The organism is Rothia mucilaginosa, from assembly GCF_001061665.1.
Taxonomy (GTDB): domain Bacteria; phylum Actinomycetota; class Actinomycetes; order Actinomycetales; family Micrococcaceae; genus Rothia; species Rothia mucilaginosa_A.
This window is the reverse complement of sequence record NZ_JVSP01000014.1, coordinates 1-115,343: the sequence shown is the minus strand read 5'-3', so window position 1 is coordinate 115,343 and position 115,343 is coordinate 1. Positions and strand designations below refer to the sequence as shown.

Genomic DNA, 115,343 nt, shown 5'->3' with positions numbered 1-115,343 from the left:
ACCGAATCCGGTGACGTCTACGCGGTGGACCGCGTGGGTGCCGGACGCGTGGACACCCTTGCGGCTGTGCAGTCGAAGTCCCTGGCCTACAACGCCCAGAGCCCGAACACGACCTCGGTGAGCTTCGGCGTGCTCGAGTACGCCCCGGATGCCGGCGTTCAGACTCTCACCCGCGAGGTGACGGTGGAGAACACCGATTCCGCCGCGCACACCTACGCGCTGTCCTACGCCCCCAGCACCAATATTCCCGGAGTGGAATACTCGTTCCCCGAGTCCGTGACGCTGGCACCCGGTGAAACCAAGAACTTCACCCTGAGCGTGCGCATCGACCCGTCCAAGCTGGAAAAGACCCGCGACCCCGCGGCAGACGTCACCCAGAACGCGACCGACTACTACACCGGCGTTGAAACCGTGCCGGCGCAGTACCGCCAGTACATCGCCAGCGCCTCCGGCCGACTCGTTCTCGCCGAGGACAACGGCCAGAACCTGCGCGTGCCCATCCACGTGGCCCCCAAGTCCGTCAGCACCATGCACGCCGCCGACCGCACCCTGACCTTCTCTCAGAAGCCCTCTAGCGAAGAGGCTCAGAAGGCAGACACCGGCTGGCAGAAGACCCCCGTCGCCCTCAAGGGCACCGAGGTCAACAAGGGCGGCTACCGCTCCCTGCTCGGCGCCTTCGAGTACGGTGCGAGCGTGGACCGCGTGGCCCCCACCTCCCTGTCGCTGAACAGCAACGTCAAGGCGAACCTGCAGTACGTGGGTGCTTCCTCGGATGCTCCCGCGCTGAAGGCAGCCGGCGGTAACGCCGACGACGGTACCCTGCGCTTCGGCATCTCCACCTGGGCCAACTGGGATGTTGTCTCCTACGAGAACACCTTCACCGTGGAGATTGACACCGACGGCAACAACCGCGCCGACTACAAGCTGGTCACCGACCGCGCCAAGGGCCTGGACTTCCCGCTGGTTCGCCTCTACGGCTACAAGAACGGTAGCCTCGTCGAGCTCGCCTACTACCCGCTCAACGGCGCCTGGGGCGATACGGACACCAACATGATGGACACCAACACCCTCGTGATGGGTGCACCCCTCAAGGACCTGGGCCTGACCAGCGCCAACAACCCGGACATCCAGTACCGCGTCAGCGCCACCACCCAGTACGAGTGGGGCAACGTCAGCGAAACCGGCTGGATCAAGTACCGCCCCTTCAGCCCCAAGCTGTGGTTCAGCGGCGACTCCTCCTCCGTGGCAGGCCTCTTCCCGGACGCCCCCGGTAGCTCCCTTGAGGCGCACCGCTCCGCCGACGCCCTCCCCGCGCTCGGCGAATCCGGCACCCCCGCAAAGGCACTGCTGCTGCACCTGCACAACGGCACCGGCGACCTCTCGGGCGTGAACGGCGCAACCGGCGACCGCGCCGAGGTGCTGAACGTCAAGGAACAGCAGGACGAGTACATCACCCCGTCCCGCTTCACCGACGTGAAGTCCGGTGACCAGTTCTACACCGAGATTTCGTGGCTGGCTCAGCGTCGCATCACCACCGGCTACCCGGACGGCACCTACCGCCCGTTGGAGTCCGTTGAGCGCGGCGCGATGGCGGCGTTCTTCTACCGCATGGCAGGCTCGCCGCAGTTCACCGCCCCGAGCACGCCCAGCTTCTCGGATGTGCCGACCACCCACCCCTTCTACAAGGAGATTGAGTGGATGAAGGCCCGCGGCATCACGACCGGCTGGTCGGACGGCACGTTCCGCCCGAACGCACCGGTCAACCGCGATGCGATGGCGGCGTTCTTCTACCGCTACGCCGGCTCGCCGCACGTTGATCTGCCCGTGACCAGCCCGTTCAAGGATGTGCCCGCCGATAGCCAGTTCTATCGCGAAATCACCTGGCTGGCATCAACCGGCATCAGCACCGGTTGGCCCGACGGCACCTACCGCCCGGTGACCCCCATCGCCCGCGATGCGATGGCGGCGTTCATCTACCGCTACAGCGAGAAGGTGGCGAACCTCGCCGGACGCTAGACGGTAGCTAACCGGTAGCGAATGGTTCGGGTCCCCCTCCCACCTCCTGCATGGGGTGGGAGGGATACCTGGAACCGGCAGGGTCCGGGGCCTGAAAATCCCGGAACCTCTCAAGTTTTGGTGGCGGTTTCACCGGCGGATGCACTCACTCGTCGTCTGCCGGTGGGGCCGCCTCCGCGCATCACCGATACACAACCACAGAGCACACAGCACTATCGAAAAATAGAAAATCCGAAGGAGGATTCCATGACAACGCCTCATGCGCCACGCCGCAGAATGAAGGCTGTCGGTGCGACCGGTTTGAGTGCGGCTCTTGCCCTTACTCTCGGCGTTCCCGCCACTTTCTCTGCAGCTCACGCTCAGAGCCCCCAGCAGGTCGAAGGAAGCACTGCGAGCGCATCCGGTGACGCTGCCTCGCGTATCAGCCCGGGCCTGCAGAAGGCTGAAGGCCAGATCACCGTGTATGTGCAGTTCAAGGGCAAGGGTGCATTTGAGCAGACCCAGTCCGCGGCTGTTCTGGCACGTAAGGAGGCGCCGGCGAACCGTCAGGCGCAGGTGCAGGCTATTGCAGCCCAGGTGCAGTCGCAGGCTCAGTCTGTGGCGGCTGCTTCTGGTTCTAAACTGATGTACACCACGCATAATGCGATGCGTGGTGCGGCGATTACTGGTGATGCTGCGCAGATTCGTGCGTTGGCGGAGCGCCCTGATGTGGAGCGTATTTCGCCGATTATCGCGAAGGAGCGCATGAACTCCGGCAGCGAGATCGACACGAAGACCCTCGCCACCTGGACCCGCGATCACACGGGGTACACGGGTAAGGGCGTGAAGATTGCGATCGTCGACTCGGGCGTGGACTACACTCACGCCGACTTTGGCGGCCCCGGAACCGTGGACGCCTATCTGAAGGCCAAGGCCATGACGGAGCTTCCGTCCGCTGATTCGGGCCTGATTGATCGTAATAAGTTCATTGGCGGCATTGACTTGGTCGGTGATGACTACAATGCGTCGGTGGCTGAGAAGTCGACTCCGCAGCCGGATAATAACCCGCTGGATTGCCGCCCGGATGGTTTCGGTTCTGGCGGTCACGGCACGCACGTGGCGGGTACTGCCGCCGGTTATGGTGTGACGGCGAACGGTACGACTTACCGTGGCGATTACAAGAACCTGACGGAGGAGCAGCTGAAGGGCATGTCCATTGGCCCCGGTACTGCTCCTGAGGCTCAGATTTTGGCGATTCGTGTGTTCGGTTGCTACGGCAATTCGAGTGTTGTGATGAAGGCGCTCGATACCGTGATGGACCCGAATGGTGACGGTGATTTCTCTGACCGCGCCGACATTGTGAACCTGTCGCTCGGTGGCGAGTTCGCCCCGGCTGACGACCCTGAGTCGTACATGATTGATACGATGGCGCGCCAGGGTGTGTTCACTGTGGCTGCTGCCGGTAACGCCAATAACTACAACGGTGTGGGTGACACCTACTCCGATTCGGGTAGCCCGGCGAATGCTGCTGCGGCGCTGTCGGTGGCGAACGCCTACGGCTCCACTCAGCCGATTGACCGTGCCCGCGTGACCACGAAGACTGGTTTGGAGTGGTTGCAGGGTGATTATTCGGTGAACTTCGATTATTCGAAGGCGTCCGCTGATCAGTTGCGCGGCGAGGTTGTTGCCGCGCCGAAGCGTAACCGTTACGCTTGCGAGGCTTTCACCGCTGAAGAGGCGAAGGCCCTGAAGGGTAAGTGGGTTTACTTCGAGTGGGATCAGGACGACTTGTCGTTCCCGTGCGGTTCGAAGGTGCGTTTCGATAACGTTCAGGCTGCCGGCGGTGTTGGCGTGGTGATGGCCGGTAAGGCTGAGCGCTACACGATCGGCATTGGTGGTAATACGACCATTCCGGGTCTGCGTCTGACTGCTTCTTCGACGAAGGACCTGGAGAAGGCTCTGGCTGCCGGTCCGGTGACCGTCGAGATGAACCTGGACTACAAGGCTTCGGGCCGCGGTCCTCACTCGCACGCTTTTGATTTGAATTCCTCGAGCGCTCGCGGTCAGCACGGCTCCGATGGCTTCATTAAGCCTGACCTTGCGGCACCGGGTACTGAGATTGTGTCTGCCGCTGTGGGCACGGGTAATAAGGGTGTTTCCTTCACCGGTACCTCCATGGCGACCCCGCACGTGACCGGTATCGCCGCCCTGGTGATGCAGGCGCATCAGGATTACAACCCGCAGATGATTAAGGCTGCGCTGATGAACGGCGCGTCCACCCCGATCAAGAATGAGCAGGGTGCGCAGTACGCGGTGGATCGTGTGGGTACGGGCATGGTGAATGCTCGCGCCGCCGTGGACGCGAAGGTTATTGCGTACGATGCGAAGACCCCCGAGCGTGTTTCGACCGCGTTTGGTGTGCTGGAGTACACCCCTGATTCGGGTATTCAGACTGTTCAGCGTGAAATCGTTCTGGACAACACCGATTCGCAGGCTCACACCTACACTCTGAGCTACGAGGCAAGCACGACCATCCCGGGTGTGGAGTACTCCTACCCGCAGCAGGTGAGCGTGGGTGCCGGTGAGCGTAAGAACGTGACCGTGACCGTGCGCATCGACCCCTCCAAGCTGGAGAAGACCATGGACCCGGCGATGAGCGCCGACCAGGTCGCTCAGGACTGGACGACCGGTAAGACTCTGATTGCCGGCAAGCGCCAGTACATTGCGAGCGCTTCTGGTCGCCTGATTTTCTCTGAGAATGGCCGCGAGGCAATCCGCCAGTCGATTCACGTGGCTCCGAAGCCCGTCTCGAAGATGCGTGTTGATGCGTCCCGTATTGATTACAAGGGCATTGCCGATAAGGAGTCCACGGTGACTCTGCGCGGTACGACCCTGAACCAGGGCGGTTACCGTTCGCTGCTGGGTGCGTTTGAGCTGGGCGCGGTCAGCGGCCGTATTCCGACCGGCCAGCTGAAGCTGCCCTCGAACCAGGCTGTTGACCTGCAGTATGTGGGTGCCGCCTCGGATGCTCCGGCGTTGAAGGCTGCCGGCAAGAACCCGAACGATGGTTCTCTGTTCTTCGGTATTTCGACCTGGGGCACCTGGGACAGCATGCACTGGGGCCGTCAGGTACAGGTGCAGATCGACACCACCGGCGATTCGAAGGCCGACTACACGCTCGAGGTAACCCGAGAGAAGGGTCTGGACTACCCGCTGGTGAAGGTCTGGTCCATCTCCGGTAACGCATCCACCGTGGTGGCTCGCTACCCGCTGAACAGCGCCTGGGGCGACACCGACACCAACATCATGGACACCAACACCATGATTCTGGGTGTACCGCTGAAGGACCTGGGCCTGACCGCTGAGAAGGCTCAGAGCATCAAGTACACGGTACAGACCGACACCTGGTACAACGAGGGCAACGCCTACGTCGATGCGACGGATGCGATCACCTTCTCCCCGTTCAACCCCGGTGTGTGGTTCACCGGTGAGGAGTCGGGCGTACCCGGCCTGTTCGTGGACCGCGACGGCGGTCAGCTGACCGTTCACCGCAAGAACAACAACAAGGAGCGTCAGGCTCTGTTCCTGCACCTGCACAACGGCACCGGCGACCTGAGCGGCCGCACGACCCAGCAGGGTGTCGCCGACGGTGACCGCGCGCAGGTCGTGGACGTTCCGCGTACCATCCACGAGGCACGCTTCACCGACGTTCCGGCGGAGAACCAGTTCTACCGCGAAATCACCTGGATTGCCTCGCACCAGATTGACCGCGGCTACCCGGACGGCACCTTCCGTCCGCTGAACAACATGGACCGCGCCACCATGGCCGCGTACTTCTACCGCATGAGCGGCTCGCCGCAGTTCACCGCCCCGAGTACGCCCAGCTTCAAGGACGTTCCACTCAACCACCCCTACTACAAGGAGATTGAGTGGATGAAGGCCCAGGGCATCACGACCGGCTGGTCGGACGGCACGTTCCGCCCCGATTCCTCGGTGAACCGTGACTCGATGGCCGCGTTCTTCTACCGTTACGCCGGCTCGCCCGCGTACGAGGCTCCCGCCCAGGCCCGTTTCACGGACGTTTCGACGGATAACCTGTTCTACCGCGAGATCAGCTGGCTGGCCTCGCAGGGCGTGACCACCGGCTGGCCCGATGGTTCGTTCCGCCCGGTGGAGCCGGTGCACCGCGACGCTATGGCGGCGTTCGTGTTCCGTTACGGCACGAGCGTGCTGGGGTACAGCGCCGACCAGTAGTGAGGCCCGGCTGACCGGCTGACTGGCTGACCGGCTCACCGCGTGGGCCGGGATGCCGCCCCGGCTGAGGTGCCGGTGAGTCACGGCTGGTTCCGGTCACGGCTGATTCTGGTCAAGGGCGAGGGGGTCGTACCGCGTGCAGCAATGCTGCCCGGTACGGCCCCCTCGCCGTTGTTACGTTCCGCACCGCGGTGTTTCACGAGTCTGACTAGGTTAAACACCCATCTCCTTGAGACAATGGTGAGGGTTCTTTCAGCGCCCGCTTGAACCCCGTCGTTGAAGCACGGGCCGAAGACCCCTAGAAACACACCATTACAAGAGAATCAAGGAGCATCCAGTGGCTATTCTCCCTGAAGCTACCCCCGCTCCGAAGGGTTCGCGGCCACCGCGAGGACTTCGGCGCGTAGCCCGCGGCTGTGGCGCCCTAGTGCTGGGCCTGACCCTCGGGCTGACTTCCCTACCCTTCGGAACCCAGGCGTACGCCGCACCCGGCGTGGTGCGCGGTGACGTGGATGCGCCGCGTAGCGCATCCGCCGAGACGCCGAACCCGACCGAGGTGCTCTCCCCCAGCCTGGACGGCGCAACCGGCGAACGCGCCGTGTTCGTGCGCTTCAAGGGTCAGGGTGCGTACGCGCAGACCCAGCCGGATGCGGTCCGCTCCCGCGCGCAGGCCCCCGTAAACGCGCAAGCACAGGTGCAGGCAATCCGCGCCAGCGTGCAGCAGCAGGGCGCCTCCGCCGCGAAGGAATCCGGCGCGCAGGTTCTGTACACCACCCACAACACGATGCGCGGCGTGGCGCTCTACGGTAACGTCGAGCAGATTCGCGCGCTGGCGAACCGTTCCGATGTTGAGCGCATCAGCATCATTGAGGACATGGCGCCGCAGAACACCGGTTCCGTGCTCGATACCGACACGCTCTCCGTGTGGGCTCAGCAGCACGCGCAGAACACCGCCTCCACCGGCTACACCGGTAAGGGCGTGAAGATTGTGGTGCTCGATACCGGCATCGACTACACTCACGCCGATTTGGGCGGCCCCGGCACTAAGGAGGCCTACGAGAAGGCAAAAGCCTCCGACACGATTCCCGAGGGCACCTACGACCCGAAGAAGTTCCTGGGCGGCTACGACCTGGTCGGTGACGACTACAACTCCGCTAAGAAGGAGACTTCCACTCCCCACCCGGACGCGAACCCGCTGGACTGCGGCGGCCACGGTAGCCATGTGGCCGGTACCGCGGCGGGCTACGGCGTGAACGCGGATGGCTCGACCTTCCGCGGCGACTACTCCAAGCTCACCGAGGAGCAGCTCAAGGACATGAAGATCGGCCCGGGCTCCGCACCGGAGGCTCAGCTGATTGGCCTGCGCATCTTCGGTTGTAAGGGCACCACCGCGTTTGTCCCCCTGGGCCTTGACCGCGTGCTCGATCCCAACGATGACGGCGACTTCTCCGACCGCGCCGACATCGCGAACCTGTCGCTGGGCAACGAGTTCGGCGTGTTCGACGAGACCGTGAACTACGCGGTCGGTTCCCTCTACCGCGAGGGCATCCTCTCCGTGGTTGCGGCGGGTAACGCCAACAACTACAACGCCGTGGGTGACACCTACTCCAACTCGGGCGGCCCCGGCACCAGCGCCTACAGCCTGACCGTGGCGAACTCGATTGGTTCGACCCAGATGGCGGATCGCGTGAAGATTCTCTCCCCCGCGAACGAGGCGGACACCTACGGCGACTACTCGGTGAGCTTCGACTACTCGAAGGCGACCGAGGAGCAGCTGCGCGGCACCGTGGTGCGTGCCGCAACCCGCAACCGCTACGCGTGCGAGGCCTTCACCGAGGAGGAGGCCGCGGCGCTGAAGGGCAAGTGGGCCCTCATCGACTGGGCTGAGGCCGACGGCACCGCCCCCTGCGGTTCGCGCGTGCGCTTCGATAACCTGCAGGCTGCCGGCGCGACCGGCGTGGTCATCGCCTCCGACACGGAGGTGGGCGACACCGCCATCGGCGGCAACTCCGCTATTCCGGGCGTGCGTCTGGCCAAGAGCCAGGTGGAGCGCCTCTCCTCCCAGATTGATTCGGGCAACCTGACCCTGCAGCTCGGCGAGAACCTGCGCGAGTCGATTCGCGTGCAGAACGGCAAGCTGGATCAGGCGAACACCTCGACCGCGCGCGGTATGCACGGCTCGCACGGCATCACGAAGCCGGACGTTGCGGCACCGGGCACGAACATTTCCTCGATCCTGGTTGGCGGCGGTACCGAGGCAACCGTAAAGACCGGTACGTCCATGTCCACGCCGTTCGTGGCGGGTGTTGCGGCGCTGATTATGCAGGCGCACCCGGAGTACGGCCCGCGCATGATTAAGACCGCCATCATGAACACCGCCGACCACCGCATGCAGGATGCCTGGGGCAACCCCTACGCGGTGGACCGCGTGGGTACCGGCCGCATCAACACGCGTGCGGCGGTGGCCGACCGCGTGATGCTGTTCAACGCCGCCCGCCCCGAGCAGGTTTCGGATACCTTCGGCGTGGTTGAGTACACCCCGAACGCCGGCGTGCAGACCCTGCAGCACCGTGTGAGCGTTGAGAACACCGATTCGGTGGCGCACACCTACGCCGTATCTTACGACGGCAGCACGAGCATCCCGGGTGTGGAGTTCTCCTACCCGCAGTCGGTGTCTGTGGGTGCCGGCCAGACCGCCACGTTCACCGTGACGGTGCGCATCGACCCGTCGAAGCTTGAGAAGACCATCGACCCCTCGATGTACCCGACCCAGGATTCGCTGAACTACTCGACCGGCATGGTGACCATTTCGGGTGCCCGCCAGTACATTGCGAGCGCCTCGGGCCGCCTGATCCTGACCGATGCTGATTCCTCGGCCGCGGTGAAGACCCTGCGTATGCCCCTGCACGTGGCCCCGAAGCCGGTGAGCGCGCTGCGCGTGGCCGGTGCGGATATCCACTTCGATTCGAACGGCGCCGGTGCGTTGGAGCAGCGCCTGTCCGTTGAGGGCACCGCCGTGAATCAGGGCGGTTACCGCTCCCTGCTGGGTGCCTTCGAGCTGGGTGCTTCGAGCCCGCGCATCCCGACCGCGAAGCTGGGTGTGGGTTCGGATTCCCGCATGGACCTGCAGTACGTGGGTGCCACCTCGAACGTGGCGGCGCTGAAGGCTGCCGGTCAGGACACCTCGCAGGCGCAGCTGTCCTTCGGTATTTCGACCTGGGGTAACTGGTCGGAGGTGACCCCGCGCGGCACCTACTACGTCTTCATCGACACCGATAAGGATGGCACGACCGATTACCGCCTGCAGACGGTGCGCGAGAAGGGCCTGGACTACCCGCTCGTGAAGGTTTCGCAGCGCGGCCTGGACGGCAAGTGGCACGCAATCGCCAACGCCCTGTACCCGCTGAACGGCACCTGGGGCGATACCGATACGAACATCATGGATTCGAACACCCTGGTGATGAGTGTTCCGCTGAGCGTTCTGGGCCTGGACCCCGAGGCTGAGTCAACCGAGATTTCGTACTCGGTGACCACCGCGAGCGCGTTCTCCGCCACGACCGTGGTGGATACGACCGAGTCAGTGTCGTTCAACTACGCCACCCCGGCGCTGTGGTTCAGCGGCGATTCGGCGGGCGTTCCGAACCTGTTCGTGGACGCACCGGGCACGAACCTGGTGGCGCACCGCAGCGGTGAGGCGAAGGGCTCTGCCCTGTTCCTGCACATGCACAACGCGACCGGCGACCTGTCGGGCGTGAACGGTGCGGCCGGTGAGCGTGCGCAGGTTCTGCGTGTGTCGTCGTCCTCCGAGGCTCCCGCCGAGAGCGCGCATTTCAAGGATGTTCCGGCGGATTACCCGTTCGTGAACGACATTAACTGGCTGGCTCAGCGTCGTATTACGACCGGCTACCCGGATGGCACGTTCCGCCCGAATGGTTCGGTGGAGCGCGGCGCGATGGCGGCGTTCTTCTACCGCATGGCGGGTTCGCCGCAGTTCACCGCGCCGAGCACCCCGAGCTTCAAGGATGTGCCGCGCGACCACCCGTTCTACAAGGAGATTGAGTGGATGCGCGCCCGCGGCATTACGACCGGCTGGTCTGACGGTACGTTCCGCCCGAATGATGCGGTGAACCGTGACGCGATGGCGGCGTTCTTCTACCGTTACGCGGGTTCGCCGGCATATTCGGCTCCTGCGGTATCGCCGTTTAGCGACGTGTCGACCGGCAGCCAGTTCTACCGCGAGATTGCGTGGTTGGCCGATCAGCGGATTACGACGGGTTGGCCGGATGGTTCGTTCCGCCCGGTTCAGCCGATTGAGCGTGGCGCGATGGCGGCGTTCCTACACCGCTACAACGTGCGTGTGCTGAATAACCGCTAGTCGGAACGTTATATTTGAACGCTAAATACCCCCGGTGGATGCCGTACGCATCTGCCGGGGGTATTTGCTTGCCTCACCTCTGCCCGAGGCGGGCTAGTTAGCGCTGGCGGGCTTCTTTACGGTTGATTTTCTCAATGGCGGCTTCCACCTTTAACTTGCGGTGACTCAGCTTCCAGAGGCTAAAAGACTGAAGCAAGGTACTCTTACCAATCTCCACAAGGGAGGGCAGCCCCTGCCGGGTGAGTGCCTCATTGATTTCTTCCGGGGTGGCGCCCTGCTCCTTCATCTGCTCGATGATGATGTTCGCCTCCGCTATTTTCCCCGAGGTGAGCGGGTGGTTTTCGAGGCTGGTTTCGATGTCTACGAGCTCGTCGTAGAGTTCAGTTTTTGTTTTTGCCATGGTGCTGTCTTCACCGTCCTTGGTTGACGTGTTCTGTGGCGTAGCAGGTGTGGGGGCGTTTTCCCTCATCACCGGCTATTTTGAACGGTATTTGAACCGTATGTTCATGCTAACAGCCGCGCGGGTTGTCGCACAGGGTTTTTACCGGTGAGTATGCTGTGTATTTTCAGGGCTGAAACGATACTGAACCCGCCGCGTACGCCGCGCTGAACGCACCGTGTGGAACACTACCTCGCCTCCCTCGGCGGTTCACCGCGCTGGCTATAAGGTGGAGCGTACACTTAAGTCATGCGTGAATTACAGGCACAAATCATCCGTGAAATGGGCGTCAAGCCCAACATGACCGAAGAGCAGGCACGCGAAGAAGTGGAGCGCCGCATCCAGTTCATCTGCGACTACCTGGAAGCCACCGGAAGCCGCGGCCTGGTACTGGGCATCAGCGGCGGTATCGACTCCACCCTGGCGGGTCGCCTCTGCCAGCTGGCGGTCGACCGCCTCAACGAGCGTGGCCGCACCACCGAGTTCGTGGCGGTGCGCCTGCCCTACCGTGTGCAGCACGACGAAGAGGACGCGCAGGAGGCGCTGCGTTTCATCCAGCCCACCCGCTCCCTGACCTTCAACATTGCGGAGGCTGTCGACGGTTTCGACAGCGCCTACGTTGCCGCGACCGGCGAGCAGATCAGCGACTTCAACAAGGGTAATGTGAAGGCGCGCGCCCGCATGATCGCCCAGTACGCGGTTGCTGGCGGTCCCGGCTACCTGGTGGTTGGTACCGACCATGCGGCGGAGTCCATTACGGGTTTCTTCACGAAGTTCGGTGACGGCGGCGCGGACCTGCTGCCGCTGTACGGCCTGAATAAGCGCCAGAACCAGCTGCTGCTGCGTGTTTTGGGTGCGTCTGAGCGTCTGTGGGCTAAGCCGCCGACGGCTGACCTGCTGGACGGCGTACCCGGCCGCACCGATGAGGATGAGCTGGGTCTGACGTACCCGCAGATTGATGACTACCTGGAGGGTAAGGAAATCGACGAGGCGGCAGCTGCGAAGCTGGAGCAGATTTACCTGCGTAGCCGCCATAAGCGCACCACTCCGGTGACGATTTTTGATTCCTGGTGGAAGAACTAGCGCTTTACCGCCGTAAAACTAACGTAAAAGCTCCGGGCTCCTATGCGGGAGTCCGGAGCTTTCGTGTAAACGCTGACTGCGTAGGTGCTGGCGAGCGCTCGCGTTCAGAGGCGTTTATGCCTTCGATGCGGCGGCAGCCTGAACGTCCGAATCCTCAGAACCTTCAGTCTCAACCTCAGCTTCAGCGGGCGGTACCTTCGCACCACCCGTGGCGAGGAACAGCACCAGGCCCAGCGCGCAGGCGAGCACCTGGGTGAAGGGGAACGCCCAGGTCAGACCCTTAAATCCGAACCACATGTTGCCGAAGTACACGGCGGGGAAGAACAGCAACGCAATACCGATGGTCATCAGCATTGCCGGGCCGCCCTTACCGGACGCCTGGAACCAAGACACAAACACGATGCTGACCGCGTTGAACACGGCGGCGAGCATGAGCGCGACCATGACCTCTTCGCCGGTGTCGATGAGGCTTGCATCGCCAACCACGGCGAGCAGTTCACGGCGGAAAATCAGCACCGGAATGGTGATGATCGCGGAGGTCGCCACGGACAGGATCGTTGCGGTGCGCAGCGCCTCCTTCACGCGGGCGCCGTTGCGGGCACCGTACGCGTAGGCGTACAGCGGGATACCGCCCATGCACAGGCCCATGCACAGCATTTCGGGCACCATGTTCAGGCGCATTGCCAGGCCGAACGCTGCGACGGTGTCGTCACCGTAGGAGGCGGCGAGGTTGTTCAGCAGCAGGGCGGCGAAGATCAGGTTGAGGCTCTGAATGAGCTCGGCGGCACCGACCGCGACCACGGGCTTGATAATGGCGGGGTCGAGGGAGAAGTCGCGGATGTTTGCGGAGAAGTTCTCGCTCTGACGCATCAGGAACAGCAGGTAGTACAGCATGGATGCGCCGTTCGCCAGCAGCATCGCCCAACCGGCACCGGCGACGCCCATGCCCATGATGGCGATGAACAGTACGTCGAAGATGCAGGTGACGACGGTGCCGACGATGATGCCGTACATGGACTGCTTGGCGTAGCCTTCGGATCGGACGAGCTGTTCGAGGGTGAACATGCCGATAGCGAGGGGCGCGCCGAGGAACATGAGGTGCACGTAGATACGGGTCGGTTCGTAGGAGCCGCCGGATGCACCCATGATGCTGGTGATCGGGTCAGCGAGGATGAAGCCGATAGCCGCCGCGACGATACCGGCACCGAGCGCCGAGTAGAGGGCGAAGGAGGTGACGCGGTGAATTTCGTGGGCGGGCTGGCCTTCACCGAGCTTGCGGGAGGCGAGGGTTGAGGAGCCCAGGCCGAACAGGCCGGCGATTGCCATGATGACGCCGAAGACGGGCACGCCGTAGCTGGTGGCGGCGAGGTCTTCGGTGCCGCCGTAGTGGCCGACGAAGTAGGAGTTCACCACGTTGTAGATGCTGGTGATGGCGAGGCCGAGCGCCATGGGCACGCCGAGGGAGAGGAGCGCCTTGAGGATGGGGGCGTCTTTGAGCAGGTAGATGTTCTGCGGGTCTTCGCTTACGCCGTGCGGGCGGTGTCCTGCGGCGGGTGCGCTATTTTTGGGTGCTGCGCTATTTTTGGGCGCGTTGTTTTCAGTCTGGTGGGACGTCATAGGTTCCTGTGGTTCTAGTCTGTGTTGTGTCCGGTGCGCGGTAAGAAGCGTGGTCCGCACAAAAAACGGGCTAGTGTATTGTACCGTTTCCACGTAGTGGTTGGGCTAGGGGTTTAGACAAAAAAGTAACGAGGCGCCCCTCCCCGTTTAGGGGTGGGGCGCCTCGCCTCATACGTATCGCATGTAGGAGTGTGAGCTATTCGAGTTCAACCGGACCAAGCACGCGAACCTCCTCAATATCCAGGATTTCCTGAATCGCGTGGAGCACATTCGTGTCGATTATGCGCTCATTACGCAGGCGCTTGAGCACGCTGCGTTGCTTCTCCAAATGCCGCAGGCGCAGCTCTTTCTCAAGGTCGCCCGCTTCAATAATGCGGCGGGCTTCTTCCGGCGCATTCGCACCGTCTTTACGAACGGCGTGCAGGTTGCGGTGTATACTCGCGTTGTACATCTGTTCGTCGGCAATGCGGTCGATAATCCACTGTGGTGCACCAATTTCCTGGCCGATCTCAGCCACAGAGTCGAAGGACTCGGCAATGATCGTGCGGATTGCTTCATTAATCTCATCTTCTTCGGTGGTATCAACCGGAATTTTCGCCCACCTAATAACGAGCGGCAGGAGCATCCCCTGAACCACCATCGACAGCAGAACCACGCCCGCAACAACAAAGATAATAAAGTCACGCGCGGGAACATCAGTCGGCACGGAGAGAGCCACCGCGAGGGAAACACCGCCGCGCAGTCCCGCAAAGGTACTCACTACACGGCCACGGAAAGTTGTGCGCAGCTGCTTCTGCTTTTCTGAACGGTCAAGGGCACGAATAATACCGATCGAGACGTGCAGGAAAATAAAACGCGCCGCAATGGAAACAAGCCATGCCACCACAATCACGGCGAACGTCAAAGCCCACGCATAGTTGTATTCACGAAGAACATCATCCACAGGCGCTGTGGCGCTGGGCAGCTGAACACCCACGAGCACGAAGAGCGCACCGTTCATGACATAGGAGACAAACGACCAGATGGGCAGACCGTAGAAACGGTTTTGGGGTTTGATGGTATCCGGTCCGCGATAGGTCAGGTAGAAAGCGGCGACCACCACAGCCACCACTCCGGAACCTTTCATGCCCTCAAAAGGCTCGATCTCTTCAGCCAGGAAGAAAGCAATAAACGGCACGGTAAACATGAACACGCTGAAGTTCATGGGGTTGCCGATGTGCGCACGCAGCTTATCTACACCCCATCCGACGGCCAGGCCAACGAGAGTTCCAATCAGGAACGAGAAGAAGAACATTCCGGATGCAGTCCCCAGGGTAAGTTCATGACCACCCGCAAGCTGCAGGGCGAGTGCGAAAAGAACTAGGGTGGTGCCGTCGTTAATGAGTGCTTCCGCTTTAAGGGTGGTGATGGAAGATTTGGGGAGTTTGCCGTTGAGCGTTGCCACGGCCACAGCATCGGTGGGGGCGAGCGCCACACCGATAATCAGCGCCACAGGCCACAGGTAGACGCCCATAAATGTGTGAAGCACCCAGGCGATAACGAACGCCGTGAAAATTACGAGCACCGTGCCCGAGAGCAGAATGCCGCGCAGACGAGCGCGCGCCTCACGCCAGGAGGTGTTTCGGGTCTCCCAGAACAGCATCACGGGCAGGAAGATTTCGAGAATCACGTGCGGTGGCAGCCCGACCTCGCGCACCTCGTGCATGGCGTGAATGGGGATGAGCGCCAGCACAAGCCCCAGGAAAATGAGCAGAATGGCGGGGGTTATCCGTATTTTATGGGCGAGGATATTACCCAGAAGAATTGCCAGCGATAGTGCGATAACGACTTCGAGCATGCTGTTCCTTTTCTTGGGCACAGGGGTACTGGACGCTCGGGTGCTGATATGGGTGTGCCCGGGCGCAGTTCCTGGTGCGCTACATAGTCTGTGAAATGTGTTGATGGTTGCCCTGCGGGCTTTTGTTCTAGGTGGCGTTTACGACGTGGTGAGCGCCTACCCGCGGTGCCCGCGTGCAGGGTTCTACCGGGTTAAAGAGTATACCGGCGGTTTTATTCCCTGCACTCTCTGGCGGGGCTGTCTAATTCGTGGGTGCGGGCACGTTTCATGACGTTTTGTGTCGTTCTGACGTGAACTTGGGGTCGTACTGTGTCAGAGAACAGAAATTCCGCCCCCGTGAGTGCGCGCGAACACTCAGAACGTGAGAAGATAAGGTCATGACTGATAACAACACCGTAACCGGCAGCCCGCTTGTTAAGCGCGGCCTGGCCGACATGCTCAAGGGCGGCGTCATCATGGACGTCGTCACCCCCGAACAGGCTAAGATCGCTGAAGATGCTGGCGCTGTTGCCGTCATGGCTCTCGAGCGCGTTCCCGCGGATATTCGTGCGCAGGGCGGCGTGGCTCGTATGTCTGACCCGGACATGATTGAGGGCATCATTGATGCTGTTTCGATCCCGGTCATGGCGAAGGCACGCATCGGCCACTTCGTTGAAGCTCAGATCCTGGAGACCCTGAAGGTCGACTACATTGACGAGTCTGAGGTTCTTTCCCCCGCTGACTACGTGAACCACATTGATAAGCACCAGTTCAAGGTTCCTTTCGTGTGTGGTGCTACCAACCTGGGTGAGGCTCTGCGCCGCATCACCGAGGGTGCCGCTATGATTCGCTCGAAGGGCGAGGCTGGCACCGGTGACGTCTCTGAGGCGACTAAGCACATCCGCACCATTAAGCGTCAGATTGCTGAGCTGCAGGGCCTGTACAACACCATGCCCGACGAACTGTACGTGAAGGCTAAGGAACTGGCTGCACCGTACGAGCTGGTTCTTGAGGTTGCTCAGACCGGCAAGCTGCCCGTCGTGATGTTCACTGCTGGTGGCGTGGCTACCCCCGCTGACGCCGCGATGATGATGCAGCTGGGCGCTGACGGCGTGTTCGTTGGTTCCGGTATCTTCAAGTCGGGCGACCCGGTTGCTCGTGCGAAGGCTATTGTGAAGGCTACTGCTTTCTACAATGACCCGGAGAAGGTTGCTGAGGCTTCTCGCGGCCTGGGTGAGGCTATGGTCGGCATTAACGTTGCTGACATTCCGGCACCGCACCGCCTGGCGGAGCGCGGCTGGTAATTCGTGCGCGCACCCCGTATTCGGGGTGAGTGTTTGATGAGGGGGTGGGGTTCGCTGAGGCGGGTCCCACCCTCCTTGCGTTTGTTGTGTTTGTTGTTTTGTGAAGGGAGCGGTGATGGTTGAGAAGGTTCAGCCTACCGGTGTTTTGCCGGGTGAGGGTTTGACGGTTGGTGTTTTGGCGTTGCAGGGCGGCGTGAGTGAGCATGCGCTGATGCTGGAGTCCCTGGGTGCGCAGGTGCGCTGGGTGCGTACCGGTGAGCAGCTTGAGGGTCTGGATGCGCTGGTTCTGCCGGGTGGTGAGTCGTCAACGATTGACCGTCTGACCCGTATTTTTGGTGTGCGTGAACCGCTGATTGAGGCGATTTCTTCGGGCATGCCGACCCTGGGCACGTGCGCTGGCCTGATTATGTTGTCGGAGCGTATTGATGATCCGGCACCGGGTCAGCAGTCGCTGGGTGTTTTGGATGTTTCGGTGGGTCGTAACGCTTTTGGTTCGCAGGTTGATTCTGCGGAGGTGCGCCTGCCGTGGCTGACCCCTGCCGGTGATGAGGTGGTTATTGATACGGCGTTTATTCGTGCGCCGATTGTGACCGGCACTGGTGAGGGTGTGCAGGTGACAGCTCGTCATGAGGGGAAGATTGTGGGTGTGCGTTCGGGCAACCTGATCGGTATTTCTTTCCACCCGGAGGTTACGGGCGATACGACCGTGCATGAGGAGCTGCTGGCTCTGGCACGCGAGGTGAAGGGCAAGTAGCCCCTCCCTGGAGAATCATTTAAAGAGTTGTGGCGGTGACCGTTATTCGGTCACCGCCACAACTGTTTTTGAGTGGGCTTATGCGTGAGTGGGTTTATGCGCGGGAGCTGCTGGGGGTTTGGGGCTGGGCCTTCCACTGCTGGTAGGCGCTCGTGGCGAGGAATCGTGCACGGTTCGCGTCGCTGAGCGTCTTGATGTCTGCGGGGGCTGCCTCGTACCACTTTTCGTAGAGACGAATAATCATCTCGGGGTAGGCGGCTTCTTCCAGGTCTGCGCGGTGGGGGATGAATTCGTTGCGGTTCTTGATGTCTCGGTACTCGCTACCGGCGAAGGGGTCGGTGACTCCGACGCTGGGGCGGGCGTTGTAGGCATCAATGTTTTGAACGTATTCGGGGAGGGTGCTCCGCCCTGCTTTGAGTGCGGCGTGGCACTTGCTGTCGATTTCGCTGGGCTCAATGATGTGGCCGCCGTCTGCGAGAATGTGCCGGTACTGGATGTACGCGGGGTATTGTTCATCGGTGCGCGGGACGGGCTTGGCGGCTTCTGCTGAGGCGAGATCTTCGGCAGAGTATGAGGAGCAGCTGACGGGCGGCGTGGTGCTTGCCGTTGCTGAGGCGCTCGCCGTGGAGGGTGAGGAGGTGTTGCTTGCCGCGGTGTTCGCACCACCGCAGGCAGCAAGAAACAGGGGCAGGACAACCGCGATGGTACCGCATCGTACAATGCTGCTGCGGTCGGAGAAGGTCTTCGGGGTGAGAGCCATGGGGCCACCTCATAACGTGGGTGTAGTAAGGTATTGTGCCCCACTATACCTACAAATTTGATATATGGTCAATGAAAATATGTGTCTTTTTCAGTAAAACCAATATTGCCTTTTCCTTCCCCTTTAAATACTTCTGACAAGCCGTAATCTACTAACAGTGATTAAATACTCCAGATAATTCGCTGAAATTTTTGCCATTCCGTGTGGGTATTTGCAAAACACCCCACATGCTACACCGTCCAACATATACTGAGACGCAATATATCGTTCCATCCCTCTTGTGAGGTGGTCTCATGACCCACACCCCTGCTCTTCTTTCGTTCCGTTCCAGCGGTCTACGACGAAGTGCCGCGCTGGCGATTCTTCCCCTGCTTCTTGCCTCCTGCGGTAGCTCCACCAGCACGGCATCCAGCACTCCCGCGCCCTCGAATACGACCGTGACTTCCTCCCCGTCAGCTTCAAGCGCCACCGGGTCCGCTTCCTCTTCCGCGGCGAAGAAGAGCTCCACCCCCTGCCTTGAACCTGACGAAGCCGCGAAAGCTGAAACCCTCAAGCAGCAGGAAGCCATCAGCGCCGACCGTGGCACTGCACTGCCCTCCTACGTCTCCGCACGGCATGTTGTGCGCAACCAGGCGAACTTCCCCACCCGCGCCGAAGCTGAATCAGCAGGAGCCGAGTGCCTGGCACTGTACGAGAAGAACAAGGCCGATCACACCTACGCCGCAGCATGGGTACGCGCTATCGATGACAATAACGTGGCAAGCGGAAAGGTAGCCTCCGGCCCGCGCGCTGACATCCAGAGCGCAGACCCCTACAAGGCAAGCAACTACGTCGATATTCGAGAGGGTAAGGAGTACTTCCCGACCCGCCAGGAACTGCTCGCGGCAAACTACCCCGAGAACTACATTGTTGCTTTTGAGGCGTGGGCACAGCAGGCACCCGCCGATGTGAAGCAGAAGAGCGATGCGAACCGTGCGGCCGCTCAGGATACGCGCTGGTCCGAGGTGGTAACCCTACCCAGCCCCGACAACCCTGTCTAATCGAACCCCGTCTAATCTGAGTCTGTCTCATCTTAAAAATAGTTGTGGCGGTGACCGTTTCATTCGGTCACCGCCACAACTGTTATAGGGTGCAGGTTAGGGTAGGAGCGCCAACCCAAACTCAATAACGATCAGGGCTACAGCACACGCGAAGAGTACCCCACGCGGCACATTGAACTTCTGCCAGAGCCTATACAGCTGGCTGGGAACCCCCCAAATAACGAACGCCTGAAAGGCAAGCGATAACGCGGGGTTACCCCACTGAATAATCATCAGGGCAAGAGCAAAACCCACGCCGAGCACATCCAGGATGCGCAGGTGCTTTCGCACCTGCTCCCTCTCCTTCTGATAGCTGGGGTTGTTTAGCAACCTTGGTGGTGCTTTTTTCAGCTGACCCACAATAATCAAAACCGCCAGCGGGATCAGAGAAATATCGAAGAACATGGGAATCGCCTTTCATGGTGGGGTTCGCTCGCTACGCCGGTGACGAGCTGATGGTGCACCATCATTGGTGAAAACTTCTCAAAAACAAGTAGTGTGCAACACGTGTATAACGTATTGTGGGTTACTTTACAGTACACATAAACCCTATTCAAGAGGTAAACAGCTCCCCCCCCCCGAAAAATTTTTAAAAAATAAGGGCGCCGGGAACCATACGTTCCCGGCGCCCGCTCCCCAGCTGTTCATACCTCAGCGGGGTTCAATTTAGAGGCGGAAGAAGCCTTCCACCGCGCGGGTCATGTACGCCATATCGTCCACATGGCACATCTCGCGCATCGAATGCATCGACAGCAGGCCAATACCCACATCCACGGTGCGCATGCCCAGGCGGGTTGCCGTAATCGGGCCAATCGTCGAGCCGCACGGCATATTGTTATTCGACACGAACTCCTGATACGGCACACCGGCCTTCGCACACGCCGCAGCAAACACGCCAGCACCCACCGAATCCGTCGCGTAACGCTGGTTCGCGTTAATCTTCAGCAGCGGGCCACCACCGGGCAGCGGCTGCACGGTCGGGTCGTGGTGACCCTGATAGTTCGGGTGCACCAGGTGACCGGCATCAGCCGACAGGCAGAACGACGCCGCCACCGAACGGCGGTACTCCTCCGTGCTCTCACCGCGGGCAGCCGACAGGCGCACCAGAATATCCTCCAGGAACGGGCCAGCCGCACCACTACGCGACTCGGAGCCGAGCTCCTCGTGGTCGAACGCCGCGAGCATCACGGTCTCGGTGGCATCCTCATCCGCGTTATCGGCAACGTAACGCTCCAGGGCAGTCAGACCCGCGTGCACCGAAGACAGGTTATCCAGGCGACCGGAAGCGAACAGCTCCTGATCCGCACCGAAGCGGCGCGGCGGCTGCGAGTCGGCGAACAGCAGGTCGTAACCCACGATGTTCTGCGGGTCGACCGGCTCGCCGTCAATCACGTGCTTCGCCATGTAGCCGAGCACGTCGTTCTCCGCGGGGTCCACACCCCACACGGGGTACATGTTGAACTGCTTGTCCAGCACCAGTTCGTTGCGCTTGTGGTCCAGGTGCGGCGCCAGCTGCGGGATGCGCGCAATCGGGCCGGTACGCACCAGGCGGTCCTTCAGCTCGCCATCCTCCATGACGGTGATGCGACCCGCCACGCACAGCTCGCGGTCCAGGAAGGAGTTCAGCAGGGCACCGCCGTAGTTCTCCACGGCGATCTGGTGCCAGCCCTTCGTGGTGATGGAGGAGGAGGGCTTAATCTTCAGGGAGGGCGAGTCGGTGTGCGCACCCAGCACGCGGTAGCCGCTTGCCTTCTGCGCCTTCGCGCCACCGGCCCAGGCGATAATCGCACCGTCGCGGACGACGAAGTGGCGGCCGGTTGCGACCTGCGGCTCCCAGGCCTCGGTTTCGACCAGTTCGGTGAACCCGGCGGCCTGCAGGCGACGCGCCACCGTGCGCGCGGCGAGGTAGGAGACCGGCGACTCCGCCACAAATGCGGCGAGGTCTTCAATATTCTTTACAGCATCAACAGTCATGGTTTAACCCTACCTTTTCTTGGGTGTTGACGGGGTGAGTTGGGGTGAAAGTCCAGATGGGGCCCGGATGGGGCGGCGGCGGGCAGATAGTCGAGCGAGGGCTACCCGCCGCATGCGCTAGGTATCGCGGGCCCCGGCCATCGCAGACCCTAGTTATCAACCTTGAGCGGTTGTGTTTCACGTGAAACCTCGCCGCGGCGAGCGCGTGCGTTGAAGATCAGGCAGGCGAGCACCACGTACAGGCCCTCCAGCGCGATGCCCTGCAGCGCATCCATGGGGGCCACCCCCTCGGAGGCGAAGGGGTCCAGACCCGCCACAAGAGAGAGCAGCAGCAGGGTCACGTTATTGGCCACGTGCAGGCTGACGGAGGCCTCCAGGCCGCCGGTGTACCAGCACAGGAACCCGGCGTACACGCCCATCGCAAACACGAAGCCCAGGCCCCACGCATCGTAAGTGTGGGAGAACATGAAGAGCGCCGCCGGCAGCACAATCGGCAGCCAGGGGGTACGAATCCAGCGGCCCAGCGTCTGCATCATGAACCCGCGGTAGGCGAGCTCCTCCGCGTAGCACTGCACGGGCACCAGAAGCAGGATCAGCACCGCAATAACCCAAAATTCAACCTGTGAAGGTTGCGAATAACGATAATCAGGCAGGGATGCACCGCTCACCGCCACCATCACTGCGTAGTAAATACCGTAGATCACGAAGCCCAAGCCCAGGTACGGCAACAGGAGCGAACGGCGCAGGCGGCCCGCCACCGAATGAATCAGGCCCCAGGGCTTCGGGCCCACGACCAGGCGCGCCAGAAAGAGCGAAGGCACGATGGCGATGAGCGAGAGGAAGGTCAGGGCGAACAGCGCCGGGTGCTCCATAACGAGGGAGCGGTTCTCGGTAATCTCGCGCAGGGAAAGACCCGAACCCATAGCAGCCGCGGCCATGAGGAGCGACAGCATGAGGGACAGGCCAATGAAGACGACGACGCCGAGCAGGCCCTCCAGCAGGGGCGAGTACCAGCGGGTCTCCGGGTCGGCGTGCGAAAGACGATGGTAGGCCAGGCCGTCGGTACGGGAGGAGCGGCCCGAGGCTGCGGGGCCGAACGGTGCTTGCGGGGATGCGGGGGGCCGCGTTGTGTTCATACCTTAATCCTAGCCGGGCAGCTCGGGCGGATACCGGCACGAGGTGTCACGCGAGCGGGGACTCCTGCCGTTCCGGTTGCATCGCGCACCGCGCGCAAAACCCTCAACCTAAGCTCAAACCCCAATCTTGAACCGCGGATTAACGCAGAATGTTACGAAAGTGAAGAGTCTGCCGTGAATCCTCTCAAAAACGACCAGGCAAGGCTTTTGACCCATAAAGCTGTGCCATAATTTGAAGCGATAATACACGTCATATACATAGTCGCTGATGACCGCTCTTCCGGGGTGTTTTCAGCACCAGAAAGGCTGCTTTCTTATGGCACTCGTCTTCAACCCGCCGCCCAATTGGCCCGCCCCGCCCGCAGGCTGGACCCCTACCCCTACCTGGCGCCCCGACCCGGCCTGGGGTCCCGTTCCCGATGGCTGGCAGCTGTGGGTCGAAGAGCCCGACCCCGAGCCCATCGATGTCGATGACGCTCCCCTGGAGCCGCTCATTTCGGAAGAGTCCGCCGAGGCGCTGGGCGCATCCGAGCCCGCCGCTGAGGCACCCGCAGAACCCGTTGCGGAGCCTGCTGTTGAGGCGACCGAGATTTCCGCAGAGGTTCCGGTCCCGGTCGAAGAGGCTCCCGCAGAGCCTGTCGCGGCCGAGCCCATCGCGACCGAGCAGTCCGGCGCAGAGTCGGCTGAAGCCGAGCAGACCGAGGCAGAGCCGAAGCCCATGCGCTACCTGACCCCGGTTCCGCTTCAGGAGACCGCCCTGCCTCAAGAGGTGCTGAACCCCGCCGGCGAAGCCCCCGCCGCAGAGGCTCCCGCGGAGCCCGTTCAGGAGACCCCCGCGGAGCCCGTTGCTGAGCCTATTTCCGAGGCAGCGGCACCGGTCGAAGAGGCCCCCGCAGAACCCGTCGTATCCGAGCAGATTGTGGTCGAGCAGGTTGTTGCCGAGGTGGCCCCCGCCGCCCCGACGATTCCCGTGGCCCCCGTCTCCGCAGACGTTCCCGCGGAGCCCGTTGCCGAGGCAGTAGCACCCGCCGAGCCGGTTGAGGAGCCCGCCCCCTCCGAGGCTTCCCTGCCCCACTCCGTCGAGAACTCCCCGCTGATTGAGTTCCACTCCTCGCCCGAGCAGCCCGCGCAGGCCCCCGAGGCAAGCGCCCCGGCCCCCGCCGACGTCGCGGCTCCCCAGGCCTTCGCCGCCCAGGAGTTTGCTCCGCAGGCTCCCGCGGGCCAGGAATTTACCGGTCAGGACTTTGCGGGTCAGGACTTCGCGGGCCAGCAGAACCCGCACCAGGGTGCCGCCGATTCCTTCGGCGGCCAGCCCGGCCAGTTCCAGGGTGAGCAGTTCGCCCCGCAGCACGGCGGCCAGCCCGGCCAGTTCCAGGGTGAGCAGTTCGCCTCGCAGCACGGCGGCCAGCCCTACAACCCCTACCAGCCCGCCGGCCAGTCCGGTCAGGCAGGTCAGCAGGGTGGCCAACAGGCTCAGCCCGCCGCAGCGTTCAACCCCTACGTCCCCCAGGCTGATTCCGCGTCTCAGCACGAGCCTCAGAACTCCCAGCCCGCCGATACCGAGACCAAGAAGAAGGGCCCATTCGGCGGCAAGCTTCTGGGCATCATCGGTGCCGCGCTGGCCCTGCTGATCGTCCTCATCCTGGTCATCGTGATGCTCCTGCCGCGCGGCGGCTCGGGCTCCTCCGACCGCTCGAACCAGGCGGACGGCACCTCCACCTCGGCGAGCGCGCAGTCTTCGGATGGCTCGTCCTCGACCACCGCGTCCGAGGCGAAGCTACCCGAGGGCGAGTACAAGGAGTACAAGGAGACCGTCACCGAGGATAAGAAGAACATCGACATCGAAAAGGTGAAGGGCGACGCCTCCAAGGGCATCGTCTACTACGAGTTCAAGCCCTCGGACGACCTGAGCAGCCGCGCCTACATCACCAGCCTCACCGAGAAGGGTGAGATTTCCACCGGCCTGAGCGTCATCGATATGACCGTCGACCGCACCCCCATCCGCGGCACCGCGTGGCTGGATACCACCAACCCCTCCAGCCCCACCCGCAAGCTGGAGCTCAACGGTAAGGGCGAGTGGCTGATTCGCGTGTACGACGAATCCTCCGCACCGAACTACGCCAAGGGCGAGAAGTTCCACACGAACATGAACTACTACGCCTTCACCTACGACGGTGGCGAGTCCACCATGGAGTTCGAGGCGAAGGGCCTGGACAGCAAGCGCGGCTTCGCGCTGCTGAGCGCCAGCCGTAGCGACGTTATGTTTGGCACCAGCGTGGCGAACATGAAGAGCAGCATGGAGTGGAAGAGCACCGGCAAGAACCTCCTGCAGGTGCGTAGCACCTCCTCGGCTGACTGGAGCATCGGCACCCACTAGCCGCCCGTAGCCCGTGGCGGCACGCCGGAAGAGCCCCCGCATCCCTCGGATGCGGGGGCTCTTCTGCGTCTGCGGTCTTCGCGCGGCCGCGGGTCGCGACGGTTTCTAGTATGCGGCGCCCAGGGTAGTCACGCGTTCCCCCTCGCGGGCTGCGGCGCGATTAATCTGCTGGCGGTGTACCAGGTACACGAAGAAGGTCACCACCGTGAACACGTACATGAACTGGTACGGGGACGTGCCCGCCATGAGGCCCAGCGAGCCCTCGGGCACCATGAGGATGTTGTCCGAGCTGAAGTGCGGGGCGAAGGCCAGCACAATCCAGTACGGGGAAATGTACATGCCCGCCAGCGCCACGCTCGCCGTGATAACGCCGAGGGTCGCAATGAACGAGCTTGCCCACCGGTAAAACAGCGGGAAGATTTCCACCACGACGGCGGCCAGCATCAGCGGGTACCAGGTGTTGTGGTGCGACCAGCTAATCGGCGAGATCTGCAGCATCATGAAGGCCGTCAGCGCCAGCTGCGACACGACCGCGCGGGCGCGAATCAGCGGGATCAGCAGAACGGCCGTCACCAGAACGATGAGCAGGGTCAGGGCCACCTGCACGGTCGACAGGGCGGTTACGGTCAGATGGTGCTGCAGGCCCGCGTGGGTGAGGGTGCCCATGATAGACACGTTATCGAAGTAGCTGAACCAACCCACGCGGGAGGTGTCGCGCAGCGCCTGGAACCAGTAAATCGTCGATTCTTGGGGCACGACGAGGTACGCGATACCCACGGTTGCCGCGAAGCTCAGGGCCGTGGTGATAAGCCCCTTCCAGTCCTTACGCATAAGCAGCAGAAGGCCGAAGGCGAGCGGGGTGAGCTTAATGCCGGCGGCAATACCCAGCAGCACGCCGCGCGGCACGCGGGTGGCCGGGCGCATGAAGTCGGCCAGGATTAGGGCGAGGATAATCGCGTTAATCTGCCCGAAGTGCGTGGTGAGGCGCCACGGGCCGCAGGCCCAAATGAGGGCCGCCATGAGCGAGACCATACCCCAGGAGCTCAGGTACTTCTGCAGGGGCAGACGCCAGGCGCGGCTACGCGCGTAGGAGTACAGGGCGTAGGCACATACGTAGCTGAGCACGCCGATGATGACGGTAATCAGCATCATGCTCTGCGGTTCGGTGAGGAACGCGAGCGGGTAGAAGAGCAGGGCCGCAAACGGCGGGTAGGTGAAGGGCAGGCCGCGCGTGCGGAAGTTGTAGAGCTGCAGTCCGTCGGGGCCGTCGGCCAGGGAGACCGCGCCCAGTCGGTAGACGTAGATGTCGTCGGCCGCGGCGTGGGTGACGTAGTTGAGGGCGTAGGCGGCCACCAGGATGAACACCAGGTGCGCCCAGATATCGCCGCCGCGGAAGAAGCGTTCGCGCAGGCTGAGAATGCGTTCGGATGCATCGGAGTGACCGGGTTCCTCGGGGCGGTCCTTCAGCTTCGCGGCCGGGGTAGGCTCGGCGGGCTCGGCAGCCTGGGCGGACCCGGTAGCCGCGGCAGCCTCGGCGGAAGCTGCGGAGGCCGAGGCCCACGGGATAGCGGGCGCTACCGCCCCGGTATTCTTTTCGGTATCTTCGGCGTTCTTCTCAGTGTTTTTCGCGTGGCTCACGCGGTTGCCCCCCGGGAGGTAGCGGCACGTACAGACTCGGCGCGCCCGGTCACCAGGGCGCGGGCACCCCACCAGCCCAGGGGTGCATCGTTGGGCACGGAGCCGTACTGCACGGGCTCAACCTTCGCGCCGCGCACCGGGGCGCTCAGCGCGGCAACCGACCAGAGCATCATCGTCACCCACAGGCAGAACGCCGGAATCGCCGACACCGCCAGCGCACCGGCGGCCAGGTGCTCCATGTCGTCCATGGAGCCGTGCATCCACGAGGCGATACGCATCGGGGAAATGTACAGGCCCAGTACGGCGACCCAGGCGAAGCACGCGGCGCCCACGCGCAACCAGGCCGGCTGCGGGGCGAAGTAGGTGGGGAACGCATCCAGCACCAGCACAACCGCCAGCAGGGGCAGCAACACGTTGTGGTGCGACCAGCTAATCGGCGAAAGCGCCACCATGAGAGAGGCGGTCACCGCCACCTGCGCCAGGGCCGCACCGCGGCGTTCCAGCTGGTACAGCAGGCCGGCGGTGAGCACGATGCTCACGAGCGCTAGAGCATAGTAGACGGGCTTCGCGGCACCCTCGGACAGGCCGAAGTGCAACAGCCAACCCTGAATCGAAATGTTATCCACATAGTTCAGGCCGCCCACGCGCGAAGGATTCGTCAGCGCCGAGAACCAAAATTCCGGTGCCTCCTTGGGCATCAGAATGAAGCCCAGCGCAATCGTGGCGAAGAAGGTCGCACCCAGGGTTACGATGCCCTTCCAATCGCGGCGCACCAGCAGGATGAGGCCGAACACGAGCGGAGTGAGCTTCACGCCGCCGGCAATGCCGATCAGCACGCCGCGCGGCACGCGGGTCGCCGGGCGCACAAAATCGGCCAGAATCAGCGCGGTAATGAACGGGTTGATCTGAATCAGGTCGATGGTGCGCTGCCAGGGACCCGCCGCAACCACCAGAAGGGTCAGCACGGCGATAGTGCCCACGCGGCCAAAGTACCGCTGCAGGGGCAGTTCGCGACCGCGCGCATTGACGTAGTTGTAGATGATGGTGGAAAGCCACCAGGCCACCACCACGGACCCCAGCACCATGAGCACCTTACCGACGACCAGGGGCATGAACGCGAAGGGCAGGAACAGCATCGCCGCAAACGGCGGGTAGGTGAACGGCGGCTTAATCACGCCGTGATCGTTCAGGGTCGGGGAGTACAGGTCCTGGGTGAACCCCTCGTTATCGAAAATGGTCATGGCGCCCAGGCGGTAAATGGAGAAATCCATGCCGCTGGCGGGGTCGCTCAGGATTCGGAGCAGGAAATTGGCGCCCACCGCCAGGAGCGCTAGGACGGCAATAACGCCCCAAATCGGGGTTTTGGATTCGGTTCTGGCCACGAGATGTCCTTACTGTGGGGTTTAGCTGCGGATCCCGGCGCGGGGTGTTTCGGATGCCCCGTGAGAGTGCGGGGCATCGGCGTTTTCAAGCCATAACAGTGTATCGCGAAGCGCGTGTATCCGATGCATCAGGGCGCAGATTCACAGGCTTCAGGAGGCGGGCCGCAGAGCGCATTTATACGCACGTACTGTCTTCAAACTTGGTACAAATGGGGCAATATAATGGATTTATATGGCACTCGACGCGCCCTTCGCGGAGTCTAGCGGATGCGGAGCGCCCCCGAACACACCGACGTAAACACACCGACGTACCGACGTGAACAACCAGCAGTGAAAGCAGTGATTGCGTGAGCGAACATCTCGGCACCCCATCTGACGGCGAGAAACCCAACGGCGGCGAGCGCCCCGATGCAACCGGCGGCGGCAAGCCCGACGGCCAGCGTCCCCGAAGCATCGGCGGCCTGAGCATCGGCGCGCCCGGCGGTTCAGCAAACGGTGCGGCAGACGGTGCGGCCGTCTCCGGAGGCGGCTCCTCCAGGCTGAGCATCGGCATGCGCCCGGCCGGCGTTCCCGGCGCTTCCCTCACCACCGAAGAGATTGCGCGCCGCGCATCCGGCCGCGGCACGTGGCATCGTCGCGCCTCCAAGCCGGTCTCCCACTGGATGTTTACCCTTATCGGCGTACTTCTGCTGCACAGGTTTATCCCGAATAGCGGCTGGCTGATGGTGCATATTGTCACCCTCGGCCTGATTACGAACTCGATTCTGATTTGGTCGCAGCACTTCACCGAAGCGCTCATGAAAATCAAGATTCCTGACGAGCACCGCGGAACCCAGGTGCGCCGCATCTTCATTCTGAACGCCGGTATCCTCCTGCTCATGATCGGCATGGTCGGTCAGCTGAGCGTGCCCGGCCTCTACGCCGCCACGGTGGTGGGCGCCCTCATTGTCGGGTCGATGGTCGCCTGGCACGGCATCTACCTGCTGAAGCAGGTGCGTCAGGCTCTGCCGTCGCGGTTCGGTGTGACCATTCGCTTCTACATTGTTGCGGCGCTGCTGCTGCCCCTCGGTGCGGCGTTTGGCGGCATGATTGCCTACCCGAATCTGTCCGGCACCCTGCATTCGCAGTTCTTGCTTGCCCATGAGGTCGTGAACGTGCTTGGCTTTGTCGGCATTACCGCGGTGGGTACGCTGGTGACGTTCTGGCCGACCATGCTGCGCACGAAGATGGTTGATAAGGCGCTCACCCACAGCCTGCGCGCCCTATACCTGATGTGCGGCGGCTTGGCGTTGACCGTTGTCGGCGCGATTTTTGGGATGCGTCCGCTCGCCGCAGCCGGCCTGGTCGTCTACCTGGTTGCCCTGCTGATTGTCGCCTGGGTGATGGTGCGTACCCTGCGCACCAAGCGCCCGAATGAGTACCCGCCGATGAGCGTGGGTATGGGCTTCCTCTGGCTGATTATTGGCGTGGCTACCACCGCCTACATGGTGGCAACCACCCCGTTCGCGCAGCTGGACATGCGCGCCGTGACCCCCATCTTTGTGGTCGGCTTCCTGCTGCAGCTGCTGCTCGGCGCGATGAGCTACCTGCTGCCGCAGCGTATGGGTGGCGGCCCTGCGGTGGTTCGCGCCTCCAACAAGGAGTTCAGCCGTTTCGCGGCGGCACGCGTAACCGCCGTGAACCTGGCGCTGCTCATCTTCATGATGCCCAGCTCCATGGTGGGCCAGTCCATTAAGATTGCCGTCGCTATCGTGGGTGCGTTGGCGCTCATGGCGTTCATTCCGCTCATGGTGCGCGGCGTGAAGGCGTCCGTGAACACCCGCAAGGAAATGATGGCAGCACGCGCCCGCGGCGAGAAGCCCGTCTTCAACCAGGAGGCGCTCACCCCGGAACCCGTCCCGCACGCCAAGCAGAGCTTCCAGGCGGCACTCGCGGTTGCCATGGCGTTCCTGCTGGGCTTCGCCGTGAACCCGTCCGCGTTGAACCTGCCGTCGTTCTCCTCGGCGGGTTCCGTGGCTGCAACCGGTCAGACCACCACCGTGCAGGTGAAGGCGACCAGCAACTACCGTTTCACCCCCGCCGAGGTGGAGGTCCCCGCCGGTAACCGCCTGGTCGTCGAGGTCACCAACGACGACAAGGGCATGACCCACGACCTGACCTTCGACAACGGCGCAACCACCGGCACCATCAACCCCGGCGAAACGAAAACCGTTGATGCCGGTGTCATTACCGCCGATCAGGAAGGCTACTGCTCCGTGGCGGGTCACCGCTCCCTGGGCATGGTGTTCAAGGTGAAGGCGACCGGCGCCTCCGCAAACCAGGTGGCGCAGGGCGACCACAACCACGGTTCTGCGGGCACCCACAACCACGCCGCGACGGGTAACGTCCCGACCCTCATGACGGTCGCGAACGGCAAGATTGACATGTCTGCGGCGCCCGGCAGCGGCTACCAGTACCGCGACCCGAACATCCCGGCGCTGAACACCGCCACGCAGGTGAACGGCAAGACCGTCCGCAAGGTCACCCTGGAGGTGCAGGAGGTCGACCGCGAGGTAGCCCCCGGCGTAACCGTCCACATGTGGACCTTCAACGGGCAAAACATGGCCCCGGTTCTGCATGGCAAGGTCGGCGATATTTTTGAAGTTACACTCGTCAATAACGGCACGATGGGCCACTCGCTGGACTTCCACGCGGGCATGGTTTCCCCCGATAACACGATGAAGACCATCGCCCCCGGTGAGCGTCTCGTCTACCGTTTCGAGGCGAAGGCCGCCGGTATCTGGCTGTACCACTGCGGTACCGCCCCGCTGAGCCTGCACATGACCCAGGGCATGTATGGCTCGGTCATCATTGACCCGGCTGACATGGATCAGGTGGATCACGAGTACGTGATGGTTCAGGGCGAGGCGTACCTGCACGACACCGGCAAGACCGCCTCCGACGGCAACAAGCTGGCGGAGAACTCTCCCGACCTGATTGCGGCGGGCACCCCCACGCTGACCATGTTCAACGGCCACGCGACCCAGTACAAGGCAAAGCCCCTGCAGGTGAAGAAGGGCGAGCGCGTCCGTATTTGGGTGATGGCGGCGGGCCCGAACCACGGCACGAGTTTCCACGTGGTCGGTTCGCAGTTCGACACGGTCTATAAGGAGGGCGGCTACCTGTTGCGCCGCGGCGCGGATGCGTACGGTAGCCGTGACGGCCACAGTCAGGCCCTGGATCTGGCCCCCGCCCAGGGCGGCTTCGTGGAGATGCAGTTCCTGGAGTCCGGCACTTACACGTTCGTGAACCATTCCTTCGCGGAGATGGAGCGCGGCGCCGCCGGCAAGATTGTGGTGACCGACCGCTAGGCGACCCCGTGAGCCGAGCCCTCGCGGCAGCGGGATTTGTGAGGCCCCGCCGGGTGCATCCTCGGATGCGCGCGGCGGGGCCCTCCGCTACCCGGGGGCCTTTCCGGGCGGGTCCTTCCTTTCTCGCAGGCGGGCGGCAGGGCGGTTTGCCCGGAATGGGGCGGGGTGCGCATCCCGCGCTGACTATGCTTTTAGCCTCATCCGTGGGTATTTTGTCGGCATCCGCGGCTCGGGTGCGCTAGTCTGGATGGATGGCACATAGCACTTCGGGCGCCCCTTCCGAGCGTAACGCTACGAGCGCCTCCAACCACACTTCCGCCTCGGCGGACGCACAGACTTCTCCTCGGCCGCGTAAAGCTTTCCCGCTTCGCTTTCTGGCCGGGGCTCTCGCGCACTGGCAGATTATCGCCTCTGCGGTTCTTTTAGGTGGCGGCGTCGCCGGTTTGGCGGCCACCTATGACGACTACTGCGGCATGACGGAGCTTTCGTATGCTCCGGCGGCTCTCCGATCCGATTTTGAGGAGGGCTCTAAGGTGTCGGGTTTCCGCCCCGGCGTGATGGCCGCGCAGATTGAGACCGAGAGCCACTGGCGCGTGGGCGTTGTGTCCCACCAGGGCGCTAAGGGTATCGCGCAGTTTACCGATGAGGCGTGGAACGCCGAGCACTACAGCTTCGGCAACGGCGGTAACGTGCTGAACCCGCACGATGCGATTGCTGCGCAGGCCCGCTACCTGTCTGAGCTTCGCACCCGTTTGGCGAAGTACGCTTCTAATGAGGATGAGCTGCAGGATGTGGTGCTCGCCGGCTATAACGCGGGTCCGGGTTCTGTGGAGAAGTACGGCGGCGTTCCGCCCTTCCCCGAGACTCAGAATTATGTGAAGACGATTCGCGAGCTGGCGGATACCAAGTACAAGCTGACCTGCTCCCCGGATTATCACTTCAAGCAGGCGAAGCTGAGCTTCGTGAACGGCGTGACCCCGGCAATAGCGGGTGTGCATGCGGACGGTACGCCGCTATCGGCCGAGGAGTCGGCAAGCGCGGCGGCGGAGGTTTCCGCCTCGGCATCTGCAAGCGCTTCGGCTCGTCCGTCTGCGAGCGCCTCGTCTCGTTCTTCCGCGAAGCCCTCAGCTACCGGCCGCTAAACTCAGCTTGCTTAGAGAACCGACCAGTGTATATAGCCATTAAAGAATATTCTGCTCCGTCTATAGCGGGCGGTTATAACGGGCGGTATATTCTAGCCCCTATTCACTCTTAACAGCGCGAGGCGCCGACCCCCATTCTCGGGGTTCGGCGCCTCGCACTTTTTATGGCTGGAGCGTGCCTAGTTGAAGATGGCGCGCACAACCGAGTAGCCGGAGACCGGGTACACGGCGTTCACGGTTGCGGGCTTCTCGCTCTCGTCTGCAATCTCAATCGACTTGGTGCCGCGCAGTAGCTCCTCGAGCAGGATGCGCAGCTCCAGGCGTGCCAGGGGCGCGCCGGGGCAGACGTGGATGCCGTCGCCGTACACGAGGTTGCGGGACTGGTCGCGGTGCGGGTTGTAGGTGAGGGCGTCTTCGAAGGCGTCCTCGTCGCGGTTTGCGCTGGCCCAGTTGATGGTCACGCGGGAGCCGGCGGGCAGGGTGCGGCCGCCGAGTTCGGTGTCCCGAGTGGTGACGCGACGGTTAGTGACGAGGGTGTCCTCGAGTCGCATGATTTCCTCGACGGCGAGGGCGATTTCGCTGGAGTCTTCCAGGGCGTTGCCGTCGGCGAGGGATGCGCGCAGGCGGTCCTGCTCGGCGCGGTTGCGTGCCAGGAAGTTCACGAACACACCCACGGTTGCGGAGACGGTGGACAGCTCGCCCACGGTCCAGTTGCGGATGAGGCTGACGATCTCTTCGTCGGTCATGGTGCGGGGCTCTTCGCCGGGCAGGTCCACGATGTCGGTGAGCAGTTCGGCGGTGACGTCCTTGGGCTTGCCGGCTGCGGCATCCTCGCGGCGCTCGTCGAGCAGCTGGCGGATGTAGCCGTCGAATTCGAGGGCGACCTTGGCGATTTCTGCGCGGTCACGGCGCAGGGTGGCGACGCGGTTCTTTTCAATCCACTCGGTGAGGGGCTGCTCGAGGCATGCGGGCCAGCCCATGAAGGCGTTCTGCACACGCATTGCGTATGCCTGACCGAAGCCCTGCATGACGTCTACCTCTTCGCCGCGAGGAAGGTCCGCGATGAGGCCCTGCACGGCTTCGCGGATGACGGGTGCGAACTTTTCGAGGCGCTCGGGGGTGAAGTACTTGTCGTTGACGGCGCGGAACGCGGTGTGCACAGGGGCGTCCATGCCGTTGGGGACGGCGATGTGGCGGGTGGAGACGACGTTGGAGTAGATTTCGGGGTGGTCGAGTACGTGCTGTACATCGGCGTTCTTGAAGACGGAGTAGCCCATGAATTCGTCGTGGGCGACGGGGCAACGGCGGCGCATTGCGTCGTAGGCAGCTACCTGGTCCTTCTGGACCTCTTCGCTTCGGAGGTCCCAGTCGTTGTGTACGTTCTCAGTCATGGTTCACCTATATTTCGTTAGAGTCATGTGTATTGCACCGGGTGACGAATCGTTCCGGTGGCTACGCGGTGTGTGCTCGCACAGGTCAAGCATATATTTCGGCACTTTGAAGTCAATAATACCCTCTTGAAGGTAGCACCTTGCGGGCAAGGTTTCAGGGTAGGGGTTCCTTGCTTCTCGTTCAACGAACAGTGCGGTGGGGCGAGGGGCGGCGGGTCACGGGATGCACGAGGCGGGCGGCGCCTCCACCGGGGAGGTGCCGCCCGCCTCATTCATGCCTAAAACCCGCCGAATCTAGCGCTTGCCTGCGGAGGGGTAGATGCTACCGTCCATCACGCCGCGTTCACTCTACAGGCCGCGATAGACTTCGCGTCGATGACCAACTCGGAAGACCTCAACAACAACCGCACCGTTATCAATGGTGTACAGAATGCGGTAATTCCCTACTCGTGCCCTGTACCCTTCTTCGCCCTGTAGCTTCTTGAATAGAACCTGCACAGGAACTATCCTCGGAGCTAACGGACAAACCCCAGAAAGGAACCAGTCATGACTGTCACCACTCACCGGACTCGTTCCAATGTCACGACTCTTAAAGAACTCCGCGACAACCTCGGAACCAAAGTCAACGAGGCAGTGTTCTCCGGCGAACGTCCCCTCATCAGCCGCAATGGTAAGACTGTTGCCGCGCTCATCTCCTACGAAGATTTGAAGCTGCTGGAAGAGTACGAAGAGCTCCTCGACATTGAGGCTCTTCGCAAGGCACGCGCCGAAGATGACGGCTACCGCATCGGGCTCGACGAGTTCCTCGCAGAGAACCCTGCAGACTAGTCTTTCAACGCATATTGCGAGGCGGGCGGCACCTCCACCGGGAAGGGGCCGCCCGCCTCATTCATGCCTAAAAACCGCCGAATCTAGCGCTTGCCTGCGGAGGGGTAGGCGCTGCCGTCCATCACGCCGCGCTCCACCTGTTCCAGGCTCACGCCGCGAGTCTCCGGCAGGTTGCGGAACATCAGCAGCGCAATGACCACGTTCACCACGGCAAAGCCGATGAAGGAGCCGGTCAGACCGACCGCGCCCAGAATCACGGGGAACGCCAGCGACAGCACACCATTCATCATCCAGCCGCTAAACGCCGAAATACCCATACCCGCCGCACGCACACGCAGCGGGAACAGCTCACTCATAATCACCCACGTCGACACGTTCAGGCAGGTCTGCATCGCGCCCACAAAGCAGACGATGAGCACCAGCAGAATCCAGGGACGCGCCGCATTATCGGCGGGCAGCAGCATGGATGCACCCGCAATCAGCACGTGGAAAAACGCGGTCGAGCTGTAGCCGGTAATGACCATGACGCGGCGCGGCACGCGCTCCATCAGGCGCAGCGACAGGATCGAGCCGAGCACCGCAATCGTACCCGGCGCAATATTCGCGATGAGCGCCGCGGATTCGCTGAAACCGGCTTCCTTGAGCACCTTAATGCCGTAGTACATGATCGAGTTGATGCCGGTCAGCTGCTGGCCCGCGCCGACCAGAATACCGACGAGCAGGATGCGCACGAACCAGCCGCGCACGCCCACGCTTTCCTTACCCGCCGCATTGTTCTGGGTGGTCGCCTCCGCCTGCAGGGTGCGTTCAATGTCGGCAATCTCAGCTTCGGCACGCTCGGCGGAGCGGATGCGCTTCATCACCTCAAGCGCCTGTTCACGCTTGCCGACGCGCAGCAGCCAGCGCGGCGACTCGGGCACTCGCAGCATACCGACGAACAGGCCGATGGCGGGCAGGGTGCAGATGGCGAACATCCAGCGCCACACGCCGTCGTGCTCGCCCCATACGTTGCCGATGAGGGCGTTCACGATGAACGCGGCAAGCTGACCGCCCACAACCATGAGCTCGTTGCGGCCGGAGAGGGAGCCGCGAATTTCGTAGGGTGCGAGCTCTGCGAGGAACACGGGCACCACGGCGGAGGCGCCGCCGACCGCCAGGCCGAGCAGGGTGCGTCCGGTGATGAGTACGGCGACATTGGGTGCAAACACGCAGGTCAGGGCACCAATGAAGAAGATGGTGGAGAGCCCAATGATGGTGGTTCGGCGGCCGTACCGGTCAGAGATGCGGCCGCATCCGAGTGCGCCAATAGCGGCGGCAAAGGCGAGCGATCCGGTGACCCAGCCTTGGGCGGTGGAGTCCATACCGAGTTCGCGGCTCATGGGTTCGAGCGCGCCGTTGATCACTCCGGTGTCGTAGCCGAAGAGCAGACCGCCGAAGGTGGCGATGAGTGCAATGATGCCGAGGTATCGGCTGTGCTTCCCGGTGCCCAGAGGGGGCAGGGTGGAGGCGGTGCTCTGTGCGCTCATGGTGTCCTTTGATGTGCCGGTGGCGGGTGGTCCTGCCGGACTGCTTCCAGGCGGCAGGGGTGGGTATATAGGCGAGGTGAGGTGCGTCAGGTTAGACGCACCTCACCTAATCCTAGCGAAAACGTTCGGCGGGTGATATTTATTTCTCACCACGGACATTTTTCAGCGTATATTACGGCCGACATATGCGACCGCCTGAGTGCCCCTTTGAGAGGGAGCCGGAGTTTAGAACAGCGCGATCTTCTCGGGTGCCGGGAAGATGGCGTCCAGGGCGGCGAGGTCCTCAGCGTCGAAGCGCAGGCATGCCGCCTGTGCGTTGGCGCGCACCTGCTCGGCGCTGGTCGCACCGGCAATGACGGAGGTGACCGGCGACTGCTGTGCGAGCCAGGAGAACGCCGCCTGCACCTCGGTGATGCCACGCTCGGTGCAGAAGCTGTGGAAGGCTTCGAGCTGGTCCCAGTTGGCGGCGTCGAGCACGTTCTTCTTGGAGTGGGACAGGCGCGAACCGGCGGGAATGTTGTCGCGGCGGTACTTGCCGGTCAGCAGTCCGTTAGCGAGCGGGAAGTACGGCAGCACACCCATGCCGAAGTGCTGTGCGGCGGGCAGGATTTCTAGTTCTGCGCGGCGGTCGATCAGGTTGTAGTGGTTTTCTGCGACGATGAACCGTTCGGTGCCGAGTTCGTGGGCGCAGTGTTCGGCGTGGGCGAGCTGCCAGCCGGAGAAGTTGGAGTGGCCCAGGTAGCGGACCTTACCGTCGCGTACGAGCTGGTCGAGGGCGCTGAGGGTTTCTTCGATGGGGGTGTTGGGGTCGGGGCTGTGGTAGAAGTACAGGTCGATGTAGTCGGTGCCGAGGCGGCGGAGGGACCCTTCGACGGCGCGCATGATGTAGCGGCGGGATCCGCGGGCGTTGCGGTCGTTGCCGTTGAGGTCGCCGACGGGCAGACCGAATTTGGTGACAATGGTCAGTTCGTCGCGGTCGAGGCCGAGCTGGGTGAGGGCGGTACCGAACATGGTTTCGGAGAGGCCGGGTTCGGCGCCGTAGAGGTCGGCGATGTCGAAGAAGCTAATGCCGGCGTCGACTGCGGCGGCGATGACTTCGTTGGTGCCTTCTTGGGTGCGGGTGGGGGTGCCGGGGCGGCCGAGGTTGTTGCAGCCGATGCCGACGCTGGGTACGACGAGGCCGGAGTTGCCGAGCCTGCGGTAGACGGGAGATTCAATACGTTCCATGCTTTTAACTCTACGTTGTGCGGGTATGTTGCAAGGTTATTTCCCCTCCAGTTGGGAGGCGAAGAGCTTTCTGAAGCGTGATGTAGGGTCGGTCGTTAGCTCCCGGTAGGTTCCTTGCTCCACCACACAACCACCATCCAACACCACCACAGAATCAACACCACGCAACGTCCACGCACGATGAGACACCAACACCACCAAACGCCCAACAGCAGCCACCTTCAACCGAGCAAAAATCTCCTCCTCAGTCTCAGCATCCACAGCACTGGTCGGCTCATCCAACACCCACACCGGCGCATCCCGAAGAACCACACGCGCCAACGCCAAACGCTGCCACTGACCACCCGAAAGACCAACACCACCAAACGACTCACCCAACTGAGCATCCAAACCACCCTCAAGACCACGCACAAAATCATCAGCACAAGCCACCGACAAAGCCGACCACAAATCAGCATCACCAAGACGCTCAACAGCCTCCTGCGGCAAACCCAGAAGAAGATTTTCACGCACAGTCAGTTCATAACGGCCGTAGTCTTGACTCACCAAACCAACATTTGCCAACATGTTGTATTTACTCTCAGAAGAAGCACCCTTATACGTTATGCTCCCCTGGGCAATTGGTGTAATTCCAAGAATTGCATTTATTAGCGTTGTTTTTCCCGCGCCCGAGGCACCAACTACTGCAATCATTTGATTATTCATCAGCTCAAGATTAATATCTTTAAGCGCAAAAGACGACGCGCCCTCATACTGAACGGATACATCTTTACATATAATTTTTGAAATATTTTCACGGTTAGGGTTAGAAGTTTTTATCTCAGAAGCATGGTCGTAAGTATCAGAGTCGCATACCCTTCGGAATTGCTGAACAGATAATGCTCCATTAATAATCTGACCAAATGAATATCCCACCTCTTGGGTCGCGTCAACACAGGCAATGATTCCAATCAGCGATCCGGCCACATACGATATATCGGCTCCTGAATCCACAAGGAAGTACAGGGACGCAAAAAGTAAGACAGAGCAGAGTAGCCCTGCAACTACGGAGATGATTCCTCTAACACTTTCAAGGCTCAATTCCCTACCGGCCGCCCGGCGTCGCCAGGACGCTACGCGTTGCGAGAAAAATCGGGAGGCTCTCATGAGGTGAAGTTCTTGGGCGCGACTTTGAGCCATCAGATTGTCTAGATAGTAGTTCTCTACCCGATAATCCTCGTACATTAGGGTGTATATAGCGTAATCACGTTTAGCGAGGATTACCATTGCAATAGATAGGGGTAGTGAACACAGTGCCGCAAAAATTGCTGCCACAATGCTGACGTTCGCGATATTAAGACAGAGAAGTAACACCATTGCGAAGGCACTCACCAGTGTCATAACTGACATGGTGTGAACCTGCAATTCCTGTTTCGATATTGCCTCTCTAGCAGCACGTATATCTTCCTGTGATTTTGTGCTATCTATATCAGATAACGGAAATATAGATAACCTGTTATTTAACATGCAGTGAACCCGATAGTTCACCTTTGATTTGAGGATGAGCATGTTACTTATGACCCAGCGTTTAGCAATGATATTAATTCCGACAACAAGGGCAAGAGCAATAATATAAATCCAGGCCGCACCACCATTTGAACCGCTCAAGGCTGATACTGTATTACCAATCAGCAGGGACTGACTCAAGGGAATGCAGGCAATGACGGCTAGCGATAGGGCGACGCTCACCAGGGTTGTGGGACAGGTTTTCCATGCTAGGCGGAAGGACCAGAGTATAGAAGAAAATAGCTTTTTCATTCTCACCACGCTCACAAAGTCATATTGAACTCATCTTTGAGCCCTGAAACTCCTCGATGAGCGGACATTGAAACACTACCCGTGCCTCACTAACCAACTCTACTCTTCAATGAAATATAAAACACACATATTCGTGCGTGTCCAAGAATATTAAGCAGATATATCTGTGATATTTTCGGGCATTCAGGGGTCAGCCGACAGCCCTACCCGCAACGCCCCCAGCCCCCCTCGTCATAGTCGGTCATATTAAGTTCATATTTCGGTGACTCGTCATCTCTCGACATATTGGGCCATCATTCCCCGAAATTCTTGCGCACCCTCCAAAACGCCCGGTACAGTGAAGGCGTTATCTATCAAGAGCGACCGAGAGATCTGGCTCGTCGACGTCGCAGCAACCTCGCCAGTATCCCCCACCGTCACGGTGCAGGGTGCGGACAAGGTGCTCCCGCCAGAACCGATAGAGAAGAATACCCTTCGGCACCCCTTGATGATGCGCACCCGCAAACCGGTGGCGCGCATCCTGCAGAAGAATTCGCGCACCCTTACGGTGCGTATCTATCGGGTGAACACGAAGGATGGTTATGACGACAGTTCACCCGGCTCTTTCTTTTGAGCTGTTCCCTCCGCGCTCACACGCAAGCTGTGAGTCGCTGATTCGCACCATTGCGGAGCTTGAGGGTACCAACCCCGACTACGTTTCGGTCACCTATTCCGGTGACGCGAAGCGCCGTCAGAAGACGCTGGCGCTGCTCGACTACCTGGTGCACGAAACCTCCCTCACCCCCCTGGCACACCTGATTTGTGCAGGCCACTCGGTGCACGAGCTGGAGCGTGCGGTCCGCCTGATTCTGGGTCTGGGCGTGCGCGGTTTCCTGGCGCTGCGCGGTGACGTGCAGGAAGGTCAGGTTTCTGAGCTTCCCTTCGCCCGCTACCTGGTCGAGCTGATTCGCCGCGTGGAACGCGAAGATTTCGCCCACCTGGCGGCGGGTAAGGTGTCCATCGGTGTGGCGGCGTACCCGCAGAAGCACCCCGAGTCCGCATCCCTGCTGCAGGATATTGAGATTCTGCTGTCGAAGCAGCGTGCCGGCGCGGATTTCGCTATCACCCAGGTGTTCTTCGAGGATGAGCGCTACAGTGCCCTGGTCGATTCGGCTCGCCTGGCGGGTGTGGACATCCCGATTATTCCGGGCATCATGCCGGTGACCTCCCTGAAGCGCCTGCAGAACCTCTGCCAGATGGCGGGCATGTCGGTTCCGGCGGATCTTGCGTACGCCCTGGAGACGGCAACCAGCAGCGCAGAGCTGCACCGCATCGGCGTGGACTACGCACTGAACCAGTGCCGCGCCGTGATGGATGCGGGCGCACCGGGCCTGCACTTCTTCACCTTCAACGAGCATGCCGCGGTGCTGGACGTTCTGGATCAGCTGGACCTGCCCCGATACAGCAACCGTTTCTCCCAGCCCCTGAGCGAGCTGGAATTCGCCTAAACGCGACCCGCTCCGCCCGGCGCGGATGCGCCACCCAAGTTTCCCCCAAAGTACCCCGGGAGCGTCCCGCGGATCTCGGCCCCATTGACGGGGCCGGCAGGGCCCGCTGATTCTCCCATTTCTATCCCCAGTAAAGGAATATGCACTATGTCTAACGTTGCTTTCCCCGCCGCAACTATTGTTGGTTACCCCCGCGTGGGCCGCTTCCGTGAGCTGAAGAAGGCTCAGGAGGCTTTCTGGAAGGGCAAGGTCACCCTGCAGGAGCTGCAGGAGACCGCCGCTGACGTGCAGCGCACCTACTTTGAGCGCGTGACCGCCGCGGGCCTGAAGGCTGACGACTACTCGATTCCGGCGACCTTCTCCTACTACGACCAGGTGCTCGACGTTGTTCGCCTGTTCACCCTGGTTCCCGAGCGTCTGGCCGAGGCTAAGGATGCACGCGGCCTGCTGGATCTGCCCGGCTACTTCGCCCTGGCGCGCGGTACCGAGACCCTGCCTCCGCTGGAGATGACTAAGTGGTTCGACACCAACTACCACTACCTGGTGCCCGAGATTGGTGCCGGCACCGAGATTAAGCTGAACCTTGAGGCTATTGACGAGCAGCTCGAGGTCGCAAAGCAGGCTGGCGTGAAGGTTCGTCCGCAGATTGTTGGCCCGCTGACCCTGCTGCTGGGCGCTAAGGCCGAGCAGGGTTCCGCTGAAGACTTCGCACCCGTCGACCGACTGGACGAGTTCGTTGCCGCTTACGCTCAGGTGCTGGAGCAGCTGGCTGAGCGCGGTGTTGAGTGGGTTCAGCTGGACGAGCCGGGCCTGACCGTGGACCGTGCCGACAACGCGAAGGTTGCCGAGCTGGCCGAGCGCACCTACCGCGCCCTGGCCGCCGCCGAGAAGCGCCCGCAGATTCTGGTGACCAGCCCCTACGGTTCCCTGCGTGAGAACCTGCCGGCACTGCTGGGTACCGGCATTGAGGCTCTGCATCTTGACCTGGTGCACGGCGTGTACTCGAAGGCTGAGCTTGAGTCCGTTTCTGCCGCTGGTGTGCACCTGGTTGCCGGTGTTGTGAACGGCCGCAACGTGTGGCGTGCCGATGTTCGCGCGGCTCTGAAGACTCTGGAGGCGCTGCCCGGCGCATCCGAGGGTGCCGTGTCGGTGTCCTCCTCGACCTCCCTGCAGCACGTGCCGCACGACCTGGCTCTGGAAGACCCCGCCGAGGTTCCCGTGGACGGCCTGGCATTCGCCGACCAGAAGGTCGCTGAGATTGCACTGCTGGCTCGCGGCCTGGCTGAGGGTGAGGCCGCTGTTGAGCCCGAGCTGAAGGCTGCTGACGAGGCGCTGGCTCGCTTCGCCGCCGACCCGCGCAAGCACAACGACGAGATTCGTGCCCGCGCCGCAGCTGTGACCGCCGAGGACTTCGACCGCCCGACCATTGACGTTCGCCATGCGGCTCAGGCTGACCTGAACCTGCCGAAGCTGCCGACCACCACCATCGGCTCCTTCCCCCAGACCGCTGAGATTCGCCGCCGCCGCGCGGAGGCTCGTGCGGGCAAGATTTCCGCCGAGGAGCTGAACGGCTTCCTGCGTGACGAGATCGCCTCGGTCATCAAGCTGCAGGAGGAGCTGGGCCTGGACGTGCTGGTTCACGGTGAGGCTGAGCGTAACGACATGGTTCAGTACTTCGCCGAGAACTTCGATGGCTTCGCAACCACCCGCCACGGCTGGGTTCAGTCCTACGGTTCGCGTTGCACCCGCCCCTCGATCCTGTTCGGTGACGTGAAGCGTCACGGCGAGGGCCTGCGCGGTGAGGCGTTCACCGTGCCGTGGAGCTCCCACGCACAGTCGCTGAGCGAGAAGCCGGTCAAGGGCATGCTCACCGGCCCCGTGACGATTCTGGCGTGGTCCTTCGTGCGTGACGACCAGCCGCGCCGCGAGACCGCTAACCAGGTGGCTCTGGCTCTTGCCGACGAGATTGCCGACCTGGAGGAGGCGGGCATCCGCATCATTCAGGTGGACGAGCCGGCTCTGCGTGAGCTGCTGCCCCTGCGCCGCGATGAGCAGCCGCAGTACCTGGACTGGTCGGTGAACTCCTTCCGCCTGGCTACCAGCGGCGTGAAGGACTCCACCCAGATTCACACCCACCTGTGCTACTCGGAGTTCAACGAGATTATCGACTCGATTAACGCTCTGAACGCCGACGTAACCAGCATCGAGGCCGCCCGCTCGCACATGGAGCTGCTGGCTGACATTCCGGAGACCTTCGTTTCCGGTCTGGGCCCGGGCGTATGGGACATCCACTCCCCGCGTGTTCCCTCGCAGGAGGAGATTGAATCCCTGCTGAAGGCTGCGATTGGTTACGGCACGATTGCCGACCTGTGGGTGAACCCCGACTGCGGTCTGAAGACTCGTGATTACGAGGAGACCAAGCAGTCTCTGCGTCACCTGGTGGACGCCACCAAGGCGATTCGCGCTTCTCTCTAGGTTTCCCACCCGGAGAGCTTTAGGTTCCGCTACCTGCTGCGGGTTGACCGGATGATGGTTTGCTCGCGGTGATTCGCGGTAGGTGGCGGCTGTTCGGCTTCCCGCCGGTATGCGTACCGACTGCACGCCGAACTTTTGGGGATAGATAACGGGTCCGCCCGCACGGCTTCTTCTGCACCGTGCGGGCGGACTTTTGTGTGCTCGGGGGGGTGCCCGTTGCGGGTTCGTTTCGGATTTGTCCCGGGTTCGTTTCGCGGCGTCCACGTGGTTTTCCACGTGGTTTTCGCGACGGATTTAGGGTATAAATTACCCTAAATTTATGTGTGGTCTGACCATAACATTTTCTTGCCGTTTATTGAAAGCATTTATATTCATCGCGCGCCGTGTGGCCCCGCCTCCCGATAGGTAGATGCGCATCACAGGTATTTTCAGATTCACCGGAATTTCAAGGCAGAAACGGCTTTTAAAGAACGTGCGTTCTGAATATCTGTTCACCGTTGCAAGAATACTATGCACATATGCCCATCAAATTAGCATTTTTATAAGAATCCGTTTTTAGAATTCCAGCATGACTACTACCGCTTCATCAAAGAAGAAGAAGGGTTCTGCACCCCGCTGGCTCGCTATTCCGGCACCCAAGCCCCAGCTCAGCGAAGCAGAAGTTAATGCGAAGTACCCACGCATGCGCCTGCAGGTCTTCATGGGTATCTTCATCGGTTACGCGACCTTCTACCTGATTCGTAACAACGTCCCGCTGGTCACCCCGATTCTGACCAAGGAACTCGGCTTCAGCAACGCAGCAATTGGTGCACTGTCCACGGCACTGCTGCTGGCTTACGGCTTCAGCAAGTTCTTGACCGCAATGATTTCCGACCGCTCGAACGCGCGTCTGTTCCTGCCCATCGGCCTGGTGCTCTCGGGTATTGCAAACATTCTGCTGGCACTGACCGGCTACATGGGTGAAGGCGCGGGCGCGGCCGGCTACGGTGCCGCTATCGCCTCCATCATGGCAACCATCATGGTCTTCAACGGCATCTTCCAGGGCATGGGCTGGCCTCCCTCGGGCCGCGTGCTCGTGAACTGGTTCTCCACCAGCGAGCGCGGCGCGAAGGTTTCGTGGTGGAACACCGCCCACAACGTCGGTGGTGCGCTGTCCGGCCTGCTGGTGGCCTGGGGCTTCTCCCTGTTCGGTAAGACCTGGGAGGTTGCATTCTGGTTCCCGGCCGTCATCAGCTTCGTTCTGGCGTTCGTGGCGTGGCTGCTGATTCGTGATAACCCCGAGGCTGAGGGTCTGCCCACCGTTGACGTGTACCGCAACGACCCGCACAAGGTTGAGTCCACCGCTGAGGATCGTGCGGAGTCCACTTGGACCACCATCCGTAAGCACGTGCTGACCAACTCGACCATGGTGTACCTGGCTCTGGCAAACGTGTTCGTGTACACCCTGCGTTACGGCGTGCTGGTGTGGGCGCCGAAGTACCTGCACGATGTGCGCCACACCTCCCTTGAGGGCGGTATTGCGGGCTTCTCGATTCTGGAGCTTGCCGGCATTGGTGGCACCGTGCTGTGCGGTTACGTTTCTGACCGCATGTTCAAGGGTCGCCGCTCCCCCGCGGGTATCCTGTTCCTGATTGCGACCGTCGGCGCGATTCTGCTGTACTGGCTGCCCTCTTCGGATGCACCCCTGTGGATTGCGTACGTTGCGTTGGCTCTGATTGGTGGCCTGATTTACGGCCCGGTCATGCTGATTGGTCTGCAGGCTATTGACCTGTCTCCCTCGCACGTTGCGGGTACCGCTGCGGGCTTCACCGGCCTGTTCGGTTACGCGCTGGGTGCAACCCTGGCTTCTGCCGGTATCGGCATTATTGTTGACCACTGGGGTTGGAGCACCGCGTTCGTCTTCATGATTGTGTGCTCCGGTCTGGCGGTTTTGTTCCTCTGGCTGGTTAACGGTGCTGAGAAGCGTCTGATGGCTGAGCGCGCGGAGAAGCTGGCGGCTCAGGCTTAAGCGAATAGTGCTTCTTCTTTCCTGAACTACTTAACAGTTCGGGGGTAGATGTTAACCCGCCTGTACGGTTGTGTGACCGTGCGGGCGGGTTTTCTGCATCCTGAAGGGGCTACCGCCTTCTCTGCCACCCGCGTAGCCCGCTGAGGAGCGGCAAAATGCCCCTGAGAAGCGCCTGTACCGGTGAGCCAGCATCTGGGTGCCGTGCCGGGCATCCTGTGGCTTGGGGGCGTAAGAACATAGAATGGAACCATGACTACTAACTCTGGAATCACTAAAGAATGGGTGGATGAAACCGTCAAGCCGGGCGACGATTTCTTCCGCCACGTCAATGGTAAGTGGCTAGCAACCCACGAAATCCCGGCGGACCGCCCCAAGGATGGCGGCCTGTACACCCTCCGCGATAACGCAGAGAAGCACGTGCGTGAGCTGGTGGAGAAGATCGCGAAGGAGCAGCCTGAGTCCCGCATCGGCGCGCTGTACAACTCCTTCATGGATGTTGAGAAGATTGAGGCGGACGGCCTGGAGCCGCTGCTGAAGGAAATCGCCCCGATTCTGAACTCGGCAACCCCCTCCCACCTGGCTGTGACCCTGGCACTGCTGTCTCGTGCGGGTCTGCCGCAGCTGTTCGCCTGGTACACCAGCAACGACCCGAAGGACCCGAAGAATTACACGTTCTTCCTGTACCAGTCGGGTCTGGGTCTGCCGGATGAATCCTACTACCGTGAAGAGAAGCATGAGCAGGCGTGCGCGGCGTACGTTGAGCATATTGCCCGCATGTTCGAGCTGACCGGTCTGGCTGAGGGCTTCGGTCTGACTCCGGAGCAGGCGGCTCAGCTGGTGTTCACTCACGAGTCGGAGCTGGCTCGCCTGCACTGGAACGTCGTGGAGAACCGCGACGCTGAGGCAACCTACAACCCGTACCAGGCGACCGAGCTGGACGAGAAGTTCCCCGGCTTCCCGTTCTCGCAGTGGCTGCTGGCTCTTGGCGCCGACCCGGAGACCCTGGGCCAGGTTATTGTGGGCCAGCCGTCCTTCTTTGAGGGTGCGGCGAAGCTGTTCACCTCCATCCCGCTGATGAGCTGGAAGCTGTGGGCTGTGTGGACTGTTCTGCGTTCGCGTGCGCCGTTCATGTACGACGAGCTGGTTCAGGAGAGCTTCAACTTCTACGGCAAGACCCTTTCCGGCACTCAGCAGATTCGTGAGCGCTGGAAGCGCGGCGTGGGCGCCGTCGAGAAGGCTCTGGGTGAAGAGATTGGCCAGGAGTACGTGGCCGTGCACTTCCCGCCCTCGCACAAGGAGAAGATGCTGGTTCTGGTCGGCAACCTCCTGGAGGCGTACCGCGAGTCTATTGAGTCGCTGGACTGGATGACCGAGGCAACCCGCCAGAAGGCGCTGGAGAAGCTGTCGAAGTTCGTCACCAAGATTGGTTACCCCGATAAGTGGCGTGACTTCTCCGCACTGGAGCTGGTGCCCGGTGACCTGTTCGAGAACCTGCGCCGTACCGGTGCGTTTGATGCTGACTGGCTGATTGCCCGCAAGGGTCAGCCGGTGGACAAGTCGGAGTGGCTGATGACTCCGCAGACCGTGAACGCGTACTACATGCCGCCGGCGAATGAGATTGTGTTCCCGGCAGCTATTCTGCAGCCGCCGTACTTCAACCCGGATGCTGACGATGCGGCGAACTACGGCAATATCGGCATGATTATTGGCCACGAGATTGGTCACGGTTTTGACGATCAGGGTTCCCGCTATGACGGTGACGGAAAGCTGGAGAGCTGGTGGACTGAGGAGGATTACGCGAAGTTCAAGGAGCGCACCTCCGCACTGGTGGAGCAGTACAACGCGTACGTTCCGGTGGGTCTGGACCCGAAGTTCCACGTGAACGGTGAGCTGACTCTGGGCGAGAACATTGGCGACCTGTCGGGCATGTCGATTGCGTTGAAGGCGTACCGTCTGGCTCTGAAGAAGCAGGGCATTGAGTCGCTGGCTGATGCGCCGGTGATTGACGGTATGACCGGTATTCAGCGTTTCTTCTTCTCGAATGCTCGCGGCTGGTGCACGAAGTCCCGCCCGCAGCATGCTGAGGTGATGATTTCGGTGGATCCGCATTCGCCGGATGAGTTCCGTGTGAACGGTGTAATGCGCAATATTGATGAGTTCTATGAGGCGTTTGGTGTCTCTGAGGGCGATGCACTGTACCTGGCTCCGGAGGAGCGCGTGCGCATCTGGTAGCAGCCCGATAAGGGTATATGCTTTATTGCGTATATGAGAAAGGCGCCCGCCTCGTGGCTTGAACCCACGAGGCGGGCGCCTCTTTTCTAGAGAGCTGTGGACGCTACACGAAGGTAGGCGTCTACTGCTACTGTGCAGAGCGTTGCGTTAGATAATTTCTAGCGCAATATCCATGTGCAGCGGCTCGGTTGCATCGATGTGGTACTGGCTGTGTACCGGCGAACCCCACGAGTCATCTCCACCAACGCCGAGCTGACCTGCCAGGATACGCAGGTAGGTGCGGTTGTTTTCGGGCAGCTCCCACTGGTAGGAAGCTTCCTCAATCTGGTAGGAGGAGTAGGGCAGGAGCGATACGTGCAGGCCCTCACCGGCAGTCTGCAGCTGGCGGACACGGAAGCCGTGGTTGCTGTCGTTCGTTACTTCAGCCCAACGGACACCCATGTGGTTACCGCTTTCCTGAGGTACCAGGTACGGTGCGTAGTCCTGCTCGGGGGTGCTTTCCCACACGCCCAGGTGGACACCGCTGCAACGGTCGGGGTAGGAGTCGCCGGGGCCGAGGCCGTAGTAACGCAGGTGCGAGAACTCGCCGGGCAGTGCCCATTCCAGACCGAATGCGGGCAGGGACGGTGCGTCCTTCTCGCCGGGGTAGTCGATGGTTACTAGCACGTTGCCGGTGCTCTGTGCTTCGTAGCGGACCGTAACAGCGGTGTGAGCGGGGGTTGCCAGCTCGTAGGTGTAGGTCACTGCCACGCTGTCATCGCTGGGCTGCTCGACAGCAACATTAGCGCAACGGGCGTAGCGGCCTGCGACGGTCCACTGGGCGCGTTCGAAACCGTGTCCGGCGCCGCGGTCGTTGTCGGTCAGGGGCCTGAAGGTGGTGAGCTTCGGGGGGCGAATAACATGCTCGGTGCCGTTGTGTACCCAGGAGACGATGCCGCCCTGAGTGCGGGACAGAATAACTTCAGCATGGTTGTTGCGCAGACCGACGTTCCAGCGGCCGACGGTCACCGTCGCATCTGCTGCGTCTTCAGCGGTGTTTGCTTCAGCCTGCGATGCGGGGATGACGTACTGACCGAAGGCAATTTCGTGTCCGGCAGGAGCCCATGCGGCGTCTTCAGTGAGCACGAGGCTGACGTCCAGGGTTACTTCTGCGTTGTCGGCAGCGTATTCTTCCAGGGGCCAGGGAATTGCCAGCTCGTGGGTGGATTCCGGGGCTACGTCGAAGAAGTAGTCTTCCTGCCACTGAGGAACGCCGTTGACCAGCAGGCTAGCCTTGAAGGTGTAGTCTGCGGTGGAGGTGAAGAGGTTGTCGTTGACGACCGTCACGCCCTTCTGGTCAGGGGTGATGCGCAGGTTGGAGTACACTGCCTTCACTTCAGCGGCCTTGGGGCTTACCTTGCGGTCGGCGAAGAGGATACCGTCACCGGAGAATTCGTAGTCGCAGGGGCGTTCGCCGAATGCGCCACCGTAGGCGAGGTATTCGGGGGCGCCTTCGCTCTCACCGGGGTGCCAGAGTGCCTGGTCAATCATGTCCCAGATGAAACCGCCCTGGTAGTGGGGGTAGCGTTCCAGTGCGACGTATTCGTCGATAGCGCCGACCGAGTTGCCCATTGCGTGCATGTATTCGCACATGATGAAGGGCTTCTGGGGGTTGTTCGACAAGTACTTTTCGACGACGTCAGCGTGGGTGTACATACCGGATTCGATGTCGGTGACGTCATCAAATTCGCGGTGCCAGGTGATGCCTTCGTAGTGTACGGGGCGATTGGGGTCCAGTTCGTGGACTCGGCGGTACATGGAGCGGAATACTTCGCCGCCGTATGCTTCGTTACCGAGCGACCAGATTACTACGGAGGGGTGGTTGTAGTCGCGGCGAATCATGGATTCTACGCGGTCAACGCAGGCGCCTTCCCATTCCATGCGGGAGCCGGGGATCGTGGTCTCGGGGGTGGGGATGTCACCGGGGGTGCACCAGGAGCCGTGAGTTTCCAGGTTTGCTTCGTCAACCAGGTAGATACCGTATTCGTCGGCCAGGGCGTAGAAGCGTGAATCGTTGGGGTAGTGGCTGGTGCGGATAGCGTTGATGTTGTGCTGCTTGCAGAAGAGAATCTCTGAAGTCATGTCTTCAACGGTCAGGACGCGGCCGGTACGCGGGTGGAACTCGTGGCGGTTGACACCCTTGAAGAGGACTCGGTGACCGTTGAGGGTCATGATTCCGTTCTCGATGCGGAAGCGACGGAATCCGACGCGCTGGCTGGTAGATTCTACGGTCTTGCCGTCGTGGAGCAGGTCCACCGTCAGAGTGTAGAGAGAGGGCGATTCGGCCGACCAGGGAGCGATACCTTTAAGGGCGTCGGAGGAGATGCGCACGGATGCGTCTTCAGCGGCGACGGTACCAGACCAGATGACCTGGGTGCCGTCAAGGACGCTGGCCTGCAGGGTGTACGCCTTGATTTCTTCACCGTTGAGGGTGACGAGAGCGTCCAGGTGTGCTTCGCCGGTGGGTGCGTCGTAGTCTGCTTCAACGGTGAGGGAGGCGATGCTGACTGCGGGGCGGGCTACCAGGTTCACGGCGCGGAAGAGGCCGTGGAAACGCCACGAGTCCTGGCCTTCCAGCCATGAAGCACTCGAGTATTCGTAGCATGCGACGGTCAGGGTGTGGTTGCCTTCTGCGTCCTTGCTGACGATATCGGTGATGTCGAAGGTGGTGGTGGTGTAACCGTCTTCTGCGTAACCGACGAAGGTGCCGTCAACCCACACGTAAATTGCGGTTGCGAAGCCTTCGAAGGCGAGCGCGATGCGGCCCGATTCGCTCAGCATCTTCTTGAGGTCGCTCTCCAGGGTGAAGTGCTTGCGGTAGAGGGCTACGTGGTTCTTCTCGGGGATGTGAGGAGCTTCGGGGTTTTCGTGGCCGTCCCAGGGCATCTGGATGTTGACGTAGGCGGGGCACCAGAGTCCTTCAGTTTCCAGGGTGGCGGGGACGGGGATGCTCTGGTAGTCGCTTTCGTCGAGGGCGGGGGCGGCGAATTCTGCGGTGGTGACGTCAATTTCTGAGGCCCATGCAGTGCGGACAGCCCACGTGCCGTTGAGGCTCTGCTGGGGGTTCGAGGAGTGATGGTCGGAGTGCGCTGCCTCCCTGTTGACAGCGTACACAGTGGGGTCATCAAGCCACGCTGCTGAGGGTGACTGGGAGGAGACTACGGGAGTCGTTTGTTCGGTGGAAGACATGTCTTCCTTCCTCTCGTATACATCTTTGTTTGGTCCCTTTAAGGATGCCGAAAGGCGTGATGATTGTTGCCTACATTCTGTTCATTCTTTTCCCGCAGAACTTGGCTCTGGTCTACGTGGCACTGGTCCTGTTCTACACCCCGAACACCTTCATTCAGATGACCGCTATCTTGGCGCTGACCGACTCCATTGAGTACGGCCAGCTGAAGACCGGTCAGCGCAACGAGGCAGTTACCCTGTCCGTCCGTCCGATGCTCGACAAGATCGCTGGTGCTCTCTCTAACAGCATCGTGGGTGTGGTTGCTGTTGCTGCCGCTATGACTAACGGTGCAGATCCTAATAGCCTCACCGCGCAGAACATTCAGACGTTCAACACGGCTGCTTTCTATGTGCCGCTGGCCATTATTGTGTGCTCGTTCCTCGCATTCTTCTTCAAGGTTTCTATCTCTGAGAAGGAACACGCGAAGATTGTGAAGGAGCTTGAGGAGAAGCTTGCTTCTGCATAGGTAAAAGCAGGGTAGGTCCTTCACCACATGAGAGAGGCGCCCGCCTCGTGGTTTTTCAGCCACGGGGCGGGCGCCTTTTAGATGTAGAAGCTATACGCTTCTAGGCCCTTGAGTTTTAGGAGTCAGAAGCCGAAGCGGAAGCAGAGGAAGAAGACGAAGAGGAAGAGGAAGTGCGCATGCCGGTCAGCTTCCACGCACCGTTCTCGTACACGCCGTGCAGGGTGCGCTCCACATCGTTCTTACGGTCCGAATCGGAGGTAGCGTTCTCCACACGGTCCTTGCTTGCGATGAACTCGCCGGTGTCCATGGTCAGGCGGATATCCCAGTCGTAGGCGTCGCCATCACGCTCGGGCTGTGCGGTAAGCATGGTGATGGTGGCGGACGGGTCCTGCATCCAAATCTTGCCCTGCTGCAAACCAGCACCCAGGGTGCCTTCTTCGGGTTCGAGCATGTTCTTCAGCTCGGAGTTGTCAACCGCACATTCACGCAGGGGCTCGGTCTTACCGGTACGCATGTAGTACTCAATGGCGGCACCGAAGAACGCGATGGACTGGTAGAGGCCTTCCACGCTGTTCTCGTTGGCAACGGCGGGCTTCACGGGCACGGGCGCGTTCTTAGAGGGCTCGGTGCGAGTTCCAGGCTGGTAGTCAGCAGGCTTGGAGGTGTAGCCGTCGAGGGTTGCAACGCCGGAGTAGTCGGTGCGTGCGGTCTTGGATGCCGATGCGGAAGCAGATGCGCTACCGGATGCAGACGCAGAGCCGCTGGTTGCCTGCGGCTGAGCACCGCAGGCTGCGAGGAGGGTTGCGCCGCCGGTTGCTGCGAGCAGGCCGAGGGCGGATCGGCGGGTGAGGGGCTTGATCGTATTCATGGGTTCTCTCTATCCGTGGTGATGGGCGGACCGCGCGACGGGTACGGCACGATACGCCAAAGGCGGCGCCACGAGTGTGTGGCACCGCCTCCTAGTATATGTTCCGAACACGAGGATAACCCGGTCGGGCGTTTGGTTTAGTTACCGCCGTTATCAACGATGATGACGCGCTCACGACGGCCGTAACGGTTGTAACGGTAGGTGTAGCGGAAGGCCGGGCGGTAACGGACGGTGGGTCGGTTGTAGTAGGCCTGCGCGGGGGTGAGCAGCGCACCGAGGGCGGTTGCTGCGCCAGCACCGGCGGCGGCCAGGGCTGCGCGGCGGGTAAGCCGTGCGGACTTCTTGGAGGTCATGATTGTACCTTTCAAGGTTGGTGTTTCTGCAGAGTGAGCGGTGTTGGTACGGCGTGCGGCCGCGCCTTGAACCTTTTCTTATTCTAGAGGTTAAACGTTAAAGTTTTTGCGTACAGAGTGCACCTTCTAGTTGAGGCTTAGGGCATGTGGGCTAGTCCGCGTTTTTCCGGCGGGATTTTTGCTGAAATATTAGTTTGTCAACACGCCGCGTACGGCCCGGATTCTAGCGTTTTGCGGGGTGAATTTCGTGCGCCGACGGGGGCCGATTCGCCGCTGAGCCGGCCCTTCTGACGAATGGTCGCCCAGTCTTCACCCGAGCCTTGCACTCAGTTAACTTTCTGGTCAGATACGGTGCGATAGGCTAAGGATGTACCCGCCGCCTCACCCCGGCGCGATTCACCAACCACCGCACAAGGACGTACATACCATGAGCACAGCTGAAGTAAGCAGAGAAGCGTACTCTGCTACCATCGCCGACTCCAACTCGGCTGAAGGAGTGAATAGCTAAATGATGTCTCAAGAATTTGCTATTACCTTTTGGGGTGCGTGCTCCATCATCACGACTATTTTCACGCTTTTCACCCTGGCCACCTACATCGTTAATCGGCGCCGTGACGAGAAGAAAAAGCGTGAAGGAATCTACATTAGTCGTACGCAAACGCTGCTGGCGTACATTATTGTCTTTTTCCCGGGTTTCCCGATTATCTGCTATTTTTTGTCGCTCAATGGCCCCGGGACTAACTCATTTGTAGACATTGCATCCATACTCATGACTGCTTTCCTCTTGTTCTACCTGTGGAGCGTCAATGCCACGTACATGAAGATTTCTTCTGAAGGTATTGAGCAGCACACCCCCGTTCGCGGGTCGAGGATCTGCCCCATCGGCGCAATTGATAGCGTCGTGTATAGCGAGTCCACGGATGAAGATACGGCAAGCCGCACCTGGTTCCTCACCAAGTCGCGTGCGCGCATTAACCCGTTGAACCCGAATTATGATGAGTACTACCTCTTGCTTATGACTCGATTTAGGGTTGAGTACGGGCGTTGGCCTTACCTGGATATTCCGGCTGACGTGGATAAGGTGAACCAGCTGGATAACCGTGCTGAAGTCATTCCGTACTTCAAGTTCCGTAGGAAAATCTCGGGTCTGGCTGAGATTGACATGTAGCCCGGCTTGCAAGGCTGAAGGCTCCGGGGATGCGCGGACGGGGTGCGCGCTCTTCCTATTTACCAACCACACGAAACGAGAAACCACCACCATGCGCATTTTCCTGATTATTATCTGGGGCATTATGGCCTTTATCTCGGTAACCGGGACGCTCTACATCATCATCAATTACGAGATTCAGCGATGGAAGGATAGAGCGCGCCGCCGCCAAGGCGCGTACATCCGACGGGTTAATCAGGCGGAGGCTCTCCTAGCAATATTTACCCCTGGGTTCCCGTGCCTTTTTCTCTACCTTCATCTTGTTGACGAGGGTTCTGCGGGTATCTTCTATGAATCGATTGCATTACTTCTGTCAATCGGGCTCATGATGTATGCCTGGTATGTGCACGTTGCCTATGTGAAGATCTCCCCTGAAGGTGTTGAGCAGCGCATGTGGTCAGCACGCACGACCGTCTATCCCTTCAACGCTATTGACGGCATTGAATACTATGAGGCAACCTCTACAGACGACCAGGATCTTGTGTCTTTCTACAGTAAATCCGGAAAACTAATTGCTGCCTTCTGCCCGATTATTCACAAGAATTATCGTCTCATGGCGATTGTGCGGTTCAGGATTGATAATGACCGCTGGCCTGATATGAATAATCCGAGTGATATTGCTCGGGTGGATGCTCTAGATAGTGGCCCTGATACAGTCCCGTACTTCAGGGGAAAAGAGAAAGTCACCGGCCTCGCCGACGTCGACATGTAGCACCCCGCGACAGCCGATACTATAGCCCCAAACACCGAACTCTATTCACCAACCACACGAAACGAGAACCCGTCATGCGCACTTTCCTGACTATTTTCTGGGGTGTCTTCGCTGTATTCACTACAGTTGCAACGTTTTACGTCATCACCAATTACGAAGTGCAGCGCTGGAAAGATAAGCAACGGCAACGTGAGGGTATTTATATCCGACGGGTTACTCGGCTCGAAGCTCTCATTACGATATTGACCCCAGTTTTTCCAGGTCTTGCGTATATAACCGAAATATATGACACTGGGCCGGTAAATGTATGGGTTGAAATAGCAGCCCTGTTGCTATCAGCGCTAATGGTCGGTTGTCTACGCTATGTGCATGTTGCCTACGTGAAGACCTCCGCCGAGGGCATCGAGCAGCGCATCTGGTTCTCCAACCCGACCCGCTATCCCTTCACCGCGATTAACCGTGTCGTGTTCTACAAAGCAGCAAAATATGAAGATGAGGATATGGTGGGGTTCTACGCTAAGTCAGGCACTCAGATTGCCCTGTTTAGCCCGTTGCCTCATAAAAATTACCGGCTTCTGGCAATTGTGCGGTTCAGGATTGAGCAAGAACGTTGGCCTGACATGGACAACCCGGATGACGTAGCTCAGGTGGACCATTTGGATTGTGCCGGGAAGACGATGCGTTACTTTGAGAATTTGGGGAAGGTTACCGGCCTCGCCGACGTCTACATGTAACCAACCACCACGCTAGGACAGTGAATGTTCAGAAAATTTCTTGCCGAAACCGTCACCAACGGCTCCATAGGACTCAACCGCCCCAAAGGCTATATTCCTCTGGGGCAGCGGCAGAAAAAGCCGCTGCTGGCTGTGTTAATTTTGGACGCTTGTACAGTGGTTGTTTGTCTTCTGTGTCCTCTACTTTTCAGAGCAGAGAGCCTTGTTGACTACATTCCAGCCTACATATTTACAAACATAGTTGGAATGCATTTCTGGTTTATGTCCATCCATGTTCACTCTTTCTACATCCAGCAGAATGAAACCACTGTTAAATGGCGGAACTGGCGATTCAAAACCCGCGAGTTCGACTACAGCAGCATCACCAAAATACACATGCAGGTCAACGGCAAAGGCGGGCACCTACTCATCAGCAGTAGCCAGATGGGACGCTACCGTCTGGGTTTCAGCCCCGTCTTCTTTGACGCCACCTACATCTACCACATGATTCTCTTCCGCGAGCGCTACGGTGTTTGGCCGCCCAAGTACATCCCTGAGCTCTTCGTAGAGTTCGATGATTACGAGGAGATGGATACCCTGATCAAAATCCTCTGCTATGCCCACAAGTATGAGATTGGCTCCCCCGAAGCCGGGGAGTACCGACAGATCCCGGAACACCTGCAGCGCATCCTCGACCGCGCCGCGGCAGAGTCCAAATAGTTGAAAGGGAAATAGCATGAACGCTATCTCTGAAACCTTCAGAATCCTATGGCTAATCTTCCTATGGTGCGGCTTTAGCTTCATGATTCTTGTGTCGTTGTTATCCTTCATTTTTGGAGGCTGGCCGTGGGGCGCGCTGTTCCTCGTTGCAAGTACTATCGGCCTCTCAGCCATAGATACAGTACTCAAGGGAGGTATTGGCTATGAATCAAACGGTGGCCTTTTCCACCACTTCTTTATCTTCGTTCACTCCATCAGCGCAGTGGGCTTGATTGTACTGACGGTTCTAACCGCTTTTGGGGTACTGCGCACTGCGGATGCAATACTGTGGACCCCAGAGACGAACTTTGCCTCCTGGTACATGGCTGGCGGAATATTCATTACCTACTTCCTCATTCAGCCTACTGAGCCTAATGACGATATTCCTGACCTGCAGCGCATGGAACAGCTGGATAGGCGCTCAGCCCGAGTGGGTGTTGTGTCGGCGGCTATTTTCACGGTTCTGTGCCTTGTGGTTCCTCTGACCAGTTTCATGACTGCAGGCTATGATCCGGCGGCTCTGGCGGTTGCGCTTTTCCTGGCCCCGGGGTTCCTACGTGTTGTGCGTGAGGGCCTCTTCTACCTGCAGGGCACCCGCTTTGAGGAGGGAACCGAGGGGTACCGTACCCTGCGTGCCGTGTGCGTTGGCGTAGCTGGTTTGGCTGGGTGTATTGCGCTCGGATACTTAGGCTATTCGCTGGTCCGCAAGGAGTGGTTGCCTGCGCTGTTCTTCGCGGCGTCGGTGGCGATGAATGCGTGGTCGGTGAAGAAGTACGTCACCGTGGGTATCGCCATTCCTGAGAAGGAAGACGACGAAGAGCAAGCCGCTACGGAGGGCAAATAATATGCGTATTTTCTTGATTATTTTCTCCGGAATTATATTCGCGCTGTCCGTTATCTCTACTGTCTACATCATTATTAGATATGAGATTAATCGACACCAAGATAAGAAAAAAGAAGCACAAGGAATTTACATTAAGCGAGTAACTCGCGCTGAGACGTTACTCTGTCTATTCATTCCGGTGTTCCCTTGTCTTTCTGTTATAGCGAATATTCAAAGTGAAAATGTGAATATCTGGTTGAATGTAGCAATTACTATTTTTTTATTTTTCTGCTATCTTTATGCCCGCTATGTTTTTGTCGCTTACGTGAAGCTCTCCCCTGAAGGCATTGAGCAGCGCGTCTGGTCAGCCAACCCAACCCGCTACCCTATTAACGCGATAGACAGCATCGTGTATTACGAAACATTGAATGTTGAAGACCAGGATATGGTGGGCTTCTATACCCGCTCCGGTAAACAGATTGCTGTCTTCGGTCCGACCACCCACAATAACTATCGGATCTTGGCAATTGTCAGGTTCCGCATTGAGAACGAACGCTGGCCCGATATGAATAATCTTGATGACGTGGCGAAGGTGAATGAGTTGGACGACAGGGGTATGACCATTCTTTATTTCAGGGGCCGTGAGAAGGTAACCGGCCTTGCCGACGTCGACATGTAGCCCGCTCGATAAGCGCCGACTACCCCCTACATCCAAAGAGCCACAACCGGCACGAACACCACCAACACCGCGAAAGGGGAGCACGCATCATGCACACCTTTTTCCTTCTGCTCTGGGGCACCTGCACCCTCGCATCAATCATCGGCGCCATCACCATCATTGTTCTGCATGATAGGCACCTGCGCCAGGACAGGCAGCTCCGCGACGAGGGCATCTACATTACGCGCGTGCCCCGCCGTGAAGCACTCATATGCCTTCTCACGCCCATATTCCCGGCAGGTTTCTTCGCGCTCTACCTCTACACGCAGGCAGAGCTCGGTATCCTCTTCAACCTGCTGATGTTCATCATGCTGCTCTTCTTCCCCTACCACTTTCTGCACGTTTACCTGGTGTACACGAAAATCACGCCAGACGATGTGGAACAGAAGCTCTCTCCATTTGCTGCCGTGACCTCCTACCCGATTAGGGCTATCGACCAGGTTTTCTACTTCCAGGGTGATGCGGAGGAAGAATTGGAATGGACTGGGGTAGGGTCTGACAAGGCCACCTTCTACACCAAGAAAGGCAAGGAAATCGCCAAGCTTGACCCCGTTGGCAAGAACCACCGGCTGCTGGCCATCGTACGGTTTAGGCTCGAGTTTGACCGCTGGCCCGATATGCGGGACCCGCAGGATCTGGCGTGGGTTGATACGTGGGATAACCTCGAGTGGACGCAGCCCCTGTTCAGGAAGCTGTATAGAAGGCGCAACAAAATTACCGGCCTAGCGGACATCAAGATGTAGCGCCGCGCGGCAGCCGATACGATAGACCCAAACACTGAACCCTATTCACCAACCACACGAAACGAGAACCCGCCATGCGCATTTTCCTGATTATTTTCTCCGGAATTATTTTTGCGCTGTCCTTTATCTCTGTTGTCTACATCATTATTAGGTATGAGATTAATCGACGCCAAGATAAGAAAAAAGAAGCACAGGGAATTTACATTAAGCGAGTAACTCGCGCCGAGACGTTACTCTGCCTGTTCATTCCGATGTTCCCTTGTCTTGCTTTTATAGCGAATATTCAAAGTGAAAATGTGAATATCTGGTTGAATACATTAAATATTATTTTTGTATTTTTCTGCTGTCTTTATGCCCGCTATGTTTTTGTCGCTTACGTGAAGCTCTCCCCCGAGGGTATTGAGCAGCGCGTCTGGTCAGCCAATCCGACCCGCTATCCCATTAATGCGATAGACAGCATCGTGTATTACGAAACGCTGAATGTTGAAGACCAGGATATGGTGGGTTTTTATACTAAGTCGGGTAAGCAGATTGCTGCTTTTGGTCCCATGACTCACAAGAGTTACCGACTTTTGGCGATTGTACGGTTCAGGATTGAGCAAGAACGCTGGCCTGACATGAATAATCCCGCTGATGTAGCTCAGGTAGATAAGCTGGACAATGGCTATATGACCATTCCCTATTTCAGGAGTCGCGAGAAGGTTACTGGCCTCGCCGACGTCGACATGTAAATCTATCAAGAAATGAGGCAATCCGATGGAATCTAGTCATAAACTCCGCAAAACAGTAGGAATATTTATTTCAATACTGATTACCATCTACATGCTGTTCATTTTCCCTAAACATATACGCGATGACAGTGATGGTTTCACTGCAACCTGCACCGTAACTAAGGCATACACTGCAGAACGTGGAGGAACGGTGAGTGGCGCGAATGATATTAATCCAAAGGGTCTTTTTGAGACGAAGGAGTGCGGTACTCTCACGATGTTTGCTGCACCGGAAGGTCGGAAGATTCCCGAGTACGTTGAGACTGTTCAACCTGGCAAAAAATATCTATTCCATGTCGCAAATTCATCGCCTAGAAAAGATCGGGATTTTGTAACGACCCGCTTTGAAGAAATCAAAGAATAACAATCTCATAAACTAAAAATGAAGCCCCCGCGGCCGAGAGTCATCCTCTCAGCCGTGGGGGCTTTATCGTATCAGCGTGTCCTCACGCGGCGAGCGCTAAGAAGCGCGGCGGCGAGAACGCAGCACCATCACAGTACCGGCACCGAGCACCAGTGCGCCGCCCACAGCCACAGACACCGCACCAAAACCAGTACGCGCCAGGCCGCCCTGCTGGGAGCTAGCGCCACCCGACGCAGCAGACACACCAGACTGACCCAGGGAGCCGCCACCGGTACCACCACCGGAAATACCACCCGGGTACACGCCGCCAGCAGAACCATCAGCCGAACCGTCAGCCGAGCCCTGCGCGTTCACATCACCGGCAGCGCCAGAAGCACCAGCCTGACCGGACTGACCACCCTGCGCGGCACCAGACTGCGCGGAGCCGGGCTGGTTGGCACCAGCGGTACCGCCCGGGGTTGCCGAATCCACACGGCGCACACCGCTAAAGTCGTCCGCAGCCGCGTTCGGGTCCTTCGGCACGGCAGTCTCAAACGAGCACGCATCCGACGCCTTCTTACCCACAGCAACCGCAAGCTGCTGCACCGGGCTGTTCACCTCAGTACCATCAGCCAGGGTCGCAGAATAGTGCACGTCAAACATGTACTGGCCGGGCTCAGAGAACACCCAGTTCGCGTGCGCGTGCGTCGCGTAATCAATGTCGATCGTGGTCTTGCCGGTCGTCGAATCCAGCAGCACATCCGCACCATTCAGCGACTCAGTGAACATGCCGAAGCGCGCACCCTCAGGCATGACCTTCGGCACCACGTGCAGGCGCACGGGGCCGCGCAGCTGCGAGTAGTCAATGTCCTGCGTGTTGTAGCCGGGCCAGGGCAGGCCGCTCTGCTGGGTCTGCGGCAGGCCGTAGAAGGCGGTGCCGACCGGGCCCATGAAGTTCAGCTTCTCATCAGCCATACGTTCGGTGCGTACACGGCGGGCGTTCTCGCTGACCGTCCACACGACCGAATCGAGCGGGCGTACGGTCGAATCAGCGTCAATGATGCCGCTGTCATCACGCATACCCACGGACAGCTGGCGGTCCTTCAAGGTCGCCTGAATGTCCAGGTGGCCGTGCGAAATCTTGGTGCGGCCGTCAATCTGGCCGGGCACGCACTGGTGACCCGGGGTTCCGGGGGTGGACGGCTGCGCAGACGGTGCCGGGCTAGTCGGAGCAGGTGCGCTCGGAGTCGGGTTCGCGGGCGCCGGAGTGGAGGGCGCCGGAGCAGGCACGCTCGGCTCTGCGGAGGCGGTCGGCACCGCAGGCACGGTCGGAACCTCGCTGGGGGACACCGACGGAACGATGCTGGGCTCAGCGGTCGGAGCCTCGGAAGGAGCCTCGCTCGGCTCAGCAGAAGGCTCGGCAGAGGGCGCGACCGTAGGCTCAGCGCTCGGCGACGGATCCACCGGAGCAGGCTTCGGCGCATCGCTAATGGGTGCGCTATCCGGTGCCAGCGCACCGTGCGCAGTGTACTTGGTGCCCGGCTCGTAGTTCGCCGCAACCTCAGTGGTGGAGGCGGAAGCGTTCATATCCGGGTGGGTCAGCATCTTCACGCGCAGAGCCGTGCCCTTGTAGAACGACTCGTCACGGAAGGTAAAGCGCGCCACGCCATCCTCGACGGAGCCTTCCAGGTCGAGGTACGGGTACACCGGGTCATCCTGGGCGTAGAAGCCGCCGCGCATGAAGCCGCGCACCTTCGGGTCCTTGAAGCGGACCTCAACGGTGCTGAATCCGTTGCCGTTCGGGGTGACGGTCACGTCGTAGTCCATGCTGGTCGGCGTGTACTGCTGGGTGCTGAGCACGGTGTTCGCCTGATCCGGGATCTCCTCGGGCCAGGAGCCGTTACCGTCGTCGCTGTACACGCTCTCAGCCTTGCCGGACTCGTAGGCGAGCTTGTGCGAGATCCAGCGGGACGCCTCCGCGCTGTTCTCGTCGGAGGTGTCGGGGGTGAAGACCGCCTGCAGCTGGGAGCCTTCGCTACCGAGCATTTCAGACCAGGTGGCGGTACCGTTCACGACCGGCAGGTCGGTCAGGAAGTAGCCGTTGTTGTACAGGGTCAGGGTGCCCTTGAGGTTCTTATTCGCGGCGGTGAAGGTGATGTCGCTGAGCTTGTCGTCAGCGTCCTTGTTCTTTGCCGGGTCGGCGTCCAGGCGGTGCGGCGCCACGGACAGCACGTACTTTGCGGCGTCCAGGTCACCGACGGGTGCCGCGTTGTAGCGGTTGACCGTGGGCACGGCGGTGGGGGTGCCGTCACCGAGCGTGGGCTGCATGCCGCCAACCTGCCAGACCAGCTTCGACGGCTTAGAGCTGATGATGCGGCCGTCGGTGGAGCGCGCCACGGTGCGGTAGGTGACCACGTAGCGGCCGGGGCGGGTGAAGGTCGTGGTGTTGTGCGTGTGGCTACCCTTATCGAGCAGCCAGGAGTGCCAACCGTTCGAGCTGCTGGAGAGCATGCGGTACACGTCGGCGGGGGCATCGTCCGGGTTGTAGCGGAAGAGCTCCATGCGGCCGGGGCCCTCAACCGAGAGAATGTCGGTGGCGAACACGCCGTCACGGAAGCGTTCGGTGGGCACCTTAGCGGAGGCACCCAGGCCAGCCCAGATGGGGTCCTGGTTGCCGGAGGTCAGGTGCGGTGCCATGTAGAGGGTCTGGCCGGGTTCGCCGAGGAACGCCAGGGAGGGCGAGTCGCCCAGGGTCATGGTGTACTGTGACTTGCCGTCGCGGCCGCTGTAGCCCTTGCCGACCCAGTTGACGGTCTTATCCAGTTCGTAGGTGTCTGCGCCGGTCTTGTAGGGGTTCGCCTCGTTCATGAGAACGAAGGTGCCGTTCTGCTCGTCCCAGTATGCCTTGGGGGCGTCGACGTGGCCCTTGGTGGTGACGATTTTGCCGTCGTCGGGGCCCGCGGCGGCGGGGATGGAGGGGGCTGCACCGGCGAGCGCGAGCAGTGCTGCGGCGGAGAGGAACGCGGCGGCGCGGCGGAGGGCGGGCTTGCCGCCGGGGATGAAGAGCGCGGGAGTGTGTGTGGTGACCCGTCGTTGGGTCTGCTTCTGAGAGCTCATGACAACCTTTCTCATTTTTCTCTTTCTTAGCGTAGCGCTTTTGCAAATAATTGTCATTCAGAACCTAACTGAGTATAGTGATTCTCAGAAACACATGTGCGCAGAGGCGCGCCCAAAAACGCACACCACGTACATTCACAAAGAGAAAACACGGCAGAGCGCACCCCGAGCCCAAGAGGGAAACCGGCAACAGGCCGCCGGACCCAGCACCGAGCTATCCCCGAAAGCATCGGGTAGCGCGCCAGCCAACGAGCAGTCATCCAAGGAGCCACCATGCAAGGACGCACCAAACCCCTGAGCCTACTCAGCGCAACCACCCTCGGATGCACCCTCGCACTCGGGGCACCCCTCGCCCTCCCCCAGGTCGGCACCTTCACCGCCGCACAGGCGCAGGAAAACCAGGCGCAGGAAAACCAGACCGGCGCCCAGGCGGGTACCGAGTCGCGCGGTTACGTCAACTACGAAGGTGACTACGTCATCGCGGGCGTACACACCGAAATGCTCAACGCCTTCCTCGACGGCAGCCAGTTCACCCTCGGCACCCTCGCAGACACCGGCCCCGGCCAGCAGGGACGATTCAACCCCGCCCGCACCGTCTTCCACCTGCCCGACGTCGAGGATGCACACACCAACGTCGTAGCAGGCTACGACTACATTGCCCCCGAAGGCACCGACATCTTCTACATTCCCTCCACCCGCACCCGCGGCCTGCTCTACCCCGGCCTCGGTGCGGAAGGAATCCGCCCCGGCGCGCTCAAGGACAACACCATCAACCTTGAACTCGTGCGCAGCAGCGTACCCGAAGGCGGCCGCGCCGAAGTCTTCACCGAATCCGGCCGCGACAACCCGCGCGTCTTCAGCACCAACGACCAGCTCGCACCGCACACCATCACCGCGGGCGGCCACGAGCACCTCAGCTGGGCATTCACCCGCGAAGGCATCTACCAGCTGACCTTCCGCGCCACCGCAACCCTTGCCGACGGCACCCCGGTCAGCTCCGAGGCGACCTACACCATCGCCGTGGGCACTAACGCTGAGGACGGCTTCAAGCTCCTGAACGCGCAGAACGCCGCAAAGGAAGCAACCAAGGAAGCCACGAGCGAAGCAACCACTACCCCCGAGGCAACCTCCACCGCTACCGAGAGCGCCACCAGCAGCCCCAGCGCATCTACCTCCGCAAGTGCTGAGGCGAGTGCTTCTGCTGAGGCGAGCGCATCCACCGGTATTCGCCGCGTGGATGGATCCGTGAACGGTCAGAACGCCGCGCAGGTGACCGACCCAAACGGCGCGAAGGCGGCGGCGAATGGTGAGCAGGCATCCCAGGGTGGATCCGGTGTAACCGCTATCAGCGGCACCGACAACACTAATAACGGCTCTGACAAGGGTGAAAACAAGGGCGGCAGCAAGAGCGACAACTCCCGCAGCGTGAAGGGTTCCAACGCCCAGAACGTCAGCGCACCCAGCAACAACAGCGGCGGCGGCATCCTCTCCTCCGGCCTGCCCGGCAGCCTGAACCAGCAGTGCATCGCCACCGAGGTCCCCGCCGAAGACGCCAAGGATTCCAAGGACGCTCAGAAGGACAGCAAGCAGAGCAACCAGGCAGCCCAGGCGCCGACCGGCATCCCCACCCTCGCCGTGGTTAACGCTGCCGAGCACAGCGGCCGTGAAGAAGTCACCCACGGCCACTTCGACGTGGGCCCCGTGCTTAACGGCGGCAACCTCACCAGCAGCGTGAAGGACGACCGCACCAGCCCCGCCCGCCACGTCTCCCCCGGCGCCCTCGAGTTCGTACTCAATGACGCCGCGAAGCTCAACCTGCCCGCGGGCATGGAAGACATCGCCCCGGCGGGCACCCCCGTGCACATGATCGGCGCAACCCAGCAGCAGGGCGTACCCTGGCTCGGCTGGAGCACCCAGGACCCCGAACTGCTCAAGCAGCTCGACGGCCCCGTCACCATGACCCTCAACGGCTTTGAGGGTCCCGGCACCCTATCCACCTTCCTCTCCGGCAACTTCGGTTCCGCCGGTCAGAAGGTCTTCGATTCGCGTAGCGGCGGTTCCTTCCAGGTGCCCGCGAACACCCACCAGCACAGCAACTGGGTGTTCACTGCCGAGGGTCGCTACACCGTGACCATCGGCTGGACTGCGCGCCTGAAGAACGGTCAGCAGGTCAGCAGCGAATCGGTTCTGCACTTCACCGTCGGCAACCCCGATAACGCCCCGGCCAGCGATAACGTGCAGGGTGCGGCGGGCACCAAGCAGGACGGCGGCAACGCTAACAGCGCTAACGGCGCCAACAACGGCGGCGAGAAGAGCACCGCCAAGAACCCGCTCAACGGCACCGTGGACGAAGCCACCGGTATCGTCACCAAGCCCGACGGATCCAAGGTGCGCATCGTCGGTAAGACCGCCTCCGGCGAGGATTGCGCCTTGACCAGCCAGGAGCTCGCCACCGCCCAGAAGGCGGCCGCGGCGGGTAAGCTGCCGAACACCGGTGTGGTCATCGACCCGTTCATGGTCAGCACCTCGGTTCTCGCTCTGGCGCTGGGCGCCATGATTCTGCGTTCGGCACGCCGGAAGGGACGCCGCGGTGACACCGCATAGCGGGCATACCGCCGGCGAGGGTTCGCACGCCTATACGCGACGCGCCGCCCTCACCCTCGCCTCCCGTGCCGCGGCGGGTGCAGGTGCCCTCGCGCTGAGCGGATGCGCCACCACCGTCAATGCCTCCTCCGACCGGATGCACGTGGTCGCCACGACCCCGATTCTGGCGGACTTGGCGCAGCAGATTGCAGGAGAGCGCGCCAGCGTGCATTCCCTCGTGCCCGCCGGTGCCGACCCACACTCGTACGAGCCGAGCCTGCGCGATATCCGCGATGTCGCCTACGCCCGTTGCGCCCTGACGAACGGCCTGCTGCTGGAGCAGCGCAAGCTCAGCAAAATGGTTGAGGCGAACCTGCCCGCCGGGGTCGTGTCCGTGGCTGTTGCGGAGAAAATCGAGCAGTACGGCGGCAAGCTCGAAGCCATTGTTGAGGATGCCTCCCTGGACTCCATCTGGCTGGGTTTGCGCGTTGAGGAGGGCGGGCAGAACGAGTCCGCCCCCGCCGACTCTTCGGAGGCCGGCATGCGTTTTGAGGTGCAGAGCGTGCGGGCGCGCACCGCCACCGATTCCTCGAATGCGCAGCTGGCGGCGTTCATTACGCAGACCTTCGGCGCGGTGGAGATGCTGTGCGATTCGCATGCGCGCGGCGTGAACCTCACCCGTGAGGGGGACACCGCGGTCCGTACCGGCGATATGGGTTCGCTGGAGCTACCCCTGCAGGCGCATACGCACCTGTCGTGGGCGTTTAGTGATGCCGGCGAGTACGCCATTGAGCTGAGCGCCACCGCGGTCAAGGCCCCGGAGTCGGTGCGTTCTTCGCGCGGCACCCTGTACTGCGCGGTCGGTCGTGACCCGCAACAGCTGGTGGACCGTCTGGCGAAGGAACAGAACGTACCCGCCGCCGAGGTTAAGGTTCTTTCCGCAGGTCACGCCGATATTACGGCGCGCACCGGCGACGGCAGGCTCGTGCTCCGCGCGGATTCCTCCCAGGGTGCCGTCGAGTACGAACTGAACCGCACCGTGGTCGCGGTCCCCTCCCGCACCCTGCAGGAGGTGCCCGCCGGCGGTAGCTACCGTTTCCTGCGGTCGGGTGCTTCGGAGCATCGCGGTCAGGTGTACCTGCTGGCGCAGGCCGTTCTGGGCAAGCACGTGCACGGCGAAATCGACCCGCACATTTGGCATTCGGTGCCGAACGCGAAGGCGAGCGTGCAGGTCATTCGTGACGCGCTCACCTCCGCCGACCCGGAGGGTGCGAGCGAGTACGCGACCCGCACCGAGCAGGTCATGAAGGAGCTTGACGCCCTGGACGCTCAGCTGCGCCAGGTGTACGGGGGCCTGCCGGAGGCGGCGCGCAACCTGGTCACCACGCACGACGGCTACCGCTACCTGGCGAGCGCCTACGGGTTGCACATTGCAGGTTTTGTGAGCGCCAGCGCCAGCGGCGAGCCGAGTATTCAGCAGCGTCAGCGCCTGCGCCGCACGGTCGAGGATTTGAAGGTTCCAGCGATTTATCTGGACAAGTCCACGGCGATGCGTTCGCCGGTTCTCACGGAGCTGGCTCGGGAGGCGCAGGTGCGTACCGGGGTGCTCTATTCGGACACTCTGGATGCGCAGGCTCCTCACTACGCGCAGATGATGCTGGCGAATGCTCACACGATTGCGCTGTGCTCTGGGGCTAGTTCTGGCGGCGATTCTTCGGGTGCTAGCTACTCGGAGGCAAGCACCTCGTAACCCGGTTTTAAGCTACCCACAAGCTTATATAGTCGTATCAGCATATAGATAATCTTTCACACACCGTTTCGGTCATGATCCAAGGAAGTCCTCATGATGAACTCAACCACCCCCTCCCGCTCCTCACGTAGCCGCACCCTGCCCGCCCTGGCTCTGGGCGCCAGCCTCATGCTCGCCCCCCTGGGTATGGCACACGCGGAGACCACCCCGGCAACCGCTGAGAGCGCCTCGACTCAGCCGAGCGACAGCAACCTCAGCCGCGGCGAGCGCGCCCTCACCCAGACCCTGTCTGCGGAGCAGCCGGTCGCATCCGGCCGCACCGAAATTTCCGCCGGCCACGTGGATATGGGTCCTCGTTTCAACAACGGCAAGTTTGAGCTCATGCTCCACGACGACCACGGTGAAACCCCCGTCTGGCGCAGCCTGGACGAGGTCATCTACCGCGGCAGCGATAAGGCGATCCTGGAGGTGCCGAACGACCCGCGCTACTCCTTCGTGGGCGCACCCGCCGGCTCGAAGGTGTACGTGATTCCGCAGACCGAAACTAAGGGCGTGATCTGGCCGGGTTGGAACACCCAGGATCCGCAGCTGGTGTCCAAGCTGAACCGCGGCGTGAACCTGACCCTGGAGCAGGTGAGCGGCCCCGGCACGTTCAGTCTGTACCTGGAGAACGGCAACTTCTCGGCGCCGCAGGTGCTGTGGTCCTCCACCAAGAGTGAGCCGCAGAAGCTGTGGGTTGAGAAGAACACTCACACCCACGCGAACTGGGTGTTCACCACCCCCGGCGAGTACCTGCTGAAGGTCACCGCGAGCGCCGAGCTCTCCGACGGTTCGACCGTGTCCGATACCCGCTACCTGAAGTTTGCGGTGGGTGACTCCGCGAGCGCCGATACCCTGTACGCGATGGAGGCGCAGGCGCGCGGTTCCTCGGGTTCGGCTTCTTCTGCTTCTCAGGCCGCCGGTGCCCAGGCCACCGGCTCCTCCTCTGCTGCCGCGGCGAGCGACCAGAGCGGTTTCCGTGCCGAGTTCTCGATTTCCTGGAGTCCTATTGTCGCTGGCATCGTGGTCGTGGTGGGCGTGGGCGCGTTCATCGCCTCCCGTCGCCGCCGTTCCTCCGCGCAACGTGAGGCACTGGATGAAGTGCGCGGTGACCGTTCGTGAGCGCGTCGGTAACAGCGAGCACTGAGCCCGTCCTCGAAATTTCAAACCTGTACGCGGGCTACGCGCGCCGCTCCATCCTCAAGGATCTGTCCCTGACCCTGGAGCGCGGCGAGTTTGCGGGTCTGATTGGTGCCAACGGTGCCGGTAAGACCACGCTGCTGCGCACCATTTTGGGCCTGATTCGCCCCGCCTCCGGGCAGGTTCGGGTGCTGGGTGAGTCGCCCCGCGCGGCGCGTGCGCACATCGGTTACGTGCCGCAGAAGCACCAGTTCCAGTGGGATTTTCCGCTGACCGTCAAGGATACGGTGATGACCGGCCGCGTGCGTGAGATTGGGTTCTTCCGCCGCCCGGCGAAGAAGGATTGGGTGCAGGTCTTTTCGGCGATGGAGCGTACCGATGTTCTGCACCTGCAGGATGCTTCCATTGCGGAGCTTTCCGGTGGTCAGCGCCAGAGGGTTCTTTTGGCGCGCGCCCTGGCGGCCGGCCCCTCCCTGCTGCTGCTGGACGAGCCGTTCACGGGCGTGGATGCACCCACCCAGACCACGCTGACCCGTCTGTACCGCGAGCTGGCGGACGAGGGCATCACGATTCTGATGTCCACGCACGACATGCTGGCGGCGCGCGAATCCTGTTCGCGCCTGTGCGGCGTGCGCGGCAATATTCACTTGGACGGCCCGGCGGCCTCCTTCAGCCTGGAGCAGTTGCACACGTGGCTGCACGGTCACGATATTGAGGAGGCGCAGGGTCACGCCCGCACGGGCTTCACCTGTGCCGGTGGTGCGTTGGATGAGTACGGCCACGAACTGCCGGATTCCTGCGCTTCTTCCCCCGCCCACGCTGATACTGCTACTTCTACCGGGGGTGCCCGTTGATTACTCCTCTCGATTTTCTGGCCGATCTGTTCAACCCGTCCCTGGCGTTCCTTCCGCGCGCCCTGGCTGCGGTGCTGCTAGCCTCGGTGGTGACGGGTGTGGTGGGTTGCCATGTGATGATGCGCGGCATGGTCTTCATTGGCGATGCGGTGGCGCACTCGGTGTTCCCGGGCCTTGCGGTGGCGTTCGTGCTGGGCGGCAACCTGATGGTGGGCGGCCTGACCGCGGGCGTGGTAACGGCTATTCTGGTGGCTATTTTCAGCCAGAATCAGCGGCTGCGCGAGGATTCGGTCATCGGCATTTTCTTCGCCGCCTCTTTTGCGCTGGGCATTGTGATTATTTCCTTGGCGCCGGGCTATTCGGGGTCGGTGCAGGATTTCTTGTTCGGCTCGATTGTGGGTGTTTCGAATGAGGACATCACCAACGCCGCAATCATGGGCGCCGTGATTCTGCTGGTGCTGTGGCTGTTCCACCGGCAGATTGTGACGGTCAGCCTGGACCGCGAGAGTGCCCGCGCGATGGGCCTGCCGGTGCTCGCCCTGGACATTGTGCTGTACGTTCTGGTGACCATTTCCGTGGTGCTGGGCCTACAGACCCTCGGTAACGTGCTGGTGTTGGCGCTTCTGGTGATTCCCGCGTCGGCAGCGCGCCTGGCGTGCCGTCGACTGGGGTCGATGATGGTGTTCTCGCCGGTATTCGGCGGTATCTGTTCGATTGTTGGCCTGTACCTGTCCTGGGCGTTTAACCTGCCGACCGGTGGCACGATTGTGCTGTCGATGGTGGCGGCTTTCGTGCTGGTCTGGGCCGTTACGGCGGTTCGTTCTCGAGCGCGCGCCCAGCTCAAGCAGAGTTCGGAGGCAGCGGCTTAAGCCTTCAAGAGGCCCCATGCTTAAGCTTTAAGAACCAAAGAGAACACTCCGTGTAATAAAGACGCTTAATTTAACACTCCCTGTTTAATGAAAGTACAACCTATCAAACACTTCTTATAGGTTGATATAGGCAGTGATAACGTCATCGCTACCCCTTACATGAACTTCAACGGAGGAGTCAGCATGAAAGCGTATGTTTACCACGGCCCCGACCAGAAGGGCGCCTGGGAAGAAGTGCCGAACCCCACCATCCTCGAGCCCACGGACGTTATCGCACGCGTGGACACCACCACCATCTGCGGTACTGACCTGCACATCCTCAAGGGCGACTGCCCCGAGGTGGAGCACGGGCGCATCCTTGGCCACGAGGCTGTCGGCACCATCACCGAGGTGGGCTCCGCGGTAACCGATTTGAAGGTCGGCGACCGCATCATCATTCCGGCCGTGACCAGCTGCGGTAAGTGCTCGTACTGTAAGGCGAACCAGCCTTCGCACTGCCAGACCGTCGGCGGCGTCGGCTGGATTTTCGGTTACATGATTGACGGCACCCAGGCTGAGTACGTGCGTGTTCCCTACGCAGAGACCTCGGTCCACCTGGTTCCGGAGGGTCTGACCGATGAGGACGTCCTCTTCCTCACCGACGCGCTACCCACCGGATTTGAGATGGGTATTCTCAACGGCAACACCAAGCCCGGCGATACCGTCGCCGTGATTGGTGCGGGCCCGGTGGGCCTGGGCGCTATCATGACCGCTAACCTCTGCGGTGCCGGTCGCGTCATCACCGTCGACTTCGACGACAACCGCATGAACAAGGCACTGGAGCTGGGCGCAACCGATAAGGTCAACGCGGGCGACCCGGACTTCATCGAGAAGATTAAGACTCTCTCCCCCGACGGCCTGGGCGTGGACGTGGCAATTGAGGCTGTGGGCGTTCCGCAGACCTTCGAAACCTGCACCAAGATTGTTCGCCCCTACGGCAACATCGCTAACGCCGGCGTGCACGGCAAGCCCGTTGAGCTGCCCCTGAACACCATGTGGATCTCTAACGTTCGCATCAACATGGGTCTGGTCAACTGCAACACCGTCGGCAACCTGCTGAACATGGTCCGCTCCGGTCGCCTGAACGCCAAGGCCATGGCGACGCACCATTTCTCCTTCGACCAGTTCGAGGAGGCCTACGACGTCTTCGGGCACGCAACCGAGCACAACGCGGTCAAGGTTGTTATCGCTCGCGAGGACGCCCCCACGCCTCGATAGGCACGCATACCGTCAAGGTCCCGGAACTCCTGTGTTGAGTGTGGGGTTCCGGTGGGATGGTTCATGACACCGTGAACGTCCCTCGATGCGCCCCCGGGTGAGAAAGGGTAGGACTCACCCGGGGAGCGGATCCCCCGTCCGCGGTAGCGGACGGCTCGAAAGACGTGATGCACCCGCCGGCTACCCGGCGAGATGGCCGGTACGATGCACGACGAGCGCATCGATAGGCTCTTCTGGAACGCGCGGTACCTCCGATTTCGCGCGCACCCGAAGAGAATAAAGAAAAGGGTCGTACGCTTACGGTTCAACGGCGAACTCGTAGGCTGCGACCCTTTTCTCATGCCCGGAATTTGGTGCTCCGGGGATTTTCTGTACTCCGGGGATTTTCTGTACTCCGGGGTTTTTCTGTGTTCCGGGCGGGCTATTTAGTTTTTGGGCTTCTCAGCGCCGGGTTCCTCACTGGCGGCATCGTGCGAGATGCGGGTGAACGCCTCCGTGGGGTCGTCTGCCCCGGATACGGCAACTGCTGCGGCGGAGGGTTCGGTGGCACTTCCGGTGACGGGCTCGGTGGGTGCATCAGCCGGATCCTCGGCAGGCGCTTCAACGGGCACCTCCGCAACGATGGGCTCCTCCGAGGCGGGCGCCTCCTGAGCCTTCTGCGCATCCTCCTGCTTATCCTGAGCCGGAGTCTCTACGGGCTGCCCAGAAACACCCTGCTCGGTAGCTACCGGCTCACCGTGCGCGGAATCCTTCTGTGCATCCTTCTGCTCATCCTTGTGCGCGTCCTTATGTTCGAGCGTGTAGATGATGCGCGGTTCCAGACGCTCGAAGCCAATCTTGGAACGCACCCAGTTCACGAAGCGGTCGATGCGGTCCTCACCCTCGGTAGTTTCAACAACCCGGTAGTTACGCGGCAGCATCACGCTATCGCTGAGCACACGCGGGTACTCGTCGATCTCCTGGATACCCGCCATGTACATATTTTCGCGGAACTGGTGGGCGAACTCCTGCTGGCCAAGGAACAGCTGGTCGGCGTAGGTTTTAGCCGCCAGGCGCTCGCTGTAGGCGTGGGCCGAGTCGCGGGAGTTCTTCTTGGAACCGTAAATATCCCAGAAGTAGAAGTACACGTTGTTCGCGATAATGGCCGAGATGATGCGGTTCTGCAGGATGACGAGGGCGCCCACGGCGGCCGCGCCCAGGATGAGGAGTATCACGGCCAGCGGGGAGAGCGCAAAGTCAGACAGGTCACCACGGTGGTTCGTGAAGAGGCCAATCAGGTAGGCGATGGTGACCACGATGATGGGCACGCCGATGAAAATCACGGCCAGCGGAACCCAAATGTACAGCAGGGCACGCAGAATCAGGCGGTAGTAGCTAATTGAGTCGCCCATCTGGATGGGGGTGGGCTTGACCGAGGAGTGGGCGCGCTTCATGAGCAGGCTGAAGATGCGGTTGCTGTCGATGCCGACCTTACGCAGCTTCGATTCTAGGGAGGCGCGCTTGAGGAAGACCCGGTAATTCTCCAGGACGACGCGCTGATCGGAGGTCAGCTCATCGGCGGGCGGCAGGGCGCTAATTTCCATGCCGGCTTCGGTGAGGAGCTTGCTCCACAGTTCCAGTCGCGCCAGCTCGGAGGGCTTTGCCGCCGCCTGCGCCTGATAGTTCTTATAGGAGATGAAGATGGTGCTGGCACCGATCAGCAGGGTGATGAAGGGTGCAATCCAGTCTTTGAGTCCCATTCCGGCCTTTCTCGTTGAACGCGTGTACCGGGGTTTCGGTCGCCCCGGGTTCCGCGCGCACGCGGCCCGGGCGTTGCCTCGGGTGCAATATCTTCCGGGTTCTACCGTACCACCCGCACCTGTGACCGGCTGTGCGCGGGCTGGAAAATCCGCATGACTGGTCGGCGGTTCACGCGGCGCCCCCGGGGCACACCTCCGGGTAACGCAACGCCGCCCGCGCCGGCTTCCGAAGAAGGCCGGGGCGGGCGGCGGACCCATGACGAACGGGGGCGATATTAGTGTTCTGCGTTTAGTGTTCTGCGGGCTTCATTTCGCGAGGAGCCTTGCGGATCATGAGGTAGCTGATGACAGCCATAACACCCATGAGCACGGCGCTGAACGCGGAGCTCAGCACCACGCCGGAGTCGAAGGCGGCAAATGCGGAGGAGAGCAGCTGGTTTGCCTGCTCGCCACCCACCTGGCTTGCGACCGTCACGGCACCGCCGAGGGTTTCGTGGGCGTGGTCGGCGAGAGTCTCATCCAGGCCGTCGGGTACAACCACATTTGCGCGGTAGACGGCGGTGAGCATGCCACCAATGATGACGGTGCCGAGCACCGTACCTGTCTCGTAGGAGGTCTCCGAGATCGCGGATGCCGCACCAGCCTTACGCGGCGGCACGCTGGAGAGCATCAGGTCGTTCGAAATGGTCTGCGCAATACCGATGCCGGTACCGAGCACAATGAAGATCAGGATAATCACCAAGTCGTTGTGCGCACCCAGGAAGGCGAGCACCGCGAACGCGGCAGCGTGGAGCGCCAGACCGAAAGACACCACCTGCGCCGGGTGGAAGTGCACCGCCACGCGCGCAATCACCAGACCGGCGATAATGATCGCCAGGGTACCGGGAATCAGCAGCATACCGGCGTACATGGGCGGCAGACCGGAGACCAACTGCAGGTGCTGGGAGGCGAAGTAGATGAAGCCAACGTCCACCATCATGGAGATGAGGTTTGCGGTAATCGCGCCGGTGAACACGGTGTTGCGGAAGAGGCGCACATCCAGCATGGGCTGAATATCGTTCTTCTCGCGGTTGAGCTGACGCAGCACGAACAGGACAATGAAGCACAGGCCGGCAAGGATGGTGCTGATAGCCACCGCATCGAACCCGGTTTCGGAGGTGTGAGTCAGACCGAAGGTAATGCCGGTCATGCCGGTCATAATCAGCAGGATGCTCAGCGGATCCACCGGGCTGGGGTTCGGGTCCTTCGACTCGGGAACCATAATCGGGGCGAGAATCAGCAGAGGAATCAGAATCGGCACAGCGAGCAGGAACACCGAACCCCAGTCGAAGTGCTCCAGCAGGAAACCACCCACAATCGGGCCCAGCGCCGCACCGGCGGAGAAGCCCGAAGCCCACACGGCAATAGCGATGCGGCGCTCGGTCGCATCCACAAAGATATTGCGGATAATCGACAGGGTCGCCGGCATGAGCATCGCACCGAAAATACCGAGCAGGGCACGGGCAATCACGAGCATCAGTGCGGAGGGTGCGAACGCCGCGAGCGCAGAAATCGCAGCGAAGCCGGTCGAACCGATGAGCAGCAGCTTACGGCGGCCGATGCGGTCACCGATAGCGCCCATGGGCACGAGCAGGGCGGAGAGCACCAGCGAGTAGGCATCAACGATCCACAGCTGCTCCGCGGAGGAGGGGCTCAGCGCCTTAGCGATTGCGGGCACCGCGAAGGCGAGCACCGTGTTGTCGATGGAGACCAGGAGCACCGGGAGCATGAGCACGCCGAGTGCCGCCCAGCGCTTGGTCTTCTGGTCGGGGGCGTGAATGGGCAGAGCCGTGGTGTGCGGATTGTGATTCGTCATGGGTTGTTTTCCTGCGTCTATGGGATTTCGGCTGATGCGGCGGACGCGGCGGCATCGGCCCGGCCTATCTTTTGGACTAGGGCTTTTAGTGAGGTTTCGGGGCTTACCCGGAGGTTTTAGGGTGCCGGGCGGGTCCACAAACGAAGATTAACTATACCAACTGGACGGTATAGTTTCAAGCGGTTAGACTGGTACCCATGACCACACCCAACCACCGCAAACAGCGCGCCAACAACTCCCGCGAACACATCCTCGACACCTACATCGACCTGCTGATTCGCTCGGGAGAACGCGCCGCAACCCTCGACGCCGTCGCCACCGCCGCCAAGGTTTCCAAGGGCGGGCTACTCTACCACTTCGCCTCCAAGAAGGCGCTACTTGAGGCGCTCGCAGAACGCACCCTCACCCTGGCTAAAGAGGACTTCGCGGCAATGGAGCAGGCACCCGAGGGGGCAAGCGCCTACTACATCAATTCCTCCACACCGGATCACACCCCCTTCGACCGTGCCCTCATCGCCCTCAGCCGCCTGGCGCAGAGCAATAATGAGCTCGCCCAGCAGACCATGAGCCGCGTGCAGGAGGGCTGGCATGCCCTCGTCCTCGCTGAGCTGGGTGACGAGCAGATTGCCCGCACCGTACTGCTTCTGGGTGACGGCATGTACTACAACGCGGCGTTCGGAGGCGACTCCGCCAGTCCACAGAGGGCCGCAGCCATCGCGGCAGACCGCGCGGCGCTGGAACGCGCCCTGCAGGTTCTCAAGGCTGCGGCTCACTAAATCTACACAAGCCGCTCGATGCAGCGGTTAAAGCCACAAGCTAAAACCGCCGCCTCAGACCGTATTCTTCAGCGCCGGCGAGCACCCAGGACTTAAACTGGAAGAGTACGTAACCGCTCTTCAACCAAGGAGTTCCAATGATTTTCATTGCTGTCAAGTTCCCCGTCAAGCCCGAATACGCTGACCAGTGGATCGAGAAGACCCGCGCTTTCACCGAGGCAACCCGCGCCGAGGAAGGCAACAAGTTCTTCGAGTGGTCCCGCAGCGTTGAGGACCCGAATGAGTTCGTTCTGCTCGAGGCTTTCAACGACGACGCAGCTGGCCCGCACGTGAACTCTGACCACTTCCAGCAGGCCATGAAGGACATGCGTCCGCTGCTGACTGCAACCCCGAAGATTATTTCTCGCCTGATTGACGGCGACGACTGGGAAGCTATGGGCGAGCTGCAGATCGACTAGTCTGCACCCCGAATATGCACCCTAAAATTACATAGTTAGACGTTGCATAAGTAGACGCTAAAGCGCCTCTCCTGCCTGTTCTATTGGACAGGCAGGAGAGGCGCTTTAGCGTGTCCGGTACCTGAACTTTTCCCCTTGACACGACGCGGATGGTACCGGTTTTCGGGTCAGCGGATGCCTTGCGTGCATTTTTACCCTATTAACCCCTTAAAATGGGTAGAGTATGCACACCTATCGATACCCATTCGCACAGGAGGTCTGAATGAGCATCGCATCTGAGCCTCTTCCCGGCGCAGTCGCCGTCGAAGAGCACAACGACGTGGACCACACCTCTGTATCCCTCGCCGTCTCGACCGTTATTCTGGCACTGCGCCCCAAAGACAACGAAACCCACCCGACCCTGTGGCTACCGCTGGTTCGCCGCCTCCGCGAGCCCTACAAGGACCAGTGGGCGCTACCCGGCGGCCCCCTCAAACCGACCCTATCCCTGGAGGAGGCGGCCGGCTTTACCCTGAAGCGTGCCACCAACCTGGAGCCCGGCTACCTGGAGCAGCTCTACGCATTCGGCGACGTTCTGCGCGCCCCCGAGGCACGCGCCGCCCGCCTGAGCGGCGCCCCGGTTCCCACCCCCGCCGCCGACCACGAGCGCGTGGTGTCCGTGGTGTACTGGGCGTCGATTCCCGCCACCGAGGTCGCGAACACTCGCGTGCACGAGAACATCCGCTGGTTCCCGGTGGATGAGCTGCCCGAGCTCGCCTTCGACCACAACGAAATCATTGAGTACGCACTCTACCGCCTACAGAACAAGGTCGAGTACTCGCGTATCGCGCACTCCTTCCTGGGCGAGGAATTCACCCTGGCGCAGCTGCGTGAGGTGTACGAGGCGATTCTGGGCCGCACCCTGGATCCGGCAAACTTCCGCCGCCAGATTGCGGCATCGAAGTCGATTATTGACACCGGCCGCCGTGTGGAGGGCACCCGCCACCGCCCGCCGCGCCTGTACCGTTACAACGACGCTCAGGCGTACGCGGATGCGGGCCCGCTGGGCATGTACCGTGAGCGCCACGAGGCGTAATAGCGTTTCGCGCGTTGTACGCGCGCAGATTTAATGCCTAAGATCTAATGCTTCAAAGGAGGGGCGGCACCGAATGGTGTCGCCCCTCCTTTTGCGTTCTCTAGGGGATATCGGTACTTGTCAGAAGGTTTTGCGGGAGGATGTTTGACTCAGCACCCGCACGCTCCCTATGCTGGAGCCATCAGCTCTCTATCCGCGCTACCCCACCGTGGGGGTAGCTGGCGGAGCTGAACGTATCGTTTGGCCGAAGCCACCCAAGGCGCGACCGGGGCGGTATTCGGAATCTAGGAGGCATCAAAGAAATGACCCACCGAGCATAAGCCCGGATCCAACAACACCAGGTCAATACGCTTTTATGCGTCCACCCCACTACCCGGGCTTACGTGTACCTACAGACCGCGCTCGGGTTTTTCATATTCTCATGCCTAACGTGCACTACGATGGCGGGAATCCGAGCACCCATTCGAAGGAACTCGGCCCATGCCACACCACATTACACTCGACCATATTTCGTATGCGCATCCGGGTGAGCCCCCACTTTTCACAGACCTTTCCGCGGTATTTTCTGCGCCACTCACCGGGCTTATCGGCGATAACGGCGCCGGAAAAACTACCCTCTTCAGACTTATTCTTGGCGACATAAACCCTAGTCAAGGCATAATCAGCGCCCCACCGCACATAGCGTACCTACCGCAAGATTTAGGGTTGAGTGGGCATCACCATCTTGCCGATATTTTTGGAATTACAAAAATACTGCAGGCGCTTGATGCGCTGGAATCGGGCGAATATTCCCCCAGCCTTTACGACACCATAGGCGACGCCTGGGATATTGAAGAACGCACCCTCGTAGCCCTTGCCGAACATGGTTTTGGTCCTGCCCTCACTACGACCGATACACAGGCCCGCCGCAACCTTCTGATGCGTCTCCTTAGCACCTTTTCAGGTGGTCAGACGGTCACAGCCGCACTCACCGCGCTTCTGTATTCAGACCCAGAGTTCATTCTGCTCGACGAGCCGACGAACAACCTGGACTCCGCGGCGAAAGCCCAGCTCTTCACGACACTGGAGGCACTGCCCTGCCCGGCGCTCATTATCAGCCACGACCGCGACCTACTGGAGCGTGTAAACGTGATTGCCGAGCTTCACGCCGATCGTCAGGGGCTGGCTCATCTGCGCCTCTTCGAGGGTAACTACAGCACATACCGGCAGGCGCTGGAGACCGAGCAGCAGGCAGCTCAGCGTCGCGTGACCGAGGCGAAGAATGAGGCGCGTAAGGCTGAGCGTGAGCGTGCCGAGAACCAGATTAAGCTCGATCGCAACACTCGCCGAGGTCGCGAATTTGAGCGGTCAAAGCGGAAACCTGGCATGGCTATGGGCCTGGATAAGAACAGTTCAGAGCGCTCTGCCGGGAAACTTCACACAGCCCACGAAAGCATGGTGGCGGATGCGCGGGCGGCAGTTGGAGAAGCCCAAGAGAACCTGCGCGTGCAGGAGCGTATCTATCTGGAACTTGTTCAGGATGCGCTCCCACTGGGGCGGAAAGTACTGGAATTACATCGGGTGAAGAACGACTCTTGCGCATCTACACCGCAGAGCGCCGACCTTAAGAATGCATACACCCAAAACACCGTTTCATGTGAAACACAACCTTATAAAGTTGATTATCTGCTTCGAATCCAAGATTTTCCCGAGGTTCTTATCCTGACCGGACCCGAACACCTGCACATCACGGGCGCAAACGGCAGTGGCAAGACTGTGCTTCTCAATGCGATAGCGCACGCGAACGACCCTGATTACCGTTCCCCAGTGCCGCCTGCATACCAAGTGCTCTACCGTCTGGACAACACCGCATACCTGCCGCAGCGCATCATCCTCGACCCGGAGCTCACCCTCCTTGAAACCGTACAGAGGGCGAATCCCGGTGCGAGCGAGCAGCATCTGCGTGACCAGCTGGCGCGCCTGCTCTTCCGCCGAGAGAGCGTGCACCACAAGACCGGTGAGCTCTCCGGTGGTGAGCGTTTCCGTGCCGCGGTGGCGCAGGTGCTTCTGGCAGATCCGGTGCCGCAGCTACTCATGCTGGATGAGCCGACGAATAACCTCGATATTTCCTCGGTGGATTGGCTGGTGCAGGCACTCGAAACCTATATCGGCGCGCTCATCGTGGTGAGCCATGATGAGGATTTCTGCCGCCGTATCCGCATTGACCGCACACTCAACCTTTCAACAAAAACTCTCGGGAAGGAACCATTCGGGGAATCAGCACGCTGAATCTTCTCCTACATGGGGGGTGTTTGACTCAGCGCCCAGTCAGTTCCTATGCTTGAACCATCAGCTCTCTATCCGCGCTACCCCACCGTGGGGGTAGCTGGCGGAGCTGAACGTATCGTTTGGCCGAAGCCACCCAAGGCGCGACCGGGGCGGTATTCGGAATCTAGGAGGCATCAAAGAAATGACCCACCGAGCATAAGCCCGGACTCAGAAGAATTTTTTGCGCGCTCACGCAGCAGCTCTACGGACACGTTTCCTACGTGTTCCAATCAGCGCGCACGCACCCGGGCACAGGTACATCCATCGTTACGCTCGGGTTTTTTCGCGCCTTTTTTGGGGCAATCCTCTTACCGCCACGCGCTCAGCATAGGCACCCAAACCGCCGGCACACTACTGCAACGCACCACCGTCGGAGTTTGAGAGCACCCGAGCATCCATACCTCAAGGAGCTCGTATGACACACGTACTTCAGCCGCAGGCGACCTTTCCCCGTTCCGCTTCTTCCCGCGATGCCCGCTCGCACGCCACTTCCCACGCGGCGGTGCACGTTAGTATCGCCCATCTACACTTTGCGCACCCGAGCCAGCCTCCGCTTTTTGCGGACCTTTCGGCAGTATTTTCGGCACCTCTAACCGGACTCATTGGTGACAATGGTTGCGGAAAAACAACCCTCATGAGGTTGATTTTGGGTGATTTGACCCCGGATTCCGGTTCTTTGGCGGCGCCGGAACATATGGCATATCTACCTCAGGATTTGGGTCTGGACCGGGAGCAGACCCTCGCCGAGCTCTGCGGAATCTCTGAGATTCTGCGGGCGCTGCAGGCAGTGGAATCCGGCGAATACTCCCCCGAACTCTATGAGATCATCGGGGAGAACTGGGACGTTGAGGAGCGCACCCTCGCGGCTCTTGCGACCTACGGTTTCACCCCGGCGACCGTGGTTGATCGTGACAACTCGGAGGCGGTTCAGGCGCTCTTTGCCCGTAGCATGCGCAGTTTCTCCGGTGGTGAGGCGGTCATTGCCGCACTTGCCTCGCTGATGATTTCTGACCCAGAGTTCATTCTGCTCGATGAGCCGACGAATAACCTAGACTCCGCGGCGAAGGCTCAGCTCTTCACCGCTCTGGAGGCGCTACCCTGCCCGGCGCTCATCATTAGCCACGACCGCGATCTGCTGGAGCGCGTGAACGTGATTGCCGAGCTTCACGCCGACCGCCAGGGGCTGGCGCATCTGCGTCTCTTTGAGGGTAACTACAGCACCTACCGCCAGGCGCTGGAGACCGAACAGCAGGCAGCTCAGCGTCGCGTGAGCGAGGCGAAAAACCGGGTGCGTTCGGCGCATCGCGAGTGGGTGCATGCACAGGAGATTATCTCGAAGAACATGGCGCATGTGTGGAAGGACGACCAGCCGGATACGATTCTTGCCCTCACCAAGGACGCCTCACGTCAGGCGGCGGCAAAGCTTCGAGTTCTGCGCATCGGCAAGCAGGAGCAGGCTCAGGAGGAATACCAGAACGCCCAGGATGAGGTGCGCGTGCAGGAGAAGATCTACGCCGAGCTGAGCCAGCAGCCCCTACCCGCGGGACGCAAGGTGCTGGAGCTACATAGGGTTGATTCTCACCGTGTTGATTCTCGGGTTTCACGTGAAACATTTACCGTTCAGCAACCCACTAAGGTTGATTCTCTACATTCTTCGCCCGCTGAGGCCGGCGACAAGAACCAGCAGGGAACCCCGGCGGAGCACCCCGAACACCTGATTCTCAGCGGCCCCGAGCACCTGCGCATCACCGGCGCGAATGGCAGCGGCAAGACCACCCTCCTCGAGGCCATCGCCCACGCCAAAGACCCGGAGTACCGCTCCCCCGTGCAGCCCACCTACCGCGTCAGCTATTGCATCGAGGGGGCCTACATTCCCCAGCGCATTAACCTTGACCCGGAGCTCACTCTTCTGCAGTGCGTGCAGCGGGCTAACCCCGGCGTGAGCGAACAGCATCTGCGTGACCAGCTGGCGCGCCTGCTCTTCCGCCGAGAGAGCGTGCACCACAAGACCGGTGAGCTCTCCGGCGGTGAGCGTTTCCGCGCGGCGGTGGCGCAGGTGCTTCTGGCCGACCCGGTGCCGCAGCTACTCATGCTGGATGAGCCGACGAATAACCTCGATATTTCTTCGGTGGATTGGCTGGTGCAGGCACTCGAAGCATACACCGGCGCGCTCATTGTGGTGAGCCATGACGAGGATTTCTGCCGCCGCATCCGTATTGACCGCACGCTGGCGCTCTAGGGCTCCGCTGTACATCTAAGACAGGAAATAGTATCCAGAGCGCCATCTAGGACAAAGTTACATGGCAATCGTGTATGTACTCCTGCGTGAACTTTACATTTGAGTGACAAAATCTGCTGGAAAGTTACATTTTGTCACTCAAAACCTGATTGAGAGTTACATATTTGCCACTCAAAACCACCAGATTTACAAATTTCACATTCCAGTTGTTACATCAGCACGCTTAAAACTACGGGCGCATCCCGATTAAGCCGTTAAAGAGACGGGTGCCCGGCACCTCCAAATATGGAGGCGCCGGGCACCCGTTTCGGTTATTCCGCCGCGGCTACGTCACCGCGTCGGCGAAAACCTTAGATTAGAGGACCAGACCCTTGGTCTGGGACACTGCGCGCTCGAAGCGAGCCTGAACGTCAGCCCAGTTCACAATGTTCCAGAATGCCTTGACGTAGTCGCCCTTGACGTTCTGGTAGTCCAGGTAGAATGCGTGCTCCCACATATCCAGCTGCAGAACGGGGATCAGTGCAACGGAGATGTTGCCCTGCTGATCGTAGAGCTGCTCGATGATGAGGCGCTTGCCGACGGTGTCCCACGCGAGGATTGCCCAGCCGGAGCCCTGGATGCTCAGTGCAACGCTGGTGAAGTGCTCGCGGAACTTGTCGAAGGAGCCGAAGAACTCGTCGATTGCTGCTGCCAGCTCGCCGGTGGGCTTGTCGCCACCCTCGGGGGACAGGTTGTTCCAGAAGATGGAGTGGTTGGTGTGGCCGCCCAGGTTGAACGCCAGGTCCTTGGAGAGCTTGGAGACGTTGCCGTATGCACCGTTCTCGCGTGCCTCTTCAAGCTGCTCGAGAGCTGCGTTAGCGCCTGCAACGTATGCTGCGTGGTGCTTGTCGTGGTGCAGCTCCATGATCTTTGCGGAGATGTGGGGCTCGAGCGCCGCGTAGTCGTAGGGGAGCTCGGGGAGAGTGTACTTTTCAGCCATGATGATGCCTTTCATTAGAATGCTTGGCTCGTATTAAAGATTACCAGCGTAGCGTTTACTTTACTTTTCATGAGTTGGGGAGCGTCACATTTATGTAAGACCTCGCTCGAGCCTGTGGATTTTAGGCAAAGACTTTTCCCCACATCTGTGGATAACCCTGTGTATCAACAGGATTTTCAGGGTCGGCACCCTATTCCGCCTTGAAATACCGGGGTATGCACTCATGTGAATAACAGTGCTGCAAGTTCTCCACACTGTGGAAAACTTCTGTGGATAACCATCTTTTAAGAGGATAGGTGGAGGATTACGTCGCGCCCAAGCCCCTCGCTCCCAGCCGAAGTATGTGACATCTCGTGACATCACCTAACGATTTTTGGGACTGCGGGGCGGAGGCGGTGGATTAAGTGCACAGGGTTATCCACAACTGTGGAGAAAATCTACATCCGCGGATTTAAAGGCGATAAACCTTTCGGTTTAAGAATTCCCCCTCGGTTTTAACGAGCGCAGAAGCCTGTAATTACAAGAATTTTCCGGCCGCCCAGAATTTTTAAGGCACATCGGTCCCCCCGCGCAGGGAGCAAGAATCACACGCATGTAAGTTCTCCACACTGTGGAAAACTCCTGTGGATAACCTCTTTTCTGACAAGAACGAGGGAGAAAAGATTGTGGAGACGTACCCCTGGAACGCCAGGGAACCAAACTACCCCGAGGAGCCGCACCAGAGTGCCAAATTTTCCGTCGACGCCGACGTCGGGGCGTAAAAGGGCAAAAGAAAAGAGCATCCCGCCGCGGGATGCTCTTGAGTGAGTGATAGAGAAACGCAATTAAAAAGATACGGTACGGAATGCAGCCCAACCACGAACTGCATCCGCACCGCACATCCGTCGGTAGAAATACGAGTTACTCGTACACCGACGACAATCACCGATAAATAGAGAGTCGAACCTATCGAAGCGAGCTTCCGGTCTCGCCTCGGAGGCTTCCTTCGACCCCGTTATGTAACCAGTGTACACGGTTTCATAACGTCTGCAAACCCAAAATCGGGGTTTTTTAAAAAAATTTGTTATCGTTTTGTTATTTTTCACCCAGGGCAAGTTCTTTGCACTCTCCAGAATTTTCATCAATACCCCTAAAATCCTTGATATTCCGCGGAAGTTGCCCGGTGGGCCAAAGATGATTTTTGAGTCATTCTCGTTTATACTTGCGGTGGAAATCTTTTTATAAGTGTCTTGGGTCACTAGGCAGATTGCTATTTTTGCACCTAATACTCATAAATCGACAACCCTAGCACCCTCCGAAAAATTAGCACCAAAGTGTCAAGTATTACTTGACCGTACCAATTTCAACCTTGAGCGGTTGTTGCTTCGCTACAATGGGTGCCAACACACCGCATCTCCCCTTAAAAAGGGAGCTCCATATCCGATAAAAGAGGAACCAATCCCGTGTCCACACCAACCACGCCTGCGCAGCGGTCTGACAATACCGCACACAGCGAATCCGTCCAGTGGCTTTCGCCGCAGGAGCGAGAAGGCTGGCTCTTTATCAGCTCCATCATTTTCAGCCTCACCCGCAAGCTGGAAAACCAGCTGCAGACCGAAGCCGGCATTAGCTTTGTTGAATACATGGTGCTCGCGATGCTCTCCGAGTCTAGGGATCATTCCCTCACCATGACCGAGCTGGCAATTACCACCAACACCCTACCTGCGCGTCTCTCCCGCGTGGTGGCACGCCTTGAGAAGAGCGGATACGTCCGCCGCTCCCTCAGCGCCGAAGACCGCCGAGTCAGCATCTGCCACCTGCTCCCCGCAGGCGAGCAGAAGGTGCAGGAGGTCGCCCCCGGCCACGTGAACGAAGTACGCCGCCAGATTTTCGACCACCTCACGACCGAGCAGATTGAGCACCTCGCAGAAATCGGTGAGGCAGTCCTGGGCAACACCCCTTCAAACGTCATCTCCATTGATGCGCTCAAGCGCGGAGAATACCCCGCACAATAACCTCCTCCACCTCGGGTGAGAGTTGAGAGAATCAGAGATAAGGCACATTCCCCACCGGGAGCGTGCCTTATCTCTTTAACAGTTTTCTTTAACAGCCTCTTGTAGCCGCGAGCGCTACGGCACGGGTGAACCTAAAACAGCCTCAAGTAGCCCCATCCCCCGCCATATGCGAAGAATTTTAAAAAAATTTTTACAGCTCGAGGACCACGCAGGAACGCCGGATGAGCGGCTGTCGAGCACAAGCTGCCTCGTGTAAGTGTGTGGGAGGTTGAGGCATCTAACGCCTCCCTCAACCGCGAAATCTCAAGGAAACACACCCAATACCACCCATCCCAAAGGTTGTATTCAGGTCACCCACACTAAGGGTAGTGGTGACAATATGTCAGGGGTACCTCATCTACCCCACCGATTAGCCTTTTCTCTCTGTACACACCCCACAGCACCCCGTACGATAAATACCAACAGGTTGCACCGCGCCGTCCGGCGCCCAGAAGCAACCACCATATAAGGAGAAACCATATGTCTAAGTCTTTCTACGACCTTCTGAACGAGCAGATCGGCCACGAGTTCGCAGCATCCCACCAGTACCTGTCCATGGCTATCTGGCTTGACGGTGAGGACCTGCCCCAGCTGGCTAAGTTCTTCTACCGCCAGTCCCTCGAGGAGCGCGAGCACGCACTCATGATGGTTCAGTACAAGCTGGACCGCGGCCACAAGGTCGAGATCCCCGCTGTTCCCGCCGTCAAGAACGACTTCGAGAACGTCCAGGAAATCGTTGACATGTCCCTGGCACAGGAGAAGGTCGTCACCGGTCAGATCGAGGCTCTGTTCTCCGCAGCACGCGCTGAGAACTACGCACTGGGCGAGCAGTTCATCCTCTGGTTCCTGAAGGAGCAGGTTGAGGAAGTCGCCACCATGGAGACCCTCGTAACCGTCGTGAAGCGTGCCAACGGCAACCTCTTCGACCTGGAGAACTACGTTGCCCGCGAGCTGGGCGACGACCACGGCCAGGAGTCCGGCGCACCCGCAATCGCAGGCGCCTAATCTCGCATTTGCGCGGCTAGGCCCCTAGTCGACCCCGCAGAATACCTGCAGAATCTTTAACGTTCCGCCCTCACCGCATACCGCGGCGAGGGCGGAACGTTTATGCATTTAAAACCTAAAAGCCTACCGTAGAGCACCGTCCAGGAGCTAAAAGCCGCCAGCGGATACTCGAATACTCATACAGTGCAGAGTAAACTTAAAAGCCTTAGATGCCGCAGAATCTCGCGGCAGAAAGAGGAGAGAATGACCCACACCAACCCAGATACCCTCAGCCGCGGCTCCTACAGCAACTCACGCCGCGTAGCCGATATTCTGCGTGCAGAATCCGTCGGCGGTACCATCCTGCTCATCGCAACGGTGCTGGCAGTAGTACTCGCCAACACCCCCGCCTCCACCTTCTACTTTGGTCTGCGAGACACCGTGGTCGGCCCGGTTATCCCCGGCTTCAACCACCTGCAGATGAGCATCGGCACCTGGGCAGCAGACGGCCTGCTCGTCGTCTTCTTCTTCCTCACCGGCCTGGAGCTGAAGAAGGAATTCGTGATTGGTGACCTCAAGTCGCCGTCGACCGCTATCGTGCCGATTGCGGCTGCCTTCGGTGGCGTCATCACCCCCGCAATTATTTACGCGGCGATTAACTTCGGTAGCCCCAGCGCTCTGCACGGCTGGGCTATCCCCACCGCAACCGATATTGCGTTTGCGGTGTCTGTTCTCGCCGCTGTGGGCACTTTCCTCCCCTCGGCGATGCGTGTCTTCCTGCTGACCCTGGCTGTGGTCGACGACCTGATCGCAATCTGCATTATCGCGATCTTCTACACCAATAACTTCCACGGCGAGTACCTGCTCTTTGCGCTGATCCCCCTCGCCCTTTTCGCGTTCATCGCCTACCGCGGTGAGACCATGCTGCATCTGAAGCCGCTCGCCGCATGGATTCTTCTGTTCCCCCTGGGCGTCATCACCTGGGCGCTCTTTCTCGAATCCGGTATTCACGCAACTATTTCCGGCGTGGTTCTCGGTTTCCTGGTGCCAGTGAAGATGTCCGCTCGTTCTGAGGCGGCGCAGGCTGAACACGGCCTTGCAGAGGTGCTGGAGCACCGCTTCCGCCCCCTCTCTACCGGCATCTGCGTGCCCATTTTCGCGTTCTTCAGCGCGGGTGTGGCTGTAGGCGGTTTCGAGGGCCTTGGACGCGCCCTCACCGACTCCGTGGCGGTCGGCATCATGGTTGCGCTGGTTGCAGGTAAGACCATCGGTATTTTCGGCACTACCTGGCTCGTGACCCGATTCAAGAACGCTAACCTCGACCCGGACGTCGCCTGGATTGACGTGGTCGGTCTGGCTGCAACCGGCGGTATCGGCTTCACCGTGTCCCTGCTGGTGGCTGAGCTGTCCTTCCCGCACGGTTCGGCGCACACCGAGGACGCAAAGATTGCGATTCTCGTCGGCTCTGTTCTGGCTGCCATTGTGGGTGCGGCTATCCTGTCTCGCCGTAACAAGCACTACCGTGCCCTGGCTGAGAAGGAAAGCGTGGACGCTGACGACAACGGCATCCCCGACGTCTTCGAGGGCACCTACCGTGACCCGAAGACCGAGCCGAAGGCCTAAAACGCTCACCCGCTACACCCCGATTCCCAGCCGAAGATAACCATGTCTCACCGCATCGAAACCACCGAAAACCACGCTCCCTGCGGGGACCGTCGCACGACGGACAACCCCGCGGAACGCGCGGAATACGTAGCGGATGGGCATGCTCGCCACCGCGTAGCCGGCAGGAGGCGGCAGAAACCCGCCGCCCCCTCCCGGTACGCGGAAATTTCGGCCCGCTGGGTTATCGGGGTGTACTCGTTTGCCGCGATTCTCACCTCGTTCGCGTGGATTCTCTCGCCGTTGCGCCACGGCCGCGGGTTCACCTGGTGGGAGGTCATCGCCGACCTGCTCAATATCCCGTCCACGCACACCCTGCCCAGCGCCATCACCCTGATTGTGGTGGTTTCCGGGCTTATCGCTCGTAAACGCGCCGCCCTATACGTCGTCATTGCCTTCCAGATTTTTGGCGCGCTCCTGGCCTCGCATAGCGCTTTCACCCTCTTTTTTCCCGCCGGCATTATGCCCAAGGACCGGCTCTTCTCCTCGAGCATCGACATGCTCTCGATTCTGTGCGCCGCGCTGCTGGTTCCCTTCCTCGTGACGATTCGCTCGGCGTTCCCCGCGCGCGTGGGGCGCCTCTCCTGGGCCGGGGCCCTGGCGACCGCGGTGGGCGGCATCGCTCTCACGACCCTCGCCCTGTGGTACCTCTGCCGGGTGGGTTGGTGGCCCGAGCTACGCCACGTCTCAGTGTGGGAGTTGCTGCTGCACGGGCTGGGCATCGAGCGTATGCATCCGGGCTTGTGGTCCGCAGACCTCGTGGGCTTTATCGCCTCCGTCAGCGATGGTCTCTTCCTCGTGCTGGCCCTCTATCAGCTGGCCCGCGGGTACCGCGCCCCCGACGAGTGGGACGGCGAGAAGGAGCTACAGATTCGTGCCCTGCTGCAGCACTACGGCGCAAACGATTCCCTCTCGTACTTTGCGACCCGCCGCGATAAGCAGGTTATCTTCTCCTCCGACCGCAGGGCGGCCATCACTTACCGCACGGTGGGTTCGGTGTGCCTGGCTTCCAGCGACCCCGTGGGCGATCCGCACGCTTGGCAGGACGTCATCGAACGTTGGATGTTTCAGGCCCGCAGCTACGGTTGGGTTCCAGCGGCCCTGAGCGTCAGCGAGGCCGGTGCGCGCGCCTATAGTCGCGCGGGCCTGAGCGTGCTTCAGATGGGCGAGGAGGCGGTGCTCGAGACCGACCGGTTCACCCTCAACGACACCTCGATGCTTGCGGTGCGCCAGGCCGTTCAGCGTGTGCGCCGCGGCGGGTACGGCGTGCAGATTCGCCGCTACTCCGAGCTTGACGATACCCAGAAGCGGCAGATTCAGTACAATATCGAGGCGTGGCGGCACGGTCGCGTGGAGCGCGGCTTCTCCATGGCCCTGAACCGCGTTAATGATCCGGCGGATCAGTCCACGGTTCTGGTATCGGCCCACGACGGTGAGGGCCGCATGGTGGCCCTGCTGTCCTTCGTGCCCTGGGGCCCCACGGGGCTCTCTCTGGATATTATGCGCCGCTCCCCCGAGGCCCCCAACGGGGTGGTGGAGTTCATGGTGGCCTCCCTCATGGAGCAGGCCGCTTCGCTTGGCGTGCGCAGGGTGTCCCTGAATTTCGCGATGTTTGGGCAGATTTTCGCCGCGGCCGACCGGGTGGGTGCCTCGGCGTGGAATCGTTTCGCTTCCCGTTCCCTGGGCGTGCTGGACCGTTTCTTGCAGCTGCGTCGCCTGTATCGCTTCAACCTGAAGTTCTCCCCGCGTTGGGTACCCCGCTACCTTGCTTGCGAGCCGACGCTGGCGCTTGTGAACGTTGCGGTTGCGGCGGGCGTGGCGGAGGGCTTCCTGCCGGATCTGTCCGCCCGTCGCTCGCGGGAGGAGCATCGCACGTTGAGCGAGGGTGAGTTGGTTCTTCTGCGCGAGATGCAACAGGTGCGCGCCGAGGAGCACCCGCAGGTGCCCCGTAGCCAGCAGACGCAGCACCGCCTGCGCCACCTGCAGGAGCTGCGCGATGCCGGCATGAACCCGTACCCCATCGAGGGTGAGGATGTCGCCGAAACCCACAGTTGGAGTGGCTCTGCCACTGTGCTCAGTGTGCCCGAGGCCCTCGATATATTCTCCCACCAAAATATTCCTGAAAAAGAATATACTGTTTCGGGTCGCGTTCGCGCTCTGCGTGACCACGGTGGAGTCCTCTTTGTAACGCTCTTTGAGGCCGGCAAGACCCTGCAGGTCATCCTAGAGCGTGAGTTCGTTGGTGAGAAGCTCCTAACCCTCGCCTCCCGAGCTCTCGATACCGGTGACCTCATCGAAACCACCGGCACCTACGGCACGAGCCACACGGGCACCCCCTCGCTCATCGCCTCCGGATGGCGTATGGCCGCTAAGAGCCTGCACCCCATCCCCTTCGATTCCTTCACCGACCCCGAGGCCCGCCTGCGCCGACGCTCGACCGATCTGATCGTGAATCCCGATCAGATGCACAACCTGCGCCTACGCACGGCGGTTATCAAGGCACTACGCGCGCGCCTGGACGCCGAGGGCTTCCTCGAGGTTGAGACCCCCATCCTGCACACGGTGCACGGCGGGGCGAGCGCACGCCCCTTCCGTACCTACATCAACGCCTACGGCGAGGATTTGACGCTGCGCATCGCCCCCGAGCTGTACCTCAAGCGCTTGGTGGTTGGCGGTAGCGGCCCGGTTTACGAGTTGGGCCGAGACTTCCGCAACGAGGGTGCGGACGCAACCCACAACCCCGAATTCACGGTGCTGGAGGCGTACCGCCCCCACGCCGATTACGTGCAGATGCGCCAGCTGACCGAGCGGCTCATCAAGGACGCCGCGCGGGCCGTATTCGGCATGGTTCAGCTGCCCCTTGGCCCCAAGTCCTCGTTGGAGCGTGTGCTGACGGATGTTTCGGGCCCCTGGCGCGTGGTTTCGGTGTGCGATGCCCTTTCGGAGGCGCTGGGCCGCCGCGTCGACCTGCAGGCAGATTTCGAGGAGCTCCTGGCCCTCGCGCAGCGTCACGGGGTGCGCGTCCACGAGGGCATGGGGCCGGGCGCCATCATCGAGGAGCTGTACGGTGAGCTGGTGGAGGCCGTCACCGTGGAGCCGACGTTCTACACGGATTTCCCGGCGGAAACGAGCCCGCTTGCGGCTCCGCATCGCAGCGTACCGGGCCTGGCGGAGCGCTGGGACCTGGTCATTAACGGCATGGAGATGGGGTGCGCTTATTCGGAGCTGACGGATGCCCTCGTGCAGCGTGAGCGTCTGACGGAGCAGTCGCTGAAGGCCGCCGCGGGTGACCCGGAGGCGATGGAGGTGGATGAGGACTTCCTGTACGCCCTGGAGACGGGTATGCCCCCGACCGGTGGCCTGGGTCTGGGCGTTGATCGCCTCGTGATGCTGCTGGCCCAGACGCAGATTCGCGGCGTGCTTTCGTTCCCGTTCGTGAAACCCCGGCGCTCGTGAAGTCCCGCCAAGATTAGAGGGCAAGGATAGGGCACAACATCGCGCCTTCTCGCCCCGGCACCGCCTCTTCGCGGCCCGCCGGGGCGTGAATGTTTAACCCGACCCTATATTAAGTATTCGTTACAATTTGAGCTCTGCCCCACTTTTAAGTTGCCGAACGAAGCCTGCGAACTCCACAATGAGATGACTAATCGTGCGCATTTTAACCGCGCGCCGCGGAGTTAAAGCCGCATCACCAGCAGAGAAGCCCCTCGTAACCCACCCTTCGGTGTGAACGTGTGGGCTTTCGCGCTTTCTAGATTGGAGTACCGAGTGGATTTTCTTCTGAACATCATCGGGGACATAAATGAGCAGACCTCGGGACTGACTTCTTCCGTGTATGCTGTGCAGAACTGGATGTGGAGCAACTTCCTCTACTACGCCCTGATTGCGGCTGGTCTGTACATTACGATTCGTACTCGCGGCGTGCAGTGGCGTTCCATTAAGGAAATGGTCCGTGTTCTGGGTGACCCGGTTGCTCGTGAGGCTGACGGTAAGAAGAGCATCTCTTCGTTCCGTGCGTTTACGGTCTCTGCCGCATCCCGCGTGGGTACCGGTACCGTGGCGGGTGTGGCCCTGGCTATCGCTATGGGCGGTCCCGGCGCTGTGTTCTGGATGTGGGTTATCGCGGCCGTGGGCGCGGCTTCTGCCTTCGCGGAGTCTCTGCTGGGTCAGCTATACAAGGAGCGCGGTAAGGATTCCTACATCGGTGGTCCGGCGTACTACATGAAGCGCGGTCTGAACGCTCGCTGGATGGGTTACATCTTCGTGGCGTTCATCGTGATTACCTATGCGTTCGTGTTCGTTGCTGTGCAGACTAACGCCGTGGTGGATGCGACCTCGAACTCCCTGGGCATCGACGTGTCGGGTACGAACTCCATGGGCTTCCGCGTGGTCGTGGGCGCCGTTATGGTGCTGCTGACCGCGGCCATTATTTTCGGTGGTATTCGCGCGATTTCTTCGGTGACCGAGTGGCTGGTTCCGATTATGGCGGTGCTGTACCTACTGCTGGGTCTGCTGGTGGTTCTGCTGAACATCACCGAGATCCCGAACATGCTGCTGATGATTTTCCAGGGCGCGTTCGGCATTAAGGAGTTCGTGACTGGCGGTACCATGGGTGCCGTGATTTGGGGTATGAAGCGCGGTCTGCTGACCAACGAGGCCGGTATGGGTACCGCTCCGAACGCTGGTGCGACCGCTACTATTTCTCACCCGGCTAAGCAGGGTTACGTGCAGACCCTGGGTGTTTACTTTGACACGATGATGGCCTGCACCGTGACTGCGTTTATTGTTCTGCTGTCAAACCCGGCCTACGGTGATAAGTCGCGTGGTGCTTCGCTGACTCAGTCGGCGTTGGCTATGCAGCTGGGCGATTGGGCGGTTCACTTCCTGACTATCGCGATTTTCATGTTTGCGTTCTCGACTGTGATTGGTAACTACTACTACGGCGAGTCGAACATGCGCTTCGTGACCGGGAACAAGGTGGTCCTGACGATTTTCCGCGTGCTGGTTCTGGTGTTCGTGTTCTTCGGCGCGATTTCTTCGCTGGATCTGGTGTGGACGACCGCGGATATGCTGAACGCTGGCATGGTGATTGTGAACTTGACGGCGGTGCTGCTGATGACGCCGAAGGTTGTTGCGGTGCTGAAGAATTACGAGGCGCAGCGTAAGGCCGGCCTGGAGCCGATCTTCAGGGCTTCGGACCTTCCGGAGATTAAGAACCTTGCGGCTTGGGATGGCACGGACGTAGTGACGACCCGCGAGTTCTGGGCCGAGTACGATGCGAAGACGGCCGAGCGTCGCAAGCTGAAGGCCGCCAAGAAGGCTGCGAAGGCCGGTCGCTAGGCTAGCTGACGCGATTCACCGAGCGTGAGCCGTCGACTGAGAGCTGTGTGAGGGCCCGTTCCCGCCGAATGCGGGGGCGGGCCCTCACGCTATTCGGGGGGCCCAACGGTGCGATTCGGCCGGTGGGCGTCGCGTGCACCGGTATTCTGGTGGAGGTGCGCCGCGCGTAGGCGGGGCGCTATTGAGGCATTGTGAGGAGAAGTAATGGACTGGAAGCCCGTAGTGGATATCGTGGTGACCGCGGTTTTCCTGCTGGGTATCGGCCTGGCCCTGTGGGGTCTGCTGACGGTGCACCGTAGCCCGTACTTTTCCGAGGTGCAGAAGCTTAAGTGGCTTCTGCTGGTGCTGTTCCTGCCGTATCTTGGCCCCCTGGTTTGGATTTTGCGGGTTCGTACCGAGCGCGCGGAGGCCGCACAGCGGGAGCTGGAGGCGGCGAAGCGGGACGGGGCTCCGCTCGGGGAAGCCGGTGAGGTTGCGGCTCGGGCCGAGTAGTCCGGGTCTAACACCCCCACCCAACCATTAAGGTAACGAAGGTCACACCATTTCAATTGGACAGTACATCACACACCCCGTATAGTTCTATGTGTTGCCTGCGGTGATACACCGTAAGACACTTGCGCGAGTGGCGGAATAGGCAGACGCGCACGGTTCAGGTCCGTGTGCCCGTGAGGGCGTGGGGGTTCAACTCCCCCCTCGCGCACCAACGATCCCCGGTTCGAAAGAACCGGGGATTTTTTCATGCATTAACGGCCCAATCCCCAGACGATACGCGGGATTCCGGGCCGATTCACCCGTGCATCCCCTAAAATGGAACCGGGTGTGTTCACGCACAGGACACACAGCTAACGCACAGACACGCTCGTTAAACTGAACCCTTTGAGGTATACCGCGAGCGCAGTAGTTGCTCGAATTGGTCGTTGAGAAGGAGGCGGCATGAAGTTTTTCGACAAGCTAGGAAAGCTGGAACAGGGCATCGGCCGCACCGTCGGCTTTTCTAAGGGCTTCGGCACCTTTGAGAAGGCAGATGTCGCCAACCGCGTCCGCATCATGATGGACGACGAGTCTTACGTGGACGGCAGCGGCCGCACCATGGCCCCGAATATTTACACGCTCCGCTTCGCGCCGGTCGATTTTCCGCGCGTGCGCGAGTGGGGCAACCCGTTCGCCGTGGAGCTGTGCGACCTGGCCATCTCTCACGCTCGCGCCCAGGGATACACCCTCATCGGCGCGGTGCGCGTGACCTTCAACGTTCTCGATTCCCTGGCCGAGGGTGAATTCGAGGTGGTGGCCACCTTCGAGCCGTTCTCGGTTCCGGATGCGCCCGCCTCCCCCACCCTGCGCGGCGCCGCTAACTACGCGCCGGTGCGCCCGCCCCGGGAGTCTTCGCTGCCCACGCGCATCACGAAACCCGCCGCCCAGCCTCAGCCCGCGCAGCCGGTTCAGCCGCAGCAGCCGGTGGCGCAGCCGAACTCTCGTCTCTCGCGCATCCCGCGTAGCGGCCAGGGTGGGCACGCCCCGCAGGGCGCCCACGGTGCCCCGGCGTCCCCGGCCGCTCCCGCCGCGGCGGCTCCCCGTCTTTTCCTGGAGATCAACGGGCGCATGCACCCGATTAGCCGCCTGCCCTTCACGCTGGGCCGCGGTTCGGAGTCTGACCTGCGCCTGGACGATAAGGGCGTCTCCCGTCGTCACGTGCAGCTGTCGGCGCATAACGGCGCCGTCGTTGCCACCGACCTGGGGTCCACGAACGGCACCCTCGTCAACGGGGCTCCACTTCGCTCTCCCGTGGTGCTGACCAACGGTTCACTCCTTCGCATGGGCAATACCCGCATCATCTTCCATAGTTCTACCGGAGGTGCCCGTTAATGGCGTCCGAACTAACAGTCACTATTCTTCGCTACGCGTTCCTGGCGCTCATCTGGTTCTTCGTGTTCCTGGTGGTCTCCGCGGCACGCCGCGACCTGGGTCTGGGTAAGAACTACCGCGCAGTGCCTGTGGAGGCTTCCGCCGAGGCCACCCACATCACGCCCCCGCCTTCGCGGCCCTCGCAGTTGATTATTACCGAGGGCGCGCAGGCCGGCGCCATGATGCAACTGGGCGACCACCCCATCACGATTGGTCGCGCCAACGATATTGAGGTGTCCCTACAGGACGATTACGCTTCGGGCCGTCACGCCCGCCTGTTCCCCCAGGGTTCCCGCTGGTTCCTGGAGGACCTGAACTCGACCAACGGCACGTACGTCAACGGTGAGCGACTGACTCGCGCTACCCCGATTGAACCCGGTGATGAATTCCGCGTGGGCGGCACCACCATGCAGCTGAGGGGGTAGCCGATGAAGATTGCTTTCCGTCTTGAGGCGCGCTCCGATACGGGCCTCAAACGTTCCAAGAACGACGATTCCGGTTACGGCGGCCGCTACCTTGCGGTCGTCGCCGATGGCATGGGCGGCCACGTGGGCGGCGATGTCGCCTCCGCGACCACGGTGCTAAACCTAACCCCGCTGGACCACCCCGACTTTGAGAACGGCACCGGCGGCGTTTACCTGGCCGACGAGATTCAGAGCGCCAACCTGATTATTAACGAGCTGGCCGCAAACGACCCGCAGCTTGCCGGTATGGGCACCACCTGCACCGCGCTGCTGATTGACGGCGATTGCATAGAGTTTGCCCACATCGGTGACTCGCGTGCATACCGCCTGCGCCCGGGTGCCGACGGTGAGTTCGAGCAGATTTCGACCGACCACACCTTCGTGCAGCGCCTGCTGAACGAGGGCCGCATTACCCCGGAGGAGGCCGAGCACCACCCGCATAAGAACGTGATTATGCGCGTGCTCGGTGACGTTGACGCCTCCCCCGAGCTGGAGCTCAAGACCCTGGACGCCGTCGTGGGCGAGCGCTGGGTGCTGTCCTCGGACGGCCTGGACGCCGTGGTTTCCGTACCCGAAATTGAGCAGGTGATGCGTTCGCACGACGACCTCGCGGAGGTTGCCGACACGCTCATCTCCATGACCCTGGAGCGCGGCGCGCCCGATAACGTGACCGTCGTGGCCCTGCAGGTCATCGACCGCGAGGAGCTGCCGGTGGACGAGCCGGTGGGTCCCTCCGCGCTACCCGATTCCGCGCTGCCCGACTCGATTGTGGCGGAGCAGGAAGTCAGCGTGAATACGCAGAAGCTCCCCGAGATTGCCGCAACCGCCGAGGCCGCGGAGGCAACCCTCGCCGCGCTGGAGCAAGAGTCCGCTCACCACAACGTGCGTCGTTTCCGCCGTGCCCGCGACTTTGCCGGAACCCTGCTGCACAGCGGTTCCGATGCGGTGCGCCACCACATCGGAACCTACGACAACGCCGTGGATGCGGCCCTCACCAACGCCGCGATTCTGCGCGGCGAGCTGGGTTCGCGTCCGCATCAGCTGGTCGGTGCCGCCGCGGTGGCGACCGAGACCGGCATGATTCCGGCGGTGACCTCCCGTACCCTGGAGCACCGCGCCACGGTGGCTCAGCGCATGCCGCTAACGGTGGATGAAGCGCCCCTGCCCGCCGAGCTGGAGGAGCTCATCGCGGAGGAGCCGGCCGAACGCACCTCCCGCCGTTCCTGGTCGGTGCGTCTCTTCATCTTCCTGCTAGTGGCGGCTCTGCTGACCCTGGCGGCGTGGACCGGCCTGCGCTACGTGGAGCGTAGCTACTACGTGGGCGAGAGCGACGGCACGGTGGCGGTGTACAACGGTATTCCGCATGCGCTGGGCCCGATTCGCCTCTCGCACGTGGTGGAGAATACCGATATTTCGACCTCGCAGCTCTCCGACCACACCCGCACCCTGCTACGTAATTCGATTACCGCGAAGGACCTGAACGAGGCGCACCAGATTGTGTCGCGCCTGAAGACCCAGGCCGAGCAGAACCGCATCAAGGCGGAACAGGCGGCGTCCGCCTCCGCTTCGCCGACCCCCGATCCGACGGCGACCGCATCGTTGGCTCCCGAGCCCGCGGAATCAGGGGCTGAAACCCCGACCGAATCCCCGAGCACGGAGGGCGGTGAGAACCATGGCTAAGCTGTCGTTCCGACGCGATTCCGATGCGCCACGCGCGCGCCGCTTCACGGAGCTACTATTGCTGGTCGTGGCCGTGGGTATTAGCTCTTTCGGCATGTACCTGATCGACCCGGAGCACGCCCTGGACACTTCGAAGAGCCAGTGGCTTCCCTGCACCATCGTGCTGGGCGCCGGTTCGCTCCTGATCCACCTGGTCCTGCAGTTCCGTGCCCGCTACGCCGACCCGTTCATCCTGCCGCTGGTGGTGGCTCTGAACGGTATCGGTTTGACGATGATTTACCGTCTGGACCCGCAGATTGCCGCGCCGGTGGGCGACGGCCAGCTCATGTGGACGGGCGTGTCCATGGTGCTGTGCGCGGTCATCGTGTTCGTGTTGCGCGACCACCGCGTGCTGCGCAAGGTCACGTACACCTCCCTGGTGCTGTCGATGATTCTGCTCATCATGCCGCTGATTCCCGGCCTGGGCATGGAGTTGAACGGTGCGCGCATCTGGATTCACATCGGCAACCGCACCTTCCAGCCCGGCGAGGTCGCGAAGATTACGCTGGCGATTTTCTTCGCCGGTTACCTGGCAACGCACCGCGACCTGATTCTGGTGGCGGGCCGCCGCATCGGTCCGGTAAACCTGCCGCGACTGCGCGACCTTGCACCGGTGTTCCTGGCCTGGCTCGTGAGCCTGGGTGTTCTGGTATTCCAGAAGGACCTGGGTTCGGCCATCATGTTCTTCGGCCTGTTCATGGCGATGCTGTACCTGGCGACGGGCCGCCTGTCGTGGCTGGTTGTGGCCGGTATCGGTATCGCTGTGGGTGGGTACTTCGCGTACAACTACGTTTCGCACGTGCACGCCCGCATCTACGCGTGGGTTCACGCCTTTGACCCGGATATTTACCAGGCTTCGCCGGGTGGTTCGGGCCAGATTCTACAGGGCGTATTCGGCCTGGCGTACGGCGGCCTGTTTGGTCGCGGCTGGGGTCAGGGCCGAGCGAACCTGGTTCCCTACGCAAACTCCGACATGATCATCTCTTCGCTGGGTGAGGAGCTGGGCCTGATTGGTCTGGGCGCCATCCTGATGATGTTCATGTTGCTGGTTTCGCGCGGCTACCGCGCGGCTCTGGGCACCCGCGACGGCTTCGGTAAGTTGCTGGCGGCGGGACTGTCCACGGTCATGGTGCTGCAGCTGTTCGTGGTGATTGGCGGCGTGACCCGTCTGATTCCGCTGACGGGTCTGACGACTCCGTTTATGTCGGCGGGCGGTTCGTCGCTGGTGGCCAACTGGATTATTGTGGCGCTGTGGCTGTCGATTTCGCATAGTGCCCGTGCTCCGCACCTGGTGGCCGGTTACGATGCATCGCAGGGTATCGACCATATGGATACCAGCTACGAGCCCGAGGGCGCGACGAGCGTCCTGGCCCGTATCACGGCAAAGGATTCTGGAGGTGAGAAGAATGGATAGGGCGATTCGCCGCATGTGGATGTCAGCCGCGTGCGTGTTTGTCCTGCTGATGGGTACCCTCAGCTATATTCAGTTCTTCGATTCGAAGACCCTGATGGCTAACCCGTGGAATAGCCGAGCACTGTACGACAACTACGGTTCGGCGCGTGGTTCCATCGTGGTGGACGGCACGGAGATTGCTTCCTCGGTGAAGTCCGATGATGAGTACAACTACCAGCGCGTGTACAACCACCCGCTCAAGTACGCGGCTCTGACCGGCTACTTCTCCACCATCTACGGTGCGACCGGCCTGGAAGCCGCCATGGATAAGGAGCTCGCCGGCACGAGCGATAGCCAGTTCTACGATCGCGTGGCGCAGCTCTTCAGCGGTTCCTCCGCTCAGGGTGCCAGCGTGGAGCTGACCATCAACTCGAAGCTTCAGGACATCGCCTACAACGCTCTGCAGGGCCGTAAGGGTGCCGTCGTGGCGCTGAACCCGAAAACCGGCGAGATTCTGGCGATGGCCTCATCCCCCTCCTACGATCCGAACCTGCTGTCCTCCCACTCGGGTTCTTCCGTGATTGCGAACTACCAGGCGCTAACGGCAGATGAGGATCAGCCCCTCTTCAACCGAGCGATTGCCGGTAATACGTACTCGCCGGGTTCGACCTTCAAGATTATTGACGCGGTCGCGGCCCTCGAGTCGGGTAAGTACAACGCCGAGTCGGTTATCGCGAACCCCGCGCAGTTGCCTCTGCCGGGCACGAACATCACCCTGCCGAACTACACGGGCGGCCAGTGTTCCACCCGAACTCAGGCAACGATTGAGTGGGCGTTGGCGCAGTCCTGTAACGCCCCGTTCGCGCAGATTGCGATGGACCTGGGTCAGGAGCGTATCGCTAAGACCGCCGAGAACTTCGGGTACGGTCAGGATTTGAAGATTCCGCTGACCGTGTCGAAGTCTTCGTTCCCTTCGAATATGACGCAGAGCCAGCTGGCTCAGTCGGCCGTCGGTCAGTACAACGTGAAGACCACGCCCCTGCAGGTGGCGATGACCTCCGCGGCGATTGCGAACGGCGGTGTGCAGATGAAGCCGAACCTGATTCGTTCGGTGAAGACCAGCAACCTGAGCACCCTGCAGGAGTTCTCGGCTGAGAAGCTCCGCACCTCCACCTCCCCCGAGGTGGCCAACCAGGTGAAGCAGTGGATGGTGAATTCGGTTGATAATGGTATTGCACGTAATGCCGGTGTCGCGGGCGTGAAGGTGGCGGGTAAGACCGGTACCGCAGAGACGACGGCGGGTTTGAATAATTCTTGGTTCACCGGTTTCGCTCCGGCCGATGACCCTCAGATTGCCATCGCGGTGGTGTACGAAGATATTGACGTGGCGACCGGCGCACAATTGGCAACCGGTACAAGTAAGCAACTTTTTGAGGCGGTGTTGAACAAGTGAGGCCTGCGGCTGATATTACCCTGGGCGGGCGCTACACCCTGACCGAGCGTATCGCAATTGGCGGTATGGGTGAGGTGTGGAAGGCTCGCGATAAGGTGCTTGGTCGCATCGTTGCGGTCAAGATTCTGAAGGAAGAGTACACCGGCGACCCCGGCTTCCTGGAGCGTTTCCGCGCGGAGGCTCGCAATACGGCGCTGCTGAACCACCCCGGCGTGGCGAACGTGTTCGACTACGGCGAGGAGGATAACTCCGCGTACCTGGTGATGGAGCTTGTGCCGGGTAGCCCCCTGTCGAGTATCATCGAGCGCGAGGGTACCCTGCCGCCGGACCGCGTCCTGAACTTTATCGCGCAGACCGCTCGTGCGCTGGCTGCCGCTCACTCGCAGGGCCTGGTGCACCGCGATGTGAAGCCCGGTAACCTGATTATCACCCCGGACGACCGCGTGAAGGTGACCGATTTCGGTATCGCGCGCTTGGCAAACCAGGTGCCGTTGACTGCGACCGGTCAGGTGATGGGTACCGCCCAGTACCTGGCTCCCGAGCAGGCTACCGGCCAGGCTGCGACCGCTTCTTCTGATATGTATTCTCTGGGCATCATCGGTTACGAGTGCCTGGTGGGACGACGCCCGTTCACCGGTGAGTCGCAGATTGCGATTGCGCTGGCTCAGGTGAACGATCCGCCGCCACCGCTTCCGGAGAGCATTCCGGCTGCGGCACGCGCGCTGATTATGTGTCTGCTGGCGAAGGACCCGGCGCAGCGTCCCAAGGATGCAACCGCCCTGGCCTCCGCGGTGGATGCGATTCGCCGCCGCGACCTGAAGGCAGCGGTGAAGGCTGTGCCCTCCCTGGCCCAGTTCCTGGCCGAGGAGAATGCCGACGATGCAACCGTGGCCATGGACGCCATGAACGTTGCGGCTGAGCCGATTAGCGCCTCCGCCGCACCGCGTTTTGGTTCGGGCGGGCGTTTCTCGCCGGAACCGACCACGGCGCCTATCCCCCGCACGAGCGCCCAGACGGTGCGCACGAGTGCGGAGCGTTCTGCCGCGGCGCCCCGTTCCTCGACGAAGCGTGGCCCGAACGTGTGGATGTGGATTGCGATGCTGCTGGCAATCCTGCTGATTCTGGGCGGCATCTGGACCGTGTTCTTCACCAATAATGGTGGAGGCGGCACGTCCCCGGAGACTTCGGCGAGCGCTTCGGCCTCTTCGGAACCGACAAACACCGGTAAGGTGTCGACGGTGGAGACGAGCGAGGCCGCTGCCACGACCTCTTCCAAGAAGAAGGTGACCGTGAACGCGGTGAACTACGAGGGTCGTGAGCTGCAGGATGCGGTGAACGAGTTGAAGAACCTCGGCCTTTCCCCCAAGACGGAGGGTGTGGAGTCCACTCAACCGGAGAACACGGTGATTTCGGTTTCTCCGACGGGTACTTTGGAGCAGGGCAATAGCGTCACGGTGCGCTATTCGACCGGTCCGAAGTCGGTGACTCTCCCGTCGAACCTTGAGGGTAAGAACGTGGACGAGGCTTCGAAGGCCGTCGCAGCGCTCGGCGTGAATGTTTCTCTTCACTACGAGAATTCGGATACCGCGGCCCCCGGCACGGTTCTTCGTACTACACCTTCATCTGGCACTAAGGTGACGGTTGGTAGTAATGTAGACATGTATGTGGCCTCTTCCAATTCGGGTAGGGGATCGAGTGCCAGCGCTTCCGCTGCACCGTCTGCGTCGGCTTCCGCCACGGCGCGTTAGCCCCTACGTTTTGATTTAGTTTTTGTCTTATTGATCCAGGAGAACTTATGGACCTGTCGGTTCCCGACACGGTTGATAACCGTTACAAGGTACTCGAGGTAATCGGTACCGGTGCGATGGCGACCGTTTACGCTGCCGAGGACACCCGCCTCGGCCGCAAGGTGGCTCTTAAGATTCTGCGTCCGGAGCAGGCCCAGGATGAGACCTTCCGTGCCCGTTTCAAGCGGGAGGCGGAGGCCGTCGCGTCTCTGAATAATCCTGCGATTGTTGCGGTGTATGACACCGGTTCATTCGATCCTTCCCAGAGCTACGGCGTGGATGAGGCCGCGGGCGAGTCTACGCTCATCCCCTATATCGTGATGGAGTACGTGGAGGGTCACACCCTGCGCACCATCCTGTCGCGTGGCGGTCACCTGCCGGTGAGCGATGCGCTGGGCTACGCCGAGCAGTTGCTGGGCGCGCTCCAGTACAGCCACTCGATGGGCATCATTCACCGCGATATTAAGCCGGCGAACATCATGGTGCTGGACCGCACCAGCGAGGATATCGCGAAGGGTCAGCCGGGCCAGATTAAGGTCATGGACTTCGGCATTTCTCGCGCGATTGAGGAGGCCGGCGAGGCGCTGACCAAGGCGAACGTGGTGATGGGTAGCGCACGCTACATGTCCCCCGAGCAGGTCAGCGGCAAGGAGGTCGACGCCCGTAGCGACCTGTACTCGGCCGCCTGCGTGATTTACGAGATGATTGCCGGCCGTTCCCCCTTCGATGCCGAGTCGAATGTGGATTTGGCTGCTAAGCACCTCTCCGACACCCCTGAGCCCCCGAGCAAGTTCACCCCGCTCGAGGTTCCGGCAGGTCTGGATGCGGTCATTCTGAAGGGTCTGGCTAAGAACCCGGACGACCGCTATCAGAGCGCTGCCGAGTTCGAGCAGGCACTGGTCTCCGTGATTCGTCCCGGCGAGGAAACCGTGGCTCAGGACGCCGCCATGACGACCGCGTTCGTGCCGTCGGCAACCACCGCGTCTCTGGGCGAGGATTACGCCCCGTACACCACCTCGATTACCGAGGCTTCGGTGGAGGACGGCGGTCTCAACGGATTCTTCGACTACGAGGATGAAGAGGAACCGTACGAGGATGAGGAGTACGTCGAATACGATGAGGGTTCGCCCCGTAAGCGTGCGTGGACGCGCTTCCTGGTTGGTATTCTCATCGCCGCGCTACTGGCATTTAGCGTCGGCTCGGTGCTGTATTACCAGAACAAGCTGAACGAGGTTCCGCAGGTTCAGGTTCCGGCCGTGGTGAACGTTTCCCGCGATGATGCCGATAACCAGCTGCGTAACCGAGGCTTCGTGGTGGAGTACCGTCAGGGCTACTCCGACAACATCAAGAAGGGCGACGTGATCAGCGTCGAGCCGGGTGTCGGTTCTATGGTTAATAAGGGCTCGACCGTGACCGTGACCGTCTCAAGCGGCCCGGAGAAGATTAAGCTGCCCGATAACCTGCAGGGCCAGAGCGAGGCGTACGTGCGTAACGCGCTGAAGGACCTGGGTCTGGTGGACGGCCGTGTCTCCACCGTGGAGAGCGCTTCGGTGCCTGCCGGTATGGTGGTTGAGCTGTCCCCCGAGAAGGGTTCGACGGACGATAAGGGTGTTCAGACGGTTGAGGCCGGTAGCACCGTGAACATTGTCCTGTCCTCGGGTAAGGTGAAGGTCCCCTCGCTGGTGGGTCTGACCAAGGATCAGGCGATTGCCGCTCTGACCGCTCAGGATGTTCTGCTGAACACCAACATTGAGACGGTTCAGACGACCGAGCGTCCCGCCGGTACCGTGCTTTCGCAGAGTTCTGCGGCCGGTACCCTGGTGCCGCAGAACAGCACCGTGACGATTCGCGTGGCTGCTACCCCGACTCAGACGACTGCCCCGACTGCTGCGGCTACTCAGCCGGCAGCGTCGACCGGTAACCAGAACGCTACCACCGGTAACCAGCAGCGTCAGGCCACTCAGCAGGCTACTCAGCCTGCCGCCTCGACCGGTAACCAGAACGCTACCACCGGTAACCAGAACCAGCAGCATTCTACCGCTTCGGCTACTCCGGCACCGGCTGCGTCCGCTACTGCGGGTACCCGTACGATTCAGGGTAATAACGCGAACGCCAATGCAAATAACGCTAACTCCCGCTAAGGGGTTTTAGAGGTTAGCCGCGAAAAAAAGGGGCGGCGCTCTACACCGTTGGGTGTGGGGCGCCGCCCCTTTCGTGTGCCTGCCCGTGTGCCCGGGCTTGCTCGCGACTATGGGCTCAGATAGAGTATCGCCTCCAGCTTCCCTGTAGTGCGCCTACTACGGAGCTTCTGGAGGCGATATAAGCCACTGAGGACTCTAAAGGCTATAAGGGATTAGGCCATGAGGGGCGAGAGGCTCTTAGCGCGTTCTGCGGCACCCTGCAGGCCGGTTTCTTCAAGCCAGTTGCCGAGCATCAGGTAGCCGCCTTCGGTCAGGACCGATTCGGGGTGGAACTGTACGCCGTGCATGGGGGCTTCGCGGTGGCGCAGGCCCATGATGATGCCGTTGTCGGTCGTGGAGGTGGTTTCCAGGACGTCCGGCATGCTCTCGGGTACGACCGCAAGCGAGTGGTAGCGGGTCGCGGTGAAGGGGCAGGGCACGTCCTTGAAGACGGAAACGTTCTCGTGCACCATCTTCGAGGTCTTGCCGTGCATTAGTTCGGGGGCGTGGGTAACGGTGCCGCCAAAAGCCTCGGCAATGGCCTGGTGGCCCAGGCAGACGCCCAGCAGGGGCTTATTTGCCTCAGCCGCCCAGCGGATGGTGTCAATGATGACGCCGGCTTCAGAGGGCGCTCCGGGGCCTGGAGAGATGAGCACGCCGTCGTGGTCTTCCGCGAGCTTCAGCACGTGGTCCAGGTCGTATTCATCGTTGCGGATGACCGTGGTCTCGGCGCCGAGCTGCTGCAGGTATCCCACAAGGGTGAAGACGAAGCTATCGTAGTTGTCGATGACAAGGATGCGGGTCATGGTGTTGTCCTAGTGCTAATGGTTGATGGTGACGTTCTGGTTGAAGGGGCCGTACTCGGCGAAGTGCGGGAAGACGTACTCCATGAGCAGGTAGACGGCTACGAGCACCAGCACGATGGCAATAATGATGCGCAGCCACAGGGGCCCGGGCAGGTGTCGGAAAATCCATCCGTACATGTTCTTTTCCTTTCCTTAAGATCCGGCCACCGAAGCGGCGATTTCTGCGGGGGCGCCGGCGGAGGCGGGACGCCACGATTCGAATCGGGCGTGCACGATGTATCGTTCGGTATCGCCGTAGCGTGGGTGGCAGGTGGTGAGGGTCATGAGACGCTCGGTGGGGGCCACACCGGGTTGGCCGGGCACAGGTTCGATGACTTCAACCTGGTCAGGCTGCACGATTTCGTGGCTGTAGACGGTGTAGGTGTAGTAGCCGTCTTTGGTGCGCACGTAGATGTGGTCGCCTTCGGTGAGCAGGTCGATGTCGTTGAGGACCTTACCGCGGGTTTGGCGGTGGCCAGCGAGGGAGAAGTTGCCGACCTGGCCGGGCATGGCGGTCCCGTCGTAGTGTCCGAGACCGAGGGAGTCGAGCACGTCGGCGCTGGTGCCCTGGGTGGCGGGACGATGATAATCCGCGCCAAATTTGGGGATGTAGACGACTCCGAAGACCTCACCGTGTTCGGGTTCGCTCAACCCGGCGGGAGGGGTGTTAGGGTCCCAGCTGGGCGGGGCTTCGGCCGGATGCGCGTCAAACTCCTGCACGAGGGTGCTGACGGCCTGGGACTGGGTACGGTCGGCGTCGATATTGGTCCACCACAGCTGCCAGGCAACGAAGAGAAGCAGAATAACGCCCGCGGTGATAAGGAGCTCGCCGGTAATCTGGATAATCCATTGCAGCACGGTGCGGGGTCGGCGCGCGGCATTATGTGCCTTTCCGTGGCTCATGCTCTCTCCTTGGGGTTAGTGGCATTGGCGTTTCTCAGCCGTCATACGCTGTGTTTAACGCTCGGGCGAGGTGAAATCATCCCGCAAGTCTGCAAAGATAGGTGTAAACGTATATTTTTAGGTTACCCATACAACAATAAGCGGAGGAAGTATGTCGTCCAACTCGGCTAAGGCATCGTCCAAGAAGAAGTCTCAGAAGTCCGAGAAGTCTGAGGTGGAGGACGCAAGCGAGATTCGTCTGCGCGAGATTGCCCATGAGATGGAGAGCGGTACGCAGCTGAAGGAGCAGACTCCGCTGTGGTACCGGGTCATCATGTTTTCGCTGCTGGCCCTGGGCATCCTGTGGATTATTGTTTTCTACATTACGCAGGGCCTATTCCCGATTCCTGACTTGGGTATGTGGAACGTCAGCATCGGCGTGGGCGCCATGATGGTGAGTATGCTGATGATGACCCGCTGGCGCTAGAGCGTATTGAGGAGGCGGCCGTCCCATTACTGGGCGGCCGCCTCTGTCGTTCTCGAAGAACCGGGGGCTAGTGACTCTCTGCCCCTGTTTTTCTGTTCTGAAAGGCAGCCCGAAAGGTCGCGGTCATGGCGACCATGATGAGCAGTTCGGTGAGGGTTTGGGTGAGTACGGTGGCGCTCATGAGGTTTGCTGACGCTGCGGTGAGCGGGCTGACCAGCGTTGCGCCAGGTAAGCGGCTGCTAGGGGCACGATGAACGGTGCAAGGCTGAGTTAGCTTTCGACGGGGAGGGGGAATATTTCTCCCACTACCCCATATTTAATATTCTCATATAAATATATACACTAGTCCATATAGGAATAGAAAGGATCTGGGCGCTAAGTAGGTAGGGTGTTGCCGCCAGCAAACCTCGATATTCCCCTCCGGCGATACACGTAAAGACCACAACGTAATCCACGCATGGAGCCAGCAGAACAATCGCTGCAGCTAGAGCAACGGGACCGCCCTCGGGAATAAAGAGGGGAACGAGCAGCGCAACCAGAACTGGAGTCCCCAAAGCAGCAACCAGCACCACAGTATGGGTGAGCCTTTTGTGCTGACCGGCGCTCATGCCGCTTAGGGGCATGAGAGCGAAGTTGGTCCAGAGTAGCGCACCGAGCGCGTAGGGCACGAGCTGCTCGGAGACCTGACTCCATCCGCCCAGCCCCGCGCAGGCAACTCCCACAGCCATGGAGCCAAGGTAGAGGGCCACCTGGTGATGTTCCACAAAGCCCACGGAACCGCCCCTTCTAGTAGATAAGGTCGCCTCGTGCCGCTTCGTGAACGCGGCGGGTTACGGTCTCCATGACGGGTGAGTTAATGTTCCACCGTTGCCAGTAGAGAGGGAATTCTACGGGGGTTGCGGCGAGCTTGATGAGGTGCCCGCTTGCGAGTTCTTCGGCGCATTGCGCTTCGGGGATAAGACCCCATGCGATACCGGCGCTGACAGCACGCGCGTAGTCCGGGGAGGAGGGAATGTAGATGGTGGGACTTTGGGTGAAGGTTTCTTCAGCCTCCAGACCTACTTCTTGTTCGATGAGGACTCGTGCTACGTCCTGCACGAAGTCTTTGCGGTCGTATTCGACGACGGGGGCATGGTTGAGCTCCTCGCGGCTTACGCGCTTGGGCCAGCCGAGCAGGTAGCGCCGCACGTAGTCGGGGGTGGCGACGCACCAGTACCGTGCCACACCGAGGGTTTCAACGGAGCAGCCGGGGATTTTTTCGGGTTTGGAGGTGATGACTGCCATGACTTCTCCGGAGCGGAGCATGGCGGAGGAGTGGAATTCGCCTTCTCGTCGCAGGTCGCAGAAGATGCTGTCTTCGCGGCTGAGGGTTCCGACGGCGTCGATGAACCAGGTGGCAAGCGAATCGGCATTGACCGCCACAGACACGCTTTGGAAGCCGCCGGCACCCATGAGTTCGCGTTCCATTTCTTGCTGCAGGAATTCACTCTGGCGGGCGATGCGCAGCACGCTCTGTCCGGCATCCGTGGGGGTCACGGGATTGCTTCGGCGCAGCAGAACCTTTCCGGCGATCTGCTCCATGGCTTTGATGCGCTGGGAGATGGCGGAGGGGCTCACCCGTAGAACATCTGCCGCCGCGTCGAAGGTGCCATATTCGATGACGGTGGCGAAGGTGGTGAGCTGGTCGGTACTGAAACGTGTCATAAGAATATCTTACGCAGTGTGAAAATATTTAGATAGATTTAGGGTCCTTTTTCCCGTATTCTCGTCTCTGGCGCTTCATACTCCTGCTAACGCAGGCTTTATCCCTGCGTCGCGAGCTTTTGCCTGGCAAGCTGGTAGTAAGAGAGCCGCTACCCGCCACTGCGTACGCGGGTTCATACCCCGTTTGATCGACATAGAAAGTTTCACGATGTCCACATCCCTGTCCCTGCTGTTTCTGGGTGCCACCACCACTATCTCTTTGGTGGCCGCCATTGGCGCCCAGGGCACGTTTGTGTTGCGTCAGGGCATTACGGGTCGGCATATTACCCCGATTATTATCTTCTGCGTGCTCTCGGATGCGCTCATGATTGGCTTGGGTGTTGTGGGTCTTGGTGCGCTACTTGACGCCGCCCCGTGGGTTATGGAGGTTCTCCGCTACGTCGGCGCAGCTTTTCTGGCGTGGTTCGGCTACGAGTCGGCGAAGCGTGTTTTCACCCCGCATGCGGTTGTCGTTGAGGAGGGCACCGAGGATGCGCAGTCGTTGAAGGCGGCCCTGCTAACCACGGCGGCGGTCACCTACCTCAACCCGCTGGCATGGTTGGACACAACGATTTTCCTCGGTTCTCTGGCTAATACGCAGGGCGATCCCGGCCGCTGGTGGTATTACCTGGGCTGCTGTTGCGGTAGCGTGCTGTGGTTCCTCATGATTGGCTACGGCTCACGAATTTTACGTCCGCTCTTCGCCCGCCCGGAGGCCTGGCGTGTACTTGACGCGGCGGTGGCCCTACTCATGGTGTATCTGGTATTCAACCTGCTCACCATGGACCTGTCCGCCCACTAGCACCATACCTTTTATCCCTTGTCAGGCTCTTTTTCCGCAGTCTCCTCCTCGCTAAGGGGTACGAGTACTTCGCTTTTAGGCATGGTGAGCAAGCCCCAGGTAGATATCGCGAATAATCAGGATGTGCTTGATTTGCTCAATCATGGGTTTGAGGAAGCTTCGGACATATTTTTCGTCGCTACTGGTGGTTGCGACGAAGCTGAGCCCGGAGAACACGGCAACGATCATGGACACCTTGATGACCACGGCGTTGATATTGGTGTCTACGCCGAGGATTTTGAGGTGTTTGGGTTTGACGGCCATCCACGATTCAATGATGGTGTCACTAATGGCGATGGACGAAAAGCCCATGAAGAACCCGAAGACGAGCAGCATGAAGAAGCTTGCCTGTATAATCTACCCGATCATGGGGATGATGATGAGGTTGCCCCAAGGTGCGATTTTGAGGGGTCGGTGTTCGTGGATTTTCTTTTCTTCGACCCAGTCCTGGGCGGTGTTCCAGATTCCGCCTTCGAGGGCTATGGCGCGCTCGTAGTCGTTTTCTCGCTAAAGCTTGCGACGTCGTCACCTCTGTTGCGACCCAGAAGGCGCGCTGTGCGCTCTAGAGAGGCCGTGACGACCACGAAACACGGCGAGTATCCCCATGAGCCCCAGAACAGCCCAGGTACGCGGGAAGCTGAGCCCCTGCAACGAGTACGGTAAAAGCACCTGCGGTAATTTGTACCCACTTCGGGGAGCGCACCATCAGCAGATGTACCAGGGCAATAAACGCACCAGAGATAATCGGCATCACGAGGAAGATGCCACCAAGCACGAGTAGGGGAACGACGTCCTCGCTCAGGGCAGTATCGGTTGCAATGGCCCTAACGTACTCCGGGAGGGAACCGTTAGTTCCGTCAAGGATGAAGATGAGGATATCGCGCAGGAAGATATAGCAGACGTGCATGATGCTCACCCGCAGAATCCAGGGAATGGAGCGCGGGAACGCGTCGAGAGCACGCTGACGTGCAGGAATGATGAGGGGCACGCCCTGCTTGCGGAACCAGATATTGCTTTACCTCAGCATATCGGCTCTGCTGTATTGCAGAGATCGTCCCTCTGCGGCTTTGGTGCGCAGTCGTGCCCAGGTGGGTCGTGCACCCTTTTTCCGCGGGGTGTTCTGCTCCTGTGTGCTCATGACATACCACTCTACAGGGTCGAGAATACCTTATAGTTTTTCCTTCTGGAGTTCAGCTCCAATGAAACGGGCATACGCACCCATGAGTAGCGCAGCTACTTCTTCGTGTCCCGCGTAGATGCCTAACTCCTCATCCTCTAGTCCTTTGTAGGTACCGCTGCTCATCTCGAGCAGGGATAGCGGTCCTTCTGCAGTCTCCGGTGCCAGGGCATCCAGGATGAAGCTCAGGCTCTCTTCTGCGTCTTCCTCTACTCCCATGAGGCGCCCTAGGAGTGTTCCCGGGTAGGGGGCAATGGTAAGTACGTCTTCGTTTACGCATTGGATAACACGGGCTATAGGAATAACATCACCGTTCTCGGTCTCTTCGAGCAATAGCTCAGCGGAGAGGTCTATATGGCTTTCCTCGCTCTGTAGGAGCTGCCTGGGCCACCAGAGGTGAATGTATTCAGTGAGTGCTGCCCATACTTCGTGGGGCTCCAGAGTGCTTTCTACATAGAGGGCTACAGTGCGTTCTTCGCTGACCGGTTGCTGCTGATCGGTAGGCTCTGGTGCGTGGGAAAACATGGGGTAGTGCATGGTTCTACTCTATCCCACTGGTCACCTCTCAGGAGGAGATATTCTTTCTTCCTCCTTGCCCCCCCTCCCTTCGAAGGGGTACGAGGGCACAAAAAAAGGGGGGCAGACCCACCTGGGTCTGCCCCCCTCCCAGCTTTAGCTGTTAAAGCAAAAGAGCCCGCGCAAGCGGGCTCTTTTTATTGCCTATTGGATTGTTATCCAAAAACCATACAGTGAACGCAAACAACAATTTCTCGAAAAAATAAGCCTTCAGCCTATTAGTACCAGTCAACTCCACGAGTCTTCAGTCCCCGCTTCCATACCCGGCCTATCAACCTCATCATCTATAAGGAGCCTCACACACCAAAGTGCCAGGAAATCTCATCTCGAAACAGGCTTCCCGCTTAGATGCTTTCAGCGGTTATCCCTCCCGAACGTAGCCAATCAGCCATGCACCTGGCGGTACAACTGACATACCAGAGGTTCGTCCGTCCCGGTCCTCTCGTACTAAGGACAGCCTTTCTCAAATTTCCAACGCGCGCAGCGGATAGGGACCGAACTGTCTCACGACGTTCTGAACCCAGCTCGCGTACCGCTTTAATGGGCGAACAGCCCAACCCTTGGGACCGACTCCAGCCCCAGGATGCGACGAGCCGACATCGAGGTGCCAAACCATGCCGTCGATATGGACTCTTGGGCAAGATCAGCCTGTTATCCCCGAGGTACCTTTTATCCGTTGAGCGACGGCCGTTCCACAACGTACCGCCGGATCACTAGTCCCGACTTTCGTCCCTGCTCGACCTGCCAGTCTCACAGTCAAGCTCCCTTGTGCACTTACACTCAACACCTGATTGCCAACCAGGCTGAGGGAACCTTTGGGCGCCTCCGTTACACTTTAGGAGGCAACCGCCCCAGTTAAACTACCCATCAGGCACTGTCCCTGAACCAGATCATGGCCCGAAGTTAGACATCCAGATTGACCAGAGTGGTATTTCAACAACGACTCCACACAAACTAGCGTCCATGCTTCACAGTCTCCCACCTATCCTACACAAGCCAAACCAAACACCAATACCAAACTATAGTAAAGGTCACGGGGTCTTTCCGTCCTGCTGCGCGAAACGAGCATCTTTACTCGTACTGCAATTTCGCCGAGTTCATGGTTGAGACAGTAGGGAAGTCGTTACTCCATTCGTGCAGGTCGGAACTTACCCGACAAGGAATTTCGCTACCTTAGGATGGTTATAGTTACCACCGCCGTTTACTGGGGCTTAAATTCTCAGCTTCGCCCAAAAAAGGCTAACCAATCCTCTTAACCTTCCAGCACCGGGCAGGAGTCAGTCCGTATACATCGTCTTACGACTTCGCACGGACCTGTGTTTTTGATAAACAGTCGCTTCCCCCTGGTCTCTGCGACCCATACACGCTCCAGACAGCAAGTGCCCATCACGCTCAAGGTCCCCCTTCTCCCGAAGTTACGGGGGCATTTTGCCGAGTTCCTTAACCATGATTCTCTCGATCGCCTTAGTATTCTCTACCTGATCACCTGTGTCGGTTTAGGGTACGGGCGGCTAAAACCTCACGCCGATGCTTTTCTCGGCAGCATAGGATCACCAAATCCCCCAAAAACAGGGTCCCATCACGTCTCAGGCACACAGCCGGCGCATTTAACAACCGACAACCCTACACGCTTAGACCACGACAACCATCGCGTGGCTTGGCTACCTTCCTGCGTCACACCTGTTAACACGTTTACCTCCAAAGATCGGGTCCCACAACCCACACAACACACAAACAAAAGCCTGCACATCATGCTTCGCATGGTTAGCATCACAATATCAGTATGGGCGGTTCTTCACCGGTACGGGAATATCAACCCGTTATCCATCGACTACGCCTGTCGGCCTCGCCTTAGGCCCCGACTAACCCAGGGCAGATTAACTTGACCCTGGAACCCTTGATCATCCGGCGGATGAGTTTCTCACTCATCTTTCGCTACTCATGCCTGCATTCTCACTCGCATAGCCTCCACCACTGGTTTACACCGCAGCTTCACTGGCTACACGACGCTCCCCTACCCAACAATCCAAAAAGATCATTGCCACAACTTCGGCGGTGTACTTGAGCCCCGCTACATTATCGGCGCAGAATCACTTGACCAGTGAGCTGTTACGCACTCTTTCAAGGGTGGCTGCTTCTAAGCCAACCTCCTGGTTGTCTAAGCAACTCCACATCCTTTCCCACTTAGCACACGCTTAGGGGCCTTAGTTGGTGGTCTGGGCTGTTTCCCTCTCGACAATGAAGCTTATCCCCCACTGTCTCACTGCTACGCTCTCACTTACCGGCATTCGGAGTTTAGCTGACGTCAGTAACCCGTGAAGGCCCATCGGCCATCCAGTAGCTCTACCTCCGGCAAGAAACACGTAACGCTGCACCTAAATGCATTTCGGGGAGAACCAGCTATCACAGAGTTTGATTGGCCTTTCACCCCTATCCACAGCTCATCCCCTCCATTTTCAACTGAAGTGGGTTCGGTCCTCCACGACGTCTTACCGTCGCTTCAACCTGGCCATGGATAGATCACTCCGCTTCGGGTCTAGGTCATGCCACTCAAACGCCCTATTCAGACTCGCTTTCGCTACGGATACCCCACACGGGTTAACCTCGCGACATAACACTAACTCGCAGGCTCATTCTTCAAAAGGCACGCTGTCACCCCAAAAGGCTCCAACGGCTTGTAAGCACACGGTTTCAGGTACTATTTCACTCCCCTCCCGGGGTACTTTTCACCATTCCCTCACGGTACTGATTCACTATCGGTCACTAAGAAGTATTTAGACTTACCAGGTGGTCCTGGCAGATTCACACGAGATTCCACGAGCCCCGTGCTACTCGGGTGGCCACACCACGGACAGAACAATTTCGATTACGGGACTCTCACCCTCTACGGCCGACCATTCCAAGTCGTTCACCTACCATCCTGAACATCATGCCGGCAGCCAGTTAGAACTGCCACTGTGACTCCCACAACCCCCATGATGCAACGCCTAACCGCTATCACACACCACAGGTTTAGTCTCTTCCGCTTTCGCTCGCCACTACTCACAGAATCATTACTTTATTTTCTCTTCCTGCGGGTACTGAGATGTTTCACTTCCCCGCGTTCCCCCCAACCAGCCTATACATTCAGCTGGCGGTAACTCACCATGAAGATGAGCCAGGTTTCCCCATTCGGAAATCCTCGGATCAACGCCCAGTTATCGGCTCCCCGAGGCTTATCGCAGATTCACACGTCCTTCATCGGCTCTTAATGCCAAGGCATCCACCGTGTGCCCTTAATAACTTACACACAATCAAGAAAAATAAGAATCTAAAATCAACAATCAAACCAACACCAAAGCATTGATTCAACGCAAATTCCAGAAGATGCTCGCGTCCACTATATAGTTCTCAAACAACAACCCACAACACAACAACAACACAAACACAACATTCGCATCATCACCATGCCAGGCAAAAACAGGAACAACACCAACGTGTTACCCCAAAACCCAACAATGCGCTTCACTCAACCCAAAACCAACATTCCACCCATGAGCAAAACCACCCACCCGACACTCGCGGGTAGCATGGCCAACTAAATGTGCTCCTTAGAAAGGAGGTGATCCAGCCGCACCTTCCGGTACGGCTACCTTGTTACGACTTAGTCCCAATCGCCAATCCCACCTTAGACGGCTCCCTCCAAAAAGGTTAGGCCACCGGCTTTGGGTGTTACCAACTTTCGTGACTTGACGGGCGGTGTGTACAAGGCCCGGGAACGTATTCACCGCAGCGTTGCTGATCTGCGATTACTAGCGACTCCGACTTCATGGGGTCGAGTTGCAGACCCCAATCCGAACTGAGACCGGCTTTTAGGGATTAGCTCCACCTCACAGTATCGCAACCCTCTGTACCGGCCATTGTAGCATGCGTGAAGCCCAAGACATAAGGGGCATGATGATTTGACGTCATCCCCACCTTCCTCCGAGTTGACCCCGGCAGTCTCCTATGAGTCCCCACCATAACGTGCTGGCAACATAGAACGAGGGTTGCGCTCGTTGCGGGACTTAACCCAACATCTCACGACACGAGCTGACGACAACCATGCACCACCTGTATACCAGCCCCGAAGGGAAACACCATCTCTGATGCGGTCCAGTATATGTCAAGCCTTGGTAAGGTTCTTCGCGTTGCATCGAATTAATCCGCATGCTCCGCCGCTTGTGCGGGCCCCCGTCAATTTCTTTGAGTTTTAGCCTTGCGGCCGTACTCCCCAGGCGGGGCACTTAATGCGTTAGCTACGGCGCGGAAAACGTGGAATGTCCCCCACACCTAGTGCCCAACGTTTACGGCATGGACTACCAGGGTATCTAATCCTGTTCGCTCCCCATGCTTTCGCTTCTCAGCGTCAGTTACAGCCCAGAGACCTGCCTTCGCCATCGGTGTTCTTCCTGATATCTGCGCATTCCACCGCTACACCAGGAGTTCCAGTCTCCCCTACTGCACTCTAGTCTGCCCGTACCCACTGCAATACACGGGGTTAAGCCCCGGCCTTTCACAGCAGACGCGACAAACCGCCTACAAGCTCTTTACGCCCAATAATTCCGGACAACGCTCGCGCCCTACGTATTACCGCGGCTGCTGGCACGTAGTTAGCCGGCGCTTTCTCTGCAGGTACCGTCAATTTCTCTTCTTCCCTGCTAACAGAGGTTTACAACCCGAAGGCCGTCATCCCTCACGCGGCGTCGCTGCATCAGGCTTGCGCCCATTGTGCAATATTCCCCACTGCTGCCTCCCGTAGGAGTCTGGGCCGTGTCTCAGTCCCAGTGTGGCCGGTCACCCTCTCAGGCCGGCTACCCGTCGTCGCCTTGGTGAGCCGTTACCTCACCAACAAGCTGATAGGCCGTGAGCCCATCTATAACCACTACATAACGCTTTCCACCAACACCCCATGCGGAGATTGGTCGTATCCGGTATTAGACCCAGTTTCCCAGGCTTATCCCAGAGTTAAAGGTAGGTTACTCACGTATTACTCACCCGTTCGCCACTAATCCACCTAGCAAGCTAGGCTTCATCGTTCGACTTGCATGTGTTAAGCACGCCGCCAGCGTTCGTCCTGAGCCAGAATCAAACTCTCCGTTGAAAAAATAGAAAAGCTTGATAACCTGATCTCAAACAGCGAATCACACACGGGGGTGCGTGACTCAAGCTGACTTTTTTGAAACCATTCAATGATTATCAAATAAATAAATATTTGGTATTAGTTTCAGTTTCCATCACCAATTCGGTGATTTTATTGAACAAAGCACACTATTGAGTTCTCAAGCAACACACCGATTCAACACCTCAACCCCTCCAACCGAAGGAGCCTCACCGCTGAACGGTCATTCTCTTTTTATTGTTACCGCGTTCCCGCGGCAACCCAATCAACTATACCAGCGTTTCATTCGCCATGCAAATCCGATTTCCGTGATTCACACCACAAAGTTTCTTTCCTAAAATCCTCCACAATCACCATCAGGCAACCAAGAATTCCTTCAAGCAAGAAACCGAAACACTATACAATTGAAAACCTGTCAAAACCGCTTCCGACTAGGAGAAACACCGAAGAAGTTCTTCGTTTTTTCCTCCTCGCCGCGGCGACTCATACAACTATACAGACCCGAATAC

At 60.3% G+C, this 115,343-nt stretch carries 80 protein-coding genes, 1 tRNA gene, 2 rRNA genes and 1 riboswitch (1 of these 84 running past the window's edge); of the genes, 52 read left to right on the top strand and 31 right to left on the bottom strand.

Features of this window, described 5'->3' with window-relative positions; genetic code table 11:
- The 3 genes from ADJ95_RS06840 to ADJ95_RS06830 all read left to right on the top strand — a co-directional run.
- Positions 1-2,016: the final stretch of a S8 family serine peptidase gene (locus tag ADJ95_RS06840; RefSeq protein ID WP_053088819.1), read on the top strand. 2,025 nt of this gene lie to the left of the window's left edge; only the last 2,016 of its 4,041 coding nucleotides appear in the window; its start codon lies off the left edge, out of view; its stop codon occupies positions 2,014-2,016.
- A gap of 246 nt (positions 2,017-2,262) precedes the next feature.
- Positions 2,263-6,249, top strand: a complete 3,987-nt coding sequence (locus ADJ95_RS06835; RefSeq protein WP_049333877.1) for a S8 family serine peptidase — start codon at positions 2,263-2,265, stop codon at positions 6,247-6,249.
- A 337-nt stretch (positions 6,250-6,586) separates the two neighbouring features.
- Positions 6,587-10,624 (top strand): S8 family serine peptidase, encoded by a 4,038-nt coding sequence (locus ADJ95_RS06830; RefSeq protein WP_049333875.1) that lies wholly within the window; start codon positions 6,587-6,589, stop codon positions 10,622-10,624.
- A 97-nt stretch (positions 10,625-10,721) separates the two neighbouring features.
- Here ADJ95_RS06830 and ADJ95_RS06825 read toward each other — a convergent pair whose 3' ends face one another.
- Entirely contained in the window at positions 10,722-11,093 is a 372-nt protein-coding gene (locus ADJ95_RS06825) for a recombinase (RefSeq protein WP_239662813.1), read from the bottom strand.
- Positions 11,094-11,312: 219 nt separating this feature from the next.
- On the opposite strand from ADJ95_RS06825, the gene nadE reads away from it, so the two are divergent.
- A complete protein-coding gene (nadE, locus tag ADJ95_RS06820) occupies positions 11,313-12,146 on the top strand; it encodes an ammonia-dependent NAD(+) synthetase (RefSeq protein ID WP_049333870.1) in 834 nt (277 codons plus the stop codon).
- Positions 12,147-12,260: 114 nt separating this feature from the next.
- Here nadE and ADJ95_RS06815 read toward each other — a convergent pair whose 3' ends face one another.
- Positions 12,261-13,763 carry an MATE family efflux transporter gene (locus ADJ95_RS06815; protein WP_049333868.1) on the bottom strand — a complete coding sequence of 501 codons (1,503 nt, stop codon included), beginning with the start codon at positions 13,761-13,763 and terminating at the stop codon, positions 12,261-12,263.
- A gap of 196 nt (positions 13,764-13,959) precedes the next feature.
- Complete coding sequence (locus ADJ95_RS06810; RefSeq protein WP_049333866.1) at positions 13,960-15,600, bottom strand: Na+/H+ antiporter; 1,641 nt, start codon at positions 15,598-15,600, stop codon at positions 13,960-13,962.
- Between the two features lie 377 nt (positions 15,601-15,977).
- Between ADJ95_RS06810 and pdxS the strand changes: the two genes are divergently transcribed.
- Together pdxS and pdxT are read left to right on the top strand one after the other, a co-directional pair.
- Entirely contained in the window at positions 15,978-16,883 is a 906-nt protein-coding gene (pdxS, locus tag ADJ95_RS06805; RefSeq protein WP_049333865.1) for a pyridoxal 5'-phosphate synthase lyase subunit PdxS, read from the top strand.
- Positions 16,884-16,998: 115 nt separating this feature from the next.
- Positions 16,999-17,637 carry a pyridoxal 5'-phosphate synthase glutaminase subunit PdxT gene (gene pdxT, locus ADJ95_RS06800; protein WP_049333863.1) on the top strand — a complete coding sequence of 213 codons (639 nt, stop codon included), beginning with the start codon at positions 16,999-17,001 and terminating at the stop codon, positions 17,635-17,637.
- 94 nt (positions 17,638-17,731) lie between these two features.
- Here pdxT and ADJ95_RS06795 read toward each other — a convergent pair whose 3' ends face one another.
- Positions 17,732-18,397, bottom strand: a complete 666-nt coding sequence (locus tag ADJ95_RS06795) for a hypothetical protein (RefSeq protein ID WP_049333861.1) — start codon at positions 18,395-18,397, stop codon at positions 17,732-17,734.
- Positions 18,398-18,690: 293 nt separating this feature from the next.
- On the opposite strand from ADJ95_RS06795, the gene ADJ95_RS06790 reads away from it, so the two are divergent.
- Positions 18,691-19,437: a hypothetical protein gene (locus ADJ95_RS06790; RefSeq protein WP_049333859.1), complete on the top strand. Its 747-nt coding sequence runs from the start codon at positions 18,691-18,693 to the stop codon at positions 19,435-19,437.
- Positions 19,438-19,533: 96 nt separating this feature from the next.
- On the opposite strand, the gene ADJ95_RS06785 is transcribed toward ADJ95_RS06790, so the two are convergent.
- The 3 genes from ADJ95_RS06785 to ADJ95_RS06775 all read right to left on the bottom strand — a co-directional run bounded on the left by ADJ95_RS06785 (position 19,534) and on the right by ADJ95_RS06775 (position 22,586).
- Positions 19,534-19,881, bottom strand: a complete 348-nt coding sequence (locus tag ADJ95_RS06785; protein ID WP_049333857.1) for a hypothetical protein — start codon at positions 19,879-19,881, stop codon at positions 19,534-19,536.
- 261 nt (positions 19,882-20,142) lie between these two features.
- A complete protein-coding gene (locus tag ADJ95_RS06780; protein WP_049333855.1) occupies positions 20,143-21,450 on the bottom strand; it encodes a M18 family aminopeptidase in 1,308 nt (435 codons plus the stop codon).
- A 149-nt stretch (positions 21,451-21,599) separates the two neighbouring features.
- Entirely contained in the window at positions 21,600-22,586 is a 987-nt protein-coding gene (locus ADJ95_RS06775) for a CPBP family intramembrane glutamic endopeptidase (protein ID WP_049333853.1), read from the bottom strand.
- 316 nt (positions 22,587-22,902) lie between these two features.
- Between ADJ95_RS06775 and ADJ95_RS06770 the strand changes: the two genes are divergently transcribed.
- On the top strand, positions 22,903-24,963 hold the full coding sequence (locus ADJ95_RS06770; protein ID WP_049333851.1) for a hypothetical protein: 2,061 nt from the start codon (positions 22,903-22,905) through the stop codon (positions 24,961-24,963).
- Positions 24,964-25,068: 105 nt separating this feature from the next.
- On the opposite strand, the gene ADJ95_RS06765 is transcribed toward ADJ95_RS06770, so the two are convergent.
- Together ADJ95_RS06765 and ADJ95_RS06760 are read right to left on the bottom strand one after the other, a co-directional pair.
- Entirely contained in the window at positions 25,069-26,601 is a 1,533-nt protein-coding gene (locus ADJ95_RS06765) for a glycosyltransferase 87 family protein (protein ID WP_049333848.1), read from the bottom strand.
- Complete coding sequence (locus tag ADJ95_RS06760; protein ID WP_049333846.1) at positions 26,598-27,983, bottom strand: glycosyltransferase family 87 protein; 1,386 nt, start codon at positions 27,981-27,983, stop codon at positions 26,598-26,600. Before ADJ95_RS06760 ends, ADJ95_RS06765 begins: the two co-directional genes overlap by 4 nt.
- A 347-nt stretch (positions 27,984-28,330) precedes the next feature.
- On the opposite strand from ADJ95_RS06760, the gene ADJ95_RS06755 reads away from it, so the two are divergent.
- Positions 28,331-31,333 carry a multicopper oxidase domain-containing protein gene (locus ADJ95_RS06755; RefSeq protein WP_414706037.1) on the top strand — a complete coding sequence of 1,001 codons (3,003 nt, stop codon included), beginning with the start codon at positions 28,331-28,333 and terminating at the stop codon, positions 31,331-31,333.
- 251 nt (positions 31,334-31,584) lie between these two features.
- Positions 31,585-32,475 (top strand): lytic transglycosylase domain-containing protein, encoded by an 891-nt coding sequence (locus tag ADJ95_RS09565; protein ID WP_049333838.1) that lies wholly within the window; start codon positions 31,585-31,587, stop codon positions 32,473-32,475.
- Positions 32,476-32,654: 179 nt separating this feature from the next.
- On the opposite strand, the gene ADJ95_RS06745 is transcribed toward ADJ95_RS09565, so the two are convergent.
- The gene (locus ADJ95_RS06745) at positions 32,655-33,866 is read right to left on the bottom strand and encodes a cytochrome P450 (RefSeq protein WP_049333836.1); all 1,212 of its coding nucleotides are present in this window, start codon (positions 33,864-33,866) and stop codon (positions 32,655-32,657) included.
- Positions 33,867-34,214: 348 nt separating this feature from the next.
- Entirely contained in the window at positions 34,215-34,364 is a 150-nt protein-coding gene (locus ADJ95_RS09530; RefSeq protein ID WP_239662812.1) for a type II toxin-antitoxin system RelE family toxin, read from the bottom strand.
- Between the two features lie 48 nt (positions 34,365-34,412).
- On the opposite strand from ADJ95_RS09530, the gene ADJ95_RS06740 reads away from it, so the two are divergent.
- Positions 34,413-34,694 carry a type II toxin-antitoxin system prevent-host-death family antitoxin gene (locus ADJ95_RS06740; RefSeq protein ID WP_005509047.1) on the top strand — a complete coding sequence of 94 codons (282 nt, stop codon included), beginning with the start codon at positions 34,413-34,415 and terminating at the stop codon, positions 34,692-34,694.
- A gap of 83 nt (positions 34,695-34,777) precedes the next feature.
- On the opposite strand, the gene ADJ95_RS06735 is transcribed toward ADJ95_RS06740, so the two are convergent.
- The 3 genes from ADJ95_RS06735 to ADJ95_RS06725 all read right to left on the bottom strand — a co-directional run bounded on the left by ADJ95_RS06735 (position 34,778) and on the right by ADJ95_RS06725 (position 39,133).
- Positions 34,778-36,220, bottom strand: coding sequence for a sugar porter family MFS transporter (locus ADJ95_RS06735; protein ID WP_049333834.1), 1,443 nt, complete (start codon positions 36,218-36,220; stop codon positions 34,778-34,780).
- Between the two features lie 225 nt (positions 36,221-36,445).
- A complete protein-coding gene (locus ADJ95_RS06730; RefSeq protein ID WP_049333832.1) occupies positions 36,446-37,447 on the bottom strand; it encodes an aldo/keto reductase in 1,002 nt (333 codons plus the stop codon).
- 36 nt (positions 37,448-37,483) lie between these two features.
- On the bottom strand, positions 37,484-39,133 hold the full coding sequence (locus ADJ95_RS06725; RefSeq protein ID WP_239662811.1) for an ATP-binding cassette domain-containing protein: 1,650 nt from the start codon (positions 39,131-39,133) through the stop codon (positions 37,484-37,486).
- Between the two features lie 458 nt (positions 39,134-39,591).
- Positions 39,592-39,708, top strand: a riboswitch (SAM riboswitch).
- A gap of 117 nt (positions 39,709-39,825) precedes the next feature.
- Between ADJ95_RS06725 and ADJ95_RS06715 the strand changes: the two genes are divergently transcribed.
- The 4 genes from ADJ95_RS06715 to ADJ95_RS06700 all read left to right on the top strand — a co-directional run bounded on the left by ADJ95_RS06715 (position 39,826) and on the right by ADJ95_RS06700 (position 47,446).
- A complete protein-coding gene (locus ADJ95_RS06715) occupies positions 39,826-40,731 on the top strand; it encodes a methylenetetrahydrofolate reductase (protein ID WP_049333826.1) in 906 nt (301 codons plus the stop codon).
- A gap of 147 nt (positions 40,732-40,878) precedes the next feature.
- Positions 40,879-43,206, top strand: a complete 2,328-nt coding sequence (gene metE, locus ADJ95_RS06710) for a 5-methyltetrahydropteroyltriglutamate--homocysteine S-methyltransferase (RefSeq protein ID WP_049333823.1) — start codon at positions 40,879-40,881, stop codon at positions 43,204-43,206.
- A gap of 568 nt (positions 43,207-43,774) precedes the next feature.
- Positions 43,775-45,214 (top strand): MFS transporter, encoded by a 1,440-nt coding sequence (locus ADJ95_RS06705; protein ID WP_049333821.1) that lies wholly within the window; start codon positions 43,775-43,777, stop codon positions 45,212-45,214.
- A 249-nt stretch (positions 45,215-45,463) separates the two neighbouring features.
- Positions 45,464-47,446, top strand: coding sequence for a M13 family metallopeptidase (locus tag ADJ95_RS06700; protein WP_049333819.1), 1,983 nt, complete (start codon positions 45,464-45,466; stop codon positions 47,444-47,446).
- Between the two features lie 147 nt (positions 47,447-47,593).
- Here the strand turns inward: ADJ95_RS06700 and ADJ95_RS06695 are convergent, their stop codons facing one another.
- Positions 47,594-50,674 (bottom strand): glycoside hydrolase family 2 TIM barrel-domain containing protein, encoded by a 3,081-nt coding sequence (locus ADJ95_RS06695; protein ID WP_049333816.1) that lies wholly within the window; start codon positions 50,672-50,674, stop codon positions 47,594-47,596.
- Positions 50,675-50,733: 59 nt separating this feature from the next.
- On the opposite strand from ADJ95_RS06695, the gene ADJ95_RS06690 reads away from it, so the two are divergent.
- Entirely contained in the window at positions 50,734-51,180 is a 447-nt protein-coding gene (locus tag ADJ95_RS06690) for an MFS transporter (RefSeq protein WP_049333814.1), read from the top strand.
- 115 nt (positions 51,181-51,295) lie between these two features.
- On the opposite strand, the gene ADJ95_RS06685 is transcribed toward ADJ95_RS06690, so the two are convergent.
- Positions 51,296-52,048, bottom strand: a complete 753-nt coding sequence (locus tag ADJ95_RS06685) for a DUF6318 family protein (protein WP_239662810.1) — start codon at positions 52,046-52,048, stop codon at positions 51,296-51,298.
- 137 nt (positions 52,049-52,185) lie between these two features.
- Positions 52,186-52,401, bottom strand: coding sequence for a hypothetical protein (locus tag ADJ95_RS06680; RefSeq protein WP_049333812.1), 216 nt, complete (start codon positions 52,399-52,401; stop codon positions 52,186-52,188).
- Positions 52,402-53,170: 769 nt separating this feature from the next.
- On the opposite strand from ADJ95_RS06680, the gene ADJ95_RS09300 reads away from it, so the two are divergent.
- The 9 genes from ADJ95_RS09300 to ADJ95_RS09290 all read left to right on the top strand — a co-directional run bounded on the left by ADJ95_RS09300 (position 53,171) and on the right by ADJ95_RS09290 (position 59,210).
- Complete coding sequence (locus ADJ95_RS09300; RefSeq protein ID WP_152691722.1) at positions 53,171-53,569, top strand: hypothetical protein; 399 nt, start codon at positions 53,171-53,173, stop codon at positions 53,567-53,569.
- Between the two features lie 91 nt (positions 53,570-53,660).
- Positions 53,661-54,320 (top strand): hypothetical protein, encoded by a 660-nt coding sequence (locus tag ADJ95_RS06670; RefSeq protein ID WP_049333808.1) that lies wholly within the window; start codon positions 53,661-53,663, stop codon positions 54,318-54,320.
- A 74-nt stretch (positions 54,321-54,394) separates the two neighbouring features.
- The gene (locus ADJ95_RS06665) at positions 54,395-55,054 is read left to right on the top strand and encodes a hypothetical protein (RefSeq protein WP_049333806.1); all 660 of its coding nucleotides are present in this window, start codon (positions 54,395-54,397) and stop codon (positions 55,052-55,054) included.
- Positions 55,055-55,315: 261 nt separating this feature from the next.
- Entirely contained in the window at positions 55,316-55,753 is a 438-nt protein-coding gene (locus ADJ95_RS09295) for a hypothetical protein (RefSeq protein WP_152691721.1), read from the top strand.
- Between the two features lie 16 nt (positions 55,754-55,769).
- A complete protein-coding gene (locus ADJ95_RS06655) occupies positions 55,770-56,636 on the top strand; it encodes a hypothetical protein (RefSeq protein WP_049333802.1) in 867 nt (288 codons plus the stop codon).
- Between the two features lies 1 nt (position 56,637).
- Positions 56,638-57,294, top strand: coding sequence for a hypothetical protein (locus ADJ95_RS06650; protein ID WP_049333800.1), 657 nt, complete (start codon positions 56,638-56,640; stop codon positions 57,292-57,294).
- Positions 57,295-57,383: 89 nt separating this feature from the next.
- On the top strand, positions 57,384-58,076 hold the full coding sequence (locus ADJ95_RS06645; RefSeq protein ID WP_049333798.1) for a hypothetical protein: 693 nt from the start codon (positions 57,384-57,386) through the stop codon (positions 58,074-58,076).
- A gap of 74 nt (positions 58,077-58,150) precedes the next feature.
- Positions 58,151-58,807 carry a hypothetical protein gene (locus tag ADJ95_RS06640; RefSeq protein ID WP_049333796.1) on the top strand — a complete coding sequence of 219 codons (657 nt, stop codon included), beginning with the start codon at positions 58,151-58,153 and terminating at the stop codon, positions 58,805-58,807.
- A 25-nt stretch (positions 58,808-58,832) separates the two neighbouring features.
- On the top strand, positions 58,833-59,210 hold the full coding sequence (locus ADJ95_RS09290; RefSeq protein ID WP_152691720.1) for a hypothetical protein: 378 nt from the start codon (positions 58,833-58,835) through the stop codon (positions 59,208-59,210).
- 96 nt (positions 59,211-59,306) lie between these two features.
- Here ADJ95_RS09290 and ADJ95_RS06635 read toward each other — a convergent pair whose 3' ends face one another.
- Positions 59,307-62,306 carry a choice-of-anchor M domain-containing protein gene (locus tag ADJ95_RS06635; protein WP_049333794.1) on the bottom strand — a complete coding sequence of 1,000 codons (3,000 nt, stop codon included), beginning with the start codon at positions 62,304-62,306 and terminating at the stop codon, positions 59,307-59,309.
- Between the two features lie 273 nt (positions 62,307-62,579).
- Here ADJ95_RS06635 and ADJ95_RS06630 point away from each other — a divergent pair, with 273 nt between their 5' ends.
- From ADJ95_RS06630 to ADJ95_RS06605, 6 genes are all read left to right on the top strand, one after another.
- Positions 62,580-64,910 (top strand): TIGR03773 family transporter-associated surface protein, encoded by a 2,331-nt coding sequence (locus ADJ95_RS06630; RefSeq protein ID WP_049333793.1) that lies wholly within the window; start codon positions 62,580-62,582, stop codon positions 64,908-64,910.
- Positions 64,897-66,639, top strand: coding sequence for an anchored repeat ABC transporter, substrate-binding protein (locus ADJ95_RS06625; protein ID WP_049333791.1), 1,743 nt, complete (start codon positions 64,897-64,899; stop codon positions 66,637-66,639). Before ADJ95_RS06630 ends, ADJ95_RS06625 begins: the two co-directional genes overlap by 14 nt.
- Before the next feature lie 93 nt (positions 66,640-66,732).
- Positions 66,733-67,800, top strand: a complete 1,068-nt coding sequence (locus ADJ95_RS06620; protein WP_049333789.1) for a TIGR03773 family transporter-associated surface protein — start codon at positions 66,733-66,735, stop codon at positions 67,798-67,800.
- Positions 67,797-68,672: a metal ABC transporter ATP-binding protein gene (locus tag ADJ95_RS06615; protein ID WP_049333787.1), complete on the top strand. Its 876-nt coding sequence runs from the start codon at positions 67,797-67,799 to the stop codon at positions 68,670-68,672. Before ADJ95_RS06620 ends, ADJ95_RS06615 begins: the two co-directional genes overlap by 4 nt.
- The gene (locus ADJ95_RS06610) at positions 68,669-69,541 is read left to right on the top strand and encodes an anchored repeat-type ABC transporter permease subunit (RefSeq protein ID WP_049333785.1); all 873 of its coding nucleotides are present in this window, start codon (positions 68,669-68,671) and stop codon (positions 69,539-69,541) included. Before ADJ95_RS06615 ends, ADJ95_RS06610 begins: the two co-directional genes overlap by 4 nt.
- A gap of 183 nt (positions 69,542-69,724) precedes the next feature.
- The gene (locus ADJ95_RS06605; RefSeq protein WP_049333783.1) at positions 69,725-70,798 is read left to right on the top strand and encodes an alcohol dehydrogenase catalytic domain-containing protein; all 1,074 of its coding nucleotides are present in this window, start codon (positions 69,725-69,727) and stop codon (positions 70,796-70,798) included.
- A gap of 425 nt (positions 70,799-71,223) precedes the next feature.
- Here the strand turns inward: ADJ95_RS06605 and ADJ95_RS06595 are convergent, their stop codons facing one another.
- Entirely contained in the window at positions 71,224-72,537 is a 1,314-nt protein-coding gene (locus ADJ95_RS06595; protein ID WP_049333779.1) for an NADH dehydrogenase, read from the bottom strand.
- A gap of 289 nt (positions 72,538-72,826) precedes the next feature.
- The gene (locus ADJ95_RS06590; RefSeq protein ID WP_049333777.1) at positions 72,827-74,392 is read right to left on the bottom strand and encodes an MFS transporter; all 1,566 of its coding nucleotides are present in this window, start codon (positions 74,390-74,392) and stop codon (positions 72,827-72,829) included.
- 197 nt (positions 74,393-74,589) lie between these two features.
- Here ADJ95_RS06590 and ADJ95_RS06585 point away from each other — a divergent pair, with 197 nt between their 5' ends.
- The 5 genes from ADJ95_RS06585 (at position 74,590) to ADJ95_RS06565 (ending at position 81,247) form a co-directional block, all read left to right on the top strand.
- Complete coding sequence (locus tag ADJ95_RS06585) at positions 74,590-75,168, top strand: TetR/AcrR family transcriptional regulator (RefSeq protein WP_049333775.1); 579 nt, start codon at positions 74,590-74,592, stop codon at positions 75,166-75,168.
- Positions 75,169-75,305: 137 nt separating this feature from the next.
- Positions 75,306-75,626, top strand: a complete 321-nt coding sequence (locus ADJ95_RS06580; RefSeq protein ID WP_049333773.1) for a putative quinol monooxygenase — start codon at positions 75,306-75,308, stop codon at positions 75,624-75,626.
- 262 nt (positions 75,627-75,888) lie between these two features.
- Entirely contained in the window at positions 75,889-76,701 is an 813-nt protein-coding gene (locus tag ADJ95_RS06575; protein WP_049333771.1) for an NUDIX hydrolase, read from the top strand.
- Between the two features lie 480 nt (positions 76,702-77,181).
- Positions 77,182-78,969 (top strand): ATP-binding cassette domain-containing protein, encoded by a 1,788-nt coding sequence (locus ADJ95_RS06570; RefSeq protein ID WP_049333769.1) that lies wholly within the window; start codon positions 77,182-77,184, stop codon positions 78,967-78,969.
- A gap of 454 nt (positions 78,970-79,423) precedes the next feature.
- Positions 79,424-81,247, top strand: a complete 1,824-nt coding sequence (locus ADJ95_RS06565; protein WP_049333766.1) for an ATP-binding cassette domain-containing protein — start codon at positions 79,424-79,426, stop codon at positions 81,245-81,247.
- A gap of 355 nt (positions 81,248-81,602) precedes the next feature.
- Here ADJ95_RS06565 and ADJ95_RS06560 read toward each other — a convergent pair whose 3' ends face one another.
- The gene (locus tag ADJ95_RS06560; protein WP_049333763.1) at positions 81,603-82,226 is read right to left on the bottom strand and encodes a superoxide dismutase; all 624 of its coding nucleotides are present in this window, start codon (positions 82,224-82,226) and stop codon (positions 81,603-81,605) included.
- A 1,442-nt stretch (positions 82,227-83,668) separates the two neighbouring features.
- On the opposite strand from ADJ95_RS06560, the gene ADJ95_RS06555 reads away from it, so the two are divergent.
- From ADJ95_RS06555 to pknB, 14 genes are all read left to right on the top strand, one after another.
- Positions 83,669-84,220: a MarR family winged helix-turn-helix transcriptional regulator gene (locus ADJ95_RS06555; protein WP_049333761.1), complete on the top strand. Its 552-nt coding sequence runs from the start codon at positions 83,669-83,671 to the stop codon at positions 84,218-84,220.
- Positions 84,221-84,739: 519 nt separating this feature from the next.
- A complete protein-coding gene (locus tag ADJ95_RS06550) occupies positions 84,740-85,264 on the top strand; it encodes a ferritin (protein WP_049333759.1) in 525 nt (174 codons plus the stop codon).
- A 243-nt stretch (positions 85,265-85,507) separates the two neighbouring features.
- The gene (gene nhaA, locus ADJ95_RS06545; RefSeq protein WP_049333757.1) at positions 85,508-86,866 is read left to right on the top strand and encodes a Na+/H+ antiporter NhaA; all 1,359 of its coding nucleotides are present in this window, start codon (positions 85,508-85,510) and stop codon (positions 86,864-86,866) included.
- A 42-nt stretch (positions 86,867-86,908) separates the two neighbouring features.
- Positions 86,909-90,361, top strand: a complete 3,453-nt coding sequence (gene lysX, locus ADJ95_RS06540; RefSeq protein WP_080974963.1) for a bifunctional lysylphosphatidylglycerol synthetase/lysine--tRNA ligase LysX — start codon at positions 86,909-86,911, stop codon at positions 90,359-90,361.
- 312 nt (positions 90,362-90,673) lie between these two features.
- Positions 90,674-92,245, top strand: a complete 1,572-nt coding sequence (locus ADJ95_RS06535) for an alanine/glycine:cation symporter family protein (RefSeq protein WP_049333755.1) — start codon at positions 90,674-90,676, stop codon at positions 92,243-92,245.
- A gap of 204 nt (positions 92,246-92,449) precedes the next feature.
- Positions 92,450-92,737: a PLDc N-terminal domain-containing protein gene (locus ADJ95_RS06530; protein ID WP_049333752.1), complete on the top strand. Its 288-nt coding sequence runs from the start codon at positions 92,450-92,452 to the stop codon at positions 92,735-92,737.
- A 124-nt stretch (positions 92,738-92,861) separates the two neighbouring features.
- Positions 92,862-92,948 (top strand) — tRNA-Leu (locus ADJ95_RS06525).
- A gap of 230 nt (positions 92,949-93,178) precedes the next feature.
- A complete protein-coding gene (locus ADJ95_RS06520) occupies positions 93,179-94,108 on the top strand; it encodes an FhaA domain-containing protein (protein WP_049333750.1) in 930 nt (309 codons plus the stop codon).
- On the top strand, positions 94,108-94,572 hold the full coding sequence (locus ADJ95_RS06515; RefSeq protein ID WP_049333748.1) for an FHA domain-containing protein FhaB/FipA: 465 nt from the start codon (positions 94,108-94,110) through the stop codon (positions 94,570-94,572). The genes ADJ95_RS06520 and ADJ95_RS06515 overlap by 1 nt, the downstream gene beginning before the upstream one ends.
- 3 nt (positions 94,573-94,575) lie before the next feature.
- A complete protein-coding gene (locus tag ADJ95_RS06510; protein ID WP_049333746.1) occupies positions 94,576-96,291 on the top strand; it encodes a PP2C family protein-serine/threonine phosphatase in 1,716 nt (571 codons plus the stop codon).
- The gene (locus ADJ95_RS06505; protein WP_049333744.1) at positions 96,284-97,744 is read left to right on the top strand and encodes an FtsW/RodA/SpoVE family cell cycle protein; all 1,461 of its coding nucleotides are present in this window, start codon (positions 96,284-96,286) and stop codon (positions 97,742-97,744) included. The genes ADJ95_RS06510 and ADJ95_RS06505 overlap by 8 nt, the downstream gene beginning before the upstream one ends.
- Positions 97,737-99,176 carry a peptidoglycan D,D-transpeptidase FtsI family protein gene (locus ADJ95_RS06500; RefSeq protein ID WP_049333742.1) on the top strand — a complete coding sequence of 480 codons (1,440 nt, stop codon included), beginning with the start codon at positions 97,737-97,739 and terminating at the stop codon, positions 99,174-99,176. The genes ADJ95_RS06505 and ADJ95_RS06500 overlap by 8 nt, the downstream gene beginning before the upstream one ends.
- Positions 99,173-100,924 carry a protein kinase domain-containing protein gene (locus ADJ95_RS06495; protein ID WP_049333739.1) on the top strand — a complete coding sequence of 584 codons (1,752 nt, stop codon included), beginning with the start codon at positions 99,173-99,175 and terminating at the stop codon, positions 100,922-100,924. Before ADJ95_RS06500 ends, ADJ95_RS06495 begins: the two co-directional genes overlap by 4 nt.
- A gap of 47 nt (positions 100,925-100,971) precedes the next feature.
- Positions 100,972-103,104, top strand: coding sequence for a Stk1 family PASTA domain-containing Ser/Thr kinase (gene pknB / locus ADJ95_RS06490; protein WP_049333737.1), 2,133 nt, complete (start codon positions 100,972-100,974; stop codon positions 103,102-103,104).
- 212 nt (positions 103,105-103,316) lie between these two features.
- On the opposite strand, the gene ADJ95_RS06485 is transcribed toward pknB, so the two are convergent.
- From ADJ95_RS06485 to ADJ95_RS06475, 3 genes are read right to left on the bottom strand one after another with little or no spacing between them, the layout of a single operon-like run.
- Positions 103,317-103,949, bottom strand: coding sequence for an aminodeoxychorismate/anthranilate synthase component II (locus tag ADJ95_RS06485; RefSeq protein WP_049333735.1), 633 nt, complete (start codon positions 103,947-103,949; stop codon positions 103,317-103,319).
- Positions 103,950-103,964: 15 nt separating this feature from the next.
- Positions 103,965-104,126 (bottom strand): hypothetical protein, encoded by a 162-nt coding sequence (locus ADJ95_RS09400; RefSeq protein ID WP_049333732.1) that lies wholly within the window; start codon positions 104,124-104,126, stop codon positions 103,965-103,967.
- A gap of 15 nt (positions 104,127-104,141) precedes the next feature.
- Positions 104,142-104,891 carry a class E sortase gene (locus ADJ95_RS06475; protein ID WP_049333730.1) on the bottom strand — a complete coding sequence of 250 codons (750 nt, stop codon included), beginning with the start codon at positions 104,889-104,891 and terminating at the stop codon, positions 104,142-104,144.
- Positions 104,892-105,042: 151 nt separating this feature from the next.
- Between ADJ95_RS06475 and ADJ95_RS06470 the strand changes: the two genes are divergently transcribed.
- Positions 105,043-105,357 carry a cell division protein CrgA gene (locus tag ADJ95_RS06470; RefSeq protein ID WP_049333728.1) on the top strand — a complete coding sequence of 105 codons (315 nt, stop codon included), beginning with the start codon at positions 105,043-105,045 and terminating at the stop codon, positions 105,355-105,357.
- Between the two features lie 305 nt (positions 105,358-105,662).
- On the opposite strand, the gene ADJ95_RS06465 is transcribed toward ADJ95_RS06470, so the two are convergent.
- Positions 105,663-106,130 (bottom strand): hypothetical protein, encoded by a 468-nt coding sequence (locus ADJ95_RS06465; protein WP_049333726.1) that lies wholly within the window; start codon positions 106,128-106,130, stop codon positions 105,663-105,665.
- 13 nt (positions 106,131-106,143) lie between these two features.
- A complete protein-coding gene (locus ADJ95_RS06460; RefSeq protein ID WP_049333724.1) occupies positions 106,144-107,061 on the bottom strand; it encodes a LysR family transcriptional regulator ArgP in 918 nt (305 codons plus the stop codon).
- A gap of 208 nt (positions 107,062-107,269) precedes the next feature.
- Between ADJ95_RS06460 and ADJ95_RS06455 the strand changes: the two genes are divergently transcribed.
- On the top strand, positions 107,270-107,902 hold the full coding sequence (locus tag ADJ95_RS06455) for a LysE/ArgO family amino acid transporter (RefSeq protein ID WP_049333723.1): 633 nt from the start codon (positions 107,270-107,272) through the stop codon (positions 107,900-107,902).
- Positions 107,903-107,977: 75 nt separating this feature from the next.
- Here the strand turns inward: ADJ95_RS06455 and ADJ95_RS09525 are convergent, their stop codons facing one another.
- The 5 genes from ADJ95_RS09525 to ADJ95_RS06435 all read right to left on the bottom strand — a co-directional run bounded on the left by ADJ95_RS09525 (position 107,978) and on the right by ADJ95_RS06435 (position 114,816).
- Positions 107,978-108,253, bottom strand: coding sequence for a hypothetical protein (locus tag ADJ95_RS09525; RefSeq protein ID WP_239662809.1), 276 nt, complete (start codon positions 108,251-108,253; stop codon positions 107,978-107,980).
- Positions 108,254-108,503: 250 nt separating this feature from the next.
- Positions 108,504-108,929 carry a hypothetical protein gene (locus tag ADJ95_RS09520; protein ID WP_239662808.1) on the bottom strand — a complete coding sequence of 142 codons (426 nt, stop codon included), beginning with the start codon at positions 108,927-108,929 and terminating at the stop codon, positions 108,504-108,506.
- A gap of 180 nt (positions 108,930-109,109) precedes the next feature.
- A complete protein-coding gene (locus tag ADJ95_RS06445) occupies positions 109,110-109,655 on the bottom strand; it encodes a hypothetical protein (RefSeq protein ID WP_049333721.1) in 546 nt (181 codons plus the stop codon).
- A gap of 237 nt (positions 109,656-109,892) precedes the next feature.
- Positions 109,893-112,983 (bottom strand): 23S ribosomal RNA (locus tag ADJ95_RS06440).
- Between the two features lie 305 nt (positions 112,984-113,288).
- Positions 113,289-114,816: ribosomal RNA gene (locus ADJ95_RS06435) — 16S ribosomal RNA — on the bottom strand.
- The 16S and 23S rRNA genes sit together here, the layout of an rRNA operon.
- Positions 114,817-115,343 lie beyond the last annotated feature (527 nt).

Excerpts from the sequence above, each read along its gene's own strand:
- ADJ95_RS06835 (WP_049333877.1), top strand. The coding sequence starts at position 2,263 with ATGACAACGCCTCATGCGCCACGCCGCAGAATGAAGGCTGTCGGTGCG.
- ADJ95_RS06825 (WP_239662813.1), bottom strand. The coding sequence starts at position 11,093 with ATGAGGGAAAACGCCCCCACACCTGCTACGCCACAGAACACGTCAACC.
- nadE (WP_049333870.1), top strand. The coding sequence starts at position 11,313 with ATGCGTGAATTACAGGCACAAATCATCCGTGAAATGGGCGTCAAGCCC.
- ADJ95_RS06815 (WP_049333868.1), bottom strand. The coding sequence starts at position 13,763 with ATGACGTCCCACCAGACTGAAAACAACGCGCCCAAAAATAGCGCAGCA.
- ADJ95_RS06810 (WP_049333866.1), bottom strand. The coding sequence starts at position 15,600 with ATGCTCGAAGTCGTTATCGCACTATCGCTGGCAATTCTTCTGGGTAAT.
- pdxS (WP_049333865.1), top strand. The coding sequence starts at position 15,978 with ATGACTGATAACAACACCGTAACCGGCAGCCCGCTTGTTAAGCGCGGC.
- pdxT (WP_049333863.1), top strand. The coding sequence starts at position 16,999 with ATGGTTGAGAAGGTTCAGCCTACCGGTGTTTTGCCGGGTGAGGGTTTG.
- ADJ95_RS06795 (WP_049333861.1), bottom strand. The coding sequence starts at position 18,397 with ATGGCTCTCACCCCGAAGACCTTCTCCGACCGCAGCAGCATTGTACGA.
- ADJ95_RS06790 (WP_049333859.1), top strand. The coding sequence starts at position 18,691 with ATGACCCACACCCCTGCTCTTCTTTCGTTCCGTTCCAGCGGTCTACGA.
- ADJ95_RS06785 (WP_049333857.1), bottom strand. The coding sequence starts at position 19,881 with ATGTTCTTCGATATTTCTCTGATCCCGCTGGCGGTTTTGATTATTGTG.
- ADJ95_RS06780 (WP_049333855.1), bottom strand. The coding sequence starts at position 21,450 with ATGACTGTTGATGCTGTAAAGAATATTGAAGACCTCGCCGCATTTGTG.
- ADJ95_RS06775 (WP_049333853.1), bottom strand. The coding sequence starts at position 22,586 with ATGAACACAACGCGGCCCCCCGCATCCCCGCAAGCACCGTTCGGCCCC.
- ADJ95_RS06770 (WP_049333851.1), top strand. The coding sequence starts at position 22,903 with ATGGCACTCGTCTTCAACCCGCCGCCCAATTGGCCCGCCCCGCCCGCA.
- ADJ95_RS09565 (WP_049333838.1), top strand. The coding sequence starts at position 31,585 with ATGGCACATAGCACTTCGGGCGCCCCTTCCGAGCGTAACGCTACGAGC.
- ADJ95_RS06745 (WP_049333836.1), bottom strand. The coding sequence starts at position 33,866 with ATGACTGAGAACGTACACAACGACTGGGACCTCCGAAGCGAAGAGGTC.
- ADJ95_RS06740 (WP_005509047.1), top strand. The coding sequence starts at position 34,413 with ATGACTGTCACCACTCACCGGACTCGTTCCAATGTCACGACTCTTAAA.
- ADJ95_RS06735 (WP_049333834.1), bottom strand. The coding sequence starts at position 36,220 with ATGAGCGCACAGAGCACCGCCTCCACCCTGCCCCCTCTGGGCACCGGG.
- ADJ95_RS06730 (WP_049333832.1), bottom strand. The coding sequence starts at position 37,447 with ATGGAACGTATTGAATCTCCCGTCTACCGCAGGCTCGGCAACTCCGGC.
- ADJ95_RS06715 (WP_049333826.1), top strand. The coding sequence starts at position 39,826 with ATGACGACAGTTCACCCGGCTCTTTCTTTTGAGCTGTTCCCTCCGCGC.
- metE (WP_049333823.1), top strand. The coding sequence starts at position 40,879 with ATGTCTAACGTTGCTTTCCCCGCCGCAACTATTGTTGGTTACCCCCGC.
- ADJ95_RS06705 (WP_049333821.1), top strand. The coding sequence starts at position 43,775 with ATGACTACTACCGCTTCATCAAAGAAGAAGAAGGGTTCTGCACCCCGC.
- ADJ95_RS06700 (WP_049333819.1), top strand. The coding sequence starts at position 45,464 with ATGACTACTAACTCTGGAATCACTAAAGAATGGGTGGATGAAACCGTC.
- ADJ95_RS06695 (WP_049333816.1), bottom strand. The coding sequence starts at position 50,674 with ATGTCTTCCACCGAACAAACGACTCCCGTAGTCTCCTCCCAGTCACCC.
- ADJ95_RS06690 (WP_049333814.1), top strand. The coding sequence starts at position 50,734 with ATGATTGTTGCCTACATTCTGTTCATTCTTTTCCCGCAGAACTTGGCT.
- ADJ95_RS06685 (WP_239662810.1), bottom strand. The coding sequence starts at position 52,048 with ATGAATACGATCAAGCCCCTCACCCGCCGATCCGCCCTCGGCCTGCTC.
- ADJ95_RS06680 (WP_049333812.1), bottom strand. The coding sequence starts at position 52,401 with ATGACCTCCAAGAAGTCCGCACGGCTTACCCGCCGCGCAGCCCTGGCC.
- ADJ95_RS09300 (WP_152691722.1), top strand. The coding sequence starts at position 53,171 with ATGACTGCTTTCCTCTTGTTCTACCTGTGGAGCGTCAATGCCACGTAC.
- ADJ95_RS06670 (WP_049333808.1), top strand. The coding sequence starts at position 53,661 with ATGCGCATTTTCCTGATTATTATCTGGGGCATTATGGCCTTTATCTCG.
- ADJ95_RS06665 (WP_049333806.1), top strand. The coding sequence starts at position 54,395 with ATGCGCACTTTCCTGACTATTTTCTGGGGTGTCTTCGCTGTATTCACT.
- ADJ95_RS09295 (WP_152691721.1), top strand. The coding sequence starts at position 55,316 with ATGTCCATCCATGTTCACTCTTTCTACATCCAGCAGAATGAAACCACT.
- ADJ95_RS06655 (WP_049333802.1), top strand. The coding sequence starts at position 55,770 with ATGAACGCTATCTCTGAAACCTTCAGAATCCTATGGCTAATCTTCCTA.
- ADJ95_RS06650 (WP_049333800.1), top strand. The coding sequence starts at position 56,638 with ATGCGTATTTTCTTGATTATTTTCTCCGGAATTATATTCGCGCTGTCC.
- ADJ95_RS06645 (WP_049333798.1), top strand. The coding sequence starts at position 57,384 with ATGCACACCTTTTTCCTTCTGCTCTGGGGCACCTGCACCCTCGCATCA.
- ADJ95_RS06640 (WP_049333796.1), top strand. The coding sequence starts at position 58,151 with ATGCGCATTTTCCTGATTATTTTCTCCGGAATTATTTTTGCGCTGTCC.
- ADJ95_RS09290 (WP_152691720.1), top strand. The coding sequence starts at position 58,833 with ATGGAATCTAGTCATAAACTCCGCAAAACAGTAGGAATATTTATTTCA.
- ADJ95_RS06635 (WP_049333794.1), bottom strand. The coding sequence starts at position 62,306 with ATGAGCTCTCAGAAGCAGACCCAACGACGGGTCACCACACACACTCCC.
- ADJ95_RS06630 (WP_049333793.1), top strand. The coding sequence starts at position 62,580 with ATGCAAGGACGCACCAAACCCCTGAGCCTACTCAGCGCAACCACCCTC.
- ADJ95_RS06620 (WP_049333789.1), top strand. The coding sequence starts at position 66,733 with ATGATGAACTCAACCACCCCCTCCCGCTCCTCACGTAGCCGCACCCTG.
- ADJ95_RS06605 (WP_049333783.1), top strand. The coding sequence starts at position 69,725 with ATGAAAGCGTATGTTTACCACGGCCCCGACCAGAAGGGCGCCTGGGAA.
- ADJ95_RS06595 (WP_049333779.1), bottom strand. The coding sequence starts at position 72,537 with ATGGGACTCAAAGACTGGATTGCACCCTTCATCACCCTGCTGATCGGT.
- ADJ95_RS06590 (WP_049333777.1), bottom strand. The coding sequence starts at position 74,392 with ATGACGAATCACAATCCGCACACCACGGCTCTGCCCATTCACGCCCCC.
- ADJ95_RS06585 (WP_049333775.1), top strand. The coding sequence starts at position 74,590 with ATGACCACACCCAACCACCGCAAACAGCGCGCCAACAACTCCCGCGAA.
- ADJ95_RS06580 (WP_049333773.1), top strand. The coding sequence starts at position 75,306 with ATGATTTTCATTGCTGTCAAGTTCCCCGTCAAGCCCGAATACGCTGAC.
- ADJ95_RS06575 (WP_049333771.1), top strand. The coding sequence starts at position 75,889 with ATGAGCATCGCATCTGAGCCTCTTCCCGGCGCAGTCGCCGTCGAAGAG.
- ADJ95_RS06570 (WP_049333769.1), top strand. The coding sequence starts at position 77,182 with ATGCCACACCACATTACACTCGACCATATTTCGTATGCGCATCCGGGT.
- ADJ95_RS06565 (WP_049333766.1), top strand. The coding sequence starts at position 79,424 with ATGACACACGTACTTCAGCCGCAGGCGACCTTTCCCCGTTCCGCTTCT.
- ADJ95_RS06560 (WP_049333763.1), bottom strand. The coding sequence starts at position 82,226 with ATGGCTGAAAAGTACACTCTCCCCGAGCTCCCCTACGACTACGCGGCG.
- ADJ95_RS06550 (WP_049333759.1), top strand. The coding sequence starts at position 84,740 with ATGTCTAAGTCTTTCTACGACCTTCTGAACGAGCAGATCGGCCACGAG.
- nhaA (WP_049333757.1), top strand. The coding sequence starts at position 85,508 with ATGACCCACACCAACCCAGATACCCTCAGCCGCGGCTCCTACAGCAAC.
- lysX (WP_080974963.1), top strand. The coding sequence starts at position 86,909 with ATGTCTCACCGCATCGAAACCACCGAAAACCACGCTCCCTGCGGGGAC.
- ADJ95_RS06530 (WP_049333752.1), top strand. The coding sequence starts at position 92,450 with ATGGACTGGAAGCCCGTAGTGGATATCGTGGTGACCGCGGTTTTCCTG.
- ADJ95_RS06520 (WP_049333750.1), top strand. The coding sequence starts at position 93,179 with ATGAAGTTTTTCGACAAGCTAGGAAAGCTGGAACAGGGCATCGGCCGC.
- ADJ95_RS06515 (WP_049333748.1), top strand. The coding sequence starts at position 94,108 with ATGGCGTCCGAACTAACAGTCACTATTCTTCGCTACGCGTTCCTGGCG.
- ADJ95_RS06510 (WP_049333746.1), top strand. The coding sequence starts at position 94,576 with ATGAAGATTGCTTTCCGTCTTGAGGCGCGCTCCGATACGGGCCTCAAA.
- ADJ95_RS06505 (WP_049333744.1), top strand. The coding sequence starts at position 96,284 with ATGGCTAAGCTGTCGTTCCGACGCGATTCCGATGCGCCACGCGCGCGC.
- ADJ95_RS06500 (WP_049333742.1), top strand. The coding sequence starts at position 97,737 with ATGGATAGGGCGATTCGCCGCATGTGGATGTCAGCCGCGTGCGTGTTT.
- pknB (WP_049333737.1), top strand. The coding sequence starts at position 100,972 with ATGGACCTGTCGGTTCCCGACACGGTTGATAACCGTTACAAGGTACTC.
- ADJ95_RS06485 (WP_049333735.1), bottom strand. The coding sequence starts at position 103,949 with ATGACCCGCATCCTTGTCATCGACAACTACGATAGCTTCGTCTTCACC.
- ADJ95_RS09400 (WP_049333732.1), bottom strand. The coding sequence starts at position 104,126 with ATGTACGGATGGATTTTCCGACACCTGCCCGGGCCCCTGTGGCTGCGC.
- ADJ95_RS06475 (WP_049333730.1), bottom strand. The coding sequence starts at position 104,891 with ATGAGCCACGGAAAGGCACATAATGCCGCGCGCCGACCCCGCACCGTG.
- ADJ95_RS06470 (WP_049333728.1), top strand. The coding sequence starts at position 105,043 with ATGTCGTCCAACTCGGCTAAGGCATCGTCCAAGAAGAAGTCTCAGAAG.
- ADJ95_RS06460 (WP_049333724.1), bottom strand. The coding sequence starts at position 107,061 with ATGACACGTTTCAGTACCGACCAGCTCACCACCTTCGCCACCGTCATC.
- ADJ95_RS06455 (WP_049333723.1), top strand. The coding sequence starts at position 107,270 with ATGTCCACATCCCTGTCCCTGCTGTTTCTGGGTGCCACCACCACTATC.
- ADJ95_RS09525 (WP_239662809.1), bottom strand. The coding sequence starts at position 108,253 with ATGGGCTTTTCGTCCATCGCCATTAGTGACACCATCATTGAATCGTGG.
- ADJ95_RS06445 (WP_049333721.1), bottom strand. The coding sequence starts at position 109,655 with ATGCACTACCCCATGTTTTCCCACGCACCAGAGCCTACCGATCAGCAG.